Source organism: Streptococcus sp. HN38 (assembly GCF_028335765.1).
GTDB lineage: Bacteria > Bacillota > Bacilli > Lactobacillales > Streptococcaceae > Streptococcus > Streptococcus suis_P.
This window is the reverse complement of record NZ_CP116604.1, coordinates 1,724,988-1,837,165: the sequence shown is the minus strand read 5'-3', so window position 1 is coordinate 1,837,165 and position 112,178 is coordinate 1,724,988. Positions and strand designations below refer to the sequence as shown.

General features: G+C 41.3%; 131 protein-coding genes, 1 tRNA gene and 4 pseudogenes (1 of these 136 only partly in view). 104 read left to right on the top strand and 32 right to left on the bottom strand.

Features of this window, described 5'->3' with window-relative positions; translation table 11 throughout:
* Positions 1-3 precede the first annotated feature (3 nt).
* The 5 genes from PHA78_RS08920 (at position 4) to ftsX (ending at position 4,546) form a co-directional block, all read left to right on the top strand.
* Positions 4-492: a VanZ family protein gene (locus PHA78_RS08920; protein ID WP_105153567.1), complete on the top strand. Its 489-nt coding sequence runs from the start codon at positions 4-6 to the stop codon at positions 490-492.
* 40 nt (positions 493-532) lie between these two features.
* A complete protein-coding gene (gene queG, locus PHA78_RS08915) occupies positions 533-1,660 on the top strand; it encodes a tRNA epoxyqueuosine(34) reductase QueG (RefSeq protein WP_272158042.1) in 1,128 nt (375 codons plus the stop codon).
* Positions 1,661-1,694: 34 nt separating this feature from the next.
* A protein-coding gene (gene prfB / locus PHA78_RS08910; protein ID WP_105129829.1) for a peptide chain release factor 2 occupies positions 1,695-2,790 on the top strand; the annotation gives its coding sequence in 2 pieces (ribosomal slippage) (positions 1,695-1,766 and positions 1,768-2,790; 1,095 coding nt in all).
* A 141-nt stretch (positions 2,791-2,931) separates the two neighbouring features.
* On the top strand, positions 2,932-3,624 hold the full coding sequence (gene ftsE / locus PHA78_RS08905) for a cell division ATP-binding protein FtsE (RefSeq protein WP_002936190.1): 693 nt from the start codon (positions 2,932-2,934) through the stop codon (positions 3,622-3,624).
* Positions 3,617-4,546: a permease-like cell division protein FtsX gene (ftsX, locus tag PHA78_RS08900; RefSeq protein ID WP_044759522.1), complete on the top strand. Its 930-nt coding sequence runs from the start codon at positions 3,617-3,619 to the stop codon at positions 4,544-4,546. Before ftsE ends, ftsX begins: the two co-directional genes overlap by 8 nt.
* A gap of 52 nt (positions 4,547-4,598) precedes the next feature.
* On the opposite strand, the gene PHA78_RS08895 is transcribed toward ftsX, so the two are convergent.
* From PHA78_RS08895 to PHA78_RS08885, 3 genes are read right to left on the bottom strand one after another with little or no spacing between them, the layout of a single operon-like run.
* Entirely contained in the window at positions 4,599-4,751 is a 153-nt protein-coding gene (locus tag PHA78_RS08895) for a FeoB-associated Cys-rich membrane protein (RefSeq protein WP_085461704.1), read from the bottom strand.
* Entirely contained in the window at positions 4,751-6,895 is a 2,145-nt protein-coding gene (feoB, locus tag PHA78_RS08890; protein ID WP_272158035.1) for a ferrous iron transport protein B, read from the bottom strand. The genes PHA78_RS08895 and feoB overlap by 1 nt, the downstream gene beginning before the upstream one ends.
* Positions 6,892-7,362: a FeoA family protein gene (locus tag PHA78_RS08885; RefSeq protein ID WP_024376907.1), complete on the bottom strand. Its 471-nt coding sequence runs from the start codon at positions 7,360-7,362 to the stop codon at positions 6,892-6,894. The genes feoB and PHA78_RS08885 overlap by 4 nt, the downstream gene beginning before the upstream one ends.
* 291 nt (positions 7,363-7,653) lie before the next feature.
* On the opposite strand from PHA78_RS08885, the gene PHA78_RS08880 reads away from it, so the two are divergent.
* Positions 7,654-7,726: transfer RNA gene (locus PHA78_RS08880), tRNA-Thr, on the top strand.
* 40 nt (positions 7,727-7,766) lie between these two features.
* Here PHA78_RS08880 and PHA78_RS08875 read toward each other — a convergent pair.
* From PHA78_RS08875 to PHA78_RS08865, 3 genes are all read right to left on the bottom strand, one after another.
* Positions 7,767-8,855: a site-specific integrase gene (locus PHA78_RS08875; RefSeq protein WP_044673616.1), complete on the bottom strand. Its 1,089-nt coding sequence runs from the start codon at positions 8,853-8,855 to the stop codon at positions 7,767-7,769.
* A 486-nt stretch (positions 8,856-9,341) separates the two neighbouring features.
* Positions 9,342-10,187: a DNA damage-inducible protein D gene (gene dinD, locus PHA78_RS08870; protein WP_029185794.1), complete on the bottom strand. Its 846-nt coding sequence runs from the start codon at positions 10,185-10,187 to the stop codon at positions 9,342-9,344.
* Between the two features lie 8 nt (positions 10,188-10,195).
* A complete protein-coding gene (locus PHA78_RS08865; RefSeq protein ID WP_408561796.1) occupies positions 10,196-10,939 on the bottom strand; it encodes an XRE family transcriptional regulator in 744 nt (247 codons plus the stop codon).
* Positions 10,940-11,134: 195 nt separating this feature from the next.
* Here PHA78_RS08865 and PHA78_RS08860 point away from each other — a divergent pair, with 195 nt between their 5' ends.
* Positions 11,135-11,269, top strand: coding sequence for a hypothetical protein (locus PHA78_RS08860; RefSeq protein ID WP_099778625.1), 135 nt, complete (start codon positions 11,135-11,137; stop codon positions 11,267-11,269).
* A gap of 280 nt (positions 11,270-11,549) precedes the next feature.
* On the opposite strand, the gene PHA78_RS08855 is transcribed toward PHA78_RS08860, so the two are convergent.
* Positions 11,550-12,239, bottom strand: coding sequence for a hypothetical protein (locus PHA78_RS08855; RefSeq protein ID WP_136648223.1), 690 nt, complete (start codon positions 12,237-12,239; stop codon positions 11,550-11,552).
* 61 nt (positions 12,240-12,300) lie between these two features.
* Here PHA78_RS08855 and PHA78_RS08850 point away from each other — a divergent pair, with 61 nt between their 5' ends.
* Positions 12,301-12,504, top strand: a complete 204-nt coding sequence (locus PHA78_RS08850) for a helix-turn-helix transcriptional regulator (protein ID WP_024378012.1) — start codon at positions 12,301-12,303, stop codon at positions 12,502-12,504.
* 126 nt (positions 12,505-12,630) lie between these two features.
* Here PHA78_RS08850 and PHA78_RS08845 read toward each other — a convergent pair whose 3' ends face one another.
* The gene (locus PHA78_RS08845; protein ID WP_029178447.1) at positions 12,631-12,852 is read right to left on the bottom strand and encodes a hypothetical protein; all 222 of its coding nucleotides are present in this window, start codon (positions 12,850-12,852) and stop codon (positions 12,631-12,633) included.
* Positions 12,853-12,937: 85 nt separating this feature from the next.
* Here PHA78_RS08845 and PHA78_RS08840 point away from each other — a divergent pair, with 85 nt between their 5' ends.
* The 58 genes from PHA78_RS08840 (at position 12,938) to PHA78_RS08555 (ending at position 44,526) form a co-directional block, all read left to right on the top strand.
* Complete coding sequence (locus tag PHA78_RS08840; RefSeq protein WP_099778623.1) at positions 12,938-13,102, top strand: hypothetical protein; 165 nt, start codon at positions 12,938-12,940, stop codon at positions 13,100-13,102.
* A gap of 197 nt (positions 13,103-13,299) precedes the next feature.
* Positions 13,300-13,428 carry a hypothetical protein gene (locus PHA78_RS08835; RefSeq protein WP_257213268.1) on the top strand — a complete coding sequence of 43 codons (129 nt, stop codon included), beginning with the start codon at positions 13,300-13,302 and terminating at the stop codon, positions 13,426-13,428.
* A 12-nt stretch (positions 13,429-13,440) separates the two neighbouring features.
* Positions 13,441-13,638, top strand: a complete 198-nt coding sequence (locus PHA78_RS08830; RefSeq protein ID WP_029185596.1) for a hypothetical protein — start codon at positions 13,441-13,443, stop codon at positions 13,636-13,638.
* On the top strand, positions 13,631-13,765 hold the full coding sequence (locus PHA78_RS08825) for a hypothetical protein (protein ID WP_266616509.1): 135 nt from the start codon (positions 13,631-13,633) through the stop codon (positions 13,763-13,765). The genes PHA78_RS08830 and PHA78_RS08825 overlap by 8 nt, the downstream gene beginning before the upstream one ends.
* Positions 13,762-14,106, top strand: coding sequence for a hypothetical protein (locus tag PHA78_RS08820; protein WP_029172960.1), 345 nt, complete (start codon positions 13,762-13,764; stop codon positions 14,104-14,106). Before PHA78_RS08825 ends, PHA78_RS08820 begins: the two co-directional genes overlap by 4 nt.
* Positions 14,107-14,148: 42 nt before the next feature.
* Positions 14,149-14,433: a hypothetical protein gene (locus PHA78_RS08815; RefSeq protein ID WP_029172959.1), complete on the top strand. Its 285-nt coding sequence runs from the start codon at positions 14,149-14,151 to the stop codon at positions 14,431-14,433.
* Entirely contained in the window at positions 14,430-14,618 is a 189-nt protein-coding gene (locus tag PHA78_RS08810) for a hypothetical protein (RefSeq protein WP_029172958.1), read from the top strand. Before PHA78_RS08815 ends, PHA78_RS08810 begins: the two co-directional genes overlap by 4 nt.
* Before the next feature lies 1 nt (position 14,619).
* The gene (locus PHA78_RS08805) at positions 14,620-14,874 is read left to right on the top strand and encodes a hypothetical protein (RefSeq protein WP_029172957.1); all 255 of its coding nucleotides are present in this window, start codon (positions 14,620-14,622) and stop codon (positions 14,872-14,874) included.
* Positions 14,875-14,876: 2 nt separating this feature from the next.
* The gene (locus tag PHA78_RS08800; RefSeq protein WP_161496873.1) at positions 14,877-15,023 is read left to right on the top strand and encodes a hypothetical protein; all 147 of its coding nucleotides are present in this window, start codon (positions 14,877-14,879) and stop codon (positions 15,021-15,023) included.
* 1 nt (position 15,024) lies between these two features.
* A complete protein-coding gene (locus tag PHA78_RS08795) occupies positions 15,025-16,002 on the top strand; it encodes a phage replisome organizer N-terminal domain-containing protein (RefSeq protein ID WP_172034491.1) in 978 nt (325 codons plus the stop codon).
* Positions 15,989-16,180, top strand: coding sequence for a hypothetical protein (locus tag PHA78_RS08790; RefSeq protein ID WP_099807271.1), 192 nt, complete (start codon positions 15,989-15,991; stop codon positions 16,178-16,180). Before PHA78_RS08795 ends, PHA78_RS08790 begins: the two co-directional genes overlap by 14 nt.
* Entirely contained in the window at positions 16,180-16,347 is a 168-nt protein-coding gene (locus PHA78_RS08785; RefSeq protein WP_153309147.1) for a hypothetical protein, read from the top strand. Before PHA78_RS08790 ends, PHA78_RS08785 begins: the two co-directional genes overlap by 1 nt.
* A 64-nt stretch (positions 16,348-16,411) precedes the next feature.
* On the top strand, positions 16,412-16,849 hold the full coding sequence (locus tag PHA78_RS08780) for a hypothetical protein (protein WP_171997649.1): 438 nt from the start codon (positions 16,412-16,414) through the stop codon (positions 16,847-16,849).
* Positions 16,836-17,030, top strand: a complete 195-nt coding sequence (locus PHA78_RS08775) for a hypothetical protein (protein WP_272158021.1) — start codon at positions 16,836-16,838, stop codon at positions 17,028-17,030. Before PHA78_RS08780 ends, PHA78_RS08775 begins: the two co-directional genes overlap by 14 nt.
* Positions 17,017-18,039, top strand: coding sequence for a DNA cytosine methyltransferase (locus PHA78_RS08770; protein WP_272158020.1), 1,023 nt, complete (start codon positions 17,017-17,019; stop codon positions 18,037-18,039). Before PHA78_RS08775 ends, PHA78_RS08770 begins: the two co-directional genes overlap by 14 nt.
* 1 nt (position 18,040) lies before the next feature.
* Entirely contained in the window at positions 18,041-18,202 is a 162-nt protein-coding gene (locus tag PHA78_RS08765; protein WP_153309547.1) for a hypothetical protein, read from the top strand.
* A gap of 18 nt (positions 18,203-18,220) precedes the next feature.
* The gene (locus PHA78_RS08760; protein WP_029178019.1) at positions 18,221-18,517 is read left to right on the top strand and encodes a hypothetical protein; all 297 of its coding nucleotides are present in this window, start codon (positions 18,221-18,223) and stop codon (positions 18,515-18,517) included.
* A gap of 12 nt (positions 18,518-18,529) precedes the next feature.
* Complete coding sequence (locus PHA78_RS08755) at positions 18,530-19,015, top strand: DUF1642 domain-containing protein (protein ID WP_029188050.1); 486 nt, start codon at positions 18,530-18,532, stop codon at positions 19,013-19,015.
* Between the two features lie 139 nt (positions 19,016-19,154).
* Positions 19,155-19,529, top strand: a complete 375-nt coding sequence (locus tag PHA78_RS08750) for a YopX family protein (protein ID WP_105202639.1) — start codon at positions 19,155-19,157, stop codon at positions 19,527-19,529.
* The gene (locus PHA78_RS08745; protein ID WP_029188048.1) at positions 19,522-19,743 is read left to right on the top strand and encodes a hypothetical protein; all 222 of its coding nucleotides are present in this window, start codon (positions 19,522-19,524) and stop codon (positions 19,741-19,743) included. Before PHA78_RS08750 ends, PHA78_RS08745 begins: the two co-directional genes overlap by 8 nt.
* A 263-nt stretch (positions 19,744-20,006) precedes the next feature.
* Positions 20,007-20,423, top strand: coding sequence for a single-stranded DNA-binding protein (gene ssb, locus PHA78_RS08740; protein WP_272158013.1), 417 nt, complete (start codon positions 20,007-20,009; stop codon positions 20,421-20,423).
* Positions 20,424-20,432: 9 nt separating this feature from the next.
* Positions 20,433-20,819 (top strand): hypothetical protein, encoded by a 387-nt coding sequence (locus PHA78_RS08735; protein ID WP_024376884.1) that lies wholly within the window; start codon positions 20,433-20,435, stop codon positions 20,817-20,819.
* 8 nt (positions 20,820-20,827) lie between these two features.
* Complete coding sequence (locus PHA78_RS08730) at positions 20,828-21,214, top strand: hypothetical protein (RefSeq protein WP_024376883.1); 387 nt, start codon at positions 20,828-20,830, stop codon at positions 21,212-21,214.
* Complete coding sequence (locus tag PHA78_RS08725) at positions 21,204-21,479, top strand: hypothetical protein (RefSeq protein ID WP_024376882.1); 276 nt, start codon at positions 21,204-21,206, stop codon at positions 21,477-21,479. The genes PHA78_RS08730 and PHA78_RS08725 overlap by 11 nt, the downstream gene beginning before the upstream one ends.
* Positions 21,470-21,637, top strand: coding sequence for a hypothetical protein (locus tag PHA78_RS08720; protein WP_162840673.1), 168 nt, complete (start codon positions 21,470-21,472; stop codon positions 21,635-21,637). The genes PHA78_RS08725 and PHA78_RS08720 overlap by 10 nt, the downstream gene beginning before the upstream one ends.
* Before the next feature lie 8 nt (positions 21,638-21,645).
* A complete protein-coding gene (locus tag PHA78_RS08715) occupies positions 21,646-21,915 on the top strand; it encodes a hypothetical protein (RefSeq protein WP_105129435.1) in 270 nt (89 codons plus the stop codon).
* Positions 21,857-22,294 carry an ArpU family phage packaging/lysis transcriptional regulator gene (locus PHA78_RS08710; protein WP_099778733.1) on the top strand — a complete coding sequence of 146 codons (438 nt, stop codon included), beginning with the start codon at positions 21,857-21,859 and terminating at the stop codon, positions 22,292-22,294. The genes PHA78_RS08715 and PHA78_RS08710 overlap by 59 nt, the downstream gene beginning before the upstream one ends.
* Before the next feature lie 123 nt (positions 22,295-22,417).
* Positions 22,418-22,984: a site-specific integrase gene (locus PHA78_RS08705; protein ID WP_024376879.1), complete on the top strand. Its 567-nt coding sequence runs from the start codon at positions 22,418-22,420 to the stop codon at positions 22,982-22,984.
* A 141-nt stretch (positions 22,985-23,125) separates the two neighbouring features.
* The gene (locus PHA78_RS08700; RefSeq protein ID WP_044775285.1) at positions 23,126-23,464 is read left to right on the top strand and encodes an HNH endonuclease; all 339 of its coding nucleotides are present in this window, start codon (positions 23,126-23,128) and stop codon (positions 23,462-23,464) included.
* A 95-nt stretch (positions 23,465-23,559) separates the two neighbouring features.
* On the top strand, positions 23,560-24,822 hold the full coding sequence (locus PHA78_RS08695) for a hypothetical protein (RefSeq protein ID WP_105159326.1): 1,263 nt from the start codon (positions 23,560-23,562) through the stop codon (positions 24,820-24,822).
* The gene (locus tag PHA78_RS08690; RefSeq protein ID WP_180273821.1) at positions 24,812-26,032 is read left to right on the top strand and encodes a hypothetical protein; all 1,221 of its coding nucleotides are present in this window, start codon (positions 24,812-24,814) and stop codon (positions 26,030-26,032) included. Before PHA78_RS08695 ends, PHA78_RS08690 begins: the two co-directional genes overlap by 11 nt.
* Positions 26,033-26,036: 4 nt before the next feature.
* Complete coding sequence (locus PHA78_RS08685) at positions 26,037-26,270, top strand: hypothetical protein (protein WP_099807186.1); 234 nt, start codon at positions 26,037-26,039, stop codon at positions 26,268-26,270.
* A 17-nt stretch (positions 26,271-26,287) separates the two neighbouring features.
* Positions 26,288-26,632 carry a YjcQ family protein gene (locus PHA78_RS08680; RefSeq protein ID WP_024378297.1) on the top strand — a complete coding sequence of 115 codons (345 nt, stop codon included), beginning with the start codon at positions 26,288-26,290 and terminating at the stop codon, positions 26,630-26,632.
* Positions 26,633-26,862: 230 nt separating this feature from the next.
* Entirely contained in the window at positions 26,863-27,024 is a 162-nt protein-coding gene (locus tag PHA78_RS08675) for a CopG family transcriptional regulator (protein WP_099779929.1), read from the top strand.
* 115 nt (positions 27,025-27,139) lie between these two features.
* Positions 27,140-27,367 carry a hypothetical protein gene (locus PHA78_RS08670; RefSeq protein ID WP_024376869.1) on the top strand — a complete coding sequence of 76 codons (228 nt, stop codon included), beginning with the start codon at positions 27,140-27,142 and terminating at the stop codon, positions 27,365-27,367.
* A 17-nt stretch (positions 27,368-27,384) separates the two neighbouring features.
* Positions 27,385-28,119 carry an ORF6C domain-containing protein gene (locus tag PHA78_RS08665; RefSeq protein WP_050571442.1) on the top strand — a complete coding sequence of 245 codons (735 nt, stop codon included), beginning with the start codon at positions 27,385-27,387 and terminating at the stop codon, positions 28,117-28,119.
* A 9-nt stretch (positions 28,120-28,128) separates the two neighbouring features.
* Positions 28,129-28,353 carry a hypothetical protein gene (locus PHA78_RS08660; RefSeq protein ID WP_024376867.1) on the top strand — a complete coding sequence of 75 codons (225 nt, stop codon included), beginning with the start codon at positions 28,129-28,131 and terminating at the stop codon, positions 28,351-28,353.
* 60 nt (positions 28,354-28,413) lie between these two features.
* Positions 28,414-28,680: a hypothetical protein gene (locus PHA78_RS08655; RefSeq protein WP_053863764.1), complete on the top strand. Its 267-nt coding sequence runs from the start codon at positions 28,414-28,416 to the stop codon at positions 28,678-28,680.
* A gap of 55 nt (positions 28,681-28,735) precedes the next feature.
* Complete coding sequence (locus tag PHA78_RS08650) at positions 28,736-30,148, top strand: terminase large subunit (RefSeq protein WP_272158011.1); 1,413 nt, start codon at positions 28,736-28,738, stop codon at positions 30,146-30,148.
* Between the two features lie 79 nt (positions 30,149-30,227).
* Complete coding sequence (locus PHA78_RS08645) at positions 30,228-30,686, top strand: capsid assembly scaffolding protein Gp46 family protein (protein ID WP_024376864.1); 459 nt, start codon at positions 30,228-30,230, stop codon at positions 30,684-30,686.
* Between the two features lie 3 nt (positions 30,687-30,689).
* A complete protein-coding gene (locus PHA78_RS08640) occupies positions 30,690-31,589 on the top strand; it encodes a phage major capsid protein (protein ID WP_105096901.1) in 900 nt (299 codons plus the stop codon).
* Between the two features lie 10 nt (positions 31,590-31,599).
* Complete coding sequence (locus PHA78_RS08635) at positions 31,600-31,824, top strand: hypothetical protein (RefSeq protein WP_024376862.1); 225 nt, start codon at positions 31,600-31,602, stop codon at positions 31,822-31,824.
* A gap of 3 nt (positions 31,825-31,827) precedes the next feature.
* Entirely contained in the window at positions 31,828-32,223 is a 396-nt protein-coding gene (locus PHA78_RS08630; protein ID WP_099871405.1) for a phage Gp19/Gp15/Gp42 family protein, read from the top strand.
* Entirely contained in the window at positions 32,210-32,548 is a 339-nt protein-coding gene (locus PHA78_RS08625) for a hypothetical protein (RefSeq protein WP_272158010.1), read from the top strand. The genes PHA78_RS08630 and PHA78_RS08625 overlap by 14 nt, the downstream gene beginning before the upstream one ends.
* On the top strand, positions 32,541-32,780 hold the full coding sequence (locus tag PHA78_RS08620; RefSeq protein ID WP_061842805.1) for a hypothetical protein: 240 nt from the start codon (positions 32,541-32,543) through the stop codon (positions 32,778-32,780). The genes PHA78_RS08625 and PHA78_RS08620 overlap by 8 nt, the downstream gene beginning before the upstream one ends.
* Positions 32,777-33,112 carry a hypothetical protein gene (locus PHA78_RS08615; protein ID WP_024419287.1) on the top strand — a complete coding sequence of 112 codons (336 nt, stop codon included), beginning with the start codon at positions 32,777-32,779 and terminating at the stop codon, positions 33,110-33,112. The genes PHA78_RS08620 and PHA78_RS08615 overlap by 4 nt, the downstream gene beginning before the upstream one ends.
* A 15-nt stretch (positions 33,113-33,127) precedes the next feature.
* Positions 33,128-33,715 (top strand): phage tail tube protein, encoded by a 588-nt coding sequence (locus PHA78_RS08610; RefSeq protein ID WP_272158009.1) that lies wholly within the window; start codon positions 33,128-33,130, stop codon positions 33,713-33,715.
* 10 nt (positions 33,716-33,725) lie between these two features.
* Complete coding sequence (locus PHA78_RS08605; protein ID WP_099871402.1) at positions 33,726-34,004, top strand: hypothetical protein; 279 nt, start codon at positions 33,726-33,728, stop codon at positions 34,002-34,004.
* A complete protein-coding gene (locus tag PHA78_RS08600; protein ID WP_272158008.1) occupies positions 34,001-34,384 on the top strand; it encodes a DUF5361 domain-containing protein in 384 nt (127 codons plus the stop codon). The genes PHA78_RS08605 and PHA78_RS08600 overlap by 4 nt, the downstream gene beginning before the upstream one ends.
* On the top strand, positions 34,374-36,725 hold the full coding sequence (locus tag PHA78_RS08595) for a phage tail protein (RefSeq protein WP_272158007.1): 2,352 nt from the start codon (positions 34,374-34,376) through the stop codon (positions 36,723-36,725). Before PHA78_RS08600 ends, PHA78_RS08595 begins: the two co-directional genes overlap by 11 nt.
* Complete coding sequence (locus PHA78_RS08590; RefSeq protein ID WP_044760452.1) at positions 36,725-37,420, top strand: adenylosuccinate synthetase; 696 nt, start codon at positions 36,725-36,727, stop codon at positions 37,418-37,420. Before PHA78_RS08595 ends, PHA78_RS08590 begins: the two co-directional genes overlap by 1 nt.
* Positions 37,417-41,652, top strand: coding sequence for a phage tail spike protein (locus PHA78_RS08585; RefSeq protein ID WP_272158005.1), 4,236 nt, complete (start codon positions 37,417-37,419; stop codon positions 41,650-41,652). Before PHA78_RS08590 ends, PHA78_RS08585 begins: the two co-directional genes overlap by 4 nt.
* A gap of 16 nt (positions 41,653-41,668) precedes the next feature.
* Positions 41,669-41,881, top strand: a complete 213-nt coding sequence (locus PHA78_RS08580) for a hypothetical protein (RefSeq protein WP_024376852.1) — start codon at positions 41,669-41,671, stop codon at positions 41,879-41,881.
* Positions 41,882-41,883: 2 nt separating this feature from the next.
* Positions 41,884-42,225 (top strand): hypothetical protein, encoded by a 342-nt coding sequence (locus PHA78_RS08575; protein WP_024376851.1) that lies wholly within the window; start codon positions 41,884-41,886, stop codon positions 42,223-42,225.
* Between the two features lie 11 nt (positions 42,226-42,236).
* A complete protein-coding gene (locus PHA78_RS08570) occupies positions 42,237-42,536 on the top strand; it encodes a hypothetical protein (RefSeq protein WP_014636661.1) in 300 nt (99 codons plus the stop codon).
* 2 nt (positions 42,537-42,538) lie between these two features.
* On the top strand, positions 42,539-42,877 hold the full coding sequence (locus PHA78_RS08565; protein ID WP_024376850.1) for a phage holin: 339 nt from the start codon (positions 42,539-42,541) through the stop codon (positions 42,875-42,877).
* Entirely contained in the window at positions 42,874-43,593 is a 720-nt protein-coding gene (locus tag PHA78_RS08560) for a CHAP domain-containing protein (RefSeq protein WP_104929572.1), read from the top strand. The genes PHA78_RS08565 and PHA78_RS08560 overlap by 4 nt, the downstream gene beginning before the upstream one ends.
* A gap of 417 nt (positions 43,594-44,010) precedes the next feature.
* A complete protein-coding gene (locus tag PHA78_RS08555; protein ID WP_024377092.1) occupies positions 44,011-44,526 on the top strand; it encodes a hypothetical protein in 516 nt (171 codons plus the stop codon).
* 435 nt (positions 44,527-44,961) lie between these two features.
* On the opposite strand, the gene PHA78_RS08550 is transcribed toward PHA78_RS08555, so the two are convergent.
* The 4 genes from PHA78_RS08550 to PHA78_RS08535 form a co-directional block, all read right to left on the bottom strand.
* Positions 44,962-46,179 (bottom strand): chloride channel protein, encoded by a 1,218-nt coding sequence (locus PHA78_RS08550; protein WP_044781929.1) that lies wholly within the window; start codon positions 46,177-46,179, stop codon positions 44,962-44,964.
* On the bottom strand, positions 46,169-46,447 hold the full coding sequence (locus tag PHA78_RS08545) for a chorismate mutase (protein WP_044690963.1): 279 nt from the start codon (positions 46,445-46,447) through the stop codon (positions 46,169-46,171). Before PHA78_RS08545 ends, PHA78_RS08550 begins: the two co-directional genes overlap by 11 nt.
* An 81-nt stretch (positions 46,448-46,528) precedes the next feature.
* Positions 46,529-46,798 carry a 30S ribosomal protein S14 gene (gene rpsN / locus PHA78_RS08540; protein ID WP_002940393.1) on the bottom strand — a complete coding sequence of 90 codons (270 nt, stop codon included), beginning with the start codon at positions 46,796-46,798 and terminating at the stop codon, positions 46,529-46,531.
* Positions 46,799-46,937: 139 nt separating this feature from the next.
* Positions 46,938-47,399, bottom strand: a complete 462-nt coding sequence (locus PHA78_RS08535) for a flavodoxin (RefSeq protein ID WP_105157017.1) — start codon at positions 47,397-47,399, stop codon at positions 46,938-46,940.
* A gap of 94 nt (positions 47,400-47,493) precedes the next feature.
* On the opposite strand from PHA78_RS08535, the gene PHA78_RS08530 reads away from it, so the two are divergent.
* From PHA78_RS08530 to serB, 8 genes are all read left to right on the top strand, one after another.
* Complete coding sequence (locus tag PHA78_RS08530; RefSeq protein WP_105202987.1) at positions 47,494-48,438, top strand: DHH family phosphoesterase; 945 nt, start codon at positions 47,494-47,496, stop codon at positions 48,436-48,438.
* A complete protein-coding gene (locus PHA78_RS08525) occupies positions 48,425-49,453 on the top strand; it encodes an FAD:protein FMN transferase (RefSeq protein WP_105202988.1) in 1,029 nt (342 codons plus the stop codon). The genes PHA78_RS08530 and PHA78_RS08525 overlap by 14 nt, the downstream gene beginning before the upstream one ends.
* A gap of 131 nt (positions 49,454-49,584) precedes the next feature.
* Complete coding sequence (locus PHA78_RS08520) at positions 49,585-49,827, top strand: type B 50S ribosomal protein L31 (RefSeq protein WP_012027466.1); 243 nt, start codon at positions 49,585-49,587, stop codon at positions 49,825-49,827.
* Positions 49,828-50,275: 448 nt separating this feature from the next.
* The gene (locus PHA78_RS08515; RefSeq protein WP_044774858.1) at positions 50,276-51,505 is read left to right on the top strand and encodes an FtsW/RodA/SpoVE family cell cycle protein; all 1,230 of its coding nucleotides are present in this window, start codon (positions 50,276-50,278) and stop codon (positions 51,503-51,505) included.
* 13 nt (positions 51,506-51,518) lie between these two features.
* Entirely contained in the window at positions 51,519-52,058 is a 540-nt protein-coding gene (locus PHA78_RS08510; RefSeq protein WP_029173712.1) for a DJ-1 family glyoxalase III, read from the top strand.
* A 181-nt stretch (positions 52,059-52,239) separates the two neighbouring features.
* Entirely contained in the window at positions 52,240-54,192 is a 1,953-nt protein-coding gene (gyrB, locus tag PHA78_RS08505) for a DNA topoisomerase (ATP-hydrolyzing) subunit B (RefSeq protein ID WP_002939427.1), read from the top strand.
* A gap of 88 nt (positions 54,193-54,280) precedes the next feature.
* On the top strand, positions 54,281-56,005 hold the full coding sequence (ezrA, locus tag PHA78_RS08500; protein ID WP_029177154.1) for a septation ring formation regulator EzrA: 1,725 nt from the start codon (positions 54,281-54,283) through the stop codon (positions 56,003-56,005).
* Positions 56,006-56,056: 51 nt separating this feature from the next.
* Positions 56,057-56,692 carry a phosphoserine phosphatase SerB gene (gene serB / locus PHA78_RS08495; protein WP_024377928.1) on the top strand — a complete coding sequence of 212 codons (636 nt, stop codon included), beginning with the start codon at positions 56,057-56,059 and terminating at the stop codon, positions 56,690-56,692.
* A 393-nt stretch (positions 56,693-57,085) separates the two neighbouring features.
* Here the strand turns inward: serB and PHA78_RS08490 are convergent, their stop codons facing one another.
* Entirely contained in the window at positions 57,086-57,736 is a 651-nt protein-coding gene (locus PHA78_RS08490) for an HAD family hydrolase (protein WP_024377927.1), read from the bottom strand.
* 107 nt (positions 57,737-57,843) lie between these two features.
* Between PHA78_RS08490 and PHA78_RS08485 the strand changes: the two genes are divergently transcribed.
* Both PHA78_RS08485 and PHA78_RS08480 read left to right on the top strand, forming a co-directional pair.
* A complete protein-coding gene (locus PHA78_RS08485) occupies positions 57,844-58,971 on the top strand; it encodes a glycerate kinase family protein (protein ID WP_099808953.1) in 1,128 nt (375 codons plus the stop codon).
* Complete coding sequence (locus tag PHA78_RS08480; protein ID WP_099808954.1) at positions 58,962-59,192, top strand: hypothetical protein; 231 nt, start codon at positions 58,962-58,964, stop codon at positions 59,190-59,192. The genes PHA78_RS08485 and PHA78_RS08480 overlap by 10 nt, the downstream gene beginning before the upstream one ends.
* Before the next feature lie 6 nt (positions 59,193-59,198).
* Here PHA78_RS08480 and PHA78_RS08475 read toward each other — a convergent pair whose 3' ends face one another.
* The gene (locus tag PHA78_RS08475; RefSeq protein WP_024377924.1) at positions 59,199-59,651 is read right to left on the bottom strand and encodes a DUF1694 domain-containing protein; all 453 of its coding nucleotides are present in this window, start codon (positions 59,649-59,651) and stop codon (positions 59,199-59,201) included.
* 149 nt (positions 59,652-59,800) lie between these two features.
* Here PHA78_RS08475 and eno point away from each other — a divergent pair, with 149 nt between their 5' ends.
* Positions 59,801-61,108: a surface-displayed alpha-enolase gene (gene eno, locus PHA78_RS08470; RefSeq protein ID WP_044690981.1), complete on the top strand. Its 1,308-nt coding sequence runs from the start codon at positions 59,801-59,803 to the stop codon at positions 61,106-61,108.
* 252 nt (positions 61,109-61,360) lie between these two features.
* A complete protein-coding gene (locus PHA78_RS08465) occupies positions 61,361-61,990 on the top strand; it encodes an HAD family hydrolase (RefSeq protein WP_099779895.1) in 630 nt (209 codons plus the stop codon).
* Positions 61,991-62,035: 45 nt separating this feature from the next.
* On the opposite strand, the gene PHA78_RS08460 is transcribed toward PHA78_RS08465, so the two are convergent.
* Both PHA78_RS08460 and PHA78_RS08455 read right to left on the bottom strand, forming a co-directional pair.
* Entirely contained in the window at positions 62,036-62,221 is a 186-nt protein-coding gene (locus PHA78_RS08460; RefSeq protein WP_002935693.1) for a hypothetical protein, read from the bottom strand.
* 63 nt (positions 62,222-62,284) lie between these two features.
* Positions 62,285-63,289, bottom strand: a complete 1,005-nt coding sequence (locus PHA78_RS08455) for a lactonase family protein (protein ID WP_105097230.1) — start codon at positions 63,287-63,289, stop codon at positions 62,285-62,287.
* Positions 63,290-63,424: 135 nt separating this feature from the next.
* Here PHA78_RS08455 and PHA78_RS08450 point away from each other — a divergent pair, with 135 nt between their 5' ends.
* From PHA78_RS08450 to budA, 3 genes are read left to right on the top strand one after another with little or no spacing between them, the layout of a single operon-like run.
* A complete protein-coding gene (locus PHA78_RS08450; protein WP_024398740.1) occupies positions 63,425-64,591 on the top strand; it encodes an AI-2E family transporter in 1,167 nt (388 codons plus the stop codon).
* Positions 64,581-65,810: a tetratricopeptide repeat protein gene (locus tag PHA78_RS08445; protein WP_029187956.1), complete on the top strand. Its 1,230-nt coding sequence runs from the start codon at positions 64,581-64,583 to the stop codon at positions 65,808-65,810. The genes PHA78_RS08450 and PHA78_RS08445 overlap by 11 nt, the downstream gene beginning before the upstream one ends.
* A 3-nt stretch (positions 65,811-65,813) precedes the next feature.
* Entirely contained in the window at positions 65,814-66,530 is a 717-nt protein-coding gene (gene budA / locus PHA78_RS08440; protein ID WP_024377919.1) for an acetolactate decarboxylase, read from the top strand.
* Positions 66,531-66,555: 25 nt separating this feature from the next.
* On the opposite strand, the gene PHA78_RS08435 is transcribed toward budA, so the two are convergent.
* Positions 66,556-68,214: an Rqc2 family fibronectin-binding protein gene (locus PHA78_RS08435; RefSeq protein WP_099779893.1), complete on the bottom strand. Its 1,659-nt coding sequence runs from the start codon at positions 68,212-68,214 to the stop codon at positions 66,556-66,558.
* A 305-nt stretch (positions 68,215-68,519) separates the two neighbouring features.
* Here PHA78_RS08435 and licT point away from each other — a divergent pair, with 305 nt between their 5' ends.
* The 12 genes from licT (at position 68,520) to PHA78_RS08375 (ending at position 80,840) form a co-directional block, all read left to right on the top strand.
* Complete coding sequence (gene licT / locus PHA78_RS08430) at positions 68,520-69,359, top strand: BglG family transcription antiterminator LicT (protein ID WP_012775252.1); 840 nt, start codon at positions 68,520-68,522, stop codon at positions 69,357-69,359.
* Between the two features lie 10 nt (positions 69,360-69,369).
* Positions 69,370-71,211, top strand: a complete 1,842-nt coding sequence (locus PHA78_RS08425; RefSeq protein WP_272157977.1) for a beta-glucoside-specific PTS transporter subunit IIABC — start codon at positions 69,370-69,372, stop codon at positions 71,209-71,211.
* A 14-nt stretch (positions 71,212-71,225) separates the two neighbouring features.
* Positions 71,226-72,650 (top strand): glycoside hydrolase family 1 protein, encoded by a 1,425-nt coding sequence (locus PHA78_RS08420; protein WP_105096302.1) that lies wholly within the window; start codon positions 71,226-71,228, stop codon positions 72,648-72,650.
* Positions 72,651-73,323: 673 nt separating this feature from the next.
* Positions 73,324-74,322, top strand: coding sequence for a tryptophan ABC transporter substrate-binding protein (gene trpX / locus PHA78_RS08415; protein WP_032497895.1), 999 nt, complete (start codon positions 73,324-73,326; stop codon positions 74,320-74,322).
* Between the two features lie 22 nt (positions 74,323-74,344).
* The gene (locus PHA78_RS08410; protein WP_024377915.1) at positions 74,345-75,211 is read left to right on the top strand and encodes an ABC transporter permease; all 867 of its coding nucleotides are present in this window, start codon (positions 74,345-74,347) and stop codon (positions 75,209-75,211) included.
* The gene (locus PHA78_RS08405) at positions 75,208-75,966 is read left to right on the top strand and encodes an ABC transporter ATP-binding protein (protein WP_002935681.1); all 759 of its coding nucleotides are present in this window, start codon (positions 75,208-75,210) and stop codon (positions 75,964-75,966) included. The genes PHA78_RS08410 and PHA78_RS08405 overlap by 4 nt, the downstream gene beginning before the upstream one ends.
* 87 nt (positions 75,967-76,053) lie before the next feature.
* A complete protein-coding gene (locus PHA78_RS08400) occupies positions 76,054-76,539 on the top strand; it encodes a prolyl-tRNA synthetase associated domain-containing protein (RefSeq protein WP_015647096.1) in 486 nt (161 codons plus the stop codon).
* A gap of 5 nt (positions 76,540-76,544) precedes the next feature.
* Positions 76,545-76,949: a hypothetical protein gene (locus PHA78_RS08395; RefSeq protein ID WP_029187877.1), complete on the top strand. Its 405-nt coding sequence runs from the start codon at positions 76,545-76,547 to the stop codon at positions 76,947-76,949.
* A gap of 255 nt (positions 76,950-77,204) precedes the next feature.
* Entirely contained in the window at positions 77,205-78,866 is a 1,662-nt protein-coding gene (locus PHA78_RS08390) for a ribonuclease J (RefSeq protein ID WP_272157975.1), read from the top strand.
* Between the two features lie 60 nt (positions 78,867-78,926).
* Entirely contained in the window at positions 78,927-79,703 is a 777-nt protein-coding gene (locus PHA78_RS08385) for an alpha/beta hydrolase (RefSeq protein ID WP_024398753.1), read from the top strand.
* A 65-nt stretch (positions 79,704-79,768) separates the two neighbouring features.
* Positions 79,769-80,461 carry a M57 family metalloprotease gene (locus PHA78_RS08380; RefSeq protein ID WP_272157974.1) on the top strand — a complete coding sequence of 231 codons (693 nt, stop codon included), beginning with the start codon at positions 79,769-79,771 and terminating at the stop codon, positions 80,459-80,461.
* Between the two features lie 10 nt (positions 80,462-80,471).
* Complete coding sequence (locus PHA78_RS08375; protein WP_272157973.1) at positions 80,472-80,840, top strand: hypothetical protein; 369 nt, start codon at positions 80,472-80,474, stop codon at positions 80,838-80,840.
* Between the two features lie 634 nt (positions 80,841-81,474).
* Here PHA78_RS08375 and PHA78_RS08370 read toward each other — a convergent pair.
* The 10 genes and pseudogenes from PHA78_RS08370 to PHA78_RS08325 form a co-directional block, all read right to left on the bottom strand.
* On the bottom strand, positions 81,475-81,747 hold the full coding sequence (locus PHA78_RS08370; RefSeq protein WP_024376366.1) for a phage holin: 273 nt from the start codon (positions 81,745-81,747) through the stop codon (positions 81,475-81,477).
* A gap of 78 nt (positions 81,748-81,825) precedes the next feature.
* Positions 81,826-82,722 carry a glycosyltransferase family 2 protein gene (locus PHA78_RS08365; RefSeq protein ID WP_024376365.1) on the bottom strand — a complete coding sequence of 299 codons (897 nt, stop codon included), beginning with the start codon at positions 82,720-82,722 and terminating at the stop codon, positions 81,826-81,828.
* Entirely contained in the window at positions 82,722-83,594 is an 873-nt protein-coding gene (locus PHA78_RS08360; RefSeq protein ID WP_024409486.1) for an acyltransferase, read from the bottom strand. Before PHA78_RS08360 ends, PHA78_RS08365 begins: the two co-directional genes overlap by 1 nt.
* Positions 83,595-83,785: 191 nt before the next feature.
* Positions 83,786-84,670 carry a glycosyltransferase family 2 protein gene (locus tag PHA78_RS08355; protein WP_272157971.1) on the bottom strand — a complete coding sequence of 295 codons (885 nt, stop codon included), beginning with the start codon at positions 84,668-84,670 and terminating at the stop codon, positions 83,786-83,788.
* A gap of 13 nt (positions 84,671-84,683) precedes the next feature.
* A complete protein-coding gene (locus tag PHA78_RS08350; RefSeq protein WP_024409484.1) occupies positions 84,684-85,682 on the bottom strand; it encodes a sugar transferase in 999 nt (332 codons plus the stop codon).
* 74 nt (positions 85,683-85,756) lie between these two features.
* Positions 85,757-88,075 (bottom strand): glycosyltransferase, encoded by a 2,319-nt coding sequence (locus PHA78_RS08345; protein ID WP_272157970.1) that lies wholly within the window; start codon positions 88,073-88,075, stop codon positions 85,757-85,759.
* 62 nt (positions 88,076-88,137) lie between these two features.
* The gene (locus PHA78_RS08340; protein ID WP_272157969.1) at positions 88,138-89,769 is read right to left on the bottom strand and encodes a glycosyltransferase family 8 protein; all 1,632 of its coding nucleotides are present in this window, start codon (positions 89,767-89,769) and stop codon (positions 88,138-88,140) included.
* A gap of 9 nt (positions 89,770-89,778) precedes the next feature.
* Positions 89,779-91,458: a glycosyltransferase family 8 protein gene (locus PHA78_RS08335; RefSeq protein WP_272157968.1), complete on the bottom strand. Its 1,680-nt coding sequence runs from the start codon at positions 91,456-91,458 to the stop codon at positions 89,779-89,781.
* Between the two features lie 670 nt (positions 91,459-92,128).
* On the bottom strand, positions 92,129-92,956 hold the full coding sequence (locus PHA78_RS08330; protein WP_272158565.1) for a glycosyltransferase family 2 protein: 828 nt from the start codon (positions 92,954-92,956) through the stop codon (positions 92,129-92,131).
* A gap of 96 nt (positions 92,957-93,052) precedes the next feature.
* Positions 93,053-93,499: pseudogene (locus tag PHA78_RS08325) on the bottom strand (glycosyltransferase family 8 protein); the annotation flags it as partial.
* Between the two features lie 57 nt (positions 93,500-93,556).
* Here PHA78_RS08325 and PHA78_RS12610 point away from each other — a divergent pair.
* Positions 93,557-93,745, top strand: a pseudogene (locus PHA78_RS12610) (helix-turn-helix domain-containing protein); the annotation flags it as partial.
* Positions 93,746-94,592: pseudogene (locus tag PHA78_RS08320) on the top strand (IS630 family transposase); the annotation flags it as partial.
* Here PHA78_RS08320 and PHA78_RS08315 read toward each other — a convergent pair.
* Together PHA78_RS08315 and PHA78_RS08310 are read right to left on the bottom strand one after the other, a co-directional pair.
* On the bottom strand, positions 94,551-95,723 hold the full coding sequence (locus PHA78_RS08315; RefSeq protein ID WP_272157967.1) for an SP_1767 family glycosyltransferase: 1,173 nt from the start codon (positions 95,721-95,723) through the stop codon (positions 94,551-94,553). The pseudogene PHA78_RS08320 and the gene PHA78_RS08315 sit on opposite strands and share 42 nt — an antisense overlap.
* Before the next feature lie 24 nt (positions 95,724-95,747).
* Positions 95,748-96,635 (bottom strand): glycosyltransferase family 2 protein, encoded by an 888-nt coding sequence (locus PHA78_RS08310; RefSeq protein WP_171943860.1) that lies wholly within the window; start codon positions 96,633-96,635, stop codon positions 95,748-95,750.
* Positions 96,636-97,024: 389 nt separating this feature from the next.
* On the opposite strand from PHA78_RS08310, the gene secY2 reads away from it, so the two are divergent.
* The 9 genes and pseudogenes from secY2 (at position 97,025) to PHA78_RS08265 (ending at position 110,488) form a co-directional block, all read left to right on the top strand.
* Positions 97,025-98,254, top strand: coding sequence for an accessory Sec system protein translocase subunit SecY2 (secY2, locus tag PHA78_RS08305; protein WP_161498232.1), 1,230 nt, complete (start codon positions 97,025-97,027; stop codon positions 98,252-98,254).
* 8 nt (positions 98,255-98,262) lie between these two features.
* Positions 98,263-99,807, top strand: coding sequence for an accessory Sec system protein Asp1 (gene asp1, locus PHA78_RS08300; RefSeq protein WP_272157966.1), 1,545 nt, complete (start codon positions 98,263-98,265; stop codon positions 99,805-99,807).
* A complete protein-coding gene (gene asp2 / locus PHA78_RS08295) occupies positions 99,807-101,489 on the top strand; it encodes an accessory Sec system protein Asp2 (RefSeq protein ID WP_272157965.1) in 1,683 nt (560 codons plus the stop codon). The genes asp1 and asp2 overlap by 1 nt, the downstream gene beginning before the upstream one ends.
* Positions 101,410-102,438 (top strand): annotated as a pseudogene (gene asp3 / locus PHA78_RS08290) (accessory Sec system protein Asp3). The gene asp2 and the pseudogene asp3 overlap by 80 nt, the downstream one beginning before the upstream one ends.
* Positions 102,439-102,442: 4 nt before the next feature.
* Positions 102,443-104,827, top strand: a complete 2,385-nt coding sequence (gene secA2 / locus PHA78_RS08285) for an accessory Sec system translocase SecA2 (protein ID WP_024415861.1) — start codon at positions 102,443-102,445, stop codon at positions 104,825-104,827.
* Positions 104,828-104,840: 13 nt separating this feature from the next.
* Positions 104,841-106,355 (top strand): accessory Sec system glycosyltransferase GtfA, encoded by a 1,515-nt coding sequence (gene gtfA, locus PHA78_RS08280; protein ID WP_029185222.1) that lies wholly within the window; start codon positions 104,841-104,843, stop codon positions 106,353-106,355.
* A complete protein-coding gene (gtfB, locus tag PHA78_RS08275; protein ID WP_105157039.1) occupies positions 106,339-107,664 on the top strand; it encodes an accessory Sec system glycosylation chaperone GtfB in 1,326 nt (441 codons plus the stop codon). Before gtfA ends, gtfB begins: the two co-directional genes overlap by 17 nt.
* A gap of 8 nt (positions 107,665-107,672) precedes the next feature.
* The gene (locus tag PHA78_RS08270) at positions 107,673-107,855 is read left to right on the top strand and encodes a hypothetical protein (RefSeq protein WP_024376351.1); all 183 of its coding nucleotides are present in this window, start codon (positions 107,673-107,675) and stop codon (positions 107,853-107,855) included.
* Positions 107,856-108,733: 878 nt separating this feature from the next.
* Positions 108,734-110,488, top strand: coding sequence for an IS1634 family transposase (locus PHA78_RS08265; RefSeq protein ID WP_029175660.1), 1,755 nt, complete (start codon positions 108,734-108,736; stop codon positions 110,486-110,488).
* A gap of 490 nt (positions 110,489-110,978) precedes the next feature.
* On the opposite strand, the gene PHA78_RS08260 is transcribed toward PHA78_RS08265, so the two are convergent.
* The 3 genes in view from PHA78_RS08260 to PHA78_RS08250 are tightly spaced (at most 33 nt apart) and all read right to left on the bottom strand, a layout consistent with a single transcriptional unit that may run on beyond the window.
* Positions 110,979-111,218, bottom strand: coding sequence for a hypothetical protein (locus tag PHA78_RS08260; protein WP_024378902.1), 240 nt, complete (start codon positions 111,216-111,218; stop codon positions 110,979-110,981).
* Positions 111,219-111,251: 33 nt separating this feature from the next.
* Positions 111,252-111,491 carry a hypothetical protein gene (locus PHA78_RS08255; RefSeq protein ID WP_024378903.1) on the bottom strand — a complete coding sequence of 80 codons (240 nt, stop codon included), beginning with the start codon at positions 111,489-111,491 and terminating at the stop codon, positions 111,252-111,254.
* Positions 111,492-111,524: 33 nt separating this feature from the next.
* A protein-coding gene (locus PHA78_RS08250) for an Rpn family recombination-promoting nuclease/putative transposase (RefSeq protein WP_272157964.1) crosses the window boundary here: on the bottom strand, positions 111,525-112,178 show its 3' portion. Its footprint extends 249 nt past the window's final position; 654 of the gene's 903 nt are visible here — the last part of the coding sequence; its start codon lies beyond the right edge, outside the window; its stop codon occupies positions 111,525-111,527.

Sequence of the window (112,178 nt, the reverse complement as noted above, 5' to 3'; positions counted from 1 at the left end):
TCTATGCAGACAAAGAAAATGAGTATGTTTTTATTTTTTGCCTATCTCCTTTTACTTACTTGGATGATTGTCTTTAAGATGGACTTGAGCATCTTATATGGACGCTATGGTTATGCTAGTATAAACTTAATTCCGTTTGCAGGAACAGCAGTCTATGATGGAGTGCTGGATTTTCCAGAAATTCTATTTAATATTGTAAGTTTTATTCCCTTTGGTATTTATATGGAAATGCTATTTCGCAAGGCATCGTGGGTGGCTAATCTATGTTTGATTATGTTAGTGAGTCTCTGTTTTGAGGTTCTGCAATATTTTCTTTTGCTTGGAGTTGCAGATATAACTGATTTACTGGCTAACGGCTTAGGGGGAGCAATCGGTATTAATGTCATGTATGTCTTGACCAGTATTTGGCGGGAGAAGGCCTATGTTCGTATGAATATTTTTTGTTTTGCGCTAACGTTTTTTGTTATATTAATAACTTATTTAGCTATGTAGGTCTTGCTAAATATATCCAAAGTTTGCTAAAATGAATATAATGAATATTAAGGAAGAGATTATTAAATTATCTCAGGAAATCGGAATTTCGAAGATTGGTTTTACAACGGCTGATGATTTTGCTTATTTGGAGAAATCACTTCGTGCTAGTCAGGAAGAGGGGCGTTCGTCAGGCTTTGAACATAAGAACATTGAAGAACGTATCCGTCCCAAATTATCGTTAGAATCAGCTAAAACCATCATTTCTATCACGGTAGCTTATCCTAGACATTTGCCTGTCAAACCGCAGAAGACCCAATACAAACGTGGAAAGATTACACCTAGCTCTTGGGGCCTAGACTACCATTATATCTTGCAAGATAAGATGGAGCGCTTGGCGAGGGGGATTGAAAAACTGACGGATGGTTTGGAATACAAGGCCATGGTGGACACGGGTGCCTTGGTGGATACTGCTGTTGCCAGACGAGCAGGCATTGGTTTTATCGGTAAGAATGGCCTGGTTATTTCTAAGGAATTTGGTTCCTATATGTTTTTGGGCGAGTTGGTGACCAACCTTGAGATTGAGCCTGATAAGCCAGTGGACTACGACTGTGGCGATTGCAATCGTTGTGTTGCAGCCTGTCCAACATCTTGTTTGTTAGGGGATACGACTATGAACGCCCGCCGTTGTCTGTCTTTTCAGACACAGGATAAGGGGATGATGGACTTGGAGTTTCGTAAGAAAATCAAGACGGTCATCTATGGTTGTGATATTTGCCAGATTTGTTGTCCATACAATAAAGGAATTTCCAGTCCACCTGTTGTAGACATTGATCCAGATTTGGCTGAGCCAGAGCTGATTCCATTTTTGGACTTGTCAAATGGGCAGTTCAAGGAAAAATTTGGCATGATTGCTGGTTCTTGGCGGGGGAAAAACATTCTCCAGCGCAATGCCATCATAGCCTTGGCCAATAGCAATGACCGCTCTGCCATTCCCAAACTTTTAGAAATCATCGATAAGAAACAAAATCCGGTCCACATGGCAACGGCTATCTGGGCCTTGGGGCAATTGGTCAAACAGCCCAATGATGAGATGGTTTCCTTTATTGCAGGTATTTCATCAGACAATGATGATGTCAGAGCAGAGCAAACGGCCTTTCTCAACATGGTCAAGGACTTGCAAATGTGATATAATAAATATTATGAATAAAAATGAGGTGTATATGGATACAGCAGAAATTCGCCAAAAGATTGAAGAACTTGGCAAAAAATTAACTTCTTTTAGGGGGTCTCTTTGACTTAGAAGGTCTGGAAGAAGAGATTGCCATTCTTGAGAACAAGATGACGGAGCCAGATTTCTGGAATGATAATTTGGCAGCCCAGAAGACGTCTCAGGAGTTGAATGAATTAAAAAACACCTACGGAAATTTCCATCAGATGTTGGATTTATATGATGAATCTGAAATTTTGCTAGATTTTCTAGCAGAAGATGAGTCTGTTCGGGATGAACTGGTTGAAAAGTTAGCAGAATTGGACAAATCCATGACTGCCTATGAAATGACCTTGCTCTTGTCAGAACCTTATGACCACAATAATGCCATCTTGGAAATTCATCCAGGTTCGGGTGGTACCGAAGCACAAGACTGGGGAGAAATGCTCCTTCGGATGTATCAGCGTTTTGGGAATGCCAAAGGTTTTACAGTAGAAACATTGGATTATCAAGCTGGTGATGAGGCAGGTATTAAGTCCGTGACTCTAAGCTTTACAGGTCCAAACGCCTATGGCTTGCTTAAGTCAGAAATGGGTGTTCATCGTTTGGTGCGCATCTCACCTTTTGACTCAGCTAAGCGTCGTCATACTTCCTTTACATCTGTAGAGGTAATGCCTGAGTTGGACGATACCATTGAAATTGAAATTCGTGATGATGAAGTCAAAATGGATACCTTCCGTTCAGGTGGTGCTGGTGGACAGAACGTCAACAAGGTCTCAACGGGTGTGCGTTTGACCCATATTCCGACAGGGATTGTGACTCAGTCCACAGTTGACCGTACTCAGTATGGAAACCGAGACCGTGCAATGAAACTCTTGCAGGCTAAATTGTATCAATTGGAGCAGGAGAAGAAGGCTGCAGAGGTCGACTCACTCAAGGGAGATAAAAAAGAAATTACTTGGGGAAGTCAGATTCGTTCCTATGTCTTTACGCCTTATACTATGGTAAAAGACCACCGTACTGGTTATGAGGTGGCTCAAGTCGATAAGGTTATGGACGGAGACTTGGACGGCTTTATAGATGCTTATTTAAAATGGCGAATTAGCTAAGAACCTGTATTTACAAGTGAAGTTCTTGTAAATAAGAGATAGTTTTTCGCTCATCAAGGAAGTTTTTTTAAAGAATACGGACTGTATTTTGAAAAAACGTTCTCAAATCTAAAGAAAGGACTGTCTAAGACAGGAAATCCTATGGGAATAATAGAAATGAAAGACGTTTCCAAGAAATATGGAAACGGAACGACTGCCCTTCGCGGAGTATCAGTCAATGTTGAAGCGGGAGAATTTGCCTACATTGTAGGTCCTTCTGGTGCAGGTAAGTCAACCTTTATCAAACTCTTGTATCGGGAGGAAAAGCTCGATAAGGGGAGTCTAAAGGTTGGTAAGTTTGACCTTGCAAAAATTAAAAAGAGAGATGTTCCTCTTCTACGTCGTAGTGTAGGAGTGGTTTTCCAAGACTACAAACTCTTACCTAAAAAGACTGTCTTTGAAAATATTGCCTATGCCATGGAAGTTATCGGTGAAAAACCACGGAATATCAAGAAACGTGTAATGGAAGTTTTAGATTTGGTTGGTTTGAAGCACAAAATTCGTTCTTTCCCAAATGAACTTTCAGGTGGTGAGCAACAGCGTATTGCTATTGCCCGTGCCATTGTAAATAATCCTAAAGTATTGATTGCTGATGAACCAACTGGTAACTTGGACCCTGAAAACTCTTGGGAAATCATGAATCTATTGGAGCGAATCAATTTGCAGGGGACAACGATTTTGATGGCGACACACAATAGTCAGATTGTAAATACACTTCGTCATCGTGTTATTGCGATTGAAGATGGTCGTGTAGTACGTGATGAAGCGGAAGGAGAATATGGATACGATGAGTAATCGATTTTTTAGACACTTTATTGAGTCATTGAAGAGTTTGAAGCGAAATGGTTGGATGACGATTGCAGCCATTTCATCTGTAGCCATTACCCTTACCTTGGTTGGTCTATTTGCTTCAGTTATTTTGAACACAGCAAAGCTCGCTTCGGATTTGGAACAGAATGTACGCATCAATGTGTATTTGAGAGCGAACTCAACCGATCAAGCTGAGACGATTGTGAACGAAGCAGGAGAGACGGTAGCTAATCCAGATTATCGAAAGGTGTATAATCAGATTACAGCCTTAGAAAATGTACAATCTGTTACTTATTCAAGTAAGGATGAACAGTTGCAGAAATTAACAGCTACCTTGGGAGATACTTGGAACCTATTCCAAGGAGATGCCAATCCACTTTACGATGCTTATATCATTGATACGACTGAACCGCAATATGTAAAAACTGTTGCAGCAGAGATTGCTAAAATTGATGGTGTTACAGAGGTACGCGATGGGGAAGTTGAAACGGAACGTATTTTTAAATTAGCTAATCTAGTTCGTACATGGGGATTGGCAGCAACTGGCTTATTGCTCTTTACTGCTGTTTTCTTGATTTCCAATACTATTCGAATTACCATTATTTCTCGTAGCCGTGAAATTCAGATCATGCGTCTGGTTGGTGCTAAAAACAGTTATATCCGTGGACCATTCCTCTGGGAAGGTGCCTGGGTAGGTCTCCTCGGAGCTATTTTGCCTTCTGCTTTAGTCTATTCTCTTTATAAGATGATTTATACTTCGGTAAATGCTAGTCTTGCTAGTCAAGATTTGTCTCTGATTAGTATGAATGTCTTTGTTCCAGGAATGATTGGCGCACTTTTTGTAATTGGTATTATTATTGGTTCCTTGGGATCAGTCATTTCCATGAACCGCTACTTAAAAATTTAATAGACAAGCTACATGTAAAAAGGTCTGCCTCATTATTGTGCAGACCTTTTTGTTATGGATGTCTATGGTGAGAAGATTCGTTCATCTCTTGCTTAATAGTACAGTCGCAGGAACAATCTCCGCAGGATCCTTTTCCTTTGATGAGACTGCGAATAGCAAGAGAAAATAAGATGACGATGATGAGAAAGAGGATAAGTGTGGGCATTAATATTCTCCTTTTTCTAATGTTTTTAGCGTGACGATTGGAAGAGTATTGGCTGGTTTTTTCACTAGGCTGTAGATGGCTGTGATAATTAGAAAGATAGCGATAAATGTCCAGACGGTTGGTAATTGTCCGTAGATAAGTACAAGACCAATCTGATAGATAACCAAACTACTTGCATAGGCTAAACCTGTTTGGAAACCGATAGCAATCCATGTCCATTTGGCTTCTCCCATTTCACGGTGAATGGCACCAATAGCCGCAAAACAAGGGGCACAGAGGAGATTGAAGACTAGGAAGGAATAGGCTGATAATGCTGTATAGTCTTGTTGTAAAAGCCCCCAGAGTTCGGGATTTTCTTCGGTTGTTTCTCCTAATTTATAGAGGATACCAAAGGTGGCAATGACGGTTTCCTTGGCTAAGAGACCTGTAATGGCTGCAACAGTTGCTCGCCAATTTCCGAAACCAAGTGGGGCAAAGAGGAGAGAAAAACTGCGTCCAATGGAGGCTAAGATACTCTCATCTGTTTCTACCATTTGTAAGGACCAATTATAGGAACTGCTGAACCAAATAATGATGTTGGTCACAAATATAATGGTACCAGCTCGTTTGATAAAACTAAGTGCCTTATCGAATGCATACCGGAGAACCGTACTGAGTTTCGGTAAGTGATAAGATGGTAATTCCATGATAAAGGGGCTTGCGACTCCACCGAGCTGCTTGGTCTTTTTTAGTGCCATTCCGGATAGGACGATGGCGGCCATACCGACAAAATAGGCGCTTGGAGCAATCCAAGGATTGTCAGGAAAGAAAGCACCGGCTACCAGCGAAATGATAGGAAGTTTAGCAGAACAGGGCATGAAGGTTGCTGTCATAATGGTGATTTTTCGGTCCTGTTCATTTTCAATAGTCCGACTTGCCATGACTCCAGGAACGCCACAGCCTGTGGAAATCAACATGGGAATAAAGGATTTGCCTGATAGACCAAAACGTCTAAAAATCCTATCCATGACAAAGGCGACTCGGCTCATATAGCCGATGTCTTCCAAGATTCCCAAGCAGACGAAGAGGACAAAAATTTGTGGTACAAAACCTAGAATGGCTCCGCATCCTGCAATAATGCCATCAAAGACCAGAGATTGTAGCCAGCCAGCGATTTCAAATCGATCTAGATTTTCCTGAATAAGGCCTGGAACAAGCTCTCCGAAGAGGACATCATTCACCCAGTCAGTCCCCATTGTACCAACCGTTTGAATAGACAGGAAGTAGGTCAGCCACATGACTGCCGCAAAGATAGGGAGGGCAAGAAAACGATTGGTAACAAGTCGGTCGATGTTATCAGACAGGTTAAAAGTCTTATCGCTGTCTTTTGTGACCAGTTCTGTGATTTTCTCGATGAATTGGTAGCGTTGATTGACGATAATGGCTTCCATATCGTCTGCGTAAATTTTTTCCAAAATGGCAATGATTTCGGTCAAATCAAGCATGTCTTGCGCATTGAGTTGCAATTGGTCTAGAATGACTTGGTCTTGTTCGAGTAGCTTAATGGCGTAGAAGCGTTTTTGATGATTTGGGATGGAATCCGATAATAGGTCAATAACTTGGGCGAGGCCAGCTTCAAATTGTTTGTCATACTGAGGATAGATTGGCTCAGCTCGTTGATTGGTAATTTTTTCTACTTCATGGAGGAGCTGGGATATACCTAGCTTTTTTAGTGCACTGATAGGCTGTACAGGAACTCCCAGTTGATAGGAGAGCTGGTCGCTGTTTATTGAGCGACCTTGACTTTTCAGGGCGTCTGTCATATTGAGGGCGATAACAATAGGAAGACCCATTTCTAATAACTGCAAGGTCAGATAGAGATTCCGCTCCAAGTTTGTTGCATCAAGGACGTTGAGGATAGCAGCTGATTGGTCCGCTATCAAATAATCTCTGGCAACCCGTTCTTCTGGTGTGTAGGGAGACAGCGAGTAGATACCTGGTAAATCTTGAATTAGTAAATGTTTTCGCTTTTTGATCGTTCCAGATTTTCTTTCAACGGTGACTCCGGGCCAGTTACCAACACGTTGGTTGGTCCCTGTTAGGAGGTTGAAAAGAGTTGTTTTTCCGCTATTTGGATTTCCTGCAAGGGCGATGTGTTTTGTCATTTCCTCACCTCGCTTGTGATTTGAACACCAATCATTTGCGCTTCGGATTTGCGTAGTGTCAGCTCATAGCCTCTCAAGGTAATTTCGATTGGATCGCCCAGGGGAGCGACTTTTTTGAGAAATAGCTGCGTGTTCTTTGTAAGTCCCATATCCATGAGGCGACGACGGAGTGCACCTGCTGCATAGATGTCCATGACCCTGGCTGAGCTACCAATAGGTGCCTCGGATAGATTGATTATTTCGGTAGCTGACTTTTCTATTAAAACCAGAGATTCGATAATTTCTCTGTCTAGGGCTAGACGGCTTGCCTTGACTTGGAAAATTGCATTGGTCTTGGTTTTTGAAATGATGCGAATCTCTTCTCCGACTTTTAAACCCAAGTGCGCTAAGTGTTTACGAATATCATCTTGCGTTAGACAATCTTTGACTAAATAAGATTGTCCAACTTGAAGGTTTTGTAGTTTCATATCGTTTCCTTTGTGATTTTTATAACAATAGTATAGCACAATTCCTTAAAAGTGTCAGATAATTTTTAGGAATAGCTTATTTTCTCTTTATTTTGGTTTTTCATTGTCAGTTACCAACTTGTCCCATAGTAAGTTCTACCTTATTTCTTTGTCTCAGTCTAATTTCCAGTTTTTAAGACAGACTAGAACTTACTTTGGGAATTTACCTTCTCTTTTTTTTCTTTATTTTTCTCAATATTTCCAAAAAATCCATTGACTTTTTTTAGAGATATGATATACTAGTCAAGTACTGCTGGTTTAGCTCAGTCGGTAGAGCGCATCCATGGTAAGGATGAGGTCGCCGGTTCAATCCCGGCAACTAGCATAAAATAACGCTAAAAACCCTTGAAACACAAGGGTTTTTGTTATGTCTGCCCCAAATCTGCCCCAAATTTTTCAAATATCTTTCTGACCTTGTCATTGCTTTTTTCTTTTAATGATTCAAGCTGGTGGGCATAGACTTTGAGTGTGATGTTTAAATTTTCATGTCCTAATAATTGGGAAATGGAAATCAACTCAACACCTTGGGTAATCAAGTATGAAGCATAGGTATGTCTTAATGAGTGTATGTGGACATTTCGCCCAACAATTTTCTTAATAGTCTTATTGGCTGCTGCATTTGACACGGAAGCAAAAATTCTATTTTGATCATTCTCAATCCAATACTTTTCTTTGTACTCAATAAGCAAATTGATAGTCTGGTCATCAATAGGGACTTTTCTCATCGAGCTACTATTTTTGGTTGGTGCAAAATCAAATGTAGTATTGTAGTTGTAAGTTTTATTGATGTCAATCAATCCATTTTCGAAATCTATGTCATCCCAAGTCAATCCAACTGCTTCAGCAAAACGCATCCCTGTTACAGCGATTAAGTATATGATTGCATACGAATGATATTTTATCTTTTTTCTTGTCTGTCGGATTAAGTCGATGTACTCCTCCATTTCTAAAAACTTGGTTTCTTTTGCGAATGATTCTACCGACGAGCGTATGATCGCAAAATCGCAGAAGTTCCGCTCAATGATGCCCTCGTGCACCGCCATCTTGACTGCTGCCTTTACTTGATAGTGGAACTTTTCAACTGTTTCTTGGGTGTGTGTGCTGGCGAATTGATTTAGTACCTGTTGATACATGCTGTTTGTAATTTCGGTTAACTTTGTGTCTTTAAAGTACAACTTGACTTTGCTTTCTGTGTGCTGATATTTCTTCCAAGTGACAGGCGTGACATTTGGCTTTTTATGTATCTCAGCCCAGTTGTGATAATAGTCCAAAAATGTTTGTTTGTCATCAACAAATACATTATTGTTAAGCAATCTCTCTGCTTTGCTTGCAGCAGATTGAGCTAATTTCTTAGTAGCAAACCCACCTTTTGATTTTTGCTTAAATGATCCGTCAGGAGCCTTATATGAGATACGGTATTCCCATCCGTTGTCCCTTTTTCTAAAGTATGCCATTGATTTACCCTTTCAAATTTGATAAAATGGGTATAGTAAAGAGACCTACTGCAAAGCAGGTTCTTACTATACATGATTCGCCTTACGCTCGGACAGTCCAAAGTTGAGCGTAGGCTTTTTTGTTTTTTGTAAAATAAAAGCAGCAACTATGAATAGCTACCGCTCGGTCGTGGCAGCTTGTGCCAACTCCGTTTTTGCACTAGGTGAAGCCTAGGTTGGTAACTATATTGTATCAAATAAACTAGTTTTTGTCATTGAGTAGTCTGTAGAGATTGATGGTTTGTCTAAGTTTCTCAGCAACTCCTTACAAAGCACGAAAGAGCCTCAAATAAATTGAGACTCTTTCGGTAGGATGCATCGGGCATCCGGGCCACTTCGTATGATTCTATTATAGAGTCTCTTTTATATTTGTCAAGTAAATTATTTCATTTCTCTCCATACACCTCCACGACTTCACCGATAGTTGGTGTGTTTTCGATGGGGGCATTAAGGTAATTTACCTGACTCTTTGATGAGTTTTTTATTTTGTTGTTTTACTTTGCGTTCTAATTTTTTTAAGTCTTCTGCTGGTGGTAGTTCTTCTGGTTTGATGCCACGTTGTGCGAGCATGTTTCTGATGGTTGTATTGTTTAAAACGTGTTCATCTGTAATGGATTTTTCGCCGTGGAGGTCGTTTTCTTCAACATTGTAGTTGGTCATCTCAGTGGCTAGATTTTTCGCAGCGATGGTCAGAGTTGGCAAGAAGTCGGCTAACGGACGGTTGTTTTTGACTCCAAGGCGTTCTTTCATTTCTTGAGTGCTGTGTCCTCCGAATAGTGCCATATCCCCTTTTGAGCGAATTCGTCCGAAACCTCTGTCATCAACACCTCTTTCATAGATGTTTTGAGACAGACGTTTTTCAGATTCTTTGAGTTTTCCTCGTGCCTCGGTGCGTTCGATATAATGAAGTCGTTCCTCAATCAATTCTTGCTTTCTGGTTTGGACTGCGAAATAGGATTGAGCAAAAGCGATCTCTTCTTTGTTGGTGTCACCGTTAATAGCGATGAGGTAACAAGCGTAGCGGGTGAGCATATAGTCTTTTACTGGACGTTCAGAACCACTACCTAGCGGAACCATTTTCGTGACCTCACGAAAATGGTCTGATACCTTGGTATCACTGGTTTCTATGGAGTTCATGGCTCTGTGAATTGCTTTGTGAAAATTCTCCCAGCGTTCGTAACCTAGTAATGGCATGAGGTCACGGGCATACCAGTAGTCGATGGCTTCATCTTCGGTTTGATTAACAATACTGTCGAATTTTTCTTTAGTTTTATAAATTTTTGATTGTTCCATGTTTCTTCCTACCCCTCCCTATACACATCCACCACTTCACCAATGGTGCGCATGTTTTCTGTGAATTGGATGTCGTTGTAGTCTGGGTTGAGGGATTGAAGGCAGTTGCTTTTTAGTTTCTTGACGTAGTTTTCACCGTCAATTTGGAAGATGCCGATTTTGTTTAGATCAACCTGGTCCTTGAGTTTAATAAAGAGGAAGTCGCCGTTTTTGATTTTGGGTTCCATGGAATGTCCGACGACGACTGCGACGGTGTCGTACTTGCTTTTGTCTGGGATTTCATCTGCGTAGAAGTCTACCATGGTGTCGTAGTCGTCTTCTTGCCAGTAGCCTGTACCTGCGGACACCTTGCCTGGTACGGATAGGCTGATACGCTTTCTAGCGTCGTATTCTGCACGTTTTTCCGAGATGTCAATGATTTTCCCTTGCTCTTCGGCTAGGAGTGTCTCAGAGGTCGCTAGGAGCTTATTCTTGCGTGTGTCATTGAGCTTGGAGTAGTTGGACAAGAGAATGGCTTGTCGTGGGTCGAAATTCTGGAAAGGGATGGAAGAGGTGATTGTGGATTTTTCTTCAATCAAATCTGATTTGTTTATTCCAAAATAATTCGCAAGCAATTCGATTTTATCAATCCTTGGATATGTCTTTGCGTTTATCCAATCAGAAACAGTCATATATTTTAAATCTAAATCTGCACAGAGTTGGTTTCTATCCACTCCTTTTTTGTCCATATAGAATTTTAGATTTTTTGACATAACCTCTTTATTTCCTAATGACATAAGGTTATCCTCGCTTTCTAAGGATAATTTTACGATTTTTCCGTGATAAAATCAAGAAAAAACAAAAAAATCACGGAAAAAACAAAAAAAGTTCTTGACAACACGGAATAACCGTGATAAACTATAGTCAAGGTTAAGGAATTAACCGAATCAAAACAGGAGGAAAAGCAAATGGTGGACATACTAAAAAGCCTAGCAGATAACGAGTTAGCAATTCCGATTATCATTCTAGGCTTAGTAAGAGAAGCTCGCTTATGGCACAAACAAGTGCTTGAGCACAAGCGGAACTTACGAAAAAAAGATTAAGAGCTAGGGGCGAAAGCCCCAACCTCTTATTTGAGTATACCACCATTTGCCAAAGAAAGCAATGATCTATTGGTTAGCTGGTTTGTTGGTTTTGTCGTTTGTGATACGGCAGATTGTGAAGTGGAAAAAGAAGAAATAAAGGTGGAAAGGAGCAGTCATGATAAGTGCTGAAGAAAAGCTACATCTAGATAAAAGATTACTGGATTTAGAAAATGAATCAAAAAAAGACAAAGCAACTATCGCATATTTGATAGGCCTTGTCCAAGGGTTAGATACTAAATTAACGGATATTGCGGATTTGTTGCAACATGGAACGGACCTGAGCGAATAAGGCTTCTAATCGAGCTGGGTTATCAACGCCTAGATCGAGCAATCGAGGGATGACTTTTTCAATTGGAAGTATCGCGGTATCAAACTGTCTTGTTTCATTATTCTTTTGAATGTTACGAGAAATGTTTGACACGTTGCTCTTGATTTCGTCTAGTTTACGTTCAACTTTTTCTTCGAAGGTTTGTTTTGGAAGATTTTCCGAATCGAAACTAAAATGGCTGACCATTTTTTGGATTCCGTCAATCGCATCTTGAATATTAATAGATGCTTCGCTGGGATAATCGGATTTTAATTGATAATGATGAACATAGAACGTTTTCATATCGAAAGGAATCGGTTCGTTATCATTCTCTTTTATACAGAAAAATGGTTTTCCAAGAGCTTTGCGGTATCCGAGTTCTAGAAATACGTTTGGGTTATTTGTAGTAATGTCAACAGCTACCAAATCTGCCTCTTCTAAATAGCGGAAGATTTCATCGTCCAATTTATCTGGTTTGAATAAAAGGTCCGCCCTGATAATATCAAACTCTTCTTCAAGAGCAGGTTCTAGGAAGCGAGTCATTACTTCATCTGAACGTCTTCTATCAGCAGAGATTTTTTCTCCGATAGGGGAAACAAAGAAACAAGTTTTTTTATCCATGAGATTTCATCTCCAATCGTTTTTATTTTATTATATCATATTTAGAAAGGGGTGAGGGGTATTGAAATGGACGCTAAAAATGTTGCGTGCCAGGGACAATCTTACGCAGAAACAAGCTGGTCAGCTTGTAGGAGTGACTGCAGATACATGGGCAAATTGGGAAAATCAAAAAACATTCCCAGATGTCCAAAAAATTGTTGAAATTGAAAAAGTATTTGATGTCTCTTATGATGACATTAAATTTTTACCAGAAATCACGGTTTAAACGTGACGAACCAACCGAACTAGGGAGGAGGGAATAAGATGAGACCAAAACGGTATCCGTATAGACAAAAAGAGCCTACCAAGTTGAAGGTAGACCCTGAGTTGAAAACAAGACTTCTTTGTGATTCTAGTCTTGTAGAGCGTTTACTAGCTGAGCCAGTAATGCGACTGTGGTGTCAACGCTGAACTTGTGTCCAGCAATGACGCTGTTTAGAATAGCTTGTTTGACTTCGATGTCGATTGGGGAATCTTTCAGAACATCATTCAAGCTATTTTCGATATGAGGGATGCTGTCTTTGAATGTTTCTTTAGCAATTCTAGAAGCGTCCTCAATGGTTAATTTTGCCATAGCATTCTCCTTTCTGTGTTGATATATCAATTATATCACAGGAAAGGAGTACAGCTCTGCTATTTACGGAAAGGAGGAAGGAAACATGGGAATTAAGTCAATGACTGTAACTGTCAAAGTTGCAAACATCGATAAATTTACTGAGTTAAGCAGTAAATTCAGTAAAAAAGCCCGCGAGCTTGAAGAACTAGCTCACGAGCTAAAAACGTTCGACTTTGAAGGCGAAGTTGTATCAATTGATAGCAACTAGTTCAAAAGTAGCATCGTTAGAGAATAGATAAATAGGATATTCTTCTTTTGTTGCAAAATTGAAGAAACCATAACCGAAATTTATGGCAAGCTTCAACGATGCGAATTTGGTTAAGGTTAAGGTGCATAAAATTCTCCTTTTTATTTTTCATTATGCAGGAGAATTTAATATATATAATCGGTCTAAAGGAGTATTTTATGAACGAAGGTTTTGTAGTCGATATTGCCGATAGGTTATTAGAGAAATCTGCAACTTACGGCGAAGCTATAAAAATTTGTCAACAAGTAGAACATGAGATTAAGTTGAGAGCTTATGAACAAAAATAGAGGAACACAGATATGAAAATAGCTGAAAAAGTAGTCCGCATCGAATCGGACGCGTATGAGTATGTTGTAGATTTTGCTAATGAGCATGATTTGAAAATCGGTGAGGCGGTGAGCATCCTGATTCGCTACTGTGCTTCTAAAGACTTGAAAGTCAAGCAAGCTCATATTGAGGTGGTGGAAGTGCAAAATGTGGTGGAAGATGATGACTAGCAAACTAATTGCCAACTGGCAAAAGAAAAACTACCAGCTCAGTCAACTGATAGTAGATAGCCTTGAGGGGCTAGACGTGTGGGAGACTGTGTTAGCATTAGGAAAAATCAGAAAGGAAGCGGCATGACAGTATCTAGGGAAATGAATGACTTGGAAATCAAAGTTCTCAATGCTATCAAGAATAATGCTAGTTACGACTTGCCAATCCAAGCAAGTGAACTACGGCTAATATTCAGCATTTCAAAGCGTAGCTTGGAAGAAGTGATTGAAAGCTTGCGGGTTAATTTTAATCATCCGATAGTAGCAAAGAAGACCAAGCCAAATGGATATTACCTGCCTAAGTCAGAGCAGGAGAGATTGGATGGGTTGGCACCATACAGGCGACAGATTGAAACAGAGAAGAAAAACCTAGCAGCGATCATGTCGGTTAACTTGGAAAACTACTGGAATACAACACAAAAAGCCTGACGGCAATCAGGCTCAAATATAAACATACAAGAGGATTATATCATGAATGATCTAATGATTCAAATGTTGGACCAGTTTGAAGCTGGGCTAATGGATAGAGCGTTGAAGGTCATGCACGTTGTCATTGACGAAAAAAGACGGTTTCCTATGGAACTCAACAAGTCACAATGTGCTGAAATGTTGCTTGGAACAAAGGATACAGGGAGTTTTGATGCACGATTTAATTGTCACAAAGATTTCCCGCGTATACCAAATGCTCGTGAGAAGTACCCTCGTGATGCAGTGATTGAATGGTACCACAATAATTGGCAGAGGACAGTGATATGACAGAAGAATTGATGTTAACAGCAGAACAAGGTTTGGCATTTATTGCTATTTTGACCCCAATCTTAATCTGGCTGATCCGTAAGCCTGTTGAGATTGAGATTGAAGTCAAAGAGCCTATTGTGGAAGTAAAGCAACCAGAGCGGAATTTGAGATACTTGCAAATTCGGACTTACTACGGAGGATAGAATGAAATTTTGGGACATGATGAAAAGGTTTTTGAGTGTTGAGGAAGATGACTACATTCCTAAAAGCCAACATGAGTTGGAACGTGAGCTTGCTACTGCACGGCATACTGCCAAGGAATACAAGAAACTGGCTTTGCTGAAAAATCAGGAATGTGTCGGGCAGGCTAGGCTGATTGATGAGCTACGCAGACGGATTGACTTTTTGGAGAATGTCAACAAGTGCCAGGCTGAGCTATTGGCAGATCGTGAGGTCTAGCTATGGTTTGGATTGTGGCAAAGAAAACCAAGACTAAGCGTGGTTATAGATTTTACCAAAAACGGTCGTTTGATACTTGGCAGAAGGCTAGAATTTATCAGCAGGACTTGTTTAATAAAGGTGTAAATGCTGAGATGTGGGAGGAGTGAGATGGCGAGCGAAATTAAATGGATTAAGATTGTCACAGATATTTTTGATGATGAAAAAATTCTGCTGATTGAGTCCTTGCCAGAAGCTGATACGATTATCGTTGTTTGGTTCAAATTGCTGACATTAGCCGGCAAGCAGAACTACGGTGGTGTTCTTATGATGAATGATCGTGTACATTACACAGACGAAATGTTGTCTACACTATTTCGTAGGCCTTTGAACACTGTTAGAGCAGCGCTTCAAACTTTTGAGCAGTTTGGGATGATTGAGATTATCAATAATGCCATAACTATCCCGAATTGGGAGAAACATCAGAGCGTGGAAAGTATGGAAAGGGTTAGAGAGCAAGCTCGGAAACGCGTTGCAAAACATAGAGAAAAACAAAAAACATTAGCAAATGGTAACGTTACATGTAACGTTACAGTAACGCATAGTAACGCACTAGATAAAGAAGAAGAAATAGATAAAGAAGAAGATATATATAATATATGTCCTATTAAGGAAATCATTGAATACTTAAATTCAGCCACTGGAAAGTCTTATCGTTATCAGTCGAATAGCAACAAGAAAATTATTCAGGCTAGGTGGAACGAGGGTTACAAGTTGGATGATTTCAAAAAGGTCATTGACAACATGGTAGCTAACTGGACAGGTACAGAATGGGAGAAATATCTCCAACCGTCAACTTTGTTCAGAGAGTCGAATTTTGATAAGTATCTGAACATGGTGCCTAGAGCTCCGAAACCAGCACAGACAAATGTACCAGCATGGGCCTTGGAAGAAATTGAGCAGGACAAATCGGAGGAAGCTATGCAACGGATGCAGGCTTTGAAGGCTAGAATGTTAGCCAACGAAAAAGATGAACCGGTGCCAGAATGGGCTGAAAAAGTTTTAGCAAGCCAACAAACTGCCGAGGGGCAGGCCAAGTTGGCAGATATTTATGCGGAACTGGAGGCTATGGAAAATGGTAAAACTTAGACATGGCTCAAAGCAGGATAGACCATTTGTCAGAGAGGTACGGGTCAGCTGTACGGGGATTGATATTTTTTATGGCAATGAGCGCCAGGCTATGCGGTTTGCTAGTCGTGCAGCTGCTATCCATGTTTCAAGGGCCTTGAAAGATTATGGGAATTTTTACTTGATTGAGGAGGACTAATGGACGGTTATTTGAAACTAGACAAGATGTTGGATTGGCAAGTAGCGAACTATCCGCTACGGATGTCTGAAAAGGCTCGCTTGATGGCTTTGCCTGGTGATGATTTTGTAGCCGAACTGGATCGTATGGCCGAGGAATATCATCGTACAAGATATGGAGGTAGTTGATGGTAGTGCCAGAAAAAGAGTACGCTCTCTACAAAGGCGAAATCGAGAAGATTGGAGAGAATGAATGAAAATTAGATTGCCTTATATTGAGACTATTGAGACAGAATGTCTACCGGATGATTTCGAAGGTTTGGTTAAAAAGAGTTTTGTGAACTTTACTAAAGGAACCAATAAAGATTATACATTTGAGGACAAATTACTTTATTTGGATAATCTTCGCAGGTCTTATTTAAGAGGTTGTACTGATACAAGTTTTGAAATTACAAAGATGTTAGGCGAGTCATACCGCCAACAATTAGATGAATACGATGATATTTTAGAAAAGGAGGATGTTTATTCTACAGAATTTATGGAGCATTGTTTTGATAGAGGATTCATGCCGTTCCGTGATGTGTGGGACAAATGGTCTTCGAGTGCTAACGACAGGGCGCATAAGACTATTGTAGATATCATTAAGATTGTTATCAATTTTGAGTGGGAGAATACAAATGACCAAAACTGAAGTAATTGAATTTTTAACAGAACAGAGAGACCTTAGGTTGGTTGGATATGATGATAGTAAACCTGCTGAATCTGACTTTGACAGGTGGCAGTTAGCTCAAGCGGAGATGTTTCAAAAGGTGATTGACTGGTTGGAGGGAAGTAATGTGGGAAAGTTGAGGATGTATCTTGAAATTTCTTGACCTATTTGCTGGCATTGGTGGTTTCCGTCTCGGAATGGAACGTGCCGGTCACGAATGTGTCGGTTTTTGCGAGATAGATCAATTTGCCAGAAAAAGCTACAAGGCGATACATGATACGGAAGGAGAATTTGAATTTCATGACATTACAAGAGTCACAGATGAGTCTGTTCGAGAAATCGGACGTGTGGACGTTATCTGTGGAGGATTTCCGTGCCAGGCTTTCAGCATTGCTGGAAAGCGAGCAGGATTTGAGGATACTAGAGGGACTTTATTCTTTGAGATTGCTAGGTTCGCATCTATTCTCAGACCTAAATATCTATTCCTTGAGAACGTTACAGGATTGCTCAACCACGACAACGGAAATACATTCGAGACCATACTCGGAGCGTTGGATGAACTGGGGTATGATGCGGAATGGCAAGTGTTCAACAGCAAGAATTTTGGCGTCCCCCAGAACAGAGAAAGGGTGTTTATTATCGGATATCTTAGAGGAGCAAGTGGACGAGCGATATTTCCTTTCGAAAGAGGCGACAAGGAAATTGGTAGCCTACAAGGACAATCAACAAATACCATTACCGCCAGGTACGGAGAAGCACAAGGGAGCGGGTCGTACATTATTGAGGGTCAACAGCCGAAAATCATCCAACGAGGCCACGGATACAATCAAGGTGGAGAACACGATACAGCACCTACATTAACTAGCAATAGCTGGCAGGAGAATAATCATGTTAAGGTTTATGATTTTTACAACCGAAAAACCAAAGACGAGGTTGGCACCCTAACAGCTAGTGGTCACCAAGGAAATACCAAAGCAGGGACATTCGGCATATTAGATGGTATCCGCATCCGCAAACTGACACCTCGCGAGTGTTGGAGGTTGCAAGGTTTTCCAGATTGGGCGTTTGATAGAGCCCAGGCAGTAAACAGTAATAGTCAACTATACAAGCAAGCTGGTAACTCAGTCACGGTTAATGTGATTGAGGCGATAGCGAGGAGATTGGAGAGGTAAGATGAATCATCTTGAATACATCGAATATCTTTGTAAGCAGTATCGAAACGAAGGTCTGCCGTTGGAATTGTACAATGGCAGAGTGAACAAAGCAAAAATTAAACGGTTGGGTGTTGAGTTGAGGCAAGCGACACTCGAATTTGAACGAAAGAACGCTATTTAGGCGATATGGAGGAAACAGATGAATAAAATGAGCACAAGAGAACAATTACTGGCAGTATTGTTTGTATTCCCGTTAAGCTTTATCTTATCGGGATTGGTAATACGATATGGATGGAATAACATCTTAACAACTTTAGACGGAGTCCCAAGTATAACACTAGCACAAGCGATAGGTCTTGATATACTGGTCAGCTATATTATTGTTAGCGGTGGACGAAAGGAAAATGATTATGATTTTGTCGAATTATTGGCAAAAGTAATCGGAACCCCTATTATTACATTCGTCCTACTTTGGATTGTCACACTATTTTTGTAGAGGGAAAAAAAGATGAACAAACAGGAAGCGATTGAGCAATTAGAGTGGAACGTTGTGAGAACGACAGATTTTGACAGAGCAGAAGATGTTGTGGTATTCGAAAAAGCAAAAGAAATAATCTCCCAAATCCACGAACCGCAGAAGGTTGTGGTGCCGAAGTTTATCGCTGATAGTATCGAATATTGCAAAAATAAAGAAGGGTATGGATTGCTCCGTGCAATGGATTACTGCGATGAATACAATGATACTGGCGAATGGTTAGAGCACAACCAAGAGACTTTCGCCCTAGCGTGGCTTTTCGGCTATGAGATTGAGCGGGAAAAATTGTATACGGTGGAGTTGTTTAATGGGCAACCACTTGTAGAAGAAAAGAATATTTTGTATTTCAGTTCGGACTTGGCCGCTTCAAATGCCCATGTGGGTAAAGACAAGCTTGAAGCAGCTGGCTTTGGTTGGGTGTTTGATTGCAAGGGTGTGAAGGTCGTTGTGGAGGAATGATGAAACAATTATTAAGGCCTATTGGATTTATACTGATATTTTATTCGTTTGTCCCTAACATCATCCACGAGATGACGCTTGCTCAGAAGATAATGTTTGGATTAGGGGCTAGTTGGCTATTTTACGAAGGAGGCAGAAAATGATACCGAGATATAGAGCTTGGTTTGGTTCAGAAATGTATGACAAGCCAGTAGTTTATGATGGAGAATTCTATCTTGATTGGCGTGACTTCGAAAACGGCAAAACGTGCAATCCTCATGCAATCCTCATGCAATCCACAGGGCTGTTTGATGTCAACGGCAAGGAGGTATACATCGGTGACATTGTAAAGTGCACCGTGGGTTGTTCTCACGAAGTAATTTTCCTTAAAGAGTATGGCGGACGTTATATCGGCGGAATGCCTGCTATATACTTATCTGATATTAGAGATGGTTATGCGTGGACTGAAGATGAGGAAGTCATCGGTAACATCTATGAAAATCCGGAATTGGTGGAGGTGGTAACTAATGACTAATGAAAAACTAGGCGTGCTACTGGTCGATGTGCCAGATATAATGTTTTTTAAATACAACTACATTATAGACACAGAAGAAGCTGGCACGAGTACATTTATTATAAATGGAACAGATTTTTTAGAAAAATTAGAGAGGCTAGCCTACAAATGCACCCAAGAAGAAGCTAAAAAATACCCACAGTTTAGGTGGGTAGCGTTGGAGGAGTTGGAATGACCACAGCAGATAAAATCAAATACATCCTACAAAAGACAGGATGGACGAGAGACCAATTTGCGACCGAGATGAGTGTGACGACTCTATCTGTCTACAAATGGCTAGACGGACGACCACCGCGACAACGCATGTTGGATAAAATAGACGAGCTGTACGAGCAAGTCAAGCCTTATGAGCATAGGGCGCTAGCTTCAAGAGGGAAAATTCGACTGGTGTACCCGTATTATAGCCATCAGCGACAGCCGTGGGAGAGGAGATAATAGATGATCAACAATGTTGTATTGGTCGGTAGATTGACGAGGGACGTAGAGCTACGTTATACACCGTCTAATCAAGCCGTTGCGACTTTTACTTTGGCGGTTAACCGCAATTTTAAAAATCAATCGACAGGAGAGCGGGAAGCTGACTTTATTAATTGTGTGATGTGGCGTCAGCAGGCCGAAAATCTGGCTAATTGGACCAAGAAAGGTCATCTGATTGCTATTACAGGACGAATCCAGACCAGAAGCTATGAAAATCAGCAAGGGCAACGGGTCTATGTGACAGAGGTAGTTGCTGAGAGCTTCCAGTTATTGGAAAAGCGTGATAATACGGCAAATTATTCAAGCATCGAAGAGCAGATGCCACCAGGGATGAGCGGTCAGCTGATGGATATTACAGATGACGACTTGCCGTTTTAGGAGGATATGATGAACAAACGGATAAAAAAGAAAAAGCAAAAGGCAGCATATAAAATTCCAAAACAGATCATTCGCTTGGTAAGAAGATGGACGGAATTGGACAGCGAGATAGTTTTCATGGCTGAGTTTCGAGATATTGGAAAGGGTCATTATCCGAAAAAGCTCGTGGAAAATTGTGTTCGTAAATACAAGAGAATCAATGATTTTTTAATCAATATTGAATCTGATAGTATCTTACGGAGTTGTTTTATTATTTGTCACAGTGCTTACGGAGATGAGCAATTTGACGGAGAATACTGCGATCAATCTTGTGGTTATTCTGAAGATGATTACCACGGTGTCTATTACTATCCGATAGGCGAAAATCTATATTTTGCCTACAATTACGAATGCTAGGGGAAGAAATGAATACTGAACTAATGAATGAACTAAAAGAACTGCTCGGCTTATTTCCAATGTCATATATAAATGCGAATTTGGAAGTGATACTGATTCCAAAAACAAACACGTATTTTAGTTTGGAAGGAGTACAGTCACGAAGAGACATCATTGCAAAATTATTGATGTGGTGCAGTAGGACAATTGCAAAAGGGCAACCATTTAAAAGTGAGAAACGGAATTGTCTTTTTAGAGAATTTACCAAAAATTTTCTTAATCGTTACCTAGGAACACTTTTTTCAGATGAAGATATGGCTTTGATTTATCAAAGGCTAGGCAATGGAATCAATCCAGAATTGGCTTATAGATTTATTGATAGCGGGTTTGATATGGAGGTATTAAATGAGTTTTAATGGAATTAGATTGTTACCAGACTATGGATGTAAGATTGAAATTGATGTAGTTCAGTTGCTCAAAGAAAATGAGTTCCTGAAAGATGAACTTTACAACCGTGCATACAAAGACATAGAGCGTCAAGAAATTGAAATCGAGACCCTGAAGGACAAATGCGTGGACCTCATGCTTGAAAATGCCGACTATATCTGGGACGAAATGGCTAGAGAAACAGCCAAGAAAAGGGCTAATACTAGAAAATGGAGGGTGAAGGCATGTATTTGAAGTACAAGCAAATGCAAATTGTTAAACATGCTTTGCAGCACTACATCAAAAGGGAAGGTGCTAGCGAACATGATGTAATGGTTGAACAAAATCTTTTAAAAAAGGTCACGCAAGAAATTGATGACTTTAAAGAGAATGTGATGAAAAGAACATCTTGAGGTTACGCATGAACAAGAGAATCAAGAAAAAGAAAGCTAAGCAGGAAGAGTTGAGAAGACAGAAAGAACTTGAACAGCTGATTCGATGGTTGAATGAAAATGATATTTCGCTTGAACAGATTGCCCAAAATGTCGCAATATGCTGTGCACAAGTGATTGATGGATTATCCAAAGCAGTCATTACATTTGCAGAGGAAGTAGGAAGGTTGGTAAATTCTATTGATTGTAGCAGAATTGGACACGAAGAAGACGATAGAGAAAGCAGAGAGCACTCTTGAAAAGTACAAAATGTGGCGAAATATTGCTAACGATTTTCAGGAACAAAAGATTACTCAGCAATACACTTTTGAGCCTAGACAAAGTGTTTCAAAACCAAATCAACAAGTTGAGAAATTGGCCCTTAATCATGTCGAGGCAGTTAATGAGCTAGAAGCCATAGAATATTCGGTTTCACATATTTTACAGCCAGAACTAAGATTGATACTGATTTTTAAATACCTCAAACCATATCCAACACCCAGGGAAGAAATCATGAAAAAAATCGGTTATGAGGAAACTCGCTATCATGAATTACTTAATTTAGCATTGATTTCATTTGCAGAGATTTACCGTAGAGGTGCGTTGTTGGTTGAAAAACGGAGTTTGGGCGGAGTTTGAGCGAAGTTTAAACGGATTAAGACCGCAGGAAATATACAATTTTCAATGCTAAAATAGTAGTATGAGACAACAGGAACTAGGCAGGCATTGACCTGTCTTTTTTGTATGATTGGAGGTGAGCAAGTGCGGTCTGTCGAACCTATCCGGAACGTTGATGATATCGAACGTATCAAAGATTATCTGAAAGAGAGAAACGAGCGAGATTATATCTTGTTCATGTTTGGAATTTACTCTGGCATTCGGATCAGTGACTTCCTTGGCTTGAAAGTCAAGGATGTTAGGGGTGACAGGGTGTTTGTGGTCGAGAAGAAGACCAAGAAAGCCAAGCCATTTGCCATCAATCCAAAGCTAAGAAAAGCCCTAAATCAATACATAGAAAATAAAGAACTGAAAGATTATGACTTTCTATTTCCAAGTAGAAAACGCGACAAACGTAATGGTGTTCAGTTCGCCCCAATCCAACGGAAGACAGCGTGGGAGATTGTCAAGAAAGCTGGTCAACATATCGGTCTTGAAAATCTAGGTAGTCATTCCATGAGAAAGACATTTGGATATCATTACTATATCCAGACACATGATGTGGTTACCTTGCAGAAGATATTCAACCATTCCACACCTACAATAACACTAATTTATATTGGTTATCAGCAGGACGAATTAGACGAAGCAATACTGACGTTTGACTATTGAATGTAACAAAATAAAAGCATGTTACTTTCATTTTTTGAGAATGTGGTTAAAGTATTGGTGCATCTAGCTTAGAGTAGATTATAGCGAACGTAACAGAATATAAGATATGTTACTTTCAACAGGTGTTTCAGGAGGTAAAAAATGGCTGAAACTAGACCAGACAGAAGTGGTCCGCATCGGGTAGCTTTTGAGAAGAACAAGAAGGTAATTCTTAAGACAAGAAATACATGTGGCATCTGCGGAAACCTCGTTGATAAGTCATTAAGTTATCCGCATCCATTAAGTCCTGTGATTGACCATATCATCCCTGTCAATCGCAACGGACATCCGTCAGACATCAACAATCTTCAGCTTGCTCATTGGCAATGCAATCGGCAGAAGTCCGATAAACTATTTGCTGACGATAAGGTAAATGGAACGAAAGTTGTTGGCAATCGAAATTTACCACAAAGTATGAATTGGACGAAGTACCGAGGTTGAGAACATAGGGGGGTACCACCCTCCCCACCGCCTCGGCAGAGCTTCACGCCGTCACTGTACATTTTTTCTCGCGCCAAAATTGAAAGGAGACCAATTTGGAATACAAAGGTATTGGATACCTCAGGCGAAAGCTGAACGAGGTCAAACCTCGAGTGGAGATGAGGTATAAGCAGTATGCTATGCAGCATAAAGATAGCTCGTTCGGGATTACCATTCCACCAAATATCCGTCAACAGTATCGGTCGGTCTTGGGCTGGTGTGCGAAAGGTGTGGATAGCTTAGCGGACAGATTGGTTTTCCGTGAGTTTGACAATGACCAGTTTCAAGTCAATGATATTTTTCAGCAGAATAATCCAGATGTCTTTTTCGACTCTGTGGTTCTATCGTCCTTGATAGGTTCGTGTAGTTTTGTCTATCTGTCAAAAGTCGAGGACAGGGTACGTCTGCAAGTCATTGAGTCCAGCAATGCGACAGGTATCCTAGACCCAATTACGGGGCTATTGACCGAAGGCTATGCGGTCTTACAACGGGACGACAATGGCAACCCGAAACTTGAGGCCTACTTTACGGCAGATTATACAATTTATGTTTCAGGTGGTACTTTTACGCCTGTCGCCAACCCGACAGGTCGTCCGTTACTGGTGCCAGTCATTCACAGGCCGGATGCAGTTCGCCCGTTTGGTCGTAGTCGGATAACTCGTGCAGGTATGTACTATCAATCGTATGCTAAGAGGACTTTGGAACGTGCCGATGTGACAGCTGAATTTTATTCCTTCCCGCAAAAATATGTTTTGGGCACAAGCCAAGATGCGGAACCAATGGATAAATGGAAAGCGACTGTGACAAGTCTCTTGGAATTTACTAAGGATGACGATGGTGACGCGCCGAGCATTGGACAATTTACCACGGCAAGCATGAGTCCATTTACGGAGCAGTTGCGGACTGCAGCGGCTGGTTTTGCTGGGGAAATGGGATTGACTTTGGATGACCTTGGGTTCGTGTCGGACAATCCGTCATCGGTAGAGGCAATCAAAGCAAGCCATGAAAACTTACGATTGGCAGGTCGGAAAGCTCAGCGCAGTTTGGGTAGTGGCTTGCTGAATGTCGCCTATGTGGCTGCCTGCTTGCGTGATGAGTATCCGTTTTTGAGAGAACAGTTTGTCAAGACTGTTCCTAAATGGGAACCACTCTTTGAAGCTGATGCTACGACGCTGACGATGCTAGGGGACGGTGCTATCAAAATCAACCAAGCTTTGCCAGGTTATATCACAGCTGAGACTATCCGTGATTTGACGGGAATTGTTGGTGACAGTGAAGCTAAACCTGTGATTCCAGAGGTGACGGCGAATGGAACGTGATATGTTACCAGACTTGCTAAAGGAAGTGCAGGACAAGTTTGAAGCATCCTATGGTAAGAGTGAGGTTGTCCGTCGTGCTTTTGAGGAGTTGAAAAAGAAGAGGGCGACCTATGCCACAGCAAATGATTTTGCTCTGGAGGTTGGAGACATTCTAGCAGAGGCTCTCAGTTCGTCTGTAAGGGGCGATAAGTTGCCAGACGGTAAAATGTACTACAACATAGCGGATAGGCTCTTGGCGGACACGCTAGGGCGGAATTTCGAGCTTGTGAGTGGTTATACTACTCAAGTCCAGGAGGATTTGAATAAGTCTGCAAATATTGGTCTACAGGTGCAGGTGCCAGAAATCAATCAGGACAGGATTGACGGTCTTGTCAATCGTTTGTCATTCGAAGATGATTTTGATAAGGTTGCTTGGATGTTGCAGGAACCGATTGTCAATTTCACGCAGTCGATTGTGGATGATATTATCAAGGCGAATGCAGATTTTCATGCTAAGGCAGGGTTGACACCGAAAGTTGTCAGAAAAGAAAGTGGTAATTGTTGTAAATGGTGTAGGGCTGTTGTGGGGGTTTATAACTATCCAGATGTTCCAAAGGATGTTTGGCGGAGGCACAATCGGTGCAGGTGTACTGTTGATTATCACCCAGGAAACGGTAAAAAACAGAATGCACACTCAAAACGTTGGTCTGATCCTTTAAAAAATGCTAAAATAGAGGAAAGGAAGCGCATCGGACTTCTAGTTCAAGCTGGCGCAAAGAATTATGTTCGTGACGATTCAAATGACATGCTTTTGCCAAAGGATTTTATTAAAGCCGAAAAACATGCTTATTTAACCTACGACAGGATAAAAAACAGCAATCAAGATTTGGAAAAACGTAAAATCTATTCGAACATTGGGAAGTTCAAAGAAATGAATGGCTTTTCAAAAGATGATGTTGATAAAGCGTTCGATCATGTGTTTAATAATGTTCATGAGTTGAATTATGGGAAGGGGTTATTTGCACCAGACATTGACATGGCTCAATCATGGGATAGATTGATTTCTGGAAAAAACATTCAACCACATGATTTAATTTTGCTGAAGCATGAACGCTTAGAACATGATTATATGTATGTGACTAGCAAGTTGGATTATGATACAGCTCACAAAAAAGTAGATGAATTATTTAATTACTCCGAAGCTGTCGACGAATTTAAAAAGAAAGGGTAAAGGTATGTATTTAAGATTTGTTTTGATAGATATTGGTGACGATGGTTTTTATCACTATGAGATTTACCCTGAAAACAAGGAGGAACATAAGCAAACGCTTGTTTTTAACCCTGAAACGAAAGATATTCGTGTAAATACATTTGACGATTCCAACATGAAGTATTTTGGGAAGTTTTTACAAAATTTTAAAGACCAAGACGGGAACTATCGTAAAGAGTTGTCGTTTGGGTGGGGATAAGCATTTGGGAGGTTATTATGGCAAAAGATGATTATCCAGTCATTGTCTACCAGATACTAGCTTATCTTTACAATTGTTTGAAGAAAGATATTGCGGTGGACACTACTTATCTGGTAGCTCAAGGGAAGTTGTTCACGATTAGTTCGACTTACTGGCGATTTGTAATGTACAATCTTTTGACAGAGGGGTACATTGATGGTATTACTTTGTCAAAGGTTTGGGGTGAGAAGTATCCGTTGGTTGAGGGGCTTGAAAACATTGGTATCACTCCAGCAGGTATTCAATATCTGACGGATAATAGCTTTATCAAAAAAGCTACGGATCTTCTTAAGGATACCAAGTCCATTATTCCATTTATCTAATCTGGCATCTGAGCAATCAGGTGCTTTTTTGTTGCAGAAATTTTTAAAACTTTTTCGCATTTTTACCATTTTTTCACTTTTTGAGAAATATAATTAAGGACATGATAGCTATCAATCACTGTCCTTTGAAAATTGAATAATATTTTGAAGTTTTTTTCAAAAACCTCTTGACAATGTAGCTACATTTATCTATAATTAAAAATGTAGCCACATAACAAGGAGGTGAGACAATGGCTGACAATCAAAAATCCAACAAGGATACCGTCATTCGTGCTAGGGTTGATAGTAAGACCGTAGAGCAATTAGAATACATAGAAAAAAAGACCAACAGAAAAAAATCTGAGGTCATTCGTGACGGTATTCAAAAGATTTATGATGAAATCAAAAAATAAGGTATAACCCGCAATCGCCAAACCGTAGGTCATACCTTATCGCTCGAAAGAAACTCTTTCTGAAATCATTATATCAGAAACGAGCTTCTTTGTCATACCCAAAGGAGTTTTTATTATGTCAATTTACGAAGAAGTCGAACAGTATCAATCAATGAACTTTGCTGATTGTTATCAAGACGAGTATAGGGTCTCAGAATTTCACGACCTAACACTACAGGAAAAACATGATTTGTATTGTATGGCAAATCATGCAATGGAACAAGGAAAATCACTCATTGATGCTATTGCACAAGTCTTTGTTATGGGAAGAATCGCAGGTATCAGAGCAGAAAGAAGCAATTAAAACGAAAGGAAATGAATATGGAACTACAAATTATAAATCAACAGGAAGTACTGGGGAAGAACTTTACGATTTATGGGACGGCGGACGAGCCTTTGTTTTTGGCAAAAGATGTGGCGGAGTGGATTGAGCATTCCGACACTCAGAAAATGATTAACAATATTGATGAAGACGAGAAGCTGATGCGAACATTATTCGCATCAGGTCAGAACCGTCAAATGTGGTTTTTGACCGAAGATGGTCTGTATGAAGTCTTGATGCAGTCACGTAAGCCGATTGCTAAACAATTCAAGAAAAAGGTTAAGGAGATTTTGAAGACTATTCGTAAAACTGGGGGTTATACTGTCTCTCCTGAAACGGTCAATGAGGATGCACTTATCTATGTCTTGGAAACTCAGAAGAGTATGCGTCAGCGTCAAGATGTATTTGAGGCGGATTTGAACTACTTGAAGGCTGAACAGCCTATCAACCCTGATGTACGTTTGGACTTGGAAAAGACTAGAAAAAAGCGTGTGGTAGCTTGTATGGGTGGGATGGATAGCCCTGCCTATATGGACAAATCTTTAGCAAAACGTGTCTTCCAACAGGCGATGAATGATTTCAAGGAGCATTTCCGTGTTTCTCGCTATGACTTGCTACCGAAAAAGGCGATTGAGGCTGCCTATGCTTACTGGAAGAACTGGGAGCCGTCCACAAACTTGAAAATGGAAATTCAGGCTTGTAACAGCCAGATGAGTTTTGATTTTATGGAGTAGGAGGAAGTGATGACTGAAAAGCAAGCTACATTATTGGCAGATATTGTCAAGGCTAAACTTGATTTTGTCGAGGAAATGGATGACTTGATGAGCCTAAATCGTTCGGGAAAGTTGAGTAATAAGATTTTTCTATTCAATCTTAGAACGAAACGTGATTTGTTGTCTGAAAAAATTGAAGCTCTAAAAAAATCTTCTGGCCTGACGTACCTTGAACTAATAGAAATTGGTCATTAAGTCTAACGATAAGCATTCGAGAAATCGGGTGCTTTTCTTATACCTAGAAAGGAGGTCGCTATGAATAAGCGAATCAAGAAGAAACGTGAGCAGGAGGTGCGGTTGGCGGCAGTTGCTACTCTTGCCTTGGCTACTTCAGCAAGTCTTGACGGTTTGGCTGGTATTGTGGAAGAAGTTGTTCAGCGGATGGAGCGTTTCGAGGAAGACGGTTCGAAGAATGTCCAGTCAATCAATCAGCTGTTCGAGCAACAGGGGCTTTTGATTACTGAATTGCAGGAGCAGGTTAAGCAACTGCAGAAACCTTGGTACAAGAGAAGGGGTCGGTGATCTAATTTCTCCCAGCGATAGGGTTATCATGCGATACGATTGAAAGGACGAAAATATGGCAAGAAAGAAACTTGGCAATCAAAATCCTACTCAATCGGTAATACTCAAATACGTTAAACGAAATTCTAAAGCCAAAGAAGCGATAGAGCTATACGAGCGAACAGGCCTATCTTGCTACGCTTGGCAGGTCAATTTGCTCAGTCCAATCATGGCTGTTGACAAGAACGGTCTATGGGTACATCAAAAGTTTGGTTACTCTATCCCGCGTCGGAATGGTAAGTCGGAAATTCTCTATATGCTGGAGATTTGGGGCTTGCACAATGGTCTGAATATCCTGCACACTGCCCATCGCATTTCTACATCGCATTCATCTTTTGAAAAGGTCAAGCGTTATCTGGAAAAGATGGGCTATGTGGACGGCGAGGACTTCAACTTTATTCGGGCTAAGGGGCAGGAAAGAATCGAACTCTATGAGACAGGCGGTGTGGTCCAGTTCCGTACTCGGACAGGGACTGGCGGTCTTGGTGAGGGATTCGACTTGCTTATCATTGATGAGGCTCAGGAATACACCACTGAGCAAGAATCAGCTCTTAAGTACACCGTGACGGATTCGGATAATCCGATGACGGTCATGTGTGGAACTCCGCCAACACCCGTTTCAAGTGGTACGGTCTTTACCAAGTATCGCGAGACTTGTCTGTTTGGGAAAGGAAAATATTCTGGTTGGGCTGAATGGTCCGTGGATCAGGAGAAAGAGATTGACGATGTCGCTGCGTGGTACAACTCTAATCCGTCCATGGGCTATCATTTGAACGAACGTAAGATTGAGGCTGAGCTTGGTGAGGATAAGTTAGACCATAATGTGCAGCGTTTGGGTTTTTGGCCGACTTACAACCAGAAATCAGCTATATCTGAGACTGAGTGGAACGCACTCAAGATTGACGATATGCCGAAGCTGACTGGCAAGCTATTTGCTGGCATCAAGTTTGGGCAGGACGGCACCAACGTAGCCTTGTCTATTGCTGTTCGGACAGAGGACGGTCAATTCTTTGTAGAAACCATTGACTGTCAATCCGTTCGGAATGGTAGTGCCTGGCTGGTAGCCTTTTTGAAGCAGGCTGATGTGGCTCAAATCGTCATCGACGGAGCTAGTGGCCAGAAGATGCTTGAGGAGGAGTTGAAAGACTCTAAAATCCGTAATGTCATCTTGCCAACCGTCAAGGAAATCATCATTGCTAACTCCATGTGGGAACAGGGCATTTACCAGCATACGATTTGCCACAATGGGCAACCGTCTCTTTCAAAGGTCGTGACTAACTGTGATAAGCGGAACATTGGCTCAAATGGTGGTTTTGGCTATCGCTCACACTTTGACGATATGGATATTAGTTTAATGGACAGTGCTTTGCTGGCGCATTGGGCTTGTGCTACAACCAAGCCTAAGAAAAAGCAACAAATTAGGTATTAAGTGGACGGGGCGACCTGTCTTTTTTAATGCAAAAAATATTACCGAACGCACGGGAAATGCGGAGAAAGGAGACATTGATATGTCTGAATTTAAAGTTATCGAAACACAGGAAGAGCTAGATACGATTATCAAGGCTCGTTTGGGGCGTCTAAAAGAGCAGTATGCTGACTACGACGAACTGAAATCCCGTGTTTCAACATTGGAAGCGGAGAATGCTGGTCTCAAAGAAACGGTCGCACAATCAAATCAGACTGCAGCTGATTTTGAAAGCCAAATTGAAGGGTATAAGTCAACCATTGCAGATTATGAAACTGCGAAAACGAAGACGGCTATTGCTCTTAAATATGGCTTGCCTATTGAATTTGCTGATCGTTTGCAAGGTGAAGATGAAGCAAGCCTGACGGCAGATGCGGAACGCTTTGCAAGTCTCATGAAACCACAAGCTCCAATTCCACCACTTAAAAGTATTGAGCCAGAAGTAAAAGGTGAAGATGCTGCATGGCGTCACGTTATAAAAGATTTAAATAAAGGAGAATAATATATGTCAACATCTATGAAAACTGGAACACTTTTTGAACCAGAATTAGTAAAAGAAATTATGTCAAAGGTTCAAGGTCATTCGACTCTTGCTAAGCTATCTACTCAAAAACCAATTCCGTTTAATGGTACTGAGCAATTTATTTTCAATCTGGATGGCAATGCACAGATTGTAGGTGAAGGGGACTTAAAGGGAGCTGGTTCAGCTACGGTCACATCAAAAGTAATCAAGCCACTTAAATTTGTTTATCAAGCTCGTTTGACTGATGAATTTAAATACGCATCAGAAGAGAAGCAGTTGGACTTCTTGAAACACTATGCCGATGGATTTGCTAAAAAGATGGCAGAGGCTTTTGACATCGCAGCTCTCCATGGCCTTGAGCCAAAATCTTTAACAGATGCATCATTTAAAGCAACTAATTCTTTTGATGGTGTAATTACAGGGAATGTTATTACCTATAGTGCAGATAAAATTGATGACAACATTGATGCAGCTGTTCAAACTATTGTTATTAACGGAAACGAAGTGACTGGCATTGCCATGTCACCAGTTGCAGGTCAGGCTATGTCTAAAATCAAGGATAAATTTGATGGTATTATGTACCCAGAATTCCGATTTGGTCAGCGACCAAATAACTTCTTCAACATGGACCTTGACATCAACAAGACGCTAACCGTGACTGGCGGTACTGCCAAGACTGACCATGCCATTGTGGGCGACTTTAAAAATAAATTTAAGTGGGGGTATGCTGAAAATATCCCGATGGAAATCATTGAGTATGGTGATCCAGATGGCTCAGGTCGTGATTTGAAAGCTTACAATGAGATTTTGCTACGTACAGAGGCGTTTATCGGTTGGGGTATCCTTGATGAAACTGCCTTTGCTCGTGTCGAACAAGCTTAGGAGGTGCCCTATGGCTATTTATAAACATAAAGAAACAGGTGCGGTTGTTGTCACAGATAGCGAACTAAAAGGCGATTGGGAACTAGTTAAAGAGAAGGATGTTCAAAAAACTCCGACAGTGCCTGAATTGAAGTCGATGTTGACCGAATTGGGGATTGAATTTAATCCGAAAGCGAATAAAGATGAGTTGTTGCAACTTTACCAAGAAAGCCAGAATCTGAATGAAGAGGAGTAGCTTATGACTCCTTTTGCGACAATATCCGATTTGGAAACTTTGTGGCGGGTGTTGAAATTTGACGAAACGGAGCGGGCAGAAGCCTTACTTGAAGTTGTGTCAAACTCTATACGTCATGAAGCTCAAAAAGTCGGGAAGGATTTGGATGCGTTGATTTCGGACAATCCTATCTTTGCTTCGGTTGTCAAATCCGTTACAGTCGATGTGGTTGCTCGTACTCTCATGACATCAACAGACCAAGAGCCGATGACTCAATTCAACGAGTCAGCTCTTGGCTATTCGGTGTCTGGCTCGTTTCTAGTACCAGGAGGAGGGCTCTTTATCAAAGATAGCGAGCTGAAGCGATTGGGATTGAAGAAACAACGTTTTGGAGCGAGGGACATTTATGGGACGGATTAAGGGTGTACCTGTAGTCTTGATTGACAAGCAGGTGACTGGAAAAAACTCATTTGGTCATCCGAAGTTTGAAGATATGGAGATTGTGGTTGAGAATGTCTTGATTGTTCCTGCATCAACTGAGGATATCACCAATCAAATCAATCTAACTGGAAAGAAAGTTGACTATACTCTTGCAATTCCTAAAGGCGATGTTCACAACTGGACGAACAGGGAGGTTCGTTTTTTCGGTCAGCGATGGCGAACAGTTGGTGAACCGCTGGAAGGTCTTGACCATCTGATCCCGCTTGAATGGAATAAGAAAGTGCAGGTGGAACGATATGGCTAGCATGAAATTTAAGTTGAACCGTGCAGGTGTCCGTGACTTGTTAAAGTCGCCTGAGATGCAGGCAGTTTTGACTGACAAGGCAAATGCTATCCGAAACCGTGCAGGCGATGGGTATGAATCGGATATCTATGTCGGTAAGACTCGTGCCAACGCTATGGTCTATGCGGATAGCTTTCAAGCTAAACGGGACAACAAGAAGCACAATACCTTGTTAAAGGCGGTAAAATCATGATTGAAGTTATCACGTTGAACTTTTTAACCGAGCATCTTTCTGTGCCTGTCTATACGGAACATCAGGAGGAAATGCCTGAGTGTTTTGTGATTTTTGAAAAGACGAGCGGTGGCAAGAAGAACCATCTGAATCAAGCGACTTTGGCGATACAATCTTATGGGCAGTCTTTGGAAGAGGCTGCCTTTTTGAATGAAGAGGTCAAAACGGTGGTTGAGAAGATGATTGGGCTATCGAGTATCAGTAAGGTAGAACTCAACTCGGACTATAATTTTACAGATACGGAAACCAAACGCTATCGCTATCAGGCGGTGGTGGATTTTATTTATTTTTGAAAAGGAGACTGTTAAATGGCAGATGCAAAACTTGTGTCATCGGCAAAGCCTGATATTGCTGGGGCGATTTCCTCAGCTCCAACGGGAACGAGCTTGCCGACCAATGCGACTACTAAGCTAAACACAGCTTTTAAAAACTTAGGCTACATTTCAGAGGATGGGTTGACCAACGAGGATACTCGTGAATCGGAAGAACTGAAAGCCTGGGGCGGTGATGTGGTTGATACTCCTCAAACAGGAAAATCAGACAAATTTACCTACACACTCATTGAGGTGTTAAATGTGGATGTCTTAAAAGAGGTCTATGGTCCTGAAAATGTGAAAGGCGACCTTGCATCAGGGATTACTGTGGAGGTCAACTCTAAGGAATTGCCTACGCATCCATTGGTAGTGGATATGCTGCTGAAAAATGGTGCGAAGAAGCGGATTGTCATCCCAAATGCTAAGGTGCTGGAAGTTGGGGAGATTACCTACACTGATAGTGATTTGGCTGGGTATGAAACGACTATCCAAGCTCTGCCAGATAGCAAGGGCAATACACACTATGAGTACATTAAGGGAGCTAGCGAGTCAACAGGAACAAGCTCGCCGTCGTCATCGTAAGGAGGTTTGAATGTTTGAAGTAAAAACCAGTACAGGTCTTGTGATTAGCATTGACCAAGACCGTTTGGAAAACTATGAGCTTTTTGAGGCAATCGCTGCTGAAGAAGCTGGAGACAGCAGTGCCATGATTCGGATTGTCAATTTGTTACTCGGTGAAGAAGCGAAGAAACTCAAGGAGCATGTCCGTACAGAAAAAGGACTGGTGCCTATTCTTGCTCTTGGTGCTGAAATCAAGGATGTCTTTGAACAAGTCAAAGACTTAAAAAACTCGCAATCCTCGCCAGAATGATTGCGGTAGACGAGGATGCTCTTGTCTGTGATTTGGCTGAAACTTATGGCATATATGATTATCGACAGCTACCTGTTTTGCGGGTAGCTGTTTTTGCTAATGGTTTGGGCGAGTCATCACGGATTAAGAAGGTCTTGTCTGGTCAGAAGGAAGACTTGGATACTCTGCTACTTGCAGGTATCTATGATACGGTTCGCTTACTCTTTTGGGCTAAAACCAAGGACGGGCAGGCTGGACGGAATCGTCCAAACTCTGTCACTCAAGCCTTGGAAGGGTCGAAAGTGGAACGTGAAGAGAGGGTCTTCTCATCTGGTGAGGAGTTTGAACGTGCTATGCGTGCGCTAGAAATAGAGATTGGAGGTGAGGAGCATGGCGACTGATTTGGGTTCTGCTTATGTGCAGATAGTTCCGTCTGCAAAAGGCATTAGCGGGTCGATTTCAAAATTATTGGGTGGCGAAGTTGATAGCGCAGGTAGATCTGCCGGGTCAAGTCTTGGCGCCTCGCTCGTCTCTGCTTTAAGTGGAGCACTTGCAGCTGCAGGGATTGGGAAAATTATCGGTTCGGCTCTTGGAGCTGGTGCTGATTTGCAACAATCTTTTGGTGGTTTGGATACTATCTATGACGGCGCTCAAAAGTCTGCTAAGAATTTTGCCAAGGAAGCGTATAAAGCTGGTATATCCGCGAACACCTACGCTGAACAAGCAGTGTCCATGGGGGCTAGCCTGAAACAGGCTCTTGGTGGTGATTCGACCAAGGCCATCAACATGGCAAACGTGGCTATCATGGATATGACGGACAATGCGGCTAAAATGGGTACCGATATCGGTGTCATCCAACAGACCTATCAAAGTTTAGCCCGTGGCAACTATGCCATGCTGGATAATCTTAAACTCGGCTTTGGTGGCACAAAGGCTGAAATGGAACGTTTGTTGACGACTGCTGAGGGCTTGCCGTCTGCTATGGGTCGCAAGTTTGATATCAGTAACTATGCGGATGTGGTAGAGGCTATCCACCTTGTCCAGGAAAGTATGGGATTGACAGGTGTAGCAGCTGCAGAGGCTGAGAATACCTACACGGGTTCGCTTGCTGCAATGAAGGCAAGTTGGGCTAACACACTTGCAGGCTTATCTTTGGGCGAGAATATCACGCCACAATTACAAGCCTTAGCGTCGACAACGTCTAATTTTTTATTCGGAAACTTTATTCCGATGGTTGGGAATGTATTCAAGGGTTTGCCAACTGCGATTGGAACGTTTATCGCTGAGGCTAGTCCTTTGGTTGCTCAACAGTTTCAGGGTTTGTTTTCGAGTCTTGGAATGAGTGTTGATTTAACCCCTATTACTTCAAAATTTCAAGGGATTTTGACGGCATTTCAGCCTGTCATAGCAGGGCTACAGACGGCTTTTGGGCAATTACCTGGTTTCTTTTCGGCGATTGGTGCGGCTGTTGGTCCAGTGATTACGACGATTATGGACGGTATTGCTCGGATGGACTTTTCAGGCTTCCAGTCCTTAATAAGTGCTATTTTACCAGCTCTACAAGCTGGCTTCCAGACCTTCATGAGCATTGTCAGCCCTGCCATTGACTCAGTCGTTCAATCCTTCGTGTCTATGTGGAATGCTGCTCAACCTTTGATAACCATTTTGAGCGGTGCTTTAATGCCTGTCTTGCAAATTCTGGGGTCCTTCCTTGGAGGTGTTGTAAAAGGAGCTCTTGAAGGTGTCGGATTTGCTTTCGATGCTTTAAAAGTGGCTATCGAGTTCCTGACTCCTGTGGTCGATTTTTTGGTACAGGCTTTGAATTTCGTTCAGCCTGTGCTGAGTACGATTGCTGAATGGATTGGTGTAGCTATCGGTATGTTTGGTAATCTGGGTACGGCTGGGGAAGGTTTGAGTGCTTTTATCAAGTCGGCTTGGACTAACATTCAATCAGCTATTCAGACGGCTGGAAATATCATTGGAACAGTCATTGACTGGATCAAATTGGCTTTTTCTGGAGCTGGAAATGCTGTTGATGTGCTTAAAAATGTCTTTTCTTTGGCTTGGATGGGCATTCAAGATGCCATTAAGGTTGCTAAGGACATTATTGACGGTGTCATCAAGGGTGTTAAGTCAGCCTTTACTAGCTTTCAGGATGTTGTATCTAGTGTTGGGAAGGCGGTCAATGGGGTCATTGATACGGTTGTCTCCACCATCAAGGAAGTTGCCAATATCGATATTTCTGGAGCTGGTAAAGCGATTATGGATGGCTTCTTGGGTGGATTGAAGTCTGCTTGGGAGGGTGTCAAGAGTTTCGTAGGCGGTATTGCTGGCTGGATCGCGAAAAACAAAGGTCCTATCTCTTATGACCGAGTTCTTTTGAAGCCTGCTGGTCTTGCTATCATGCAAGGTTTGAATACCAATTTACAAATTGGATTTAAGGATGTCATGGGGACGGTATCTGGCATGGCTGGAGCAATTGCTAAGCCTTTTGAAAATCAGTCCTTGGCTTATGATATGACTTCGAGTGCATCGGTGGATGTACGTCGAAACTTGCTGTCTTCTACTGGCGATTTGGCTGGAAGTGATGGAGGTAGTAGCTTAAGTGCTCGTTTGGCAAATATTGAGCGCTTCCTGTCTGCTTTGGTGGATAAGGAGTTGGCCGTCTATTTGGACGGTGAAAAAATGGCTCAAAATAGCTATATGCATCAAGGTGCGATTATGGCAAGGGAGGGTATTTAATGAACTATATGATCATCAATGGCTTAGATACTTCGACCTTGGCTGATTGCCATGTTCTTGACTTTGGCAAAGCACAAACTTCAGTCGAGCGGTCTGAGTTGGTGGAAGTCTATGGTGCCAATGGGCAACTACATGTCAGCGAGGGTGCGTATGATGGCTACAACAGGACATTTATCATCACGCTACGACATTTGGCAGATGCTATGCGCTTGATTGAGGTTTTTCAGTCGGAAAATAATAGGGTAGAATTCGGCTATCTGAGGGACAGCCTTTTCTACTGCGACTTGGTATCTAGTAGCTACGTGCCACTTGGTCCGCATCGTTGGAAAGTTGAAATTGCTGTCTATATGCATCCGTTTCGGTATGTTAAAAATCCAGCTGACGTCGTTTTGGCTTCATCTGGTTCTATTCAAAATCCTGGCACGGTCTATTCTGAGCCAGTCATTATCATAGAGGGTTCTGGTCGTGTGACCTTGACCATTGGTCAGCAGGTCATGGAATTAGATTTGGATACTCGAGCGACCATCGACTGCCGTCACAAACGACAGAATGTCTATGATAAGAATGGTGCTGTAAAGAACACCATTCGCAAACGTGGTCCATTCTTCGAGATACCTGTCGGTCGGAGTGGTGTCGCGACAAGTGGGACAGTTACGAAAATAACGATTAAAGGGAATTGGAGGTACAAGGTTTGATCTATCTTAAAGACGGGAATATCCCGCTCAATCTTGCTTATGATGATGACATCGTGCAGGAAGCCAATAGTACCTACCAACTTTCCTTTAAATTTCCCTTGACTGATGGGAAGTGGAATCTACTTAGACGAGAAGTCTTTCTGCTGGCTGATGATCTGCACGGCGAGCAAGAGTTTTTCATTTTTGAAGTAAAGAAAGTAAATGGCTATGTGCAGGTTTATGCTAAGCAGGTCGCAACACTCTTGAATTACTACTCTATCAACACTATCTCGGTTGACAGGGTATCAGGGCAGACGGCTATGACTGCTTTGGCAGGTAGCGTTAAACGACCATGTCCATTTACGTTTTTTAGTGACATATTAGACCGTCATACGTTTAATGAGTCCAATGTATCTGTAATGGCTGCTTTGGCCAAGGATAAACACTCTATTGTCGGTCAGTGGGGTGGTGACTTGGTGCGTGACAAGTACCAGGTTAAATTGTTAAAAAACGGCGGTATTGAGAATGAGTCGCTGTTTATGTACAAGAAAAATCTCAGTAGCTATGAAGAGTCTGAGAACATTAACAACTTAAAGACACGACTGCACCTCAAAAAGACAATCCAAGGACAGTCTGAGGGTGAGGCAGACCGTGTAATTGCAGTGACTGTGGATAGTCCGTTGATTGGGCAATATCGTCACATCTACGAAGCAGACATTGAGGTCAATGACCAGGATGTGACAGATGTTGCTAGCTTGACAGCTTATGGTCAGCGCTATTTTAGCTCGACTCTTTGCGATCTGGTCGAAAACTCAATCAATTTGGATGTCAAAGGCAAGTCTGACGTATCTGTTAAGATGTTCGACACGGTAAGTGTATTCCACGAGCGATTCGATGTGGACTTGCGTTTGAAAATTACTAGCTACCATTTCGGACCGATGTCTAAGCGATTGAAGTCAATCGGATTTGGTAAGGTGTCGCAGACATTTGGCTCTACAGTGGCTAGTATGGTTGCTGGTAGTGTAGATAAAGCTACAAATACGTTATCAGCATCCTTTGAACAGAAACTGCAGAAGGAAATTGACAATGCAAACCGTCATTTCGACGCTGAGTTTGAAAAGCGAGTCGAGGAAATCAACGACGGTATTGAGCAGTCAAGGGCGGAGGCTGAGAGGCATGCAGACAATATCAAGAGAAGTATTGATACTGAAATCGCCCAAGTCAACACCTCCATGCAAGCACAGGCACAGGAACACGACAGACAGGTCGCAGATATATTGTCTAAAACCCAATCTGTCGAGTCGCTTGCCAACCAGGCCAAGTCTGATGCTGCTAGTGCACTAGCTAGAGCTAACCAAGTCAAGACGGAGGCAATCGCAGATGCAAGGGCGCAGGTTGCGACGGTCAGTCAAGCCTTAAACACTGCCAAGTCCGAACTGCAGACGGCAATCGCTAGTGCAGACCAAAAGGCTAGGGATAGTCAAGCGAGTGCTACAGCTTTGCGAAACGACCTCAACATGCAAGCTAGCAAGATTTTGGAGCAAGCACGAGCACAGACGGCTTTGACCAATCGTGTGTCGACAGTCGAGACTTTGGCAGATGGAACGAGGTCAACAGTCGCAGAACTCTCTAAAACCGTTTCTAAGGCGACTGGAGACATCGCTAGTGTCACAAGTCGGACTAAGTCAGTCGAAGACACTCTGAGCCAAACGAGGACCCAATACGAAGCTCTAACACAGACCGTCAATACTCAGACAGGACAGATTGAGAGTATCAATCGAAAGACTGCTGACTTGCAGAGTGGCATAGATGGGGTGACGGAGCGGTTTGAGAGTTTGCGGATAGAAGACAACCTTCTGCTCAATAGCTCTTTTAATCAAAACTTGAACCAATGGCAAGGAACTGGAGTGACTATAGTTGATGGTAAAGCGAGAATTACAGGAGAATTTAATAAAACTAAGTACATTTACCAAAGTATCAAGTCTCAGATAGCTAATGACGATGTTAGCCAAGTATACATAGCATCAATCTCAGTTAAGGTCACTAATTATGTGGCTGGTTCTATAAATCCATTTCTTGCGCTGTATATAAGCGGTAGAAAGAACGACAGCGTAAAAACATGGTTTGGCGCAACATATTTGACAGCCGCCCGCTTGGAAGCAGTCAATAATAGAGGAGTTGTGCAGTTTACCACTACTTTCAAAGTAAATGTGCCACGTAGCCAGATAGGCAGTATGGAGTTTAATATCTATGCAAGGGATTTCACTGGGGAAGTGGAATTTGAAAAAGTATCACTCAGACGTGGAAATATTGATTTAGGTTGGCAGGCTTCTCCAGAAGACCTCCGCTCCGAAATCGCAAGTTATAAGCGTACAGCAGATGAAGCAAGCGCAGAGTTATCCCGTCAAATCCAACTGGCAGATGGAAAGGCAGTAGATGCTAAGACCTACGCTCAGCAGACAGCGACTGCAATCAATACTCGATTAGAGAGCCTAGAAACCTACAAGAACGCGGAAGGGACACGAGCTAGTCAGTACTTTACCGCTAGTCGTGATGAGACTGCTCGCCAAGTATCAGCTCTGCGTGTAGCTGTTACTCAAGACTATGTCGCTAAGTCGGTATTTGAAGAAACCGCTCGCGGAATTAGTCAGCGGTTTGAAAGTCTGTATGTAGGCGGTACCAATCTATTGACAGGCACTGATGAATACACCGAAATCTTTAACAGCGAACAAAGTCACGCAGAGTTTCTGCGAACACCTTATGACTTGGCCCCAGTTTTTGATAAGTATGGGCTGATTGAGTATACCTTAAGTTTTGACTTGAGAGCATCTCAAGCGGGACAAGTCGCTGTATACCAGCAAAATGGATCAGGTTCTAAATATTCGGGTCTATGGAAAAACTTGACTGTCACAACGGAGTGGCAAAGGTTCCATGTGACCTTTACTCCAACCGAGGGAACAGTGAGTTTAGCAAATAGTTACTTAGCCTTTTATGGCACTTACGGCACGGGAGTAAAACCTATTATTCGTCGAGCAAAAATTGAACGCGGAGCGATTGCGACTGACTGGTCGCCCGCTCCTGAAGACCAACAATCCTACGCAGACACAAAAATCGCTGAATATAAGACCACGGTCGACGGGCGATTTGCGACCTTGCAATCTCAGAAGGCTAACCAAGTAGACTTGCAGACTGTACGTGAGACGGTCAATCTTTACGAGCGTATCATCGGCTCAACGGAAACTGGTATCAAAGACAAAGTCGCTCGTATGGTCATGACTGATAGTCTATTTCTAACCGAGGTCAAGGATAAGATTAGCGGTACAGCTACACAGGTTAGTCAGCTTAATAATTCGTACGCTATTAAAAATCTGACTAGTGCTGGTACAGTGCTTAACCAAATCAATTTACTGGCTAATGGTACTAATAGAATCGATGGTCGACTGACGCATATCACAGGTCAGACTTTGATTGATAATGGCGTAATCAAGAACGCTATGATTGGTAGCTTAGATGCTGGGAAAATCACCTCTGGCTACCTAAGCGCGGCAAGGATTGCTACTAATAGTATCGATGGTAGTAAGATGGTCTTTGACCAAGCGTTTGTTAATAAAATGACAGCAAACGAAGCCTTGTTTAAGCAGTTATTCGCAAAGAATGCATTCATTACAAGCGTGCAGGCAGTTACGCTATCGGCTAGTCAAATTACAGGTGGATTGATGAGAGCCACGAACAGGGCCATGGAAGTCAATCTAAACGCTGGTCAAATTCTGTACTATACGGACCAAGCGGCTCTCAAACGTGTTTTAAACGGCTATCCTACCCAGTTTGTCAAGTTCGCAACTGGTACGGTTACTGGAAAAGGAAATGCTGGAGTGACCGTAATAGGCTCCAACCGTTGGAATTCCGAGTCCTCGAATGATGGCGGATTTGTTGGAATTAGGGCTTGGAACGGTGCAAACATTGACCAAATCGATGTGGTTGGAGATACGGTCAGATTGGCAAGCTCAGCGTTTGAAGCAGCGGATGGATGGAATATCAATACCTTGCCTGGGAAATTAGACATCGATGCATTTAATGCTGAACACCGCGCTTCGTCCAAGATAAAAGTTGGGGATTTGTGGTTGTGGAAAAACGCTACGACATACTCGAGTATGAGAGATACCATAAATTTGATCATCGACAACTTACAGCTATTACACAACAATAAATCGACAGAGAGGGGTTATAGCTATACTCTACCAGCAAAAGTTTAGGAAGGAAATATTTAAAATGAACCAAGAACAAATCAACCAAGCGCTACGCTTGACTAATAACGACCTCGTGGCAAAACTGTCAGAGGAAATGACAACGAAGAACTTGCTCGCTGTGCAACTAACTGAGGCACAGCAGACCATCGCAGGTCTGCAGACAGAAATTACTGAGTTAACAAAGCAACTGGACGAAGCTACTAAACCAGCGGAAGAAATCATCGAAGGAGAATAATCATGACTGAAACTACTAACAATACTTTACTCGACTTATCAACTATTACAGAACCATTTGACCTTGCGACTGCATTGCAGTACATGAAGGAAAACGGGGAATTTATTCGCTGTAAAAATGCGACAAATGATTTTTATATGTACCGTGATGTCCAACGTCGACCAGGTATTGTCAACGGCCGTCGTCAATTCGTAGAAGTTGAAACTGTGTGGGCCTTTAATCAGTGGGGCGGAACTACAACGACAATCAACGTTGCTGATCTCTTCAATGAGGAGTTCTACATCATGCAGTTTGATGAAAACGGAAATCCAGATTGGACAGATCCGACATTGCCAAAAGAATAGGAGGAATTCTATTGCCAATCGAACACGCAGAACGAATAGCTCAAAGCCAAGTTGCTTGGGCTATTTTGTTTATTTTATTATTTGGGTTCGTCATCCGGTATCTGATTAAGACATCGGATAAGAGAGAAGCTAAGCTCATGGATTTCCATGAGCAAGCAAAGGAAGAAAGTAATAAGCGGGAGGACCGTTTGATGAATCACCTCGAGAAAACTACCGCAGAAATGGGGGCGATGGCTCGTGAAATCGGTGGCTTAAAAGGTGAAGTGTCATTAATGAGTGACCGCATCGAAAAAATCGAAAAAGGAGAATAAGTATGAATCAACTTACAGAAATTATTATAGGGTCTGCTACTGGTATATTAGCTATCGTTGCCGGTATGATTGTCCATGAGGTCAAAAAGTATCTGATTGCCAAGGGCGGTAAGCGAGCGGTCGAAATTACAGAGATTCTGGCACGGAACGCTGTTAATGCAGTTGAACAAATCGCCAAGCTAGACCAGGACAAGCATGTAGACAAGCTAGACATGGCTAAACGTCGCGTAACAGGTCAGCTTGCTAAATACAACATCTATATGACTGATACACAGTTAGAGACCTTTATCGAATCAGCAGTGAAGCAAATGAACGATGCGTGGAAGGAGACTGACAAATGACAACAGTAAATGAAGTCACCAACTTCGCCAAAGACCTTGCCAACCGTGGTCAAGGCGTAGACTATGATGGTTGGTACGGCAAGCAGTGTGTAGACCTACCTAACTGGATTTGTGGAAAATATTTCGGCAAGGCTCTGTGGGGCAATGCCATTGATTTGATAAAGTCAGCCAAGCAACACGGATTTGAGGTGCATTATATGCCTACCTCTGAGAGTCCGCGTCCGGGAGCTATTTTCGTCAAAAACTACTGGGCAGGTGACGGTATCAACTATGGGCATACTGGTCTGATTATCGGAGTCAGTGACAATACTGTCCAAACTATTGAGCAGAACCTAGTTGGTAATCTGTCTGTCGGTGGTCCTGCTCAGTATTCTAGTCAGCAAATCAGCAATCTTGTTGGCTGGTTTTATCCGCCTTACAGCGACTCTGCTGCAGTGGCAACACAGGCAAGCAGTGGCAATCTCGGTAAGGTCAAAGACGAGCAGGGGACAATGACCGTTAAAGTATCTCTGCTCAATGTCAGAGACAAGCCTGGTTTAGACGGTAAAGTTGTGGCAACGTACACGAATGGCGAGCAGTTTAATTATGATTCGGTCTATATTGCCGATGGATACATTTGGGTATCGTATGTTAGCCATAGCGGTGTACGTCGCTATGTAGCAGCAGGCGAGGAGTCAAATCGGCGCAATGTCGTACCTTATGGTACGTTTAAATAGTTTTTCAACCCAGCGGTCTGCTGGGCTTTTTTTGTTTGCTGAAATAGAATGGAACCGCACATTAATTCGCACATGGAATTTGCTTGGAAAATAGACAAACGCAGTCGTATCAATGGTTTGCATGATTTCTATTCGCACATGGAAAATAAATATACCTTGTGCATTATTGTCAAAATAGCCATTTTGTCAATGATGGTTGCGAAGATTTTTCTTGACAAAATATAGGGATGTGTGGAATAATAATTGTGAACAGAAACGGTTTAAACACCTCCTTTCTATGTTCCGACATCGCTTGTCGTTAAACCCATGCCTTGTGGCAATGAGGGGGCGGAGGGACGCGCTCGTTAACAGAAGTATCCCATTGGAAATGCGTCCTGCCAATATCCCGTTGGTAGGATTTTTTTGTGGTAGGTGTAGATGAAGAGTAAGAGATTGAAACTTGGTCAAATTGATTTACAAATGTGTAAAGATTTTGATATTATCCAAGCTATGGATTATGATTTTCAAAGTAAGAAAATCTTGAATAAAGGTCGTGGTTTTGCGATTGTTTTGGTGCAAATCCAAGAATTGACTTTCCTTATTCCCCTGCGTAGTTATATGCCAAAAAGGTATCAGTTAAAGTATAAATTGCGCCCGTCAAACAGGGTAGGGTATGTCGAAGGATTGGATTTAGGGAAATCTCTTATTTTGGAAGATAAGAAATATCTTTTGAATACTAACTTTCGATTGCGAGAGGTGACAGACTACTATAAGTTGATGGATAACGATAAAATGATTATCAATAAACTTATTAAAGTTATTGTTGATTTTAATAAAGCTGTATCGGATAAGGATATTCACAAACTAACAGACCCTAAACGTTTTAAGTTTTCAACCTTTGTCAATTACAAAGAGCGTCTGAAAACTATTTCTGAGAAAGATTATTTAAAATAGTGATAGCGAGGTCAGAAAGGCTCCTGACGCACTCGAGAGAGTACCTGAGATGTTGGATACGCCACCCAACCGCTATCATTGTATTTCAGAACCCCTCAGCGTTTGCTGGGGGCTTTTTTTGTTACCCGAATTTCAAAAAAATAGCGTTTTTTCAAAATTTGATAGAAAAATACTTACTTTTATCTCGGACGTTTTTAAAAATTGCCGTTTTTGCGGACATAATAAAAGGCCTTGTCCAGAGGTCTTGAGAAGTTGATTTATGGAGTGTTTTTTTAGTGCGTCTGCCCCAAATTCGCCCCAAAAGTTTTAAAAAATGAGTATAGATAGGTCAGAAATATAACAAAAATAGCTAAAATCAGCGTATTTTTTAAAACATACAACAACGTGTTTTGCTATAAAATTCCTGCAGGGGAGATGAAGAGTATACGAAAAAGCCTAAATGATAGGCTTTTTTGCATTATTGAATTTCCTCACCTGCACCCCATAATAAATAGTCTGTTTTCTGTTTATAAGATAAGCTATGGCAAGTACAGGAATAGCATAGGGCAGGATATTAGCACCGAATACTTCATAACTAATGAAGAGAGGAGTCAGTAAGGTATTGGTGGCTGTTCCAAATACGGCACAATACCCAAGGGCAGCAACAAGTTCTACTGGCAGCCCCAGTAATCCAGCTAAAAGAGCACCAGAACTAGCTCCAATGGCAAAGAGTGGAGTGACCTCACCGCCTTGAAAACCTGCGGCCAAACTCAAGCAGGTGAGCAGGAGTTTGAGTAGCCAGTCATAAGCAAATACGGGCTCCCCAACTAAACTGGCTTCAATCAAATTGGTACCCAGACCAGAATAGCGACCGTGATGGAAGAAGTATAGCAGGACTGTTAACCCAAGTCCCATGACGGTTATTTTTAGGTAAGGATTTGGCAACCAACGAGTCGAATGCTTTTTTGCTTGTTCTAAAAACCAGGCAAAAAGATTACCAATAACCCCGAAGCAAAGGGCAATAAATAGCCATTTAAAACTATCTGTAAAATAGAATGAGGTAGTAGCGGTGGTATGCGAAAATTTCTCCAATCCCAGTAAATGGGAAGTAGTAGAAGCCGTGAAAGCGGCAACTAGACAATAGGGAAGACTAGTCCAAGAATATTGACCAACGATTAATACCTCAATGGCAAAGAAACTAGCAGCCCATGGTGTTTGAAATAACCCTGCAAAACCTGCGGCCATACCAATCTTTGTTATCATATCTTTGGGCAAGTGTGTGAAACCATGTTTTTGTAACCAGTGTGAGAGACTGGCTCCAAGTTGGACAGCTACACCTTCGCGGCCAACGGAAGCACCGACAAGATGACTGAGCCAAGTTGTAGAGATGATGAGCGGAATGAGAACTGTAGAAATTTGCGCTTTCTCCCCTTGTCCAGCTTTGAAGACTAAGCCCATGCCTGCTTGGAGTTCCCTTCCCCATTTTTGATAAATGAAAACAATCAGCAACCCTGCAAGTGGCAGAAAGGGGATTAGATATATAAAATATTCAGACCGTAAGTCTCCAATCCCTAGTAGAATTTCCCCAAAAAGTGTGGTGATTATTCCAGCACCGACTCCAATTAAGCTGGAAAAGAAAAGGAGTTGGATGGCTTGTTTCATCTTATTGCTCATGATTCGCTAACTTGGAAGATTGATAAGCTCTTGATTGGGTCATAATATCGCTAAAGGTTGCTTGAATGGCAGAGCGGTAGTCATCCTTTTGAACCAGGCTTCCAACACGTTCAAGGACAGCATTTTCTCGGCTGGTATCCAAAACAGGCTTACCTGTTGCACGCTTATATGCTGTGACTTGGTCGACCAACTCCATTCGTTTTTCAAGTAGTTCAACCAATTGGCTATCAATCGTGTTAATCTGTTCGCGGATGCAATCCAAATTCATCTTATAAACCTCCGTATATTGTTTCAGTTGTTTTTTAGTATAGCAAAAAACAAGGCAGAATACTAGCCTTGTTTGAGGAAGTTACCAACTTGCTTTTTTTACCCCAGGAAGTTGACCAAGATGGGCTAATTCACGGAAGGTAATCCGACTCACACCGAATTTTCGCATATAGGCATGCGGACGGCCATCAGTCCTGTCGCGGTATTTCAGTCGATTTGGATTTGAGTCGCGAGGCAATTTTCGAAGTGCTTGATAGTCACCTTTTTCTTTGAGACTTTTACGTAAATCCGCATAGCGCTCGATTAACTCCAACTGTCTCTGATAGCGTGCCATTTTTGATTTTTTAGCCATAAAATTCTCCTTTTTTAAAAAACTTAACCAGTTAATTATACATCAAAACTATTAAGATTGCAAGCAATAGGTGTACAATCTTAATAAAAGGCTAAAAGAAAACAGACTAGACCTATTGATAAGCCAGTCTGTTTGTCAGTTAATTCATTGTATCTAGTTTAGCAACAAGGTCAGTTGCGAATTGCTCAAGGTTAACAATATCCTCATCTTCGGCGGCAAGGTCTACCTTAACATTTTCGGCACCCTTAGTTGCACCACGTGAACCCAACATGACATCAAAGGCATCTACTGCACTACAGAAGTCATCATAGAAGGTATCGCCAGAACCACAAACACCGTAGACCTTACCAGTCAAATCTAAGTCAGCTAGGTCAGCATAGAAATCAACGATTTCATCTGGAAGCTCACCATCACCACCATAAGAATAGGTGTAGCTGGCTACCACGATGAGGTCAGCATCCAAGATTTCTTCGGTTTCAATAGTCGTACATTCGTGAACCTGTACTTCCAAACCCAACTCTTCTAGCTTACTGGCGACGATGTCAGCAATTTCTTCTGTGTTACCAGTCATACTAGCGTAAACAATTTTTGCTAGTGCCATAATTTCCTCCAAATTACATAGTAATCTTATTATACCATACTCCCATCATTTTCAAAAGGGGAAGTTTATGCTAAAATGATGAAAAGGAGTTGCTATGACTATTTACAGTACAATTATCGAAAAAATTCGCGAATACGACACCATCATCATTCATCGTCACCAACGACCAGATCCGGATGCCATTGGCAGCCAGGTTGGTTTGCAAAAGCTCTTGCAGAAGAATTTTCCTGAAAAAACCATCAAGGTAACTGGTTTCAATGAGCCGAATCTTGCTTGGATGGCAGAAATGGATCAGGTTTCCGACCAAGATTATCAAGGAGCCTTGGTTATCGTGACAGACACTGCCAATACAGCGCGTGTGGATGACGACCGCTATGCTCAAGGAGATTTCTTGATTAAAATCGACCATCACCCCAATGAAGAGCCATACGGCGACTTGCTCTGGGTCAATACTGAGGCTAGCTCATGCAGTGAAATGATTGCAGAATTGGCCCTTCGAAGTCAGTTGGAATTGGACGGGGAAACTGCTCGTCTACTCTATGCAGGAATTGTGGGCGATACAGGCCGCTTTCTCTATCCAGCAACCAGCTCTCGCACCTTTGAGATTGTTGCCCGACTTCGTCAGGAAGATTTTGACTTTGCAAGGATGTCTCGCCAGATGGACACCATTGATTTCAAGATTGCCAAGTTGACAGGTTACGTTTACGACAACTTGGAAGTGGATGAACATGGTGCGGCACGTGTTATTTTGACGCAGGATATTCTCGAAAAATACGGGGTGACCGATGCGGATACATCATTTATCATTGGGGCTCCAGGACGGATTGGCACTGTACAATCTTGGGGGATTTTTGTGGAACAAACTGACGGAAATTACAGGGTCCGTTTACGCAGCAAGTACATTCCGATAAACGAGATTGCCAAACGCCATGATGGCGGTGGCCACCCACTAGCCAGCGGTGCTAACTCTTATTCCCTTTCCGAAAATGAGCAAATCTATCAAGAAATTCAAGAGGTCGTGAGGAATGCAAGCAAGTAGCCGTTCCCTTCGTCTAATGGGGACTATCATAGAAACTAAAATATGGCATCCAGATGCAGAACCGATTTTGGATCAGGTAGAAGAGCTTCTTTATCTCTACAAGGATCGGTTTTCTGCCAATGACTTGACCTCTGAATTAATGGAGGTCAACCTCAATGCGGGTGTTCAGGCGGTTCCTGTTGCCGATGACCTGTATGAATTGATTAAACTGGGCAAAGAACACAGTCTGGCTCAGGGATCTTTTTTGAATATTACCATCGGTCCCCTTGTGCAAAGCTGGCGGATTGGATTTAGCGATGCCAAACTTCCAACTCAAGAAATGATCAGTGAAAAACTCCAGCTCATCAATCCAAGGGACATCGAATTAGATGATGAGGAGCAGGCAGTCTATTTGAAAAAAGAAGGTATGGCCATTGATCTGGGTGCTCTTGCTAAAGGATATGTGGCAGATAAGATTGTCGACTTCTTGAAAAGAATAGGTGTGGAGGCTGGACTGATTAACTTGGGTGGCAATGTCTTAACTTTCGGTCAGGCTCCGCATAATCCAGATGGTTGCTGGCGAATTGGGATTCAGGATCCACAGAAAACACGGGGTGAGAATGCCCTCGTCCTCAAAATAGGAGAAGAATCAGTAGTTACCTCTGGTATTTACGAAAGAACCCTTACCGTGAATGGAAAGACCTATCATCATATTTTGAGTCCCGAGACCGGCTATCCAATCGAGTCGCAGCTGGCTAGTTTGACCATTGTGTCCAAACAATCTGTTGACGGTGAGATTTGGACGACTCGACTGTTTGGTCAAGAAATAACTCGGATTTATAAGATGGCAGAAGAAACGGATGGTATCGAAGCAGTTCTGATTGGGCTGGATGGCAGGATTCTAGTGACCTCAGGGCTTTCTGAGAAAGTTCTTGCTGGTAAAGAAAGAATTTCTGATAGCTTGGGCAGTCCTTCAAGAGGGGGATTTGGCGCCAGAGTAACTTCTGACCTTGTTTCAGGTGCTTCCGTACTATAACTCCGTACTATAACTTGAAAAAATATTAAAAAAATAGGTAAAAAGACTTGCCATAAGAACAAACTTTTGGTAAACTTAAATGGTTATAATCTATGGCTCGGAAAGAGTCCATGGCAGAAAGGAATTTTAAAATGAAAAAAGATATCCATCCAGAATATCGCACTGTTGTCTTCATGGACACAACTACTGGCTACAAGTTCCTTAGCGGTTCAACTAAGAAATCTAACGAAACAGTTGAATTCGAAGGTGAAACTTACCCATTGATCCGTGTGGAAATTTCATCAGACTCACACCCATTCTATACTGGACGTCAAAAGTTCACTCAAGCAGATGGACGTGTGGATCGCTTCAACAAAAAATACGGTCTCAAATAAAAAAACAGTCCTTAACGGACTGTTTTTTCACGAGCTTGAAAATAAAAGAGCGAGTTATGGTCCAGTGGACCATTTTTTCTTTGACTCTAGAAATAAGAGAGGGCTTTTTTCGTGCGTGATTGCCAAAATGATTGCCATTGGTTTACATACTCATGGCTTTGGCAAACTTATGGGGTGTGTGAAGGTAAAGCATTATATTTCAGTCTGTTCGAAGGTATGAAGATATACGCATTTTATGATTTGTGCACTAGTAATATTCTTCGAAAATCAGAATTATCCGTTGTCAAGAGCCTTGATGAACTCCAGTTCTATCTTCGACTTCGTTTCCTGGGCTACTTTTGATTTTCGTTGAGTATAAATCGTATCCCCACTGATGTAACTAGATTTTTAGTTTCAATGAGAGATGATTTTTGCTATAATGGAACGAGTAAGAATTTGAAGTGAAAGTATGAGGAAATTGATGAAAAATAGGGGAACAATCGATAGTCGAGTAGACTACTCACTTATTTTACCGGTCTTTTTTTTATTAGTTGTGGGGATTATTTCTCTCTACATTGCGGTTAGTCAAGATTATCCGGATAATGTTGTACAGATGGTTGGTCAACAAATTGCTTGGATAGGAATTGGAACAGTGGCAGCTTTTTTGGTCATGTTCTTTTCCACTAAGTTTCTGTGGCAAATCACACCTTACTTGTACGTACTTGGGCTAGGACTTATGGTATTGCCTTTGTTTTTCTACAGTCCAGACTTAGTAGCGTCAACGGGAGCAAAAAACTGGGTAACGATTGGTGGAATGACTCTTTTCCAACCATCCGAATTTATGAAAATAGCCTACATCATTATGTTGTCAAGGGTGATTGTCACCTTTCACAAACATTATCCAAATCGAAAAATTCGTGAGGATTTTATGTTGATTGGTTATATGACACTGTTTACTATCCCAGTCTTGATTTTGTTGGCCTTACAGAAAGATTTAGGAACCTCCTTAGTATTTGTTGCAATCTTTAGCGGAATGCTTCTATTATCAGGAGTTTCTTGGAAAATTCTATTACCGACTGCCTTAACGGGGATCGTTTTGGTTGGTGGATTTATGCTGATTTTTATTTCTCCTGGTGGAACAACATTCCTCCACAATTTGGGGATGGATACTTATAAAATCAATCGTATTGCAGCCTGGCTTGATCCCTTTAAAAATGCCCAATCAACGACCTACCAGCAAGCTCAAAGTTTGATAGCTATCGGAAGTGGTGGCCTAAAAGGACTAGGTTTCAATAAAACAAATCTTCTTATACCTGTTCGAGAAAGTGATATGATTTTTACGGTGATTGGAGAGGACTTTGGTTTTATTGGTGGGACGGTATTGATTGTACTATACTTGTTGCTCATTTATCGAATGCTGCGGGTAACGTTGAAGTCAAATAATCGATACTATACCTACATATCAACTGGCTATATCATGATGCTCTTGTTCCATGTGTTTGAAAATGTTGGCGCTGCAACGGGTTTGTTGCCCCTAACAGGTATTCCTTTGCCGTTTATCTCCCAAGGTGGTTCGTCCATGGTTTCAAATCTGATTGGTGTTGGTCTAGTGCTGTCAATGGGGTATCAGTCACGACTAGCTGATGAGAAGGAAACAAGTCGATCACGTCGCTATAGAAAAATTACGATAAAACGTTAGAAAGTTGGTTTATATGACAAGAGTTGCGGTTGTTTTAGCCGATGGTTTTGAAGAAATCGAAGCATTGGCCCCTGTAGACGTATTCCGTCGAGCTCATTTTGACTGTCAGATTGTTGGTTTAGATAGTCATGAAGTGGAGGGATCGCACGGTATTCGTGTTCAAACTGACCAAGTCTTTGATGGGGACCTGTCTTCTTTTGATCTGATTGTTTTACCAGGAGGAATGCCAGGTTCTGTTCACCTTAGAGATTCAGAGTCCCTGATTACGGAATTGCAAAGAGCGGTTGCATCAGGAAAATCAGTAGCAGCAATCTGTGCGGCTCCGATTGTTCTGGATAAGGCTGGTTTGTTAGATAGTCGTCACTATACATGTTTCCCAGGGAAAGAAAAAGACATTACGTCAGGTATTCATCTGGAAGAGGATGTGGTCGTTGATGGTCCAATTATCACTAGCCGAGGTGCTGGAACAAGTTTGGATTTCGCCTATAAATTGGTTGATTTATTTGGTGGAGATGGGGAAAGCCTAGCTCAAACAATGGTTTATCATCGTTAAAGTAATGAAGAAGATGGAGCTAATGTTTCCTCTTCTTTTTTCTATCAAAATATTAGAAAATATGGTATAATAAAGGGTATTCGTTAGAATGATTTTTGCTCTAAAAATATGTTTCGCTTTTATCCAGATGGATTGGCTTTTCTATTTTTAAGGAGCAACAAATAGAAAATAAGGAAAAGAAATGACAGAAGAAATCAAAGATTTACAAGAGAAGGCTCAAGAATATGATGCCAGTCAGATTCAAGTCTTGGAAGGTCTTGAAGCTGTTCGAATGCGTCCAGGGATGTATATCGGCTCAACATCTAAAGAAGGTCTCCATCACTTGGTTTGGGAAATTGTCGACAACTCAATCGATGAGGCGCTGGCTGGTTTTGCGGATAAAATTGAAGTTTATATTGAGCCAGATAACTCCATCACGGTTATTGATAATGGACGTGGGATTCCGGTAGATATTCAGGAAAAAACTGGTCGTCCAGCGGTAGAAACTGTCTTTACAGTGCTCCATGCAGGTGGTAAATTTGGCGGAGGCGGTTATAAGGTCTCAGGGGGATTGCACGGCGTAGGTTCATCAGTCGTAAACGCCCTATCTACTCAGCTAGATGTCCATGTCTACAAAAATGGTCAGGTCTATTTCCAAGAGTATAAACGTGGTGAAGTCGTTGCAGATTTGGAGGTTGTTGGAGAAACAGACCGTTCTGGTACAACTGTACACTTTACACCTGATCCAGAAATTTTTACTGAGACGACTGAGTTCGACTTTGCAAAATTAAATAAGCGGATCCAAGAATTGGCCTTCCTAAATCGTGGTTTAAATCTCTCTATTACGGACAAACGTGAGGGAGTGGAGCAAACAAAGGAATATCACTACGAAGGTGGTATTGCTTCCTACGTTGAGTATCTTAATGAGAACAAGGATGTCATTTTTGAGACCCCTATCTATACAGAAGGGGAGATGGATGATATTACCGTTGAGGTTGCCATGCAATATACGACGAGTTATCATGAAAACGTAGTTAGTTTTGCCAACAATATTCACACACATGAAGGTGGTACCCATGAGCAAGGATTCCGTACAGCTCTGACACGTGTTATCAACGACTACGCCAAGAAAAATAAAATTCTCAAAGAAAATGAGGATAATTTGACTGGTGAGGATGTGCGTGAAGGCTTGACAGCGGTCATTTCTGTTAAGCACCCAGGGCCTCAATTTGAGGGACAAACTAAGACAAAACTTGGGAATAGCGAAGTGGTCAAAATTACCAACCGCCTTTTCTCTGATGCCTTTGCAGAATTTCTTTTGGAAAATCCACAGATTGCTAGACGGATTGTTGAAAAAGGGATCTTGGCAAGCAAGGCTCGTATTGCTGCTAAGCGTGCGCGTGAGGTAACTCGTAAGAAATCGGGTCTTGAGATTTCAAACCTCCCAGGTAAGTTAGCAGACTGTTCCTCAAATGATGCAACGAAGACAGAGCTTTTCATCGTTGAGGGGGACTCAGCCGGTGGTTCAGCTAAATCCGGTCGCGACCGTGAATTTCAGGCTATTTTACCGATTCGTGGTAAGATTTTGAACGTAGAAAAAGCCAGCATGGACAAGATTTTGGCCAACGAAGAAATCCGTAGTCTATTTACAGCTATGGGAACTGGCTTTGGTGCTGATTTCGACGTTAGCAAGGCACGTTATCAAAAATTAGTCATTATGACAGATGCCGATGTCGATGGTGCCCATATTCGGACACTCCTTCTGACATTATTTTACCGCTACATGCGTCCTGTTGTAGAAGCGGGATACGTATATATCGCTCAACCACCTATTTACGGTATCAAGGTTGGAAGTGAGATAAAAGAATATATTCAACCTGGGGTTAATCAAGAGCAAGAATTGCAAGATGCCTTAGAAAGACATAGTACGGGACGGTCCAAGCCAACGATTCAACGTTACAAAGGTTTGGGAGAAATGGATGATCATCAGTTGTGGGAAACTACGATGAATCCTGAAAATCGTCTCATGGCACGCGTTTCAGTTGATGATGCGGCAGAAGCCGATAAGATTTTTGACATGTTAATGGGGGATAAGGTTGAACCTCGTCGAGAGTTTATCGAGGAAAATGCTGTTTATTCAACATTGGATGTCTAAAAACTAAAAAAACAAGTGCATATACTAGAGATTTATGGTATAATTAAGCGATATTTTCTAGTAATTACTATGAGCTAAGGAGATTTACATGCCTACAGGAACAATCATCTTAATCGTTTCGATTGTTATTATTTTAATCATTGCCTATGTAGCTTGCCTGATTGTTCGTAAACGAAATGACAACCTTTTGGTTGCATTGGAAGAACGTAAGGAAGAGCTATTTAACCTTCCAGTTAATGAAGAAGTCGAAGCTGTCAAAGCACTTCATTTGATTGGTCAAAGTCAGGTGTCATTCCGTGAATGGAATCAAAAATGGGTTGATTTGTCGCTCAATTCATTTGCCGACATTGAAAATCATCTCTTTGAGGCAGAAGGTTATAACAATGCCTTTCGCTTTGTGAGTGCAAAGAACGCTATCGACAGTATCGAAAGCCAAATTGATTTAATTGAAGAAGACATCGCCTCTATCCGTCATGGTTTGATGGAGTTGAAGGAGCAAGAAGAGAAAAACTCTGGTCGTGTAAAACATGCGTTAAACTTGTTCGATAGTTTACAGGAAGCTGTTCGTGAAAATCCAGATAGCTATGGTGAGACATTACCAGAACTTGAGAAACAATTGAAAAATATTGAAGTTGAGTTTTCTGAATTTGTGATGCTCAATTCCTCAGGTGACCCGATTGAAGCTTCTGAAATCCTTGATAAGGCTGAAGAGCATATGATTGCTCTCAATCAAATCATGGATCGCATTCCAAGTTTGATTGAACGAGTTACAAAAGATTTCCCAGAGCAATTGGAAGATTTGGAGTCGGGTTATCGTAAACTGGTTGAGCAGAATTATTTGTTCACAGAAGCTAACATCGAGTCACAGTTTCAAAATATTCGCGTTTCAATTCGTGAAAATACTGCTTTGATTGTTTCCTTTGATTTGGATGCCGCAGAAGCTGAAAATGAGGGAATTCAAGCAAAAATTGATCATTTGTATAAAGTCTTCAATCGTGAGATCGAAGCGAATAAGGAAGCTGTTAAGATTAGTAAAAACTTGCCAAAATTCTTGGAGCATGTTGTCCAAAATACACAGCTCTTGGATGAGGAAAGCCAACGCCTAAATGCAACTTACTTGCTGGCAGATAGCAAACTTTCACGTATCAATCAGCTTAAAGCTCGTTTGGAATCGATTGAAATTGTTGTTACAGAAAGTGTGGAAGACATTGAAAATCCACAAGTTGCATATTCTATTTTGGAAGAGCGTTTGGACCATTCATTGGCAAGCTTGAAAGAAATCGAAGAGGAGCAGCTTGTTTTAGCTGACTATCTTAAATCACAAGAATTGTCAGAGAACACAGCGCGTAAGAAAGCTACACTTTATATCAACAAATTGCATACCCTTAAGCGTTATATGGAAAAACGCAACCTTCCAGGAATTCCAGCTGAATTTTTAACAAACTTCTTTAGAACGAGCGATCATGTGGAAGCCTTGATTGCCGAGTTAGACTATAAACGAATCAATATCGAAGTTGTTAACCGTTTGTTGGAAAATGCAACGTATGATATGAATCAATTGGAAGAGTTGGCGTATTTGATTGTGCAAAATGCGACTTTAACAGAGCAGTTGCTCCAATACTCTAACCGTTATCGTTCATTCGATGAAAGTGTGCAAAAAGCATTTAACCGTTCATTATCAATTTTTGAAAAGGATTTTGATTACCAAGCAGCATTTGAAGAAATTTCATTTGCTCTGGAAACAGTTGAACCTGGTGTAACAGAGCGTTTTGTACGTTCATACGAAAAAACTCGCGAAGCCATTCGCTACTAGATAAAAAGCCATTTGGCTTTTTATTTTTATACTTTGAAAGGAATATTGGAGATGACAACTGGATTATTAGTTATGGATGTTGATTCAACATTAATTTTGGAAGAAGGAATAGATTTACTTGGAGAAGAGGCCGGTTTAGGAGAGCAAGTTGCAGCAATTACCGAACGTGCTATGCGTGGGGAATTGGATTTTGAAGAAGCCTTACGTGAACGTGTGGCGTTGTTAAAGGGTCTGCCTGTTTCTGTGTTTGATCGAATTATCAAAAAAATCCACTTTACGCCTGGAGCAGCAGAATTAGTCTCAGAGTTAAAAATGCGAGGCTATAAGGTAGCAGTCGTTTCAGGCGGGTTTCATGAAACAGTCGATCGACTAGCTGCACAGTTAGAGTTAGACTATGTTCGGGCTAATCGATTAGAAGTAGTAGATGGAGTCTTGACTGGACAAGTATTGGGTAAAATTGTAACGAAAGATACTAAAAAAGCATGTTTAGAAGAATGGGCGGCAGAAAATGGGCTGAGTCTATCTCAAACGATTGCCATGGGGGATGGAGCAAATGATCTACCAATGATTCAACGAGCAGGAGTTGGAGTAGCTTTCTGTGCTAAACCGATTGTTCAAGAACAGGCGCCCTACCAAATAAATGAAAAAAATCTCTATAAACTAATAGAGATTTTAGATAGTAAATAATGGGAGCGGGAAAGAACTCGACTGGTCAAAAAAGAGTTCGTCAACAATTTTTCGTTTTAAGTTGTTGAGCTGAAACAGTCTATTCCCAGACATCAATTTATGTGAGCTGACTGCCGTCAGCTTATATCTCCCACTTTAAAAGGTCTCCCAGACCTTTTAAACTCCCGCCCCCGCACAGCTCAAAAGGTTCAGTGAACCTTTTGAGGTTGGAAATAGAGCGAACTTTGTTCGCAACAGTCGTAATTGTCAGATTTGGAGTGTAAAACACTTTGCTTCGCAAATCTTATCTCCAACCTTTAACAGTCCACTGGACTGTTAAACCCAATCAACCACTGCGCTGAGATGTTGACACGAACCCTGAGAAGCGAGGTTGGTCTTTTTGCCCAGCCTCTTCTATTCTGTTGTCAGTAAAACCTTTTTCAAATCTTGGACGGTTTCGACTATCATGGTGGCCCCAGCCTTTTCAAATTCCTGTTTGCTCCCATAGCCGTAAAGAACACCGATGGCGGGAAGTTGGTGCCTGCGTGCTCCTTCAATGTCATGTTCCCTATCTCCAATCATCACAGCATGGTTTGGAAATGCTTCTAATTGATTTATAGCATGGCCGATGACGTCCGCCTTACTGATGCGACTACTATCCAGACTAGCACCGGCAATGACATCAAAGTAGTGAGCGATACCAAAATGTTCTAGAATCTGTTTGGCAAATATTTCTGGCTTTGAGGTAGCAATTACTAGTGTTTTTCCAGCCGTTCTCAATTCTTCAAGCAGAGGGATGATTCCAGGATAGAGTTGATTTTCAAACATTCCTTTTTCTTTAAAATAGACACGGAAAGCATCAACTGCACTTTGTGTATCTTCAGGGCTGAGTTGGTAGAATCGTGAAAAAGATTCATAGAGTGGCGGGCCGATGAACCGGTTTAAATTGGCTGTATCTGGTTCTTCAATTCCCATTTTTTCTAGTGCGTAGGCGACGGAGTTTAAGATTCCTTGTCCAGAATCAGTAAGTGTTCCATCTAAGTCAAATAATATAGTTTGATACATACTTATCTCCTTTCTTTCAGTATAACACAGACGATGAAAAACAGAAAAGATTTATTGAAAGCTGAATAGGAGCGTGATATACTAATAATATAAAGGAGGTTAGTACCATGCATATTCTCATTGCTCCGGATTCATTTAAAGAGTCTCTTTCAGCTACAAAGGTTGCTGAAGCGATTAAAAAAGGATTTTCTAAGGTTTACCCACAAGCAGGGTATGACTTAATTCCCCTAGGAGACGGTGGCGAAGGGACAGTTGAGAGTCTAATACAGGCCTTATCCTTGGATGAAACCCAGACTTGGGTGACAGGTCCATTTGGAGATAAAATTAAGGTTTCCTATGCGGTTAAAGATGATCTTGCGTTTTTTGAAATGGCTGAGATTGTAGGGCTGGCAAGTATCCCGCATGAAAAAAGGAGTCCTCTCTTTATTAAGACACAAGGGGTTGGGGAGCTGATTGTGGAGCTCGTTCAAAATGGTGTTAAACGCATATTTATAGGAGTAGGTGGCTCTGCCAGTCATGATGGTGGTATCGGAATGGCGGCAGGTTTAGGAGTGAAATTTTATAATCGAGCGGGAAAAGAAGTAGAGGCAATTGGAGCTCATATCGGGGAGATTGTCAGCTTCTCCACAGAGGATATGTTGGTAGATCTAGCTCAAGTCAGGATTGATTTGGTAACGGATGTGGAGAATCCGCTTTGCGGACCAGCGGGAGCCACATTTGTTTTTGCAGGTCAGAAAGGTCTTGCCTCTGCCGAATTTGAACTAGTAGACAAGAAAATGGAGTCCTTTTATAAATTGGTTAATCCAATGCTACTCGATTTAGCAGGAGCGGGTGCTGGAGGAGGTATGGCAGCAGGTCTAGTCCAATTTGCAGGTGCTCGCATCCAAAAAGGCATTGACTTTGTCTTGGATCAGTTGGACTTTGATCATCGCGTCGCCAAAGCGGATCTGGTTGTGGTCGGAGAAGGGCGGATGGATGCCCAAAGCTTATCAGGGAAGACTCCGATAGGAGTAGCTAGACGTACACCGACGGGGATTCCCATCATTGCAATTTGTGGTAGCCTCAAAGACGATCTTCCCGAGTTTCCTTTTGAAAATATCTGCGCCGCTTTTCCGATAATTGCAAGCGTTGAAAGTTTGGAGGACACGCTTCAGAAAGCAGAAAAAAACCTGGTCCGCACAGCAGAGCAGGTGGCAAGAATTCTTCAGTTAGGAGGCCAACAAAGATGGAATTAGTGAAATATGTGGCTATTATCTTATTTATTTTTATTTGTCTTGCAAAGCTAGTATCCGTTATGAGACTTTCCGAAAAAGACAGAGGAACGGAAACGAATGTAATAAAGGCAAATGGAGCAGTGTTCTTTTTCAATGAAAAAAATGAAAGAGGCAGATTGCTAGGAATCCTTTGTCTAACCTGTATTATTTTTATTTTAATATTTATACTGTTTTATCGATAAATAAGTCTAACCAAATAATTTTTTCCAGAAGGAAGGTTTTGCATCTTCCTTTTTTTCTTCTGGTTTTGAGATAAGATTTGGAAATATGGATTCTAAGCTAACTTCTTCATTATCCACAGCGTGATTTGTGTGAAAGACAAGTGCGTAGGGAGACTGTCCTATTTTTTCATCGATGATAGCGGTAGTAATACCGAAGTTCTGAGCAATTTTTAGTAGTGAAATTTGTTGCTTGTCAGACAGGGCTGGCGAGAGTTTGAGGAATAGAGGGGAGTAGCTGTTTGCTAGTTTTTGGCAAATTGTATCGAACTTATTTCCGACGACTTCACTACTCAAATCGTCAAAGGAAACGAGCAGGACAACCCGTTCGCGATAGGTTCCCATGTATAGACGTTGTTCATCTGGATTCAATCGTGTTTCGCCAGAGGCTTTCTGTAGTATGGTAGTATTTAAATCGTTCATGGTTTCAGTATAACATACTCAGTTAACTTTGAAAAGGAAGGCGTTTACATTATTTCTTTCAGTAAAATAACCTGTTTTTTCTTGAAAAATCCCTTCTTTTAGGGTATGATAGCTATGTAACAATTTTAAACTCAAAGGAGAGTAATATAATGTCAATTATTACTGATATTTACGCTCGCGAAGTCCTTGACTCACGCGGTAACCCTACACTTGAAGTTGAAGTTTATACTGAATCAGGTGCTTTCGGACGTGGTATGGTTCCTTCAGGAGCTTCTACTGGTGAGCACGAAGCAGTTGAGCTTCGCGACGGTGACAAATCTCGTTACCTTGGTCTTGGTACTCAAAAAGCTGTTGACAACGTGAACAACGTGATTGCTGACGCTATCATCGGTTTTGACGTTCGTGATCAACAAGCTATCGACCGCGCTATGATCGCTCTTGACGGTACTCCTAACAAAGGTAAATTGGGTGCAAACGCAATCCTCGGTGTTTCTATCGCTGTTGCGCGTGCTGCTGCTGACTACCTTGAAGTGCCACTTTACACTTACCTTGGTGGGTTCAACACTAAAGTATTGCCAACTCCAATGATGAATATCATCAACGGTGGTTCTCACTCAGACGCTCCAATCGCTTTCCAAGAATTCATGATCTTGCCAGTTGGCGCTCCTTCATTCAAAGAAGGTCTTCGTTGGGGTGCTGAAGTATTCCATGCTTTGAAGAAAATCTTGAAAGCTCGTGGTTTGGTAACAGCTGTTGGTGACGAAGGTGGTTTCGCTCCTAAGTTCGAAGGAACTGAAGACGGTGTTGAAACAATCATCGAAGCAATCGAAGCTGCTGGTTACGAAGCTGGCGAAAACGGCATTATGATTGGTTTCGACTGTGCGTCATCTGAATTCTACGACAAAGAGCGTAAAGTTTACGACTACACTAAATTCGAAGGTGAAGGTGCAGCTGTTCGTACATCTGCAGAACAAATCGACTACCTTGAAGAATTGGTTAACAAATACCCAATCATCACTATCGAAGATGGTATGGATGAAAACGACTGGGATGGCTGGAAAGCTCTTACTGAGCGTCTTGGCAAACGCGTTCAATTGGTTGGTGACGACTTCTTCGTAACAAACACTGACTACCTTGCACGTGGTATCAAAGAAGGTGCTGCTAACTCAATCCTTATCAAAGTTAACCAAATCGGTACTCTTACTGAAACATTTGAAGCTATCGAAATGGCTAAAGAAGCTGGCTACACTGCCGTTGTATCACACCGTTCAGGTGAAACTGAAGATTCAACAATCGCTGACATCGCAGTTGCAACTAACGCAGGCCAAATCAAGACTGGTTCATTGTCACGTACAGACCGTATCGCTAAATATAACCAATTGCTTCGTATCGAAGACCAACTTGGTGAAGTTGCAGTCTACAAAGGCTTGAACTCATTCTACAACTTGAAAAAATAAAACAGTCTGGGAGACTGTTTTATCCCTGAGCTAGAATAGCGAAGGTTATAATAAGAACAAGTCCGAAATCTGCGGACTTGTTTTTTCTATGTACAGTGTACTAAAATTTATCCCCGAGTTAGAATAACAAGGGATTAGTAAAACCTCTTGGTTTTCCTATGGAGTTTTCTTTGCCTTGATATTGATAAAATGATATTCTAAAAAGGTAGATTGACTTAAGTATTCGCATTTTGAAAAGAGATGGAGAGCGGGATGATAGAGTGGATATTTTTTGATTTGGGTTCGACGCTTTTAGATGAAGAGGCTGCTTATGGTTATTATATAGACAAGTGTGTGAAGAAGTTAGAGTCTCTGGATATAGAGGTTTCATCAGATTCTTATAAAAAGAAAATGGCGGAGTATGCTCATAAGTCGCTGGACCCAATTCGTGCGACCTGGCACTATTTTGCACCGACCGAGCCACGTCCTTTATGGACAAATGAGGGTGTGAGCCTGTATCCTGAAACAATAGATGCTCTAGAGAAGTTATCACAAAACTATCGATTGGGGATTATTGCCAATCAGTCTAGTAGTATTAGAGAACTGCTTAAAGAGTGGGGAATTGAGTCTTATTTTCAACTCATCATCCTCTCTGAAGAGGTTGGGCTATCTAAACCAGATACAACTATTTTCACATTTGCCTTGCAAAAAACAAATATCCCTGCAGATAGAGTTGTCTATGTCGGGGATAGATATGATAATGATATTCTGCCTGCTAAATCTTTGGGAATGTGGACTGTACGGATACTGACTGGTTTTGGGAAGCATGCCAGTGAAAATGAAAAATTGAAGAGCGATTGGGTAATTCCTTCATTGCAAGAGATAACAAATATTTTTGAATAAACAAAAAAACTAGACTGAACATTCTCAACCTAGTTTTTACATGTATTAGAACAAGCCTTTAACTTTATCCAAAAGACCGTTAACACCTTCAGAACCTGATAACAAGCCTTTTGCTTGTTCCAAGTATTCACCAAATTGGTCCTTGTTTTCTTCGATAAATTGTTTTGCACCATCAAAGTCTTTGTTTGCAATCAATTCTTTTACTTGGTTAAAAAGATCTACTGGATTCATGGTGAAAACACCTCCTATGAAACTATTAAACCAAAACTGGACGGATTTCACAACTGAAACGACTTATAAAAATGTAACGCAAACTGCTTCAGGAACATAGAAATCGTGTGAAAGCTCAGTCAAACAGCCATTTTCGGCATCTCTTTCGAATACAGTTGCATTGTCAGAATCTTGATGGACAACAATCAAATGCTTTTCATCAGGACTAAGCGTGAAATCGCGAGGAGTTTTTCCATTTGTTGGGACGATTTCAACTAATTCTAAGCTGGCATCAGCAAGCGTTTTGTAGACTGCGATAGAGTCGTTTCCGCGGTTGGAGCCATAAATAAATTTACCATCCTTTGTGATTCGAATAGCGGCAGTACCGTTGAAACCAGTATGGTCTTCTGGGAGAGTAGAGACAGTTTGTAGGTGTTCAAATTGTCCCCAGCCGTCATAGATAAGCACCTCAATAGTTGAATTGAGTTCACAGATGAGATAGGCGATTTTTGCGACAGGATGGAAGACAATGTGTCTTGGACCACTTCCTGGCGCAGCCTGATAGGTTGCGATTTTCTCTACTTTTCCTTGGTCAGATACCTTATAGGTTATCACTTGATCACATCCTAAATCACAGGTTACTAAAAATTTATCGGGCGTCAAATCAGAAAAGTGAACATGGGCGGAAGCTTGGTTTTCGTGCGGCCCAGATCCTTCGTGTTGAGCGACATCAGCTAATTCTAGCGAACCATCCGCCAAACGTTTATAAACAAGTAGTTGTCCTTTGTGGTAATTGGAGCCATAAACTAAATCTCTTGCTTCATCTACAGCGACATAGCAAAGTGGTGCGCCCTCTGATACAACATGGTTGAGTAGAGTATAGTCAGCATTAAAGGCAGCGATACCTCCTAGACCATTTTCAGCGCCGACGGAGTATAGATGTCCTGCCTTATCAAAGGCAAGGTAGGTAGGGTTAGGTTCTTCAGTGACCAATTCTAGATTGCTAAGTTGTCCTGTTTCAGAATCAAAATTTGCTTTATAAATTCCTTTTGATTCACGTTTTGTGTAGGTACCGAAATAGATAGCCATAGGATTCTCCTTTTTGGAAATGATTGATAAAATTATACCATGTTTTTCTGAGAAAGTCGTATAAATTCTGTAGTTGATTTTTACAAAAATCCTTTCTCCATGTTACAATAGAAAAAAAGACTAGGAGTGTATTAGATGGAAGATAAGCATCAAAAATTTAGTCTGACTTGGTTTTTCCGCTTGTTTTTAAATAGCCAAGCGGTGACATTTTTATTGGTAACCTTGCTGACTTTTTTGACTATATTTATTTTTAGTAAAATTAGTTTTTTATTCAGACCAATAGGAAGCTTTTTAGAAATTGTATTGTTACCGATGATTTTAACAGGTCTTTTGTATTACCTATTAAATCCGATGGTTGACTGGATGGAAAAGCATAAAATTTCTCGTACAGTTGGTATTTCCATTCTCTTTGTTTTAATCAGTCTTCTCATTATATGGGGACTGGCGGTGGCAATTCCGAGTATTCAAGAGCAAGTGACATCTTTTGCGCAAAATCTTCCTTCGAATATCCAGAAAATCGAAGGGCAAGTGACTAGCTTATTGCAGGACCAAAGATTTGAACAATTTCGTCCTACTGCATTGGAATTGTTAAATAAGGTCAATGATCAAGCAGTTGCTTATGCGCAAAAATTTTCAACAAGTGCTGTGAACTGGGCAAGTAATTTGATTTCGACAGCATCTCAAATTATTGTTGCTGTTCTGATTATGCCTTTTATTCTCTTTTATCTGTTACGGGATGGTCAGTATTTGAATAAACACATTACCCAATATCTACCAACCAAGTGGAGAGAACCGATTGGAACAGTGCTATCAGATGTGAATGGGCAATTGTCAAACTATGTTCGTGGTCAGGTGACCGTTGCGATTATTGTTGCCCTGATGTTTTCAGTGATGTTCTCAATCATTGGTCTTAGCTATCCAATAACTTTGGGGGTGATGGCTGGTTTCCTCAATCTAATTCCGTATTTAGGTTCTTTCTTGGCCATGATTCCAGCTGTTATTTTAGGATTGATTGCTGGTCCAATCATGCTGATAAAGGTTTTAGTAGTCTTTATGATTGAGCAGACTATAGAAGGTCGTTTTGTGACGCCATTGATTATCGGAAGCTCCCTAAGTATTCATCCGATTACCATTTTATTCGTATTATTGACAGCTGGTCAGATGTACGGTGTCCTAGGAGTTCTTCTGGGAATTCCAATATATGCCTCTATTAAGGTTTTAGTGAAAGCGGCATTTGAATGGTACAAGGCACACAGTAGTTTGTATGAAGATGAAGAAAATGAGGTTGTGAATGAACAATAGTGAAAAAATGTTGGTTTGTTTGGACCAACAGGATTTAGACAAGGCAGATAAGTATTTCAAGCGCGCCTTGGTGCAAGATGATAGCGAAACGCTTTTGTCCTTGGCAGCCTACTTAGAAGGCATTGGTTTTTTCCCACAGGCTAGACAAATCTATGAACAGGTCAAAGAAGAATTTCCCGAAGTACTGATCAATCTTGCCCAAATAGCATTTGAAGACGGCATGGTCGAAGAAGCTTTTGCTTATTTGGAGGAAATTTCGGAAGACAGTCCTGCCTATGTAGAAACCTTGTTGGTCAAGGCGGACCTGTATCAGGCAGAAGGCTTGTCGGATGTGGCGCGTGAAAAATTGTTAGAAGCAAGTCACTTATCAGATGAACCCATCATCCTCTTTGGCTTAGCAGAATTGGATATGGAACTGGAGCTTTTTAATGAGGCTATTTCCTACTATGCCCAGCTGGATAATCGTGAAATCTACGAATTAACGGGAGTTTCTACCTATCAGCGAATTGGTATTGCCTATGCAAGTTTGGGAAAATTTGAAGCGGCCATTGAATTTTTGGAAAAGGCTGTTGAGTTGGAATACGATGATCAGACGGTTTTTGAGTTAGCAGCTCTGCTATTTGAACGAGAAGAATACCAAAAGGCCAATCTCTATTTCAAGCAGTTGGATACCATCAATCCTGATTTTGAGGGCTATGAATATGCCTATGCTCAGTCGCTTCATGCCGAGCATAAGATTGATGATGCCTTGGCTATGACTCAAAAAGGCCTGGCTAAAAATGACTTTGATGCCAATCTCTTGCTTCAGGCTTCACAGTATGCCTATGAATTGCATGATGAGGCGGGGGCAGAAGATTATCTTCTACGGGCAAAAGAGGTGGCAGATGATAGTAACGAACTAGCTCTGCGCTTGTCCAATCTGTATCTTGAGCAGGAACGATTTGAAGAGGTTGTGGCTTTATTTGATGAAGAGGTAGATAACGTTCTAGCTCGCTGGAATATGGCCAAAGCCTATCAAGCTCTAGAAAGAGATGATGAAGCTATTGAGCTTTACGATGAATTGGCTGGAGAATTGGCTGAGAATCCTGAATTTTTGGTTGATTACGTAGCGGTTTTACGTCAACTTGGTCGTTTGGATGAGGCAAAAGAGCAAGCTAGTCGTTATATCCAATTGGTGCCAGACGATTTAGCCATGCAAGAATTTTTGAATGAAGAGTAGGTTATGCAAGTAAATCGATTATTTCAATACAATACCTTAGGTGCCTTAATGGCTGGACTGTATGGCGGCTCCTTGACGGTTGGCGAATTGTTGGAACATGGTGATTTGGGTTTGGGAACCCTAGATTCCATTGACGGTGAGCTGATTGTTTTGGATGGAAAGGCTTATCAGGCCAAGGGAGCAGGGGAGAAACCAGAAGTGGTTGAAGTTCCTGCTGATATGAAAGTTCCCTATGCGGCGGTTATTTTTCATGAAGCAGAAGTGATTTTCAAACAACGTTTTGAAATGACTAGCGATGAATTGCATCAGCGGATTGAATCCTATTATGATGGGGAAAATCTTTTTCGCTCCATCAAAATCAAAGGGACGTTTTCGCATATGCACGTGCGCATGATTCCAAAATCGGCTTCGGATGTTCGATTTGCGGAGGTGGCAAGTCGCCAGCCTGAGTATACCGCTGAGAATATTTCAGGTACCATTGTTGGTATTTGGACGCCAGAGATTTTCCATGGTGTCAGTGTGGCTGGCTATCATTTGCATTTTATTTCGGATGATTTGACATTTGGCGGGCATGTCATGGATTATGTTATCTCAGAAGGAATGGTGGAAGTGGGACCAGTCGATCAGCTGGATCAACGCTTTCCAGTCCAAGACCGCCAGTATCTTTTCGCTAAGTTCAACGCTAAGGAAGTTAGAGAAGATATTGATAAGGCGGAGTAGGTTTCAATACAGAAAAATCCATGAACTAGATTTTCATGGATTTTATTTTGTCTTCAGTTGGGGTGACACGGAGGGTTTTCTGACCTCGGTAGGTCACAAAGCCTGGTTTGCCCCCTGTTGGTTTATGGAGTTTTTTGGCTTCAATCATATCGACTTGAACCAAATTGGAATGTCTGGCCTTAGAGAAGTAGGCTGCTAATTCAGCTGCGTCTGTCTTGACCTCGTCACTTGGGTCCAAGTTGTCTGTGATAACCACATGACTGCCTGGAATGTCTTTGGCATGGAACCAGAGTTCGCCTTTCTTGGCCATTTTGAAGGTCAACTCATCATTTTGCAGGTTATTTTTCCCGACCAGAATAATGGTCTTCCCGTCCGTCGCCAAGTATCGCTCAGGTTTCTGACGCTTATGGATTTTCTCACGATGACGGCGTTTGAGGTAGCCTGTTTCAATCAATTCATCGCGAATCTCATCAATTTCTGCCAGACTAGCCTGTCCCAGCATGGTGTCAACGGACTCCAGATAGACAATGGTTGCCTTGGTTTCCTCAATCAAGTTGGTCAGGTGCTTGACCGCCTCCTTGAGTTTCTGGTACTTTTTGAAATAACGTTGGGCATTCTGGCTAGGAGTAAGAGCCACGTCCAACTCAATCTCCAGTTCCTCGCCCGTATAGTAGTTGTCTAAGGTCACACTAGCCTGGTCATTTGGCACTTGATGCAGATAGGTGGTCAGGAGCTCGCCCTTTTGCCGCACCAACTCCGCCGTCTCCGTATCCGCCAATTCCTGCTCCTGCTTGACCAGTTTCTTGCGATTCTTCTCCAACTCACTGGCCACCCGCTTGATCAGCTCATTGGCCTGCTGGGCCACCCGGTCCCGCTCCGCCTTGTCCTGATAGTAGAAGTCCAGCAGACTGCTCAGGCTCTCAAAGTGTGGCTGGTTTTCAGGGCTATTGGCAAATGGCAGAGCAGCATAGGATTTGTCTGTCAGGCTAGGCTGAGTTGCCTGGTCAAAAAAGGCACGGAAGTTCTTGAGGCGGTCTGACTGCAAACGACTGGCCAGTTCAGCAGCCGTATCCCGACCCAAACCTTGAAAGGTCTGTTGGAGATTTTTCGGACTCAGTTCCTGAGTCGATAAGATTTCAAACAATTTCTCGTCAGACACCGTATAAGGATTGAGAGAATGTGTCTCCGGTGGATGAATATAGGTGGAGCCTGGCAAGATGGTTCGGTAGGAGTTTTGCGAGAAACCAACGTGCTTGATAGCCTCGATAATCCGCTGTTCAGACTTGTCTACCAAGATGATATTACTGTGCTTGCCCATGATTTCCACAATCAAGGTAGCTTGGATATGGTCGCCAATCTCGTCCTTGTTGGACACCGAAAATTCTAAGATGCGGTCATTGTCCAACTGACGAATTTCCTCGATAATGGCTCCCTGCAAGTATTTCCGCAGAATCATGGTAAAGGTATTGGGCACTTTTGGATTGGTAAAGTCCGACTGGGTCAGCTGAACCCGCCCGAAAACCGAATGGGCAGACAGGAGCAATTTATGGCTCTGACGGTTGCTGCGGATGTTGAGGACAATCTCCTGTTCAAAGGGCTGATTGATTTTCTGAATCCGTCCCCCTTCTAAATTGGCCTGTAACTCAGCCGTCATGTGATGTAAAAAAAATCCGTCAAAAGACATGGTTTTCCTCTTTCTAATAGCTATAACTCAGTCTAGTATATCATAAATCAGTGACTTTTTAACGAAGGGGACTAAAAGAAGTATTCTTAAATTTTTATAAATTATTGACAAATTCTTTAATTTATATTAAAATTGAAAATGGTTACAGAGTTATTAAATTTTTTAAGCTAGAAGTACCAACTAATAATTGAAATAAAAGGATGTTATCGCTTTAAGGCGAGCAGGAACCTATTTAAATGAATCGATACGATATATGTCGATTTCTTTTAAGTAGGTTCTTTTATTTTAAGTTTAAAGGAAAATTTATGATCATAAAGCGTGTATTAAATCATAATGCAGTCATAGCACAAAATAATAAGAACGTTGATATCTTGTTGTTTGGTAAAGGAATTGCATTTGGAAAGAAGGTCGGAGATGCGATCCCACCTTCTTCGATAGAAAAAAGTTTTTTGCTCAAGAATAGCGATAATATGAATCGCTTTACGGAACTATTTATCGATGTCCCTATTGAGTTGGTTTATGTTTGTGAGAAAATAATAAATTTAGGAAAGATAACACTTGGAAATCATTTTGATGAGATTATTTACATCAATTTGACAGATCATATCAATTCTAGTATAGAAAGACATAAGGAAGGAGTAGTCGTTACGAACCCTCTTAGATGGGAAATTGCCAAATATTATAAAGAGGAGTTTGAACTGGGGAAAAAAGCATTATCCATCATAAAAAAAGATTTACATGTCGAACTCCCAGTTGATGAAGCAGCCTTCATCGCTTTGCATTTTGTCAATGCGAATTTGGAAAATATTTTTCAAGAATCTTATCGTATTACTGGAATTATCATGAAGATTGAACAAATTATTCAAGACTATTATTCTACAGAATTCAATCAGGATTCTATTGATTATTACCGATTCATCACACATGTTAAGTTGTTTGCTCATCGTTTGGTAGAGGGGAATGAATACCATGATGAAGATGATGTGGATCTTTTAGAGTTAATGAAAAAGAAGTATCCAAGAGAGTACCAATGTGGAACTAGAGTAGCGGACTTTATTCGGTTAGAATATGATTATCTACTAAGTCCAAGTGAATTAGTCTATTTAATTGCTCACATTCGGCGTTTAACAAAAAATTTATCATAAGGAGTCTATTATGAAGTACAAGAATACTGCATTGGCAATCCTAAAGGCAGTCGGAGGAGAAAAGAATGTTCTTCGTGCAACCCATTGCGTTACTAGATTGCGACTGGAACTGAAAGATGAGAATATCGTGTCCGATGAACGTGTTAAATCCATTTCCGGAGTCATTGGCATTATGAAAAAAAATGGACAATATCAAATCATCTTAGGTAATGATGTAGCTAATTACTATAAAGAATTTACTGCATTAGGAAAATTTGATTCTGATTCAGTTCAACAGGTTAAAAAAGTAAATGTCTTAGAACAAGTCATCGAGTATATCGCTGGCTCTATGACACCACTTATTCCAGCTATGCTTGGTGGAGGTATGATAAAAGTTTTAGTCATTGTCTTACCGATGTTGGGGCTTTTAAAAGCTGATTCCCAATCTATTTCATTTTTAGCCTTTTTTGGAGATGCACCATATCACTTTATGCCGATTTTTTTGGCCTACTCAGCTTCACAAAAACTCAAAGTTACACCTGCTTTAGCCATGTCGGTTGCTGGTATTTTGCTACATCCTAATTTTGTTCAAATGGTATCTTCAGGTGATCCACTTCATTTTTTAGGTGCCCCTGTTACACCTGCTAGCTATGGTTCATCAGTTATTCCAATTCTTATTATGGTTTGGCTAATGAAGTATATTGAAGCTGTTTTTAACAAGGTCACTCCAGCTGTAACGAAAAGTTTCTTACAGCCAACCTTGGTCCTGCTTGTTTCAGGTTTCATAGCTTTAGTTCTTGTTGGACCTCTCGGCGTTATTGTTGGTGAAGGATTATCGCAATTGGTTGAACAAATGCATGGTGTAGCTGGTTGGTTAACTTTAGCAGTTCTTGGAGCAATCATGCCATTTATCGTTATGACCGGTATGCACTGGGCTTTTGCACCGATTTTCTTGGCAGCTTCAATCGCGACACCTGATGTACTGATTCTACCAGCGATGTTAGGTTCTAACTTGGCACAAGGTGCCGCTTCCATGGCAGTTGCATTTAAGAGTAAAAATAGTAACACGAAACAAATAGCCTTTGCAGCTGGATTTTCAGCTTTATTTGCTGGTGTCACTGAGCCTGCTTTATATGGTGTTACTCTAAAGTATAAAAAACCATTGTATGCAGCAATGATTGGTGGTGGTCTAGCAGGATTATTTGTTGGTTTGACAGGTGTAAAAGCATACCTTTTTGCAGTACCTTCTCTCATTGCTTTGCCACAATTTATTTACTCTGAAGCAGCTTCAAACATTACTAACGCTATGATTGCTGCGGCAATTTCAATTATTGTCACATTTATTTTGGCCTATTTCCTAGGTATCGATGAAGAAACGTCAACAGTTAATTTAGAAAAAGTAGCACCTGGCATTTCAAGTAGAAAAAATGTCTTCTCTCCTCTTTCAGGCCAAATTCTCCCTTTAGAAAAAGTAAATGATGCAACGTTTTCAAAAAAAATGCTTGGAGAAGGAGTTGCAATTATCCCTAAGGATGGAAAAGTCTATGCTCCATTTGACGGGGCTGTTACCAGTCTTTTTCCAACAAAACATGCAATCGGTTTAACAAGTGATGAAGGGGTAGAGTTGCTTATCCACTTTGGATTAGAAACTGTCGAGCTAAAAGGAAGAGGTTTTGTGAGCCATGTTTCAGATGGGGAAAAAGTTGAAAAGGGTCAACTGATGCTAGAAGTGGATGTAGAAATGCTTGTCGCAGAAGGGTACGATATAGTGACTCCTGTAGTTGTTACAAATACACAGGAATATCTGGATGTTCTCTTGCTTTCGACAAAAGAGGAAGTCAACTATGCTGATGATTTATTAGCAGTTTTATAATTCGAGGAGGGTATATGTCAATTTTTCCAGACAATTTCTTATGGGGAGGAGCAGTAGCTGCAAACCAAGTAGAAGGTGCATATAATGAGGGAGGAAAAGGATTATCCGTTCAAGATGTTCTCCCTAATGGTGGACTGGGTGAAGCTACCCAAGAACCAACAGAAGATAATTTGAAATTAAAAGCTATTGATTTTTACCATCGATACAAGGAAGATATAGCCCTGTTTTCAGAGTTGGGATTTAAGGTATTTAGAACATCAATTGCTTGGAGTAGAATATTTCCGAATGGAGATGAAGAATTTCCAAATGAAGAAGGGCTACAGTTTTATGATGAACTTTTTGATGAACTTCTAAAGAATGGTATAGAGCCTCTTGTAACTCTTTCTCACTATGAAACTCCCCTGTATCTGGCAAGGAAATATCATGGCTGGGTGGATAGAAAAATGATTCAATTTTTTGAAAAATTTGCCCGTACAGTTTTTGAGCGATACAAAGATAAGGTTAAGTACTGGCTGACATTTAACGAGGTCAATTCTATCTTAGAACTGCCTTTTACAAGTGGTGGAATTGACTTGCCGAATGAAGAACTTTCAAAACAAGATTTATATCAGGCCATTCACCATGAACTTGTAGCTTCTAGTCTTGTTACCAAAATTGCTCATGAAATTATTCCTGACTGTAAGGTTGGCTGTATGGTCTTAGCTATGCCGACCTATCCAATGACACCCAATCCTGAAGATGTTTGGGCGGCTCATGCCTATGAAAATTTGAACTATTTATTTTCGGATATACATGTTAGAGGATATTATCCTAATTATGCCAAAAGATACTTTAAAGAAAATGGCATAAAGATTACTTTCGTGGAAGGTGATGAAGAGTTATTAAAAAATAATACGGTTGATTTTCTCTCCTTCAGTTATTATATGAGTATTACTCAGGCAGCAGATCCATCAAAATATTCATCTGGAAAAGGAAATATCTTGGGTGGTTTGGTCAATCCTTATTTAGAAGCTTCTGATTGGGGTTGGCAGATTGATCCAATTGGTTTAAGATTGACACTAAATCGTTATTATGATCGATACCAGATTCCTTTATTCATTGTTGAAAATGGTTTGGGAGCTAAAGATCAGCTAGTGAAGGATGAGGCTGGTGGTTTGACTGTTCATGACGATTATCGAATTCAATACATGCAAGAACACCTTTTACAAGTTGCGGAGGCGATACAGGATGGCGTAGAAGTCATGGGTTATACTTCTTGGGGCTGTATTGATTGTGTATCTATGTCTACCGCACAATTATCTAAAAGATATGGACTAATTTATGTTGATAGAAATGATGATGGAAGTGGCAGTCTAACTAGATATAGAAAGAAATCATTTTACTGGTATAAGGAAGTTATTCAATCCAATGGCAGTATCCTGGGCAATAGCTCAAAATAGACTCTTAAGGTATTAAAAAATTGGTAAAAAGTTTTCAGAAAATTTAATTAAAAGTCTTGACAAAGTGATTTTGATACCGTATAATCGTCTGTAATCAGAAGAAGTAGTAAAGCAGAAGTCTTCAGGGAGCCTGTGGTGCTGAGAACAGGTGGCGGAGTTTTATGAAATGGGCTGATGTGCATTTATGTCTATTTTATGACCTAAATTCACAAGGATTGTTTGGTATGACTTACTTTGCGTAGACTGTTTTGGTTGAGTACGAGGCAGGTCGACGTAGCTTATACTAGCGGTATAGCAAGGAGAGCTAACAAAGTACTCAGCCAAAACAGTCACGCAAATGAACTTAAAACAATGATAGTTCGGTTGGCACACCTTACAGTGCAACTCCTTGTTAGAGGAGATGAGATATGGGAGAATTCTAGACAATTCCCATAAGTGAGGTGGCACCGTGTCATTGACGCCCTCGCATACTGTTTTTCAGTATGCGGGGGCTTTTTCCTTGTCTTTGTAGATTGTCGTTCAATTGAAAAAATGAGATACCGATCATTATATTCTACTTTGACAATGATAGAAATTACGAGGTAATCATGATGAAACGATGGCGATGGTGGAATAATATATTGATGACGTAGAAATTGGATATTGTGCATTTTTAAAAGGAGAATGAAATATGTTGAAAAATAAAAATTTACTTGCTACAATTGTTGCCCTTACTGTTATGGTAGTTGCTGCCCTGTTTTTGACGCAAAAAGAACAGAACAATTCAACGAATAGCTCAGAAAAAGTTAAAATTGGGGTCCTCCAATTTGTGACGCATGATTCACTAGACGAAATTTACAAGGGAATCAAAGCAGGCCTTAAAGAAGGTGGTTATACCACAACGGATAATTTAGAAATTGATTTTATGAATGCAGAAGGTGATCAATCCCAAGTTCAAACCATGAGTAAAAAATTGGTGGACAATGGCAATGAACTCTTAATCGGTATTGCGACGCCAGCCGCACAAGGGTTGGCAAATGCAACAACAGAATTACCTATCATCATGGGGGCAGTAACAGATCCTGTTGGTGCAAACTTGGTGACAGACTTGAAAAATCCTGGTGGAAATATCACTGGTGTTTCTGACCAAACACCAGTAGCAGATGCTGTTTCTCTTATCAAGGAGATTACACCAAATGCTAAAACAATCGGTATTCTCTACTCTTCAAATGAGGACAATTCAAAAATTCAAGTAGCGGAATTTAAGGCAGCAGCAGAAGAGGCTGGCTATACTGTTCTTGAATATGCAGTTGCTTCTAGTAATGAAATTGCAGCGACAGTAGAGGTCGCAAGTAGTAAAGCAGATGTTCTCTTTACACCAGTAGACAACACAGTTGCCTCAGCATTTTCAACTGTCGTATCTGTGGCAAATAAAACCAAAACTCCGATTTTCACCAGCGTAGAAGATATGGTAGAAGGCGGAGGTATCGCATCTGTTACCCTTAGCCAATATGACTTGGGTGTGGCAACTGGTAAGATGGCTGCGAAAATTCTTGATGGTGCCAATCCAGCGGATACACCTGTACAAATCTTTAACGAGGGTACCGTTGTTGTCAACCAAAAAGTTGCTAAAGAATTAGGAATTACCTTGTCAGATGATGTGATTAGTAAAGCAAGCAAGGTTATCGAATAAGAGATAAGAGAAAAGGAAAAATATGATTGTATCAACAGTTTCACAGGCTCTTTTATGGGCTGTACTAGGTTTGGGAATATTCGTTACCTTTCGGATTCTGAATTTTCCTGATATGACGACAGAGGGCTCTTTCCCGCTTGGAGGAGCGGTTGCTGTTACCTTATTGACGCAAGGAGTTCATCCTATCTTGGCTACTCTAGCAGCAGTTCTTGTTGGCTGTTTGGCGGGCTTTGTCACAGGCTTGCTTTATACCAAGGGGAAAATTCCCACTCTCCTAGCTGGTATCTTGGTCATGTCTTCCTGTCACTCTGTCATTCTATTTATCATGGGTAGGGCAAATCTAGGCTTACTGAATACCAAACGTTTACAAGATTTCCTTCCTTTTTCTGAGCAAATCAATGGTCTCTTGCTAGGTCTAGGTAGCCTAGCGGTGGTGATTGGTGCCTTGATGTTCTTCCTCTATACTCGCCTTGGACAGGCCTTTATTGCAACCGGGGATAATCCAGATATGGCACGCAGTTTTGGTATCAATACAAGTCGAATGGAGTTGCTAGGCCTTGTTCTTTCAAATGGGATCATCGCTCTTGCAGGTGCCTTGATTGCACAACAAGAAGGCTATGCGGATGTGTCGCGTGGTATTGGTGTCATTGTGGTCGGTATGGCTAGTTTGATTATCGGTGAGGTGATTTATGGAAATCTGACCATGTTGGAACGGTTCTTGGCTATTGTAGTGGGAGCAATTTTCTATCAATTCTTGATTTTGGGAGTGATTTCCTTGGGAATCAATACCAGCTACCTCCGTATCTTCTCGGCCATGATTCTGGCAACTTGCCTCATGGTTCCTGAGTTGAAAAATAAACTTCTGAAAGGAGCCAGTCTGTCACGATGAAAGCAATTGTTGAATTAAAAAATGCCACCAAGGTGGTGACAAACGGTTTTGATGAAGAACGTGTGATTTTGGATAATGTCAATCTGACCATCTACCAGGGTGATTTTATTACCATTTTGGGTGGAAATGGGGCTGGGAAGTCAACCCTCTTTAATGTCATTGCTGGTACCCTGCCCTTGACAAGTGGTTCGGTCCACATACTTGGTGAAGACGTGACCAATTGGCCTGCTGAAAAACGTGCTAAGTATCTGGCACGAGTTTTCCAAGATCCTAAAATGGGTACAGCGCCACGGATGACGGTGGCAGAAAATCTACTGATAGCTAAGTACCGTGGCGAGGGACGGGGCTTAGTGCCACGCAGATTGGCTCAACAGACGGAAGAATTTGCCCAGCTTTTGCCGAGAGTGGGAAATGGTTTGGAAAAACATCTGGACACGCCAGCAGGGCTCTTATCAGGTGGTCAACGCCAGGCATTGAGTTTGTTGATGGCGAGTTTGAAACAGCCTGAACTTTTACTCTTGGATGAGCATACTGCAGCCCTTGACCCTAAGACCAGCCAATCCTTGATGCAATTAACGGACGAGTTGATTGAGACTAAGGGAATGACGGCCCTCATGGTCACTCACCAGATGGAAGATGCTCTCCGTCACGGTAATCGCTTGATTGTCATGAAAAATGGTCAGATTATTCAGGACCAAACGGCTGAAGAAAAATCCAAGATGAAACTGGAAGATTATTATAAGTTGTTTGACTAAAGTCTGGAGAAATCCAGGCTTTTATTATCCTTTGAATTTTTAGTTAAAAAGCAGTATAATATACTAAATATGTCAAGAGGTGCTGTCATGGATAAATTAGTTTTTGAAAGCTTAGCTGACTTGGGAATGGACTACACCATTGTAGAGCATCCACCAGCTCGGACAACTGAGGAAGCAGACCGTTACATTGAAGGGCTAGAAGGAGTACGGACCAAGTCCATGTTTCTGACTAATAAGAAAAAGACTGCATTTTATTTACTGATCATGGATGACCAGAAGCAGCTGGATATGGACCAGTTTCGTGATTTGGTGGGAGCCAACCGCATTCGGATGGCCTCGAGTGATAGCTTGATGGAAAAAATGCACTTGCCTGCAGGTGCGGTATCTGTTTTTGGCTTGTTACATAATGTTGATAAGGATATTCAAGTCTTTTTTGATAAAGAAATCCTTTCTGAACCCATTTTAACCTTCCACCCCAATGTTAATACGAAAACAATTTTTGTAAAGACAGAAGATGTTTTGCGTTTTGTAGAAGAGATTGGCTTTTCAGCAACGATTGTTGACTTGGGGTAACAAAGATGAGAAAATGTTTAGCTATTTGTAGTCTGTTGTGTTGTCTTTTTTTGGTAGGATGTCGGACAGGAGCAGCTTATCAGGCAGAGATTGAACCGATGGAACAATCAGAATTGTATACGGAAAAAGAGATTGAGGCGGCTATTCTTGTAGTTCAAGATTACTTTGATAAGCATTTTACTGATTGCCAATTGTTGACCATTGGATACGGTGGCGATGATGAAAAGTTATTTGACGACTGGGCGGAGCACTATGGTGCAGAGGAAGCTATTATCCTAACTTCGTCTTTTAAGGTAGCAGCTGAGGGTGCAGAGCCCACCTTAGAGCCTAATAGTACTCATACGGATTGGAAATGGATTTTAGTGCGGAATGTTGGTGGTAAGTGGGAACATAAGGGACATGGTTACTAATGTATATGTAGAACTTCGTTGATTTTCAGCGGAGTTTTTTGTAAATTTTCTTGAAAAAATGTATAATAGAAGCGATAGCTATTTAGGTATTTCTATTTAAAAGTTGCGTTGATGGTTGAATATAATTTTGAACCAAGGTGTGTCTTTTGCAAATAGAGCTCCGACATAGCAGACTGTAATTCGACTTGGGCATCCCAAGGACCGTTGGTAAGAAAAATAAAATGGACACCTGTGGGATGTCCAAAAGGAGAAAAAATGAGTAGCATAAAAATCATGGCTCTCGGAGGTGTACGTGAAAATGGAAAAAACCTGTACATTGCCGAAGTGAATGAACATATTTTTGTTTTGGATGCAGGGGCAAAGTATCCTGAGAATGAACAGTTAGGTGTGGATGTAGTCGTCCCAAATTTCGATTATTTGGAAGAAAATAAGCATCGTGTAGCAGGGGTCTTCTTATCTCACGGACATGCAGATGCTATCGGGGCGCTTCCTTATCTCTTGGAGAAAGTGAAAGTGCCAGTATTTGGTTCGCACTTGACGATCGAATTGGCTAAGCTACTTGTCAAGGGGAATAATGCTACTAAGAAATTTAATGATTTCCATGTTATCAATGCTGAAACGGAAATTGATTTCGGGGATTCAGTGGTATCTTTCTTTCAGACGACCCACTCTATTCCAGAGAGTTTAGGAATTGTCGTTAAGACGGATGGAGGAAATATTGTCTACACAGGTGACTTTAAGTTTGACCAGGCGGCAGATAAGTTTTATCGTACGGATTTTGGGCGATTGGCTGAAATCGGTAACGAAGGTGTTTTGGCCCTCTTGTCAGACTCAGCTAACGCAGATAGTAATGTTCAAGTAGCTAGCATGCATGAGGCTGGGGAGGAAATTCTCAATACGATTGCTGACTGTGATGGGCGTGTTATTGTGGCAGCAGTTGCCAGCAATATTGTACGTATTCAACAGATTTTTGATGCAGCAGAAGCAACTGGTCGTCGTGTCGTGTTGACAGGACATGATGTGGAAAACATTGTCCGAACAGCGATTCAATTGAAAAAACTTCGTTTGGTCAGCGAACGCTTGTTGGTAAAACCAAAGGATATGAACAAGTATGAAGACCATGAATTGATTATTCTAGAAACTGGTCGTATGGGCGAGCCGTTAAATGGATTGCGTAAAATGTCTATCGGTAGACATCGCTATGTTGAAATCAAAGAAGGTGATCTAGTTTATATTGTTACCACTCCAAGTATTTCAAAAGAAGCGGTTGTTGCTCGTGTAGAAAACTTGATTTACAAGGCTGGTGGAACGGTCAAATCCATTACAAAAAAACTGCGCGTCTCTGGGCATGGCAATGCGCGCGATTTGCAGCTCATGCTCAACATCATGAAGCCTAAATATCTTTTCCCAGTTCAAGGGGAGTATCGTCAATTGGATGCTCACGCTAAGGCTGCGCTTGAAATCGGTATGTATCCAGAAAACATTATCATCGTTAAGCGTGGGGATGTCATGGCTTTTGAAGAGGGGGATTTTGTCCATAGCGGAGCGGTTCCTGCTGGTGATGTCATGATTGACGGAAATGCCATAGGCGATGTTGGAAATATCGTCCTTCGTGACCGTAAGATCCTCTCAGAAGACGGTATCTTTATCGTGGCTATCACTGTCAACCGCCGTGAGAAAAAAATCATTTCTAAAGCCAAGGTCAATACCCGTGGTTTTGTCTACGTGAAAAAGAGCAAGGACATCTTGCGTGAGGCATCAGAATTGGTGAATACAACGGTGGAAAATTACTTTACAAAGGATAGCTTTGACTGGGCAGAGCTTAAGAGTGCTGTTCGCGATGATTTAGCAAAATTCCTCTTTGACCAAACCAAGCGTCGCCCAGCTATTTTACCGGTGATTATGGAAGTGAAATAGAGTTTTATAAATGCAAAGAGCCGAGGGCAACTCAGGCTCTTTACCATAAGGAGAAGATTTATGGCAATAATGAAAATTGAATACCACTCAGAAGCTCTAGATATGTCTAGACAGGTTACGGTTTTATATCCAGATCGCAATCGTGTGGAAAATCCTGATGACAACGATATTCCTGTCCTATATCTTTTGCACGGTATGGGAGGAAATCAGGATTCCTGGCTGAATCGTTCTACAGTGGAACGGTTGGTTCGTTATACCAATCTTATCGTGGTTATGGTCAATACAGATAAAGGTTGGTATACCAATACCACTTACGGTATGAATTACTTCGATGCCATTGCAGTAGAGTTGCCTCAAATTCTCAAACGATTTTTCCCAAATATGTCTGACAAGCGGGAGAAGAATTTTATCGCTGGTTTGTCTATGGGTGGTTATGGGACCTTCAAGATTGCCATGATAACCAATCGTTTTTCACACGCAGCTTCGCTTTCAGGCGCATTGTATTTTGATTTTGAAAATCCAGCGACAGCAGAATTGGGAAGCCTTTCGTATTGGCGAGGAGTATTTGGTGATATTTCTGATAAACAGAATCCAAATAATTTGTTAGAAATTGCTAAACAATCCGATAAAAAGACTAAATTTTATGCCTGGTGCGGTGAGGAAGATTTTCTCTTTGAAGGGCATCAAAAGGCAGTTGGGGAGTTGAAAGAGCTGGGATTTGATATAGAGGCAAGTTTCGGACCTGGTAAACATGAGTGGTACTACTGGAATCAGCAGATTGAGAAGGTATTGGCTTGGTTGCCAATTGATTTCAAATTGGAAGAAAGACTGTCCTAGTTTTTAAGAAAAGTTTCAGAAATTATGGCTATACTAAAACCTATTTCTAGAAAGAGGTATAGTCTATGAAACTTATTGGAAATATTCTGCGGTGGATTTGGCGGACATTTTGGGGTCTGATTTGGTTATCAATGGTGTTGGCTTGTGGTCTAGGTCTATTATTCTATTTTCAACAGGAAGCAGCGCCTCAGATGTTACAAACTCTAGCTCAAGAAGTGCAATTGATGGTCAAAGGACAGTCTGAAGTGACGATTGAAGAAGGTGTTAATACCATTAAGCACCTGACGACTGATACGGTCAATACAGCTAATCATGGTCGATGGGAAAGCAATACTGCGACTGTTTACATTGAAACCCAGAATCCAACATTTGTAGCTGCCTATGAAACAGCCATTGCAAATTGGAATGCGACAGGGGCCTTTACTTTTGTGATGACAAGTGATCCAAATCAGGCTGATATTATTGCTACTGAGATGAATGATGGAAATACCCAGGCAGCAGGCGAGGCCAATTCAACGACTAATTTATTGACGAATTATTATAGCTCGGTAACGGTGCGTCTGAATAGTTTTTATTTATTAAACGACCAATATGGCTATGATATGGATAGAATTATCCATACAGCTGAGCATGAATTGGGCCATGCTATTGGCCTAAATCATGAAGATAGTCAGACCTCTGTTATGGAATCGGCAGGTTCTAATCATGGTATCCAGCAAGCAGATATTGATGCGGTCCTTGCCTTGTATTCAGAATAGAAGGGAAAATATGCTTCGAACAATTACAAACACAATAAAACGTTATCCTGAGCAAGCTCTGCTCTTTCTCTATAATGCTGGGATTTTTGCATGGATGCAGTCTACCAGTCATTCGATTATGGAACAAATCGGTATAGATAGCAGCTGGTTTGATAAAATCCCTGAACCTATCAAGGCCTGGACAGGTGCCAGTCTAGAGAGTATGCAAACCTTACTCAATTCTTCCGCTTGGGGATGGCTGATTGTATCTATGATATTGATGTTGGTCATCCGCTTTGTTAAGGGCTTGATCAAGTTTGTCATCATGCTGATTATTATCGGCGGTGGTCTTTATCTACTCTGGCAGAATAAGGAATTGCTTAGTGGATTGAAGGTATAAAAATCGCAAAAGAAAAAAAGAAGCTGAGCAAGCCATCTTAGATGTCTGCTCAGCTTTTTTGACTTGTAATACTCTTCGAAAATCAAACTCAGACCTTGTTGACTTGATTTGATGAGTGGAAGGGGAGCGGAAAAGAACTCGACCAAGATAAAAAGAGTTCGTCAACAATTTTTCGTTTTAAGTTGTTGAGCTGAGATGTTGACACGAACCCTGAGAAGCGTGGTTGGTCTTTTTGGCCCAGCCTCACTTTCGCAGAGTACGGCAAGCCGAAAGTGACGATGTATCAAAGCTAATTCAAATGACTATACCTTGAAACAAAATAGTAACAGGGTTCTATCTGCATAAGTAGAAACGAACTACGTTCGCCTATCTCCAACCCCCAAAGTTTCCCCAAACCTTTGGGGCTAGTCTAATTTTGATTTTCATTGAGTATAAAATCCGGATAACAAGCTCAGCTTTTTATAGTGGTTTGGATTAGGGAAAGGACAAGTTTGAGTTATAGTGTCAGCAACACCCTCCTAAAATAACTTTAGAGTTCTCAAATTGATAAACGTAGCTAATCCTGTTTTTGATTTGGTTTGCTATATATCCGCCACAACCTGTTAGCATGAATCACTATCAAGTTTTCAAAGCTTTACTGCTCCCCTGTAGTGTTCCTATCAGAAGTTTCTTTCTTGTGGCTGATGCTATCAAGGGTTTCTTGACCATAGCTGTCTTTCTTGTTACTTAATATGCCCAAAAATAGAAGAATACTGAGAATAATACAAATGGTTTGCTCGATCTTATTCAATTCCTGACTGATATTGTAGCCAAAATAACTTGAGGCAATATTGTCAATCAGCATGAGAATAAGGGAAACAAGACCAATCCAAAACATATGGAGTTTGAGACGTTCTTTTAGTTTCATATGAATCCCTTTCTGTCATTGAAATTTTCTCCTGATAGCCCAAAAGGATAGCTGTTTTCTAATCCGATGGTAGACCGATTAACTATCGGATGAGGATTGAATCCCTAATTTTTGTAGGATATATCGGTAAGTATCATTTTCAGTTACCTTGTGAGTCAGGTGCTGCTGTTGGTGATATAAGAGACGCTGTTTGTAGCAATCCACGGCAAGGCTAGGGTCAAGACCAGCAAGAAGCATGTCAATAATCAAGGTTTCATAGCCTTTGATATCGCTTAATGTATTAGCAGGGGAAGAAGGGGCGTCTGAAAGACTTCCCTTTCTTTTTCGATAGCAATAGAGATTCTTAGAATAATAGACTGTTTTATGACTGTTGAGGACAAGTAAATGTGTCGTATACCTGTCTTCCGCTACTCTCACATTCGGAAAGCGAATGTATCTATTGTGTTCTTTTGAAGTAAATAAGTGACTACGGAACAATTTGCCCCAAGCAGTTAAGAAGGTAATAGTCCCCACAGTCAATAAATGTGAAAAATAGTTTTCAATCGTCAATACTTCTGTCCTCACTTCTTGAGAATGGATATAGTAGATGCCATTGTTTTCATCGAAACCATAGTATTCTCCAATGACGATATCAGCCTCATGGAGGGTAAGTTGTGTAAACAGATCCTCGATGAATGTTGTTTCGAGGTAGTCGTCGCTATCCACAAAGGTGACAAAGTCACCAGTCATATTTTCGATACCTAGATTTCGTGTATCTGCTAGACCAGAATTGCAAGTTTTTTTTAGCAAACAAATCCGCTCGTCTCGTGCTTGGTATTCTTGACAAATGCTTACGCTATTATCTGTCGAGGCGTCATCAATGAGAAGAATTTCTAGGTTTTGATAGGTTTGACCAATAATACTATCTAAACATTGCCTGAGATAGTTTTCCACGTTATAGATGGGAACAATAACTGAAATAAGTGGCTTTTCCATTAGGTATCCCTTTCTTTAAAAAAATCTTGAATAGCCTGCACCATTTCTTCTGGATGGTTACTCGAAATCATGGTATTCGTTAGCTCTGGTTGATGGGCGACAGTATCAAAACTATAGATGGGAATTTGTTTTTGCTGACAGCGGTTGAGGATGTCTTTGACTTCCCACCAGTGATTGATGTCTAGATAGATGGAGGTACGATCCAAAATCTCATCTTCCAGTTCAGTATCGTTGATATTGCTATAGATATTGACATTGCTAAATCGACGAAAACTATTGAGATGAGGAGAGATATGGGTTCCAGCCAAGATATTGAAAGCAATATCAGGCAGGGAAGTAACCAGGTATTCCAAGTGTTCCAGAGTATCGGATGCCGTAAAGGTTGTGACCTGTTTGTCAAATTGTGGTCGAGGTCGATAGGTCATAGTTCCTGATGAGGTCACGATAGTATTGGCAGGGACGTCCTTATAGATGGTGCAGCCTGCTCCGATGATCACGTTGTCACCGATGGTCACCCCCTTTAGGATAACAGAATTAGCTCCGACCCAACAATGTCGTCCAATGGTGATAGGGGCTGTGCTAAAAGAGATGGTTTCAATGTGGTGATGGGAGTAGTGGTGATTGTTGTCATAAATTTTGACCCCGTCACCAAACAGACAATAGTCACCGATGGTAACTTTCTCCATACATCTTAGAACACAGGAGGAGTTAAAAAAGACCTGCTTGCCGATTCGTAATGTGGCATAATTCTTGACCTCAAAGCTACAAAAGTTTTTGGCAATAATTCCATCATCGACCTGAATATCAGCATGTTCTTCAAGTTCTAAATTATAGAATTGGCCTAAATAATTGATTGGTAGTTTATGTTTCATATTGCTTTCCATTTTCTATCAAATAGGCAAATTTTAATAGTCTATTATATATTTCTGTATTTGTTTTTCCTCGTTCTTCTAGTATCGCAAGATATCTGCTTGTTCGATAACTATAGTAAGGGAAACGAGACCGATTCAAAAGATGCGGAGATTGACACACTTTTGCGTTACAAAATACATATCTATAGCAGTCAACTCCCTCTAGTGTAAAGAGAAAGGTGTTTTTTAATTCGATGGTAGACTGGATGATGGCAGTAGCCCAATTCTTCTAAAGTTTGTTTGTATCCACTTATCCTGAGCTTGTAAAAGGCAATGGCTTTGGATAAATCATAACCGAGCAAGAGGAGATCAAAGTAGCGTTTTTCAAAACCGTCTAAGTCATCGGCAATGTGCTGGATACTAGTTGCTGAGCTGGTCAAACTATTGGGACGCTTGCGCCAGCAGTAACCAGCATAGCTGAGGTAGATTGTTTTTTTGCTTTTTAGAAATAGCAAATGTGTCACTTGCTGTTCTTCGTTGGCTTGATTAAGAGTAGGGAAAAGAATTTGATAATCTTGAACAAACAAGGAACTGTTAAACAGTTTTCCCCATACTGTGATATAATTGTCCGTTGCGCCGGTAAATACCCTATCCAGATAATCTTCAAAAGAGAGAGTTTCATAGAAATCTTCGTAATTGTGGATGAGAAAAGTAGAATTTTCTTCGACAAAACGGTAGTAATCACCCATAACGATGTCGGCCTGTTCCGTGACTGCAAGCTGATAAAGTCGGTCAATCATATCGTGATTGAGATAGTCGTCGCTATCCACAAAGGTGACAAAGTCGCCAGTCATATTTTTTAAACCAAGATTTCGAGAGTCTGATACACCACGGTTTTCAGTTTTTTTAATCAAGCGAATGCGACTATCACGGGATTGGTATTCTTGACAGATAGCGACGCTATCATCTGTCGAAGCATCATCAATAAGGAGAATTTCTAGGTTTTGATAGGTTTGACTAATAATACTATCTAAACATTGTCTTAGATAATTTTCCACGTTGTAGATGGGAACGATAACTGAAATTAAATCGTCCATACTGTGTCTCCTCCTAAATCATAACCTGATGAACCGCATCAGTCAGTAGCTTTTGAGCAAAGTAGCCCTTCGTAATCAGTTCTCGGAAATTCCAAAGAGAATCAAGGAGGGAACGGTATTCTTCCTCAGTGATAGTGGAAACGATGGCATTGGCTTCTTCCAGACTATCGACAAGGAACCCCAGCTTGTATTCGGAAATATAGTGGGCATTGGAAAGGCTACGTGGGGCAATGACAGGTAGGCCGGCTGCGATGTAGGTGCTTAATTTGTAGGAAACGTTGAGATTGTAGTATTCTGCATCCTCTCCTTGTGACCAGACAAGACCAAAGCCACCATTTTTATTTAATTCTTGGAGTAGGCTGAGACTGTATTTCCAACCTTGGTAGGCCACATTGTTGGGTTTGGTTGGATAATATTCTGGCGCAAAGAGATTGAGCGGTGTTGCAAACTGCCAGTCGTCAACAAAGTGGAAACGTTGCGGATTTCCTGTGAAGTTGACAACACGGTGAAAGGCAGGTTTTTCAAGCCAGATATCCGTTTTATGGTCCCACATATTTTGCAAGAGGGTATTGGTGACCCGAAGACCGTGCTGGTAGAGCAGATCCAGCATTTTTTGTGAAGGGGCGATAATCAAGTCAGCCATATTATACATCTCAATGGTCTTTTCCATCAGGTAGAAGTTGGAGCTGAACATGAGTGGTGGAATATCGTGGATAAAGATGACAATTTTTATGCCAGAATAAATCCGTAATCGTTTGATATACTCGTGGTCAAAGTGGGTGCCGTTCCAGCTAGGTGCTTGGAAGATGATAACATCGCCATTTCCTACAGCAGCGTTCATGCCATCAAATCGAATAGCCAGATTTTCAACGCTTTCGCCATCGGCATTGAAACTATAAATGCCGATTTCCTTGATATCTAATTTTTTTGCAATATCTGCGACCATGTTTTGAGCCATGAGGGCGACACTCAGAGGTGATTGGCCGTAGAGATTGGTAATATGAACTTTCATTGTTTTCCTTTTCTTATTTTTGTACTTGTTATACTGTTTCGATTTGTTTCTAGTCTACCCAAAAAACATACTATTTAAGGCTTATCTTGCCAATTGAAATAGGTCATCAATCTTTTTCCTATATATTCATACACCTCACAATCTTGTTGCTGGTGATTTTCAAGATAGGTTTTGTGTTGGTTTAGTAAGTAGATGTAGCATTCTTTTAGATAGGTCATATCTTTGTTTAATAAGGCAAAGTCAATTATCTTCTCTTCAAAGCCCTTGATTTCGTCCATAATACGCTTTTCTGATAGTTGCGTTTTGGTTATGCTATTTTCTCGTCTTCTGTACACATATAGATATTCATCGACAAAAACGTTTTTTTGGCTTTTAAAAAACAGTTTATGCGTCGTGTACTGGTCTTCATGCAAGACATCTACAGGATATCTGATGGATTTATATGGGGTGTTATCATTGAATAAGTTGGCTCTATATAGTTTAGCCCAAGCAGTCACAGCAATAAATGAAAAATATCTATGACATTTTTCAAGGCATTGCTCTCCAGTCAACATTTCTATTTTATTGACACTATTTTGAGAATTAGGGAATACAAATAATTTGTTATCTTCTTCAAACTCTATATACTTGCCAATGGCAATGTCTGCCTGACAAGTTTTTGCATGTATATATAAGGTTTTGATGCAATGATTTCCAAGATAGTCATCACTATCAACAAAGGTTACAAACTGACCAGTCATGGCATCCAGTCCCTTATTTCGAGCATCAGATAGTCCGCCATTTTCTTGATGAATGACCTTTATCCGCCCATCTTTTGCGGCATAGTCATCACAAATCTTGCCTGAACTATCGGTCGAACCATCATTGACCAGGATAATTTCTAGATTTTGATAGGTTTGGTTGAGGATACTATCCAGACATTCGTGTAGGTAATTCTCGACATTGTAGACAGGGACGATAACACTGATTAGCTCTTCTTTGATTTTTCGATAGACATAGAGAGTTTCTTTGACATAAGAAATCTTGTCGGTTTCATAGCTCTTCGGGATCAAATCATGGGCTAAATCGATATGGTTGTCTCTTACATAGCTTGTTTTGAAGAGTTTACAATAGGGATTTGTCAGATAGGTTTTATGTCTAGGGAAAGTCTGGAAGTGCTTTTTTACAGTTTCAGCCGTCACTGTCTCTTCCTTGAATAGATTGGCATGGAAGTAGTAATTACCATCGTTTTCATTAAAGTCACAGTTTTCCAGCAATACAATATCAGACTGGTATTGTTCAGCACTGTTCAAGGCTGTTTCGATAAATGAATCATCCAGTTCATCGATGTGATTGAGGCTAATCAGGTATTGCCCCTTGACCAGCTTGAGCAAGTCTCGTCCTAACGGACTTTCTGGGTCGACAGTTAGGATGTCTACCTTTTCTTCATCCAGTGGGTAGTGGGAGCAGACATCTGGTACCTGAATGTTTATATCAGTATTGTAGTTTAGAAGGATGAGTTGGATATTTTTGTAGCTTTGTTTGCAGACTGTTTCGATAGTCAATAGACTTGTTTCATTGTAGATGGGGAGTAGGAGGCTTACTTTTGTTTGTTGAATCTGTTTTATATTTTTAACAAAGTCGACTTGCCAAAGTTTTAGATATTTATTTAAGGGTAGCTCTTGAAATTGATAATGTTTCCAAGGTTTTGCTCCAGAGGAGTTATAATGAATAATTTTGATTTCATCCAGACCCAACAAGTCTTTTTCCATTGCTTCAACTGTGTAGTTGTAAGCTAGGGGAAGTTCGGCTATTTTCCCTTTCAAAGCAATATTGATGACATCTTGGTCTTGAAATAGAATGATGTCTTTTAGTCGCTCTGTTTCCGTAAATAAATGATGGGTAATCTTATCTTGGCGCATTTTTTGCAAGTTGCAGACCAAGACCCCTGCATTGATAAAGAGTTCATCTAAATCAAATCCCAATTTTAATTTATGGTCAGGAAAACGGTTGATTATGTCAATTTCGTTGACACCTGCCAAATAGTGCTGACTGAGGTCAATATCCCACAGTTCTTTAACATCACATCGAATCAAGAGGTCGCTATCCAAGTAGATGACTTTATCACAATCTACGAGAATTTCTGGCAATAAATAACGGTAATAAGTTTCGATGGTAATGCCATCTAGTGTTAGCGGCAAATTGGAAAATAAATCTCTATCAATCTTGACAAAATGAATGTTTACAGATTCAGTCTCCAATGTTCTTAGCCTATCTTTTGACTTGTCGGATAAATCAGTATGGAGTACAAATATATCCAGATTAGTTGTGTATTTTTTTATCATAGAAATCGTAAAAAATACATAGTGACAATGCTTGTCGTTAATACAAAAGGAAATATTTATTTTACTCATTTTCATCTAATCCTTACGCGTTAAATTTGGAAATTGGCGACCTCGATAGTATTCGTTGATAATCACCTCAAAAGTGCAAGCTGTATATCAATTTCTTCTGCCAAGTTTGGAGGTAGGGTAGCTGTGTTATTAGACAGGGACAGCAGTTCTTGGTGATAGAAGTCTTTGTCCGCTCCTTTTGTTAAGACGTGATATGCCATTAGAGCAGTAAAGTAGTCTGAGGTTTCTTGACTGTTGCTTATTAAGGTTTGGACAGGCTGGCTATTGCTAGAAATATAGGCTACTTCTGGTAGATAGACCAGACTTGCTTGGGAATGTAGCAAGAATCGAGTCAGGAGCTGGCCTGGGAGGTCTGTTCTTCGTTGCCAAGCCCTTGTCACCACTTGGGGAGCTAGGAGCATACCAGACAAGGATTGGTAATAGGCGACCTGCTGGCTGGGTGCCAGCTGGGTCTGTTGTAGGTAAGATTTTCCATCCAGAACTTGTTTTTCTTGCCACAAGGGGTTGAAAAAGTAGAAGTTACTAGTAGTCTGTTCAAATTGGCTACAGCTGACTTTGCTGATGTCAGCCTGATTTTCTTCTAGTGCTAGAAAGAGCTTGGCGAGATAGAAAGAGTCTACCCAATCATTTGCATAAATCAGACTGAGATAGCTACCTGCCATCTTTTCCAAACCTTCTTTAAGAAAATTGTGCTGATTATTTGGTGTAAAGTGATAGTAGCGGAAATGAGAGGAAGAACTAATTGCTGCTAAACATATTTCTTTGGTTTTCCTGTCTGCTGAATAATCTAAAATGATGCAATCAATATTGCGATAAACTTGTTGAGCAATGGAATCCAAGGTTTTATCCAAGTTGTCTGCTGCTTCAAAAATAGGAAGTACTAGGCTGATTTTAGGTTCGATAAACTGGAGATAGGCCTGATGACACTCCAAGTAACGATTGACTGCGAGCCGATTGTACTCTGGAACATCAAGTTGGCGATTCCAAGGTTTTTCTAAACTATAATGGTTTAACACAATATCGGCCTCTTTGCGAAGATTTGCCTGTCGCTCCATATAGCCGTAATTATAGATAGGGTCTAGGGATTTTATCTTCCCTTCCAATGCGACATTGATAATGTCTTGGTCTTGGAGACGAATCTTATCCTTGATGGTATGTCCGCATTCAAATAACAAGCTTTCAATCTTATCTTCTCTGATTTTTTTAAGGTCCATGAGTAGAACCCCTGAGTTAAAGTAGTAGGTCGGGTCCGTCATTCCAATACTCCGACGGTAGTCAAAACCGCCTTCTGATGGTGGTTCACTAACTGCGGCCATATAAGCCCCGTCTAATGGAGTTTCCCAGAGGGGCTGGAGATCCTTTTGAGCTAGAATATCGCTATCTAGGTACAAGATACGGTCTAAATCAGGAAGAAGACTGGCAAAGGCCATGCGGAAATAAACTTCAGGCCGTGTGATATGGCTACGGTTAAGAGGTAAGTCTTCGAACTGTTTTGCATCCACCACAAGGATATGGATGTTTAGATTGTGAAATCGGTCTTCTAATTTTTGAAGTTTGAAGCGACTATAGTCTGATATATCAGATGTGAGGACATAGACGGAAACAGGGGATTTTCTTGTATGCACCATGATGGAATAGAGGGTGGTTCCCATGTAGTCCATATAGGAATCGCTGACAGTAAATGCTAGGTTCATAATGTTTCCTTAATAGAATGGCTTGTGATGAGGAAGTTGCTCTAAGAATTGCAATTCATTGAGTTTCGCTTCTAGCTTGCTAGCGAGTTCTTCTTTCTCTAGTTTCTGGGCAGTCACAAGCAGGTCATAGAGTTCTTGTTTGTAAAATTCTTTGTAATGGATGAGAGACAGATTACATAGCGCTATATAGGAGGCGAAGTGGTTCAATTCTTTCATTCGCTGGAGAATGCCCCCTTCGGTTTCAAAGGTGGGCTGAACTATTGATACATTTCGTTTGACATATGTTCTATTGTTGACAAAGGCTACAGATTCGCCGACCAAGTAGAAGAGGCAGGCTAGTAAATCTTCTGAGTGATAGCTGGCTAGTTGACCTGATCTCTGGATGATAGTGGAATGGTAGAGTTTGCCATCTAGGTGGGTATGACGGAAAGTTTCATACCATTTTAAGCCGAAGAGGTTTTCTAACAAATAGCTGGTTTGTCGGCGGCCGTCAGCAAGGTCAGGCTCAAACATCTTGTAGATCCCCTCCTCCTCTTCTAGTAAGGTAAAGGGCGCACTGGCTATGAAGGTATCTTGCTCCACAAGCTGATGGTAGAGGGATGAAATATGGGTCTTATCCAGCCAGTCCTCTGCCTCTATCATGCTGAAATAGCTGGTTTTGATGTGTGCTAGTCCTGCATAATAGGCTTTCATTTTTGTGGCAAAGTCTTTTTTGATCACCATTACTGGATGCTCTTTGGTCAGGTAAGGAATCAGGATTTCTTCCAGTTCAGGTTGGTCTTCTGGTAGCAGGAGTAGAATCTGTAGGTTCTTGTAATCCTGCTCAAAGACGCTGGCTAGGCATTGGCTGAGGGAGGCTGGTCTGGTCTGCCAAGCGTTGACTAGGAGAGTAACCGCTGGCTCGACAGTGGAGAGGTAGGCTTGAAAGGTTCTGCGATAGAGTTCGAAACTCTCGCGATTGTATTGGAGATAATTTTGGTCCTTTCTCCAAGGCTTGTGCCAATTGAAGTGGATAATGACTGTTTCTTCCAGCGAGATATGTTTGACCTTGCGTTGATAGGCAGTCATATTGTACTTGGCTTCAAGGTTTAGGATTTGCCCCTTCAAACCGATATTGATAATATCTTGGTCTTGATATTCAATGTAATTCTTTATCTCTTGCGCTTTGGCAAAGAGGAATTCCTCAATCTTGTCTTGGCGCATTAGCTCTAGGTTAAAGAGAAGTACCCCTGCATTTACATAAATATCCTGAGGGGTGAACCCGATTTTTTGGCGGTATTCCGCATTGCTATGGAGCATGTCTAATTCATTGACACCTGCGAGGTAATGGTGACTAAGATCGCTTTCCCAGATTTCTTTCAGTGATCCATTAACTAAGATATCGCAGTCCAGATATAGGACCCTGTCCAGTTCAGCTAGCTGGCTGGGCAACAAGATGCGAAAGTAGGTTTCAAGAGAAATTCCTTCTTTCAGAGGGAGGTGGTCAAAAGACGTGCTGTCAATCTCAATAAAAGAAATGGTCACCAGCTGAGAAGTCAGGCGATTGAGTTTAAAACGACTATGGTCAGACATGCATTTGGTCAATACATAGAAATGCAGTTCCTGGTTAGGATGGTGTTGAATGATGGAATAGATGGTTGTCCCTAAGTAGTCGGCATAGGAATCAGTAGCACTAAATGCGATATGCATCCGGTTCTCCTTTGTTTTTTTAGTTCTAAATCTACTTAGTCTTGCCCTCTTTTGTGGATAATAAGGTCTGTTAGTTTACTTTTAGCGCAGTCTGTACTGAAGGTGGAAATAAGGCGAACAGAGTTCGCTACAAAACTGTCTGGGAGACAGTTTGAGGTTGGAAATAGAGCGAACTTCGTTCGCTACACAAAGGTTCGGGGAACCTTTGGAGGTTGGAGATAGAGCGAACAGAGTTCGCTACAAAACTGTCTGGGAGACAGTTTGAGGTTGGAGATAAAGCGAACTTCGTTCGCTACACAAAGGTTCGGGGAACCTTTGGAGGTTGGAGATAGAGCGAACAGAGTTCGCTACAAAACTGTCTGGGAGACAGTTTGAGGTTGGAGATAAAGCGAACTTTGTTCGCAACAATCGTAATGGTCAGATTTGGAGTGTAAAACACGAACTGCTGAGATTTGCCTCGCAAATCTTATCTCCCACCTTTAACCTCGCTTTTTCCTTTCTAGGCTCGGGCTGAAACAGTTCACTGAACTGTTTCACTCCCCCAGACTGTTAAAGCCAATCAACCACTGCGCTGAGATGTTGACACAAACCCTGAGAAGTGCGCTGGACTTGAGCCCAGCCTCCCCTCGTCGAAGTATTAAAGGAGAAACTAAATGACCTTATCTGCTGGCTAGAGTAGATTGAGTCTTGCTAAGGTTTGATGATAGAGTTGATGATTATTTTGACAATAGCTTTCCTTGGCTAGTAGTTGGGCTTGTTCTTTATAGTAATCCATAAAATCAACGGTCAACAGTTGGTTATTGGCTAGCAAGGTAAAGAGATAGGCTAGGTCATCCACTCTATTGTTTAGTATTTCTAAGTTTTCAGCTTTTTCTTTAAAGCGACGCACATAGAGTTTGTGACGGCTAACCACCACTGTATCAGCACTTAGATAGGCAAGATTGGCTAGTTTTTGATTGCTTAATGTCTGTCGGTGAAAGAGTTGTGTGAAGACTTGGGCTTGGAATAATTTTCCAAACAAATTCTCATGTCCTTCTTTTTCAAACCAAATCAAGCTGTGTAAACATTGAAGTAGTTCTTTGCTCTCTATGACGGTACCGATTGGAAACTCTTCTGAATAGAAGAGGTAGTTTTGCTGTTCCTCATTAAAGACAGTGAAAGAGGTCTGGGCAATCTGGCAATCTTTCTCCGTCAAGGAGGTCAATAAGCACTCGACGTACTCCAAGTCCAACCAGTCAGTCTGACGGACAAAGGTTAGGTAGTCTCCTTTTGCCTTCCTGATGCCAGCCTGCTCGAGAGAAACAACCTCGGTATCTAAGGTGAGCAAGTGGAAACGGCTATCTTTCTGGTAAGCCTCCATTAGCGCTTGGCTATGTGAGTAGGCCTTGTTCTGCACCAAGAGGATTTCAAGCTCGCGATAGGTCTGCACGCTGATAGATTCTAGGCAGGCTTGGAGATAAGGGCTTTCTTCGCCGATAGGGATAATGATGCTGACCACAGGCTTATTCTGTAGGGCTATGAATGCTGCCTGATAGTCTTGGTAGGTCAGGGCAGAAGCCTTGAGATAGTCGGGTATTTTTGTGATAGCATGCCAGGCCTTGATGTCACCGTTGAAGTGTTCGATGACAATCTCGTCAGCTGTCAGTTCCCTATTTTGCTTTCGGACATCGGTGTAGTTATAGGCAGGTGACAATTGCTTGAACTGTCCCTTGTAGTAGGTATTTAAAATATCTTGGTCAGGAAATTTATAGTCTCGAGCCTTTTCTAAGGCTATGGCAATCAACTGATTGGTAGTACCATTCTGACGCATCTTGTCAAGGTCCATCAAGAGCACACCTGAGCTAAAGTAGGCATCATTTGGACCAAAGCCCAGACTATCCAGATACCATTGGTAGTATTTGAAAATATCTGCTTCAACGATTGCTCCAAGCTCATATTCCTCTAAATCCGTTTGGAAGAGCTCCATCAAGTTTCCATGTACCAAGATGTCCACGTCTAGGTAGAGAATTCGACCCAAGTCAGCTAGGAGTTCTGGAAGTAGGAAACGGGAGAAGGATTCATACTATTCAAAAAACAAAAACTAACCTATAATAGATTTATGAAACTTACTATCGAACAAACGAAAGAATTAAAAACTTATTTGAAAGATAAAACCTATTCTCCATTTCATAGACGACTTCAAGTTATCTTGTTCAGAGCAGAAGGTCTTAGCTATAAGGAAATCACTAACCTCATCGGCTATTCAAAGTATACAATCTGGTCCTTACAGCGCAAGTACGAACTTGAGGGGATTTCAGCTCTAGTAAGAGAAACGCGAGGTGGACGGAACCGTCAATATTTAACCCTTCAAGAAGAGGAAGCGTTTCTAAAAGAACAGTTAACAGCCTCACTAAATGGCGAATTTGTGACGATAAACTCTCTCTATGAAGCTTATCAGAAACGGGTTGGACACCCTACGACCAAGGAAGGATTCTATGCCATTCTTAAACGCCATGGTTGGCGCAAAGTGACGCCAAGACCAGAACACCCTAAAAAAGCAGACGCCGAAACGATTCTAGCGTCTAAAAATAAAATCTTCATTCACGAAAACAGGAAAGCGCTTCAAGAATAGTCGTCGCTATCATAAAGTCAGGCTAATGTATCAAGATGAGGCGGGTTTCGGTCGGATCAGTAAAATTGGGAAGGCCTGGGCACCAAAAGGGGTGAGACCGCATGTACATAGTCACTATATTCGTGAGTATCGCTATTGCTATGGTGCTGTTGATGCCCATACAGGAGAGTCCTTCTTCATTATCGCTGGGGGCTGTAATACAGATTGGATGAATGTTTTTCTCAAACAACTATCTGAAGCTTATCCTGACGATTATATTTTATTAGTGATGGACAATGCCGTTTGGCATAAATCAAGTACCTTAGAGAAACCACATAATATTGGTTTTGAGTTTATTCCTCCCTATACTCCTGAAATGAATCCAATTGAACAAGTTTGGGCTGAGATTCGAAAGAGAGGGTTTAAGAATAAAGCTTTTAAAACACTAGACGATGTGATAAACAAGCTTCAAGAAGTAATACGAGAGTTAGATTGGTCTATTTTAAAACCAATTGTTAGTAGACAATGGTTTAAAAACACTTGACTGGTTTGCTTTTGATTTTTGTTGAGTATCAATTGGAAATTGTTCAGTTCGGATAGGAATGGCTGAAAACTGCTGGTCTTCCAACAAATGGAAGTGCAACTCTAAATTGGGAGTTTGTTGAGCTAGGTTGCCCAAGTCTTGGAGAATGCTCTGAGCAATCTCCTTGTAAAGAATATGGACTCGTACCTCTTCCTTTGGATGATGGGCGAGGATAGATAAGATAGTGGCGCCAAGGTATTGGGCATAGCGATTATTAACAGAGAAAGCAATATCCAAGGTTTTGCTTTCCTGGAGAGCTGGCAGGACTTCACCTGTCAAGTCTAAGACAATTTGTTGTAGATACTCTTGATCCTCTGTAAAGATGATATCCTGGTCAAAATTATGTTCAGCTGTGTGCTTGTGCTGGAGTTTGATTTTGGTTTGAGCCTGCATGGTAAACCATTCATACTCCGAATCAATATGGCCAATATCAATTGCTTGCATACCTGTTTTAGACAGACGATAGGCCAGGACTTTGGCAGTTGGTCCCAACATCAAAAGGACTAGTTTGTCTTGTCCGTAGGTCTTGATGGCCGAAATAATCTCGTCTATTTGGGCGTAGGCATTTTTTGAGGGACAGATAATCCGCTGGATAGATTTGGCTTCTTGAAAAAGGTCGTTGCCCACACCTGAGCGAGAGGTTTTGCCCTCGACAATCAGGATGTCCTTGTCTATCCAAATCTGCTTTAAGCTTTGAAAATAGGTAGCAGATAAACTTTTATCGGCTAGGTCCATATAAGGACGGGAGATAAAGGTACTTCCATACCAAGGAGCTTTACAAATCTGGCGGTAGTAGTCTTGGTAGTGCTGTAAGTGTCCTTCCCAAAAATGATTACAGGCGTCTGTATAGCGTTCTCTGTTTTCGAAAACATCTGATAAACAGACCATCAAGTGCTGGTTGCTTTCAAGTCCTAGTATCTCTTTTAATTCACTGGCTAGCTGAGGGTCATAGTCTTGGTAAGGAATGCTGTGACATGCAATAATGTCCATCTCTCCATCGCCAAATCGTGCGACAGAGCAGGAGTGTTCCAAAATATAGTCTAGGCTTTGAGAAATAGGTTTTACTCGGATGGGGATAGTTGGTGTATTCATAGGAAATTGCTTGTTTCTTTCTGATTAGGAGTTAAATAATTCCAGTTTGTTTAAAACACGTAGGTATTCTAAGCTATCGGTACATTGATTGACTTCCATTTCATATTTGGTGTTTTGGAGTACGTCACGGAGTTTTTGGCGAACTAGTTGTGTATCTTTATTTGCTAGAACCAAATCCACGATACGCTCTTCCAAGGCTTCGATGTTGTTCATGGTTTTTGACAAACTAAAATTAGAAGTCATGATACTGTTACCATGGCGACGATACATGTAAAATTCGCTATGGATCAGAGCGATTTGCTTGGCCTTTAAAAAGATTTTATGAGTGGTGTACTCATCTTCGAATACCTTTTCTTTTGGAAAGCGAATACTGTCAAACAAGGAGGCTTTAAAGAGCTTACCCCAGGTAACGACAAAAGGTGCGGTATTGAGGTTTTTCCAGACGACTTGGCGGTCTAGGGCTTCTTGAACGGTTAGAAATTCGGTCTGATCCTTTTGTTCCTGCTCAACGAAGTAGTAGAAGGTATGGTTTCTCTCATCCCAGATGAAAAAGTGACCAATGACAATGTCGACCTCATGCTGAATGGCAGTGGTCAGGCAGGTTTCTAGAAAATCTTCACGAATGCCGTCGTCAGAGTCTAAGAAAGTGATATATTCCCCTTTTGCGAGGGACAGGCCAGTATTGCGGGCTTCGGATAGACCTTTGCTTTTGTTTATATGTTTTACAAAAATTCGCTCATCACCTTTAGCATAGTCATCGCATATAGTCCCAGAAGAGTCGGTGGAACCATCATTTATGAGTAACAATTCCCAATTGGAGTAGGTTTGAGCGAGGACGGTTTGAATACATTCATCCAGATAATTTTCGACGTTATAGACTGGGACGATAATGCTGATTAGTGGCTTATTCAAGAGAATCTCCTTTTAGATAGGTATACTTGATTATTTTATCACAAAATGGACAATTTATACAGTAAAATTCGATACAAGCGCTTTGCTTGTGAATACAGGTTCTTAGGCAAGAAAATCATTGTCCAGTATATGCTGCCAGCAACCCGCCAATTTACTTCCGATGGACATTATGATAAAATAAAATGATATAGAAACTTAGGACCTGTATTTACAGTTCAGCACTTCCAGCAACTGCTGGTTTTTCAGTTACTCATTGTTCGTTGTTTTCAAAATACAGCCAGTATTCCCTAACAACCTGCCTTGATTAGCGAAAAACAATCTCTTCTATTACGAGTATACAAGCACTTCACTTGTGAATACAGTTTCTTGAAAGAATGTTAGATTTAGCGATGAAGAAATTATTTTTTAGGTATCCTGTTTTAGGAAAAACCCTTGTTACAGGTTTGATTTTGTTTATCATGCTAGCAGGTCGTTATCTACCTGTTCCCTTAGTGAATTTGTCGGGCTATCTGCCTCAGACAGCGCTCGAAGAACTACCTTGGTATCAGATACCACAAAGTAGTTTGCCCATGCTATCCATCTTTTCACTAGGTTTAGGGCCTTGGATGTATGCTACGATTCTCATCTCTCTCTTCTCAATTGGTAGTAAGCAGAGCTCTCTTTCTCCACGGATGATGGAGTTTCGTAAGAATGCTCTGATGTTGCTTTTGGCCTTTATTCAGGGCTTGGGGCTGGCTATTGGATTGAACTATGGCGAGGGTGGCAAACTAGCCATTATTGATGAGATTTTTTTTGTAACCTTGGTCACGATTGCAGGTGCCTTTGTGATTAGCTGGCTGGCCAGCATGAATGCTGCTTATGGTCTGGGGGGGACAGCTATTATCATTCTGATCAATATTATTGTTGGGCAGTTTTATATTTTTCCTATTTTCCTTGATTTATTCCAGACAGAATTGGCTTTTGTAGGAGGGTTGATATTAGCCTGGACAGCCCTTTCCATCTATTTAACGGTTGTATTAGACCATGCGGAATACCGGGTACCTATCCAACGGATTGCTATCAAGAACGATTTGATGAAAGAGGCTTATATGCCTATTAAACTCAATATCTCGGGTGGGATGCCTTTCATGTATGCCTATACCCTATTGGCTTTTCCGCAGTATATTTTCTTGCTTTTGTCTTTCTTGTTTCCCAATCAGGCCATGATTTTTCAATATTTGGCTAGTTATTTTACATTGACGAATTTGGAAGGGATTTTGTTCTTTTTGGCTATATTGGCTCTTTTAACCATCAGTTTTGCCTTTACAACAGTTAATCCAACAGAAAAAACAAGAGAAATGCGTCGAACAGGAGATTATATTCCTCTTCTTAGACCAGGTCAGCCAACCAAGGCCTACCTGATCTCCCTTATTTTTAAAATTGGTACCATCAATGCTGTTTTCTTGCTGTTCATGGTTGGTCTTCCTCTGTTGCTTAGTCTGGATTATCCAGATATTCAGAGGATTGCAGGACTGCCAGGGATTTTTATGATGGTTGTAGGTATTTTGTTGACAATTATCAAAGAAGTGAAAATGATGGGCTTAAAGAAACGCTATGGTTCACTCTTTGAATTGAAGTAGGAGAATGTATGACACATTACTTTATTCCAGCTTGGTATCCAGAACAGAGGACTTGGTATGATAATACCAATAACTGGTACAATATGTGGTCGACCGCTCGTTTTGATGACACCATCAATCAGTTGCGCATGTTCGAAGCGGCAGGAGAAAAGAATCGACTGCTCATCTTGAATTATATGCCCAATCTTCGGTATTACAAGCACCGTTACGATTTGTTTGAGGTGGATACCTGGTCTCTTTTCGATCAGTTGCAAGGAATTGGAGACTATCAGGGAGCAGTGATTGATTATCTGGATTTTGACTGGCCACAGGGGATTGAATTTGTCAATAGCCCTTTCCTAGCTCTTGCTCTCTTAGGTGGAGAAGTCTATGCCCAGATCGAATTTGGTGAATCGGGTCAGGTTATTTGGATTAGTTTCTTTGACAAGGGGAGTTTGTTCAAGAAAATGGTCTTTGATGATCGGGGCTTTGTATCAAGTATTCTTTACTACCAGGATTGGCAGCCCCTCTATCAGGATTATTTGGGCTTAGACGGCAGGTGGAGAATTCGGGAATTTTTAGGGGACAATGACCAACATATTGAAATCAATCCTCAATTGGAAACGGCCATCTCGGATAAAGCATTCTATGAGAACATGGAAGAATTGGTTCAAGAACGTTTGGCTTATTATCTGAAAAGTAGTTCAGAGGAGGCCCATATCTTTTTAACGGCCTCTCCTCAGCACTATGATGTGGTCATGAAGGCCAAGGGTAGCCAAAAGGTTGTTCTATCGTTTTTTGGTCAACGTTTTCCATTGAATCAGACAGAACGGTTACTATCCATGTTGGCTATGGCTGACTTGGTTCTTACGGATAGTAAGAAGACAGCTGATTACTTGTCAACATTTAAGATTGCTCCAGTCCATCATTTGTCCTTGTTTGATACCCGTTTGGCCTTGGGTAAGAGCCAACGTTTGAAAGAACTAGAAGTTTACTTTTTATTGGATGGTTTAAGCCCAGACGAGTACCAGGCTTGCTTGGAAGTGCTCTTTAACAGGATGGAAGAATACGAGGATATGCATCTGCATCTGGTGTCTTATCAGACAAACCAAGAAACGGTCAAAAATCTTAGTCAAGATTTAGAAGAATTTCTAGAAACCAGGTCGGAACCCTATCTGTTTTTTGAAAAAGAAGAAGGACAGATGTTCGAATTTGGAGATTCAGAAAGTCAGGAGAGTCGCATCAAGCTGTCCTTTTTACATAGCGAAAATGAGATTATTCAAGCCTTTCAATATGTTCGATTGATTATTGATTTGGCAGAAGAGCCAGATTTGTATACCCAAATTGCAGGGATTAGTTCTGGTATTCCTCAAATCAATCGAGTGGAGACAGAATTTGTTGAACATATGAAGAATGGTTTTATTCTTTTCAGGGATGGAGGCCTACTAGCAGGTATCGATTTCTACCTAGCAGGTCTGACCAATTGGAATAAGTCGCTCATTCATTCTGTTCAAAAAATTTCGGAATATACAAGTGGTGTCCTAGTAGAAAAAGTGAAAGAAAAAATAAACTAATGGGAAATAAAATAGCTATTTTACAAGTTGGTGGAAAGAATTGGCGGGAAGAAGTAGCCATCTCTGAAAAGTTAGAATGGCATTATTATTCTCTAGATGATTTGGACATCCTGCTTGGTCAGATTGATGCTGCGAAAAAGGATAGGTCTAGATTAGAGAAAACAAGAAAACGGTTGGCAAGCTTGTTAGAGGAAACTGAAAAAAATAAGAAAGCTGAGAAAGTCCAGGAGGAGAATCTGCTACTGGAAACCTTGGAAGAAGAAGTAGAGCTTTTACAGAAAAAACTGGATGCTTATCCTCAGTATGCTGTCCTTGTTTTAGCTGATGAAATATACCCAGGGACTGTGAAAAAGGTTTGTGAACTGTTTAAGGTTTATGAGATTTTTTATCCAGCAGGTTGGAACACGTCGGAATGGCTCCAGCAGTTTTTAAAAAAGGTCATGGCTCAAGCCTATAATCCTAGAGAAAAAGAGGCTTTTGTTCATACCCTATCCAAGGGATTATTTGTTGGACAATATGGTGCCAAGGTTCATATTAGTGATATGGAAGTTTCCCCCAATTTTTCAGGCAAGGTTCACATGCAGGGGCGGAAATACATGACTTTTGAAGGGGAATTTGGGGACGATTTTCAGCAGTTGGCCTTCTTTCGTTACAATATTCCCTATGGTGAATGGCAGTTTTTGAATTTATTTTTAGAGCACAGTCATGCTTCTACGACTGACATCCGAATGCTTGTTCGGCTCATCCCAAATGGGGCTACCAGTCAAATTTATCAGCAGTGGGAATTTGATGGGGATAGCTTGAAGGATCAGGTTGTCATCGATGCTGATATAGATGGCTATCTCTTCATTTCTATCTTAGCTAAAGGTGTTGGAAGAGTAGAAATCGGTGACCTTCACTATCGTTGGGGAAGGAATGGATTGGGTGAGTTTATCTTGGGCGGACAACGGCTTGTCGACCATCAGCTCCAGGAGATTTTTACTTACTTTGACCCTGCTGATTTTAAACCACCCCTCTGTGTTTATTTCTCAGGTTTTCGTACTGCCGAAGGCTTTGAAGGTTTTTGGATGATGAAAGGCTTGAAAACACCCTTTATGCTGATTTGTGATCCAAGATTGGATGGTGGGGCCTTCTATTTGGGAAGTCAGGAACTGGAAGATAAGATTCAAGGCAAGATAGAAGAAGCTTTGGATTTTCTAGGTTTTGATTCCAGTCAATTGATCCTATCCGGCATGTCCATGGGTACTTTTGGTGCTTCCTACTATGGAGCCAAATTAAAACCTCATGGGATTGTGATTAGCAAGCCCCTTTTGAGCTTGGGGGATATGGCTTTAGCTGAGCGTTTACACAGGCCTGGTGGATTTCCAACGTCCTTGGATTTGTTATATTCAACCTATCAGTCCATGGATCAAGAAGCAGCAGACAGGCTCAACCAGCGTTTTTGGACCTTGATGGAAGAAGGAGTCTATGCCTCGACAAAATTTGCGGTGGTCTACATGAAAGAAGATGATTATGATGCGGCTGCTTTTGAAAATTTGGTTCGAACCAGTAAGGAAACGGGAGCGACTATTTTGGGTAGAGGTTACTCAGGTCGCCACCTAGATGGTAGTGCTGCAACTTCTGGTTGGTTTATCAAGCAGTATTATGATATGCTGTACAAGGATTTTAATAGGAGAAGATAGTGTGCGGTTAGAGATTAAGTGGAACCATTTTGCACAAGACACCTATTCGTATGGGAGTCGGATTGATTTTGAAAAAGAGGCTATTTCTTTTGAAAATCCCCTCATGCCTCCAAGTTTTGAAATAAAGCACTGGTATTCTCGGACCAATTTCCAGGCCAAGCGGCAGACCCCGACTCTTCCTATTTTGAAAAAGGGAGCCAACTACCAGTTGATTCTGGATGCGGAGGCCTATCCTCAGGGGAGTATTTAATTGCGCGTGGTGTTTTTTGATCGTTTTGGAAAAGAGCTGGGATTTGAGATTTTAAAAGATAAGAAAGCATCTTTTACCTATCCCAAGGAAGCTTATTCCTACGAGATTGCCTTGTTGAATGCTGGTTGTGAACGTTTGACCTTTCGCTCTATTTTGTTGCAATCGGTCTTCTCCCCTCAGGAAGAGTTGATTTTTTTGGAAGAAAAATGTAATCCTACAAGTTCTTCTCGCTTACATATTGTTTTTCTGGAGCATCCTGAAGATGTGTACTATGAGAAGGATTTGTTTGCAGAATGTATAGACAGGCTAGGTGATATAGTCTTTGTTTCTGATAGAGCTGACGATGTGTCCATGTTCCATCTTCAAACGGAGCAATTTATCATGGATTGTGTGGCTAGACACCCGGAAGCAAGGGTTCAGTTTTTTGCTTATGGGCCAAGAGGGAATCTAGCAGCTGCTTACTATAGCGAGAAAATAAAACCGGCTGGCTTGTTTCTAAGTTCGGTATTTTATCCTATTGAGACCTATCATTCACTTTTGGAAGAACAAGGGATTTCCCTTTCGCATGTAGAGGATTTGATAAAGCGTGCTAGGAGGGAGAGAGAAGAGAGGAAGGATGTCAGTGAAGGTTTTGTTTCTTCTCTGGTTCATCCCCTCCGATTCCTTATCCAGCAATTTTTAGACAAGGACGGTTCTTGAACGAATGAAAAAACTCCGACAATTTTTCTCTATGGATTATTATCGTTTAAAGAGATTGAAGAGGATTTTTACAGAAATTGATAGCTTAAAAGAGGAGATGGCAGACCTGACGGATGCTGAAATGCGAGCTAAAACTCAGGAGTTCAAAGCGAGATTGGCAGCTGGTGCTAGCTTGGATGATCTCATGGTGGAGGCCTATGCCTTGGTTCGCGAGGCGGCCAAGCGTGTCTTGGGCATGTTTCCCTATCCTGTTCAAGTAATGGGAGCCATTGTTCTTCACGAGGGCAATATTGCGGAGATGAAGACGGGCGAGGGCAAAACCCTAACAGCTACCATGCCTCTCTATCTCAATGCTTTAGAAGGCAAGAGTGTTATGCTGGTAACGACCAGTGGCTATTTAGCGCGTCGTGATGCAGAAGAGATGGGAGCGGTCTATCATTTTTTGGGATTGACAGTGGCTTGTGGTGTGGATGATTCGGATGATCGGACCACCAAAGCTGCTCTCACTAAGAAAGACATCTATGCGGCGGACATTGTTTATACGACCAATGGTAGTTTAGGTTTTGATTATCTCTTTGAGAATCTGGCGACCCATAAGAATAATAAATACCTGCGCCCTTTTCATTATGCCATTATTGATGAAGCAGATGCTGTCTTGCTAGACACAGCCCAAACACCTTTGATTGTTTCAGGCTCTCCCCGTGTGCAGTCTAACCTTTATGCTATTGCTGATCATTTCGTTACTGGTTTGAAAGAGGGCGTGGGCTATTACTATAACCGAGAGCACGGAGAAGTTTGGTTGACCCAGGCAGGAATGGATGAGGCAGAGCGTTATTTTAGTTCGCAGGAATTGTTTGATATTGATCATGCGGAATTGGTCCGTCATGTCATCTTGGCCCTGCAGGCCCATAAGTTATACACTTTAGGAAAGAATTATGTTATCCAAGATGATGAGGTGAAATTGCTGGACAAGACGGACGGGCGTGTGCTGACTGGAACCAGGCTACAGGGGGGCATTCATCAGGCTATTGAACAAAAAGAAGGGGTCAAGGTCACTCCGGAAATGCGTTCGATTGCGTCAGTGACCTACCAAAATCTTTTCTTGATGTTTGATAAGCTGGCTGGAATGACAGGAACGGGTAAGACCGCAGAAGCGGAATTTATCGAAACCTATAACATGGAAGTGATTCAAATTCCGACCAACAAGCCTGTCATTCGCAAGGATTATCCGGACAAGATTTATACGACCATGCCTGAAAAAATTACTGCTTCTTTGGACTTGGTGAAGAAAATCCATGCGACAGGTCAACCCATCCTTCTGGTAACAGGATCGGTCAATATGTCAGAGATTTATTCGGAAATGCTTTTGTTGGAAGGGATTCCCCATAGCTTGCTCAATGCCTATAATGCAGCGAAAGAAGCGCAGATGGTGGCGGAAGCTGGCCAGCTAGGAACAGTCACGGTGGCTACCAATATGGCTGGTCGTGGAACGGATATAAAGCTGGGACCAGGTGTGCGCGAATTGGGTGGTCTGGCTGTTATAGGGACAGAACGGATGAAAAGTCAACGAATGGACCTGCAAATGCGTGGTCGTTCAGGTCGCCAGGGAGACCCAGGTTTTAGTCAATTTTTTGCCTGCTTAGAAGATGATCTTCTGATTGAAAATGGTGGTAAGTGGATTCAAGATTTTTATAAGAAGAATAAAGATTTGGTGGATCCGAGCAAGCCACAAGAATTGACTGGGAAACGGTTCAGGAAAGCCTTACAACACTCTCAAGAGGCTAGTGATGGTACTGGAAGAGCCTCACGGGGCATGACCCTGCAATTTGACGAAAGCGTCAAACTCCAACGGGATTATGTTTATAGAGAAAGAGATGCTATTATTGAGGGGCGGAGTCAGGCTCTAGATATTTTGCAATTTGCCAAAGAAGACATTGACCTCTACCTTAAACGCCATCCAATATTAGAAGCTCATAGTTTGGAACGCTATATTTTAGACCATATTACCTACGATTTTCAGGCTTTTCCAGAACATCTGGAGGTAAGGAATCACAAACAAGTGCGAGCTTTCTTGCTGGGAATCATTGAAGCAGAAATTCAGAGGAAAAAAGAACTTCTAACGACCGATTATCTTCAGTTTGAACGTCTGGCTGTGCTAAAAGCCATCGATGAATGCTGGGTGGAAGAGGTGGACTATCTCCAACAACTTCGCATTATCGCAGGTGCCAGACAGGTAGCTCAGCGCAATCCAGTATTTGAATACCATCAAGAAGCCTATAAAGGTTATCAGAAAATGAAAGAAGAAATCAAACGCGGTATCCTTCAGAACATCCTTCTGAGCGATGTTTCCTATACGGAAAAGGGAGAGATGCAGGTGTATTTTGCTTAAGAAAGGGCTGTAAATGACTGTCTATAATATCAATCTTGGGATAGGCTGGGCCAGTAGTGGTGTAGAATATGCCCAGGCTTATCGGGCTCAACTTCTTCGTCGTAAGGGAGTGGATGCCAAATTTATTTTTACCGATTTCTTTGGTCAGGATACTCTGGCTGACTTGACCCGAAATATTGGGTTTGAGGATAAGGAGATTATCTGGCTCTACACTTTTTTCACGGATCAAAAGATTGCTCCGATTAGTTATACGCTAGACCAGCTTCGGGAAGATGTTGCTGGGAATATTACTAGAGAAGAACGGGACGGGAAGATTGTGCGTTTCTTCTATGAGGAACAGGACTTATTTCTGACAGCCTATCTGCGTCAGGAAGATCAAGACCTAGTACATCGTGTCGAATACGTTTCTAGAGGAATGCTGATTCGGAAGGACTTTTTCACCTATATGAGAAGTTTTAGTGAGTACTACACTCCCCGTGATAACAGGGCTCATCTCTATCTCCGTCGCTACTTTAATGAAGATGGTTCGGTTGCCTATGAAGAGGTAATTGATGGTGAAAACTCTGTTTACCGCATGCCAGATGCCATCCTTTCTTCCAAGGATGAATGGATTGCCTATTTTATGCAACACTTACAACTGACAGCCCAAGATATTGTCATCTTGGATCGTGCGACAGGTACAGGACAGGCTGTTTTTGCTAACAAAGGACCAGCTAGGCTGGGAGTAGTCATTCACGCGGAACACTATAGCCCTAATAGCCTGACGGACCAAACGATACTTTGGAATAACTTCTATGACTACCAGTTTGTTCATGCAGATAGTGTTGATTTCTTCATCACCTCGACGCAACGGCAAAAGGAAGTTTTAGAAGAACAGTTCGCTCGTTATGTGGGCAAGGTTCCCCGTGTGCTTGATATACCAGTAGGAAGCATTGACTGTGTACGTCGTTCGGAAAAGAGAAAACCTTACTCCATTATTACAGCGTCACGTTTGGCTACGGAAAAACACGTAGACTGGCTGACCAAGGCTGTGATTGCGGCAAAGAAACACCTGCCAGAATTGACATTTGACATATATGGCAGTGGTGGCGAGCAAGGTAAAATCGAAACTATCATTAAGGAGCATGGTGCAGAGGACTATATCCAGCTAAAAGGTCACCAGGATTTGACAGAGGTCTATCAGGATTATGAGCTTTATCTTACAGCTTCAAAGAGTGAAGGTTTTGGTCTGACCTTGCTAGAGGCTATCGGTGCCGGTCTGCCACTTATTGGTTTTGATGCCCCTTATGGCAACCAGACCTTTATTCAAGATGGGCTCAATGGCTATCTCTTGCCTTTTCCACAAGTAGAAGATGAGAAGGAAATTGTTGCCCAGTATTGTCAGGCTATTCGCATTTTCTTTAGCCAAGAAAATCGTCAGGCCATGCAGGAAGCCTCCTACCAAATTGCTTCTAAATTTTTAACCTATGAAATTGAGAAAAAGTGGCTAGACTTAGTAGAGGAGGTCCACAATGATTCATTTATTTGATAGCTATCATCAAGGAAGTTGGGATTTGCACTATTCCCTACTGTGCTCGGGTTATCATAATCCGACTATTGTCCTTAATGATGACGGTTTTCTACCTCACGATGTGACCTCGCCTTATCGTTTTTTTACCCAGTATGAGCAGATGGAAGGTCATGCCTTGTATTTCAATCAACTACAAACTCCGGCTTTTTGGGAAATTCGAGGTGATAATAGCCAGGCTGCTATTTATAATTTTGCCAATAAACGTGCCCAGATTCATTACGCCCATCCAAGCCATAAGCGCTTAATCAATGCAGTGGATTGGTATGATGAGGCTGGGCGAATTGTGGTAACAGACCGTTACAATGATAAAGGAGTTCGTTTTGGTCAGACTAGTTATGACAGGCAGGGACAGGCTACTCAGACTAGCTATTATGGTCTCAAGGGGCAAGAAGTCTTGGTTGAAAATCATGAAACGGGCGACCTGATTTTGAATTATCAAAACCGTATCTACTTTTTCAAAACGAAGCATGAATGGATTGCTTTCTATCTAAAGGAGGCAGGTTTTGAGTTAGACCGTATTATTTACAATAGCTTGGGTTTATCCTTCTTGACGACTTTCTATCTCAATGAAGATGGTGAAGATATTCTTTTCTGGCAGGAACCAATTCATGATAGCATTCCAGGTAATATGCTTCTCTTGCTCAATCAGCAGAGCAGACGACCGGCTAAAGTAGTAGTACAGGATAAGGCAACCTATGAACGCTTACTGGACTTAGCCAGTCCAGAACAGAGAGAACAGATTGTTTATCTGGGCTTCCTCTATCCTTTCAAGGAGAAAAGGAAGTTGAAACCAGAAGCCTTAATTTTAACCAATTCTGACCAAATTGAACAATTGGATAGCTTAATTGCAGGTTTACCAAATCTTCATTTCCATATCGGTGCTATCACAGAGATGTCCAGTCGTCTGATGGCTGTTGGCAATCATGCCAATGTGACTCTTTATCCAAATATTTCCATGGATATGGTGAGGGACTTGTATCAGAAAACCAGTATTTATTTGGACATCAACCATGGTGGCGAGATTTTGTCGGCAGTACGAACCGCCTTTGAACATCGTTTGTTGATTTTTGCCTTTGGTGAAACTGCTCACGCCAAGACCTATGTGGCCAAGGAAAATTGTTTCAGTTCTTTACAGGTAGAGCTCTTAGTTGCTAAAATCCAGAATCTTCTGACTGAGTCAGGAGAAGAAGCAAACCGTCTATTGACTTGTCAGGAAGAAGAGGCTAATTTAGTTGATGTTGCTGCTTATCAGCGTTTGATAGGATAGGAGAAACTATGACCAGAAAACATCCTTTGAGAGAACGAATTGAACAACGCTTGGAAGAAGAGCGGTATGTTCTTCCTAAAAAAAAGAAAAAAAAGAGAGGCTTTGATTTTCATATCATCATTATTCTCTCGGTGCTGATTAGTTTGGGTTTGATTATTTTTAGGATTATTCAATTCTTTTTTGATAAATAGATAAGGCTTGGTTGATCCAGCCTTTTTCTTATTGTCAATTATCAGTTTATCTTTGATTACTTCGACGTGCGAGGAAACGTCGTATCCTTATTTCCAACTGCTAGAGATTTAGCCTTCTGGGTGGGAGTGGGAAGAACTCGACCCTTCATAGAAGAGTTCGTCAACAAGCCTATATTTCTATTTGTTGAGCTGAAACAGTCTATTCCCAGACTGTTAAAGCCAATCAACCTCTGCGCTGAGATGTTGACACTAACTTTGAGAAACGGTGCTGGGCTTGAGCCCAGCCTCTGTAATAATGAGAGTTCTGATAAGAAAGGAAGTAGCAAGATTCGACATGGTAATTCATATTTGAAGAAATGTTTATGCCGACCTGCTTTCACTGTCAAAAAAAAGCCCTAGAGAGCCGATTATAACAAATTCGAAGTCGACGTGGTTCACAAAAAGCAATCATTGTCCCTGTATATCAAGTATTAAAAGCAACTTTTGCTATTTTAAAAAAATAAACGAAATATCCTGAATTTTTAGCACAGAAAAAGACTACTAGGGAAGATCTAGTAATCTAGTTATAAATTTTTTGGCTTTGATTCTATCATAGGGAGGGAATGTTATATTCCTTTAGTTGTGGTATCAGAAGTCGATAACTAAAAAGAGTTTGAGGCTGGGCAGAAAGTCCAGCCTCGCTTCTCAGAGTTCGTCTTCCCAATCCCAGTTGTACGGTCTATTTCTAGACTGTTTTTAGTTCCGCTCGGGAGTTTGACAGTTTGAAACCACCAAAAGTGTCACAAACGTTGATGTGACGCTATTTTTTTGTCAAATTCTCGCACATTTTTATTGCGTACTTTCTCGTACTGTGGTATAATAGAGTGAGGTGCGAATCCATGAGAGTTAAAAAATCAGTATCTAAAAATACTATCAACTATGCCATTATCAAAGATATCAAGGTCGGAAACAAACGGACATCAACCATTGTCGAAAATCTCGGCAATCATGAAACTCTTCAACAGCTACATCCCGAAATGGAACCAATGGAATGGGCAAAATTGCGGGCTAAAGAGTTAACCGAACTTGATAAAGAAGATAAACAAGAAATATTAGTCAAACTTCATGAGAATAAACAGTTGAAACAAAATCAACGAAATGAATATCATGGGGGATATTTATTTCTACAGAATATCTATTATCAGTTGGGATTGGATAAAATCTGTCAAGATATTCAGAAGAGGTATCACTTTAGTTTTCACTTAGATACCATTCTTTCTCGTCTCCTCTACGGCAGAATCCTATTCCCATCCTCTAAACGGTCTACTGCTCATTTTTCACAAACTCTCCTAGAACCTAAAACTCTGGAACTCCAGCACCTCTACCGAGGATTAGAAATTATTGCCAAAGAAACTGACTTTATTCAAGAACAACTCTATAAAAACTCAACTGCACTTTCCTCTCGTAAAACTGATGTCCTCTATTACGACTGTACAAATTTCTATTTCGAAATTGAGGAAGAAGATGAGGAGGGGCAACTGAGACAATATGGCTATTCTAAGGAACATCGACCGAATCCAATCGTTCAAATGGGGCTGTTTATGGATTCTCAAGGAATTCCATTAGCTTTCTCCGTCACACCTGGTAATACGAATGAACAAACGACTATGAAACCTTTGGAGAAGAAGATTATCAAGGATTTTGAAAAAGCTCAATTTGTGGTCTGTACAGATGCTGGACTATCTTCTATTGGAAACAAACGCTACAATAATATCAGCGGGAGAGCCTTTGTCACAACTCAATCTATCAAAAAGTTAAAGAAAGAAGACAAAGACTGGGCTACAGCTTCTACAGGTTGGCGGTTGATGGGAGATAAGTCCGAGACATTCTATGATATTTCTGCACTAGATGAAAGTAATCAAGACTTTCTCTATAGACAAGTCTTTTACAAAGAATGCCCCTTACCACAAGATGGGCTAGAAGACCAACGATTGATTGTAACCTTCTCAGCTAAATACAGAGATTACCAAAGAAAGATACGCGAACGCCAGATTCAACGTGCCTCAAAATGGATTGGAAAACCAGCTGACTACAAGAAGAAACAATCTACAGATCCTAAGCGTTTCCTAAAAGTAACAGAGACAACAAGGGATGGAGAAATAGCTGAGAAAACGTTTATTGAGTTGGATGAAGAACGAATTGTTTCTGAAGCTAGATTTGATGGAATTTATGCGGTAACAACAAACTTAGACGATACGATTGAGACCATTGTTTCCATTAATCAGAGAAGATGGGAAATTGAAGAATGTTTCCGTATTATGAAGCATGAATTGAAAGCTAGACCAGTTTATTTAAGTCGAGAAGATCGCATTTCTGCTCACTTTACAACTTGCTTTCTTGCTCTTATACTCTATCGTTACTTAGAGCTGGCGGTTCAGAAGCAATTCACATGTACTGAACTCATTGAAACCTTACGTTCATACACCTTTAAGTATCTGCCTGGTTTTGGTTATCTACCTAACTACACTCGGACGGCTATTACTGACCAGCTGCATCAGACATTTGGATTCAGAAGTGATTATCAAATTCTAAGCGAAAAAAAGATGAAAAAAATTTTACAATCGTCAAAATCGAGAAAAAGTACGCATTTTTGATATAAAAAGAAAACCTCGCTAAACCCTTGATATGCATAGGGTTAGGGAGGTTTTTGTCTTGTAAAACTGTCAAAGACGGGATATTTGAAGAAATGTTTATGCCGACCTGCTTTCACTGTCAAAAAAAAGCCCTAGAGAGCCGATTATAACAAATTCGAAGTCGACGTGGTTCACAAAAAGCAATCATTGTCCCTGTATATCAAGTATTAAAAGCAACTTTTGCTATTTTAAAAAAATAAACGAAATATCCTGAATTTTTAGCACAGAAAAAGACTACTAGGGAAGATCTAGTAATCTAGTTATAAATTTTTTGGCTTTGATTCTATCATAGGGAGGGAATGTTATATTCCTTTAGTTGTGGTATCAGAAATCGACAACTAAAAAGAGTTTGAGGCAGGGCAGAAAGTCCAGCCTCGCTTCTCAGAGTTCGTCTTCCCAATCTCAGTTGTATGGTCTATTTCTAGACTGTTTTTAGTTCCACTCTAAACGCTTAAAATCCTGCAACCAATTGACTGCGAAGTTGTTCGACTAGGGAGAGGGGAAGAGTTGTACAGCGAGCAATAATATCATTATCCAAGCCTTCTGCTAATAAACGCTGGGCAAATTCCAGGCGTTCTTTTTGTTCAGTTTCTTCCCGTGCTTCTTCCCAAGCTTCTTCCCAAGCTTCTTCTCGTGCCTCACGTAGGGATGAGTAGTAGAGTTCTTCTCTGTCAAATTCTCTGTCCCACATATCTTGTTCCTCCTTGGTCCATGTTCTGCCTAACTACCGACCTGTCGCCAATTGACTACGAAGTTGTTCGACTAGGGAGAGGGGAAGAGTTGTATAGCGAGCAATCGCATCATTATCTAAACCATCTGCAAGCAAACGCTGGGCAAATTCCAGGCGTTCTTTTTGTTCCGCTTTCCCCCAAGCTTCTTCCCAAGCTTCTTCCCACGCTTCCTCCCGTGCTTCACGTAGGGAAGAGTAGTAGAGTTCTTCTCTGTCAAATTCTTTATCCCACATGTCTTGTTCCTCCTTGGTCCATGTTCTGCCTAACTACCCACCTGTCGCCAATTGACTACGAAGTTGTTCGACTAGGGAGAGGGGAAGAGTTGTATAGCGAGCAATCGCATCATTATCTAAACCATCTGCAAGCAAACGCTGGGCAAATTGGAGGCGTTCTTTTTGTTCCGCTTTCCCCCAAGCTTCTTCCCACGCTTCCTCCCGTGCTTCACGTAGGGAAGAGTAGTAGAGTTCTTCTCTGTCAAATTCTTTATCCCACATGTCTTGTTCCTCCTTGGTCCATGTTGTGTAGTCTAGGGCATGTTCTGCCTGTGAAATAATCTTGTCTGGTTGGATAGTGAAGTCTCGGTTTCCGAAAAATTCAAACCATTTTTTCAAGTCGTATTCTGAAATGGTTTCGGGCTGGTATTTGCCCAATTCCAGAAAGGCGAGTTTGACCAGACTGTGCTGTTTGTCACTGTTTTTGGGTTGGATAAATAGTTCTTGATTGGTGCTTTCTTCTCGCAGGGAGAAGATGTGAAAGGGTTGGTCATCGTCAAAGTAATTCTTCTCCACGAGGGCAATTCCATAAACAGGATAGAGCCATTCGTGAGTAGTATGTGTGTCACCGTGTTCCTGACGGGCATGTTCAAAATTATCATGTACCTGGGTACAGATATAGGTCCACAGGCGGTTGATGAAAAATTT

Coding starts and splice junctions, on each gene's coding strand:
- PHA78_RS08920 (WP_105153567.1), top strand. CDS start 4: ATGCAGACAAAGAAAATGAGTATGTTTTTATTTTTTGCCTATCTCCTT.
- queG (WP_272158042.1), top strand. CDS start 533: ATGAATATTAAGGAAGAGATTATTAAATTATCTCAGGAAATCGGAATT.
- ftsE (WP_002936190.1), top strand. CDS start 2,932: ATGGGAATAATAGAAATGAAAGACGTTTCCAAGAAATATGGAAACGGA.
- ftsX (WP_044759522.1), top strand. CDS start 3,617: ATGAGTAATCGATTTTTTAGACACTTTATTGAGTCATTGAAGAGTTTG.
- PHA78_RS08895 (WP_085461704.1), bottom strand. CDS start 4,751: ATGCCCACACTTATCCTCTTTCTCATCATCGTCATCTTATTTTCTCTT.
- feoB (WP_272158035.1), bottom strand. CDS start 6,895: ATGACAAAACACATCGCCCTTGCAGGAAATCCAAATAGCGGAAAAACA.
- PHA78_RS08885 (WP_024376907.1), bottom strand. CDS start 7,362: ATGAAACTACAAAACCTTCAAGTTGGACAATCTTATTTAGTCAAAGAT.
- PHA78_RS08875 (WP_044673616.1), bottom strand. CDS start 8,855: ATGGCATACTTTAGAAAAAGGGACAACGGATGGGAATACCGTATCTCA.
- dinD (WP_029185794.1), bottom strand. CDS start 10,187: ATGGAACAATCAAAAATTTATAAAACTAAAGAAAAATTCGACAGTATT.
- PHA78_RS08865 (WP_408561796.1), bottom strand. CDS start 10,939: ATGTCAAAAAATCTAAAATTCTATATGGACAAAAAAGGAGTGGATAGA.
- PHA78_RS08860 (WP_099778625.1), top strand. CDS start 11,135: ATGGTGGACATACTAAAAAGCCTAGCAGATAACGAGTTAGCAATTCCG.
- PHA78_RS08855 (WP_136648223.1), bottom strand. CDS start 12,239: ATGGATAAAAAAACTTGTTTCTTTGTTTCCCCTATCGGAGAAAAAATC.
- PHA78_RS08845 (WP_029178447.1), bottom strand. CDS start 12,852: ATGGCAAAATTAACCATTGAGGACGCTTCTAGAATTGCTAAAGAAACA.
- PHA78_RS08840 (WP_099778623.1), top strand. CDS start 12,938: ATGGGAATTAAGTCAATGACTGTAACTGTCAAAGTTGCAAACATCGAT.
- PHA78_RS08835 (WP_257213268.1), top strand. CDS start 13,300: ATGAACGAAGGTTTTGTAGTCGATATTGCCGATAGGTTATTAGAGAAA.
- PHA78_RS08830 (WP_029185596.1), top strand. CDS start 13,441: ATGAAAATAGCTGAAAAAGTAGTCCGCATCGAATCGGACGCGTATGAG.
- PHA78_RS08825 (WP_266616509.1), top strand. CDS start 13,631: ATGACTAGCAAACTAATTGCCAACTGGCAAAAGAAAAACTACCAGCTC.
- PHA78_RS08820 (WP_029172960.1), top strand. CDS start 13,762: ATGACAGTATCTAGGGAAATGAATGACTTGGAAATCAAAGTTCTCAAT.
- PHA78_RS08815 (WP_029172959.1), top strand. CDS start 14,149: ATGAATGATCTAATGATTCAAATGTTGGACCAGTTTGAAGCTGGGCTA.
- PHA78_RS08810 (WP_029172958.1), top strand. CDS start 14,430: ATGACAGAAGAATTGATGTTAACAGCAGAACAAGGTTTGGCATTTATT.
- PHA78_RS08805 (WP_029172957.1), top strand. CDS start 14,620: ATGAAATTTTGGGACATGATGAAAAGGTTTTTGAGTGTTGAGGAAGAT.
- PHA78_RS08800 (WP_161496873.1), top strand. CDS start 14,877: ATGGTTTGGATTGTGGCAAAGAAAACCAAGACTAAGCGTGGTTATAGA.
- PHA78_RS08795 (WP_172034491.1), top strand. CDS start 15,025: ATGGCGAGCGAAATTAAATGGATTAAGATTGTCACAGATATTTTTGAT.
- PHA78_RS08790 (WP_099807271.1), top strand. CDS start 15,989: ATGGTAAAACTTAGACATGGCTCAAAGCAGGATAGACCATTTGTCAGA.
- PHA78_RS08785 (WP_153309147.1), top strand. CDS start 16,180: ATGGACGGTTATTTGAAACTAGACAAGATGTTGGATTGGCAAGTAGCG.
- PHA78_RS08780 (WP_171997649.1), top strand. CDS start 16,412: ATGAAAATTAGATTGCCTTATATTGAGACTATTGAGACAGAATGTCTA.
- PHA78_RS08775 (WP_272158021.1), top strand. CDS start 16,836: ATGACCAAAACTGAAGTAATTGAATTTTTAACAGAACAGAGAGACCTT.
- PHA78_RS08765 (WP_153309547.1), top strand. CDS start 18,041: ATGAATCATCTTGAATACATCGAATATCTTTGTAAGCAGTATCGAAAC.
- PHA78_RS08760 (WP_029178019.1), top strand. CDS start 18,221: ATGAATAAAATGAGCACAAGAGAACAATTACTGGCAGTATTGTTTGTA.
- PHA78_RS08755 (WP_029188050.1), top strand. CDS start 18,530: ATGAACAAACAGGAAGCGATTGAGCAATTAGAGTGGAACGTTGTGAGA.
- PHA78_RS08750 (WP_105202639.1), top strand. CDS start 19,155: ATGATACCGAGATATAGAGCTTGGTTTGGTTCAGAAATGTATGACAAG.
- PHA78_RS08745 (WP_029188048.1), top strand. CDS start 19,522: ATGACTAATGAAAAACTAGGCGTGCTACTGGTCGATGTGCCAGATATA.
- ssb (WP_272158013.1), top strand. CDS start 20,007: ATGATCAACAATGTTGTATTGGTCGGTAGATTGACGAGGGACGTAGAG.
- PHA78_RS08735 (WP_024376884.1), top strand. CDS start 20,433: ATGAACAAACGGATAAAAAAGAAAAAGCAAAAGGCAGCATATAAAATT.
- PHA78_RS08730 (WP_024376883.1), top strand. CDS start 20,828: ATGAATACTGAACTAATGAATGAACTAAAAGAACTGCTCGGCTTATTT.
- PHA78_RS08725 (WP_024376882.1), top strand. CDS start 21,204: ATGAGTTTTAATGGAATTAGATTGTTACCAGACTATGGATGTAAGATT.
- PHA78_RS08720 (WP_162840673.1), top strand. CDS start 21,470: ATGTATTTGAAGTACAAGCAAATGCAAATTGTTAAACATGCTTTGCAG.
- PHA78_RS08715 (WP_105129435.1), top strand. CDS start 21,646: ATGAACAAGAGAATCAAGAAAAAGAAAGCTAAGCAGGAAGAGTTGAGA.
- PHA78_RS08700 (WP_044775285.1), top strand. CDS start 23,126: ATGGCTGAAACTAGACCAGACAGAAGTGGTCCGCATCGGGTAGCTTTT.
- PHA78_RS08690 (WP_180273821.1), top strand. CDS start 24,812: ATGGAACGTGATATGTTACCAGACTTGCTAAAGGAAGTGCAGGACAAG.
- PHA78_RS08685 (WP_099807186.1), top strand. CDS start 26,037: ATGTATTTAAGATTTGTTTTGATAGATATTGGTGACGATGGTTTTTAT.
- PHA78_RS08680 (WP_024378297.1), top strand. CDS start 26,288: ATGGCAAAAGATGATTATCCAGTCATTGTCTACCAGATACTAGCTTAT.
- PHA78_RS08675 (WP_099779929.1), top strand. CDS start 26,863: ATGGCTGACAATCAAAAATCCAACAAGGATACCGTCATTCGTGCTAGG.
- PHA78_RS08670 (WP_024376869.1), top strand. CDS start 27,140: ATGTCAATTTACGAAGAAGTCGAACAGTATCAATCAATGAACTTTGCT.
- PHA78_RS08665 (WP_050571442.1), top strand. CDS start 27,385: ATGGAACTACAAATTATAAATCAACAGGAAGTACTGGGGAAGAACTTT.
- PHA78_RS08660 (WP_024376867.1), top strand. CDS start 28,129: ATGACTGAAAAGCAAGCTACATTATTGGCAGATATTGTCAAGGCTAAA.
- PHA78_RS08655 (WP_053863764.1), top strand. CDS start 28,414: ATGAATAAGCGAATCAAGAAGAAACGTGAGCAGGAGGTGCGGTTGGCG.
- PHA78_RS08650 (WP_272158011.1), top strand. CDS start 28,736: ATGGCAAGAAAGAAACTTGGCAATCAAAATCCTACTCAATCGGTAATA.
- PHA78_RS08645 (WP_024376864.1), top strand. CDS start 30,228: ATGTCTGAATTTAAAGTTATCGAAACACAGGAAGAGCTAGATACGATT.
- PHA78_RS08640 (WP_105096901.1), top strand. CDS start 30,690: ATGTCAACATCTATGAAAACTGGAACACTTTTTGAACCAGAATTAGTA.
- PHA78_RS08635 (WP_024376862.1), top strand. CDS start 31,600: ATGGCTATTTATAAACATAAAGAAACAGGTGCGGTTGTTGTCACAGAT.
- PHA78_RS08630 (WP_099871405.1), top strand. CDS start 31,828: ATGACTCCTTTTGCGACAATATCCGATTTGGAAACTTTGTGGCGGGTG.
- PHA78_RS08625 (WP_272158010.1), top strand. CDS start 32,210: ATGGGACGGATTAAGGGTGTACCTGTAGTCTTGATTGACAAGCAGGTG.
- PHA78_RS08620 (WP_061842805.1), top strand. CDS start 32,541: ATGGCTAGCATGAAATTTAAGTTGAACCGTGCAGGTGTCCGTGACTTG.
- PHA78_RS08615 (WP_024419287.1), top strand. CDS start 32,777: ATGATTGAAGTTATCACGTTGAACTTTTTAACCGAGCATCTTTCTGTG.
- PHA78_RS08610 (WP_272158009.1), top strand. CDS start 33,128: ATGGCAGATGCAAAACTTGTGTCATCGGCAAAGCCTGATATTGCTGGG.
- PHA78_RS08605 (WP_099871402.1), top strand. CDS start 33,726: ATGTTTGAAGTAAAAACCAGTACAGGTCTTGTGATTAGCATTGACCAA.
- PHA78_RS08600 (WP_272158008.1), top strand. CDS start 34,001: ATGATTGCGGTAGACGAGGATGCTCTTGTCTGTGATTTGGCTGAAACT.
- PHA78_RS08595 (WP_272158007.1), top strand. CDS start 34,374: ATGGCGACTGATTTGGGTTCTGCTTATGTGCAGATAGTTCCGTCTGCA.
- PHA78_RS08590 (WP_044760452.1), top strand. CDS start 36,725: ATGAACTATATGATCATCAATGGCTTAGATACTTCGACCTTGGCTGAT.
- PHA78_RS08580 (WP_024376852.1), top strand. CDS start 41,669: ATGAACCAAGAACAAATCAACCAAGCGCTACGCTTGACTAATAACGAC.
- PHA78_RS08575 (WP_024376851.1), top strand. CDS start 41,884: ATGACTGAAACTACTAACAATACTTTACTCGACTTATCAACTATTACA.
- PHA78_RS08565 (WP_024376850.1), top strand. CDS start 42,539: ATGAATCAACTTACAGAAATTATTATAGGGTCTGCTACTGGTATATTA.
- PHA78_RS08560 (WP_104929572.1), top strand. CDS start 42,874: ATGACAACAGTAAATGAAGTCACCAACTTCGCCAAAGACCTTGCCAAC.
- PHA78_RS08555 (WP_024377092.1), top strand. CDS start 44,011: ATGAAGAGTAAGAGATTGAAACTTGGTCAAATTGATTTACAAATGTGT.
- PHA78_RS08550 (WP_044781929.1), bottom strand. CDS start 46,179: ATGAGCAATAAGATGAAACAAGCCATCCAACTCCTTTTCTTTTCCAGC.
- PHA78_RS08545 (WP_044690963.1), bottom strand. CDS start 46,447: ATGAATTTGGATTGCATCCGCGAACAGATTAACACGATTGATAGCCAA.
- rpsN (WP_002940393.1), bottom strand. CDS start 46,798: ATGGCTAAAAAATCAAAAATGGCACGCTATCAGAGACAGTTGGAGTTA.
- PHA78_RS08535 (WP_105157017.1), bottom strand. CDS start 47,399: ATGGCACTAGCAAAAATTGTTTACGCTAGTATGACTGGTAACACAGAA.
- PHA78_RS08530 (WP_105202987.1), top strand. CDS start 47,494: ATGACTATTTACAGTACAATTATCGAAAAAATTCGCGAATACGACACC.
- PHA78_RS08525 (WP_105202988.1), top strand. CDS start 48,425: ATGCAAGCAAGTAGCCGTTCCCTTCGTCTAATGGGGACTATCATAGAA.
- PHA78_RS08520 (WP_012027466.1), top strand. CDS start 49,585: ATGAAAAAAGATATCCATCCAGAATATCGCACTGTTGTCTTCATGGAC.
- PHA78_RS08515 (WP_044774858.1), top strand. CDS start 50,276: ATGAGGAAATTGATGAAAAATAGGGGAACAATCGATAGTCGAGTAGAC.
- PHA78_RS08510 (WP_029173712.1), top strand. CDS start 51,519: ATGACAAGAGTTGCGGTTGTTTTAGCCGATGGTTTTGAAGAAATCGAA.
- gyrB (WP_002939427.1), top strand. CDS start 52,240: ATGACAGAAGAAATCAAAGATTTACAAGAGAAGGCTCAAGAATATGAT.
- ezrA (WP_029177154.1), top strand. CDS start 54,281: ATGCCTACAGGAACAATCATCTTAATCGTTTCGATTGTTATTATTTTA.
- serB (WP_024377928.1), top strand. CDS start 56,057: ATGACAACTGGATTATTAGTTATGGATGTTGATTCAACATTAATTTTG.
- PHA78_RS08490 (WP_024377927.1), bottom strand. CDS start 57,736: ATGTATCAAACTATATTATTTGACTTAGATGGAACACTTACTGATTCT.
- PHA78_RS08485 (WP_099808953.1), top strand. CDS start 57,844: ATGCATATTCTCATTGCTCCGGATTCATTTAAAGAGTCTCTTTCAGCT.
- PHA78_RS08480 (WP_099808954.1), top strand. CDS start 58,962: ATGGAATTAGTGAAATATGTGGCTATTATCTTATTTATTTTTATTTGT.
- PHA78_RS08475 (WP_024377924.1), bottom strand. CDS start 59,651: ATGAACGATTTAAATACTACCATACTACAGAAAGCCTCTGGCGAAACA.
- eno (WP_044690981.1), top strand. CDS start 59,801: ATGTCAATTATTACTGATATTTACGCTCGCGAAGTCCTTGACTCACGC.
- PHA78_RS08465 (WP_099779895.1), top strand. CDS start 61,361: ATGATAGAGTGGATATTTTTTGATTTGGGTTCGACGCTTTTAGATGAA.
- PHA78_RS08460 (WP_002935693.1), bottom strand. CDS start 62,221: ATGAATCCAGTAGATCTTTTTAACCAAGTAAAAGAATTGATTGCAAAC.
- PHA78_RS08455 (WP_105097230.1), bottom strand. CDS start 63,289: ATGGCTATCTATTTCGGTACCTACACAAAACGTGAATCAAAAGGAATT.
- PHA78_RS08450 (WP_024398740.1), top strand. CDS start 63,425: ATGGAAGATAAGCATCAAAAATTTAGTCTGACTTGGTTTTTCCGCTTG.
- PHA78_RS08445 (WP_029187956.1), top strand. CDS start 64,581: ATGAACAATAGTGAAAAAATGTTGGTTTGTTTGGACCAACAGGATTTA.
- budA (WP_024377919.1), top strand. CDS start 65,814: ATGCAAGTAAATCGATTATTTCAATACAATACCTTAGGTGCCTTAATG.
- PHA78_RS08435 (WP_099779893.1), bottom strand. CDS start 68,214: ATGTCTTTTGACGGATTTTTTTTACATCACATGACGGCTGAGTTACAG.
- licT (WP_012775252.1), top strand. CDS start 68,520: ATGATCATAAAGCGTGTATTAAATCATAATGCAGTCATAGCACAAAAT.
- PHA78_RS08425 (WP_272157977.1), top strand. CDS start 69,370: ATGAAGTACAAGAATACTGCATTGGCAATCCTAAAGGCAGTCGGAGGA.
- PHA78_RS08420 (WP_105096302.1), top strand. CDS start 71,226: ATGTCAATTTTTCCAGACAATTTCTTATGGGGAGGAGCAGTAGCTGCA.
- PHA78_RS08410 (WP_024377915.1), top strand. CDS start 74,345: ATGATTGTATCAACAGTTTCACAGGCTCTTTTATGGGCTGTACTAGGT.
- PHA78_RS08405 (WP_002935681.1), top strand. CDS start 75,208: ATGAAAGCAATTGTTGAATTAAAAAATGCCACCAAGGTGGTGACAAAC.
- PHA78_RS08400 (WP_015647096.1), top strand. CDS start 76,054: ATGGATAAATTAGTTTTTGAAAGCTTAGCTGACTTGGGAATGGACTAC.
- PHA78_RS08395 (WP_029187877.1), top strand. CDS start 76,545: ATGAGAAAATGTTTAGCTATTTGTAGTCTGTTGTGTTGTCTTTTTTTG.
- PHA78_RS08390 (WP_272157975.1), top strand. CDS start 77,205: ATGAGTAGCATAAAAATCATGGCTCTCGGAGGTGTACGTGAAAATGGA.
- PHA78_RS08385 (WP_024398753.1), top strand. CDS start 78,927: ATGGCAATAATGAAAATTGAATACCACTCAGAAGCTCTAGATATGTCT.
- PHA78_RS08380 (WP_272157974.1), top strand. CDS start 79,769: ATGAAACTTATTGGAAATATTCTGCGGTGGATTTGGCGGACATTTTGG.
- PHA78_RS08375 (WP_272157973.1), top strand. CDS start 80,472: ATGCTTCGAACAATTACAAACACAATAAAACGTTATCCTGAGCAAGCT.
- PHA78_RS08370 (WP_024376366.1), bottom strand. CDS start 81,747: ATGAAACTAAAAGAACGTCTCAAACTCCATATGTTTTGGATTGGTCTT.
- PHA78_RS08365 (WP_024376365.1), bottom strand. CDS start 82,722: ATGGAAAAGCCACTTATTTCAGTTATTGTTCCCATCTATAACGTGGAA.
- PHA78_RS08360 (WP_024409486.1), bottom strand. CDS start 83,594: ATGAAACATAAACTACCAATCAATTATTTAGGCCAATTCTATAATTTA.
- PHA78_RS08355 (WP_272157971.1), bottom strand. CDS start 84,670: ATGGACGATTTAATTTCAGTTATCGTTCCCATCTACAACGTGGAAAAT.
- PHA78_RS08350 (WP_024409484.1), bottom strand. CDS start 85,682: ATGAAAGTTCATATTACCAATCTCTACGGCCAATCACCTCTGAGTGTC.
- PHA78_RS08345 (WP_272157970.1), bottom strand. CDS start 88,075: ATGAGTAAAATAAATATTTCCTTTTGTATTAACGACAAGCATTGTCAC.
- PHA78_RS08340 (WP_272157969.1), bottom strand. CDS start 89,769: ATGAACCTAGCATTTACTGTCAGCGATTCCTATATGGACTACATGGGA.
- PHA78_RS08335 (WP_272157968.1), bottom strand. CDS start 91,458: ATGCATATCGCATTTAGTGCTACTGATTCCTATGCCGACTACTTAGGG.
- PHA78_RS08315 (WP_272157967.1), bottom strand. CDS start 95,723: ATGAATACACCAACTATCCCCATCCGAGTAAAACCTATTTCTCAAAGC.
- secY2 (WP_161498232.1), top strand. CDS start 97,025: ATGAAGAAATTATTTTTTAGGTATCCTGTTTTAGGAAAAACCCTTGTT.
- asp1 (WP_272157966.1), top strand. CDS start 98,263: ATGACACATTACTTTATTCCAGCTTGGTATCCAGAACAGAGGACTTGG.
- asp2 (WP_272157965.1), top strand. CDS start 99,807: ATGGGAAATAAAATAGCTATTTTACAAGTTGGTGGAAAGAATTGGCGG.
- secA2 (WP_024415861.1), top strand. CDS start 102,443: ATGAAAAAACTCCGACAATTTTTCTCTATGGATTATTATCGTTTAAAG.
- gtfA (WP_029185222.1), top strand. CDS start 104,841: ATGACTGTCTATAATATCAATCTTGGGATAGGCTGGGCCAGTAGTGGT.
- gtfB (WP_105157039.1), top strand. CDS start 106,339: ATGATTCATTTATTTGATAGCTATCATCAAGGAAGTTGGGATTTGCAC.
- PHA78_RS08270 (WP_024376351.1), top strand. CDS start 107,673: ATGACCAGAAAACATCCTTTGAGAGAACGAATTGAACAACGCTTGGAA.
- PHA78_RS08265 (WP_029175660.1), top strand. CDS start 108,734: ATGAGAGTTAAAAAATCAGTATCTAAAAATACTATCAACTATGCCATT.
- PHA78_RS08260 (WP_024378902.1), bottom strand. CDS start 111,218: ATGTGGGACAGAGAATTTGACAGAGAAGAACTCTACTACTCATCCCTA.
- PHA78_RS08255 (WP_024378903.1), bottom strand. CDS start 111,491: ATGTGGGATAAAGAATTTGACAGAGAAGAACTCTACTACTCTTCCCTA.